Origin of the sequence: Corynebacterium sp. MSK008, from assembly GCF_030232585.1 — a bacterium.
Lineage (GTDB): Bacteria > Actinomycetota > Actinomycetes > Mycobacteriales > Mycobacteriaceae > Corynebacterium.
In genome coordinates, this window is sequence record NZ_JASPJX010000007.1 from 1 (window position 1) to 115343 (window position 115343).

The window sequence follows — 115343 nt, forward strand, 5'->3', positions numbered from 1 at the left end:
GTTACTGGCGGTGGCCGCCCCTGTATTTCCCAGGGCCCACCATCAGCAAGCGTTACACCACACTAAGGGACGCAACCCGTAGAGGTACACGGAAAATCCACCTTTGTGGATCGGATCGGTGTTTCCTACGCACGAGGAATCGACTATAAGCAAAATATTTGTGGAGTCGAGCATGAGGTCGACTATGTGGAAACAAATGGCCAGCACAAAACTGAGTCGTCTAAGACTGAATGTTCCATCGGCGCTTCTTGGGCTTGGTTCAATATAAAGCGCGATCTTAAAGATCAGTCGCAAGTATGCGGCCGCTCTAAGGTTGACGGAGAATGGTCCAATAAGGCGTGTATCACGATTAAGAAGTAGACTGATCAATCTAAATCATTGGAAGGATCAGGTGAAAGATAATGGTTGTTATCGCGAGCTTAATAGCATCCTTGATTCCCATAATCCTGGTTGCATATGTAGTTCGGGCTATCTTCCGTAGTAAACCTGTTGAAAACAAGAGCACGTTAATTGACGAGGCTAGGGAAACCAAGCGTAACTAAAGTCTTGCGCGTATTTCCTACGTAAAGCAGTGCCCCCGACTGTTGTTGGGGGGCACTGCTTTACGTAGAGGGTATTGAGCTGAGAATCTTCATTTTTCGAGCCATTGGCTGAGGCGTTGTAGGGGGCTGTGCCTGTTGTTGGTGGGTTCTTGGGCTCGGTTTCGGGGTCGGGGGGTTACTTCTTGGACGGTGAGTTGTTTTTGTGGGGTGATTTCTAGTGCGTGGATAGTTGTTTTGAGTGCTTCGATGGTGTCTTGTTTGGCTTGGATGAGTTGCTGAGCCTGGTGCAGTTGTTGTTCGGCGTAGTGTGCGCGTTGTTTTTCTAGTTCTAGTGCGTGCACTAGATTTTGGTGGTCTTGTGCGCTGGTTGCACTGGTGCGGGTTTCGGGGGTTGTGGGTGATGGTGTCGAGTCGTCCGCTGGTAATGAGGTCGCCGATGGGGATGTACCAGGTTCCTTGTTTTTGCTGGGCTCGGGGGAATTCTCCGCGTCCTTTCGCGCGGGGTGATGGTGGTTTGGCGACGCCGGTGAGCCTGGCTGCTTCAGCGATGGTGAGTAGTTGGTTGAGGCGGTCGTCCATGTGTGCAATGGTAGTGGTGTAGTGCTGTGTACTAGTCGCACCATGCTGCCGCATGTGGTGTAGTGAGGTGGTGCATTAGGTGGTGCAGTGGGGTGTTTCGGGGTGTAGTCCGTGGTGTGTGGCTGTATGCTGGGGGAATAGGGGAGCCGAACATAGTATCCATTATCGGACATTTTATTCTGGACGGTCGTATTCTGAACCGAGTGGTTTTTCTCGATCGTCCTCGGGTGTTCTATACCCGGATTGATGCGCTCGGGTTGCCTTGTGCCAGTTGTCGATCTGCTCTAGGTGTCGTGTGAGAACGTCAATGGCCTCGTCTGTGTGGTCGGTGAGGTAGTGAGTAAGGAGTAGCTCAACGATTTTTTGCTTCGTCAGTACCGCTGACTTATGTGTTGTGGGCCAGTTGCAAGATAAAAGGTTGATCAGATTGTAAAGCTCTGTGCTGATGTCGACTTTGAGTGTCGTTTTAGTGATGCTGCGGCTGTTGCGGAGCGAACTAACGTAGTTATCTATAGCGCCTGGTCGTGTCATGTTTTCGATTTTTTTATGGAACCAGGTCTGTATCCAGGCCCAGTCCTCATTGCTCTCTTTGATCTCGCGTTTGGCTTGGGCTTCGGTGAGACCTTGTTGGGTGAGTAGGCGGATTCCATCACGGTGTTTTTTAGGCATAACAATCTCCTGTGTCGTAAATCACTCTACATTGGAAGTATAGGGGGTGCCTTAAGGCATGCGCGTACCTGTGTGCCCGAGGATTGTGGTTCCTGTTCAAATCTATTTTGGCCGGATAGCGTCGAATTTGTTGCTGAAGAGCAGCCTCCCATGATGATGTTTGATCGCTGAACGCGGGAGCTACAAGACAAATTGGGTCGCCTGAATCCCTCGATTCTGAGTCGAGCTCTCGATTCGAGGGGATAAGACGACCCCTAGCGAAAGGAGGTAGCGCAATGAGCGTCTACTCATTGAGTTTTCCTGGTAAGTACGACCTGGTGTGCTTGCGCGACTCGCTGAGCCAAACCCCTGCCTATGAATACAAGGATGGCAAGCGCACTGATGAACAAAAGACAGACGCCAACGGCTGCCCGCTGTATCGAGTTGTTGGCGCGTTCCCGATCATTGCCAATCAGGTTTTCGAGGGTTGTGTCGTGCACACAACAAGCACGTTTAAAGACCAAGATGTACAGATCGGACAACGCCTGTCGGCTCATGGAACACTAACGGTTCGTTCGAACGACTACGGTCTCGGTGGCACATACGTGTGCGCCTTGGATACCTCGAACGAGGGTAGGGAGCACCGCAAAATGAGCCAGCGAGGGTGTCAGGAAGTTTGTGTGTGAGGCTCTGATCTAGAAGGAGTTTCACCGATAATGACTACGGTGTCACCGAAGAAAAACCATGACCCGGCAAAGGTCAATGAGATCAGCGAGAAGCTGATGGAAAACCCTGAGCTCGCCAGCCTGATCAGCGAGCTGTCGACCTCGGCTGATGATGCAAGCGAGCTGGTCAAAGGCCTGCTACAGGCATCAATCAACGCTGGTCTGCAGGCGGAGATGGATGCGCACTTGGGCTATAGCCATTCCGACCGCAAGACGAAAGCCCAGGTGGAAACCACACAGGGCAACAATCACCGCAACGGGTCGTACACCAAAACCGTCAACTCCGGGTACGGCGCGGTGGAAGTGACCGTGCCCAGGGATCGTGCCGGCACGTTTACTCCCCGGATGGTGCCCAAGGGCGCACGCCGGCTCACAGAGCTCGACGACATGATCGTCTCGCTATACGCCGGCGGGATGACAGTGCGCGATATTCAGCACCACCTCGCGACCACCCTGGGGGTGGATATGAGCCCGGATACGATCAGCACCATTACCGATGCGGTGCTAGAGGAGGTCATGATCTGGCAAAACCGCCAACTCGACGAGTTTTACCCGGTGATATTCCTCGACGCGCTACGCGTGAGAATCCGTGACGGGCACCGCGTGGTCAACAAGTCCTGCTACATGGCGGTTGGTGTCGACATGGACGGCATCAAGCACATCCTGGGATTGTGGATCGCGGAAAATGAAGGCGCCGCATTCTGGGCATCGGTGTGCGCGGACCTGGCCAACCGTGGCGTCCAGGACGTGTTCATTGTGTGCTGCGACGGGCTCAAAGGCCTGCCGGAAGCTGTGGAGGCAACCTGGCCGAATTCCATGGTGCAGACCTGCATTGTGCACCTGATTCGGGCTGCGAACCGGTGGGTGTCGTATCAGGACCGCAAAGGTGTCTCCCGTGCGCTACGTGAGGTCTACACGGCTACTAACGAGGACACCGCACGTGCCAGCTTGGATGCGTTCGAGGCCAGTGAACTGGGCCGGAAATACCCGCAGTCGGTCAAAGTCTGGCGCGACGCTTGGGAGCGGTTCGTGCCGTTTCTGCAGTTTCCGCCGGCGGCACGCCGGGTGCTCTACACCACCAATTCAATCGAGTCGCTCAATGCTGAACTGCGGAAAGCTACCCGCAACAGGGGCCAGTTCCCGAACGATACGGCGGCGCTGAAGACGCTGTGGTTGATGATCTGCAATATCGAAGACAAGCGCGCTGCGCAGCGAGCGAAGAAAGCGAAGCGCGACGTTGAGTGCAACGGCTATATTGAAGGAGCGAAAGCCACCGGGTGGAAACAAGCCATCAACCAACTAGCCGTGGCTTACCCCGACCGATTCGCGGACTACTTGTAAACCAAGCCCCCGCACACAAAGAATCGGACACCCTCGAGCCAGCTACTCTACATGCAAGACATCCCCGACAGCAGTGCCGACCTGCGCGAAGGATTGACTGACCCGCTGGAGTTCTGGCGGACACAGCTTGATTTCTATGACCCGGAAAGCATGCTACTCCCGGAGAACCGGGTCGCGACGATCAATGAGCTCGAGCGCATCGACTCGTCCGGCAGCCTGTCGGTCCTGGCCTCATTCGCGAAGCGGTCCATGGATGCCGCCGGCATGGACGAAGATCTGCAGGAGGGACTCGACTCCATCGTTTTTGCTGCTGATCGATCGCGGGGGCAGTGAGTGTCACGATCCCGGTGACTGAAACGCAGGCCGCTCTCGACCACATCCAGGAGATGGTGGTCGAGGCGGCTATTGCTTCAGTAGGAGCCGTTGTCGTCGGGGGCGTGGTGTGGGCAGCTGTGTCCTGAGCATGGTGGCGCTGGTGGTTCGGTGACAACAGTGCAGCACGTCGGGTACACCTTCGTAGGAAGGAACTGAGCGAGGCGTTCGGCACGACCTTTACCCGGGTGCGCCGCGATGGTCGCATGGCGATTGCTCCACGCGATACAAAGCGTTTTAATTGCCGGCGCGCTCTACCCCTCGCGGATGCCTAGCGAGGAGAGCCGCACTTCACCTGCCTCGTCGGAGGCGTCCAGATCCACAACACCGTGCAGCTGGAACGCGTTGTCCCCCTCGGGGTCCTTGATAATTTGGGTGACCCTCCACGCTCGGCCGGCAGAGTCCTCCAGCCGGAAGAACTCCGGGCCGCGCGCGTCGGGGCCCAGGTCCACATCCGTGTATTCGTCGAAGTAGTCGTCCATTGCAGCTGGCCAGTCCACCCGCGCGTCCGGCTCCAGGTAGCCCAGCATGTCCTCCAGCTGGTCCTCCTTCTCGTACGCGAAAAGTTCCACTAGGCGGAAAAAATAGTTGCGCACCATGATGGTGAAGGCGCGGCGGTTGGCGGTGAGCGCCGTGGGGTCTTCCACACCGAACGCGAGCTCGCGGTCGATGGTGTCTTGACTCACGGGCTGGTCGTCGCCGGTCATGTGCGCCCATTCGTCGATGAGCGACGAGTCGACCTGTCGGATCAACTCGCCGAGCCACACGACGATGTCCTCAAGATCATCGTTCATGTAGGTGTCCGGGATGGAATAGGAAAGGGTGCGCCACGCATCGGTGAGGTAGCGCAGCACCACGCCCTCCGAGCGGGCCAGACCATAGGTGGCGATGAGGTCCGAAAACGTCATCGCGTGCTCGATCATGTCGCGCACAACCGATTTCGGCGACAGCTCGAATTCTTTCGCCCACGGATTGCCTTCCGTGAAGGTGGCGAACGCCTCCTCTAGTTCGTCAGCAAGCGGCTTGGGGTAGGTGACGTCCTCAATGATGGCCATCCGCTCCGTATAGTCCACCCCCTCTGCTTTCAGAGCGGCGATCTCTTCGCCGCGAGCCGCTGTTTGCTGGGCTTGGAGCAGCTGTCTCGGGTCGTCCAGAATCGCCTCGAACGTTGAGATGACGTCGAGGGTGTACGCGTCCGACTCAGGGTCGAGCAACGTGAGGAACGCCAATGCGAAGGGGGACAGCGGCTGGTTCAGCGCGAAGTCGCGGTCCAGCTCCTGGGTGAGCGTGTACGGGCGGAACGCGGGCGAGTCTGGCGTGCGCTCGACTACCCCGGCGTTGATCAAGCCGCGGAACAGGTTCACGGCCTGGATGATGTCGCGGTTCTGCTTCGCGCGCGGGTCATGGTTCGTTCGCAGCAAGTGACGCATGTGCTCGTAGCCGTCACCCGGGCGGGCCACCACGTTGAGCAGCATGGAGTTGGATACCTTGAACTGGCTGGTCAGCTCCTCCGGCTCGGCCACCTTCAGGCGCTCGAAGGTCTTCTCGGACCAGGACACTTCGCCGTCGCGGGCGGACTTCTTGCGGATTTTCTTCAGCTTCTTCGGATCGTCGCCCGCCTTGCGGCGCAGCTTCACGTTCTCGATCTCGTGCTCCGGCGCTTCGACTACGACGGTGCCCTCGGTGTCGTAGCCTGCGCGGCCCGCGCGCCCGGCGATCTGGTGGAACTCGCGGGACTTCAAAATGCGCTGGCGGGTGCCGTCAAACTTAGCCAAGCCGGTAATCAGGACCGTGCGGATCGGCACGTTAATGCCCACGCCCAGGGTGTCGGTGCCACAGATGACTTTCAGAAGTCCGGTTTGGGAGAGCCGCTCCACCAGGCGGCGGTACTTCGGCAGCATGCCGGCGTGGTGCACGCCGATGCCGCGACGGACCAGCTTGGACAGGGTTTTGCCGAAGGTCGTCGTAAAGCGAAAGTCCCCGATTTCCTCCGCAATGCGCTGCTTTTCCGCGGGCGTGATGATGTTCATGCTCGTCAACGCCTGAGCTCGCTCCGTGGCCTCGCGCTGGGAAAAGTGCACGACATAGATTGGCGCCTTGTTGTCCTCCAGCAGCTCCTCGATGGTCTCGTGCACGGGGGAGAACACGTAGTGGAAATCAAGCGGCACCGGCCGCTCCGCGCCGCCGACGTACGTGGTCTTGCGGCCCGTGCGTTCAGTGAGGTCCTTTTCCAACCAGGCAGTATCGCCCAACGTGGCGGACATGAGCAGAAACTGCGCTTTTGGCAGCTCCAGCAGCGGCACCTGCCACGCCCAGCCGCGCTCCGGCTCCGAGTAGTAGTGGAACTCGTCCATCACCACCTGGTCAATCTTGGCGTCCTTGCCTTCTCGTAGCGCAATGTTGGCCACGATCTCGGCGGTAGCGGCGATGATCGGGGCGTTCGAGTTCACGGTCGCGTCGCCCGTCATCATGCCGACGTTCTCCGCGCCGAAAATCTCGCACAAAGCGAAGAATTTCTCGCTCACCAACGCCTTAATTGGTGCGGTGTAAAACGAGCGCTGACCGCGCGCCATCGCGATGAAGTGCGCGGCGTTGGCAACCATCGACTTCCCCGAGCCGGTTGGTGTGGCCAAGATGACGTTGTCGCCCGCAAGCAGCGCGAGCGATGCCTCCTCCTGCGCCGGATACAGCGAGATGCCGCGGGAGGTCGTCCACGAGTTGAACGAGTCCCACACGGCATCCTCGAACAGCGATTCGGGGGCCTGCGCAATATCTTCAAGCAAATCGGTCAGCATCACAGCATTCACCGTAGCCGACCGGCCGACACACTAACGGGGGTCGTCGCCGTCCCCGTCGGGAGTGTCGTCACCGGGGAAATCCCCTTGGTCGTCGTCACGCGAACGCTCGGGCGCAGACGGATCGATGAAGAAATGATCGCGCAAACGCTGATCAGTCTCCTCGCTGTGGGGGAGGCTGCGCTGCTCGTTGCGGTCCCGGTCCTCGATGGCGGTGAGGTAGTTCTCAAACGCTTCGCTGATTTCCTCGCCGCTGGGCATCTGCGCCTCGCCCGGCATCATCGCCTGTGGGTGGCGGTCGCGGTATTCCTGCATCTCACGGTCGTAGTGCTCCTCCAAAGCCTGCACGACGTTCGTGATCTCATCCGAGTTGTGTGTCTGCTCCGCGAGCTGCTGCGACACTCGCCGCATATCCGACTCGAGGGAGCGCAGCGGAAACTGCAGCTTCGTGGAATCTTCCACGGACTGCAGCAGCTGGAACGTCGCGTGCGGGTACGGCGAGGCGGCCACGTAGTGCGGCACGTGCGCGGTGTATCCGGCAACAGGGCGGCCGCGCTTGTGCAGCTCCCGCTCGATGAAGACCGAAGCAGAGCCCGGCACGCTGACCATCCCGTCGAAGGTGAACATGGAGCCGACCAACTCGCGGTCGTTGCCGTGGGCGGAAACCACCAGCGGGCGTGTGTGCGGGGCGCCCATCGGAGCCGCGTACAGGCAGATGGTCTTGCTCACGTCGAACTGGTCGGCGAGATCCGCCACCGCACTACTAAACGCTTCCCAGCGCAGGTCCGGCTCCGGACCGGAAAGCAGGAGGAAAGACTGGCCGTTGCCGTCGCGCACAACGCGCATGTCCAGCTGCAAATCCGCAACATCAGTAATTTCAGCGTGCGCTAACGTCACCGTTGGCCGCCGGGAGCGGTAATCAATCAGCTCATCGTTGCTAAACGTCGCCACCGTTCTCGACTCCAGCGCGGCCTTGAGGTGGTCCGCTGCAGACTCGACGGCGTGGCCCGCATCGGCGTAACCATGCATGGCGACGATAAGGGCAGGGCCGTTCTGCGACTCCCCGCTCACCTGCGGGGCTGGGTACTCAAGTTCGTACATGCGACGTTCCTGCGTCATGGTCCTCGGCCTCCTGATGTTGTTCGCCTTGACGGCTGTTGTGCTCCACCAACACAACGGTTGGTGTCGCGGAATATTCCATTGTGCCCGACCAGCAACCGAAAGGTGGCACCACGGCCGTAAGGGTTGCGTACCAAGTTGCGTTGAGAAAACTTCGTCCGCACATGGAACCGGCGCGCGGTTGCGAGCGTCTAACAGTTATGGATATTCAGCCACAACCGCACGAAACAAACCACCCGACCAGTCCGATCACCCCGTATCCGAGCGCGGATCTCCTCCGCTCACCGGCGCAACTGATCGCTTCCATCCCAGCCGCATTGGGCTACTTCCCAAATGAGGCAGTGGTGCTCATCAACGCATATAGCCCGCCAGGGGCTACTCCGACTCTGGAAATTGGCGCCTACCTCGACGCCGATGTGGGAAACACCGAGAGCATCCAACGCGCGCTGCAGCGCATCCCACTCGTCCGCCATGTGGCCACCTTTGCCGTGATTGTGACGCGGGTGCCGGAATCGCAGATGGTTGCGGTAGCTGCGGAGGGGTTGCGAATGGCGGCGGACGCCTTCGGCGAGATCGTCGAAGCCTGCTGGATCGTCTCTGAAATCGCCGACGGCACGCACTACCAGCTGCTGTTCGGGCCCGACCCGGGTACCGCGGATGCGGTATGGGATTGGGGCGCAGACTATGAGCAGGGCACCGTGACATCAGTGGCAGCCGCAGAACCGATGCGCCCGCTTATCGACCACGGAGTGCTTCCGGAACTGCACAAAAGCGACGTCTTCGGCCACTTCGAACCGGTATTCGCGCCAGATGTCGAGGTAGGCGAGACCTTAGCGCGCAGTGCGTACAGGCGCGGAGCGGAACTGTTCACTCTTGTGCGAACGGACCCGCAAGCAGCGCGCGAGCAGATCACTCAAGCGTGCGGTGTGTACGAAGCCGCGCCAGACGCTCGCCTGATCGACACCGACGGCAGCCTGATCGTCGACGATGTGTTCACCAGCCTGGATGACGTCGAGCTTGTCGCGGCCATGCTGACCGGGGGAAGGCTGCGCGATTTCCTCATCGGCGATGCGTTGAATCGACCGCGGGCGGCCGGAGCAGTATTTTTGACAATCGCGCGCAACTTCAGCGGGGAAATCAGAGCGAACGCGTTGTGTTTGTGGGGCATGGTCGCCCTGTCCCAAGGGCTCATCGGCTGGGCCAGCACAGCGCTGGCGTGCGCTGAAGATGAGCTGCCGGGGCACAACTTGTCCGCACTGCTCAGCGGTGTGATGGACATCGGACAGGGCCCAAAGGTGCTCGAACTGTGCCGCAAAGGGTGCCTGGACACCTGGAGGGAGCTGGATGGGTGAACCCGCGCCAGTGCGTGTTTAGCGCGCGGAGTGCGACCGTTCGCCGAGCTGGCGGGTGAACTCCCAGGCGTCCTCGACGATCGTGCGCAGCTGCGTCCGCGTGGGGTTCCATCCAAGCGCGTTGCGGATCTTCTCCGAGGACGCGATCAGCGTTGCCGGGTCGCCAGCACGGCGCGGAGCTACCTCCGCCGGGATTGGGTGACCGGTGACCTCGCGGCAAACCTCGACCACCTCGCGCACGGAGTAGCCGTCACCGGAGCCTAAGTTGTAAATCTGATGCTGGCCTGGGGTGTTCGCTTGGAGCGCGAGCACGTGCGCGTCCGCGAGATCCCGGATATGGATGTAATCGCGCACGCACGTGCCGTCCTTGGTCGGCCAATCGTCGCCGTACATCATGATCTTGTCGCGGTAACCCATCGCCACCTGCAGCACGATCGGGATCAGGTGCGTCTCGGTGATGTGGTTCTCGCCGATGCCGTTGTACGCGCCAGCGACGTTGAAGTAGCGCAGGCTCGTCGCGCCCAAACCGTAGGCGTTGCAGTAGGACGTGATGGCGTAATCGATGGCAAGCTTCGTCGCACCGTACGGGTTAGTTGGCCGGGTCGGCGCGTCTTCCGTAATCGGCACGACATCCGGTTCGCCGTAGGTAGCGGCGGTGGAGGAGAAGACCAGGGATGACACGTCGTGGCGCCGCATGGAATCCAGCAGCGCCAGCGAAACGTCGAGGTTGCCGTGCCAGTACTTGGCGGGGTCTTCCATGGACTCGCCGACAAGAGACTTCGCCGCAAAGTGCAGTACGCCGTCCACCGGTGCGCCGCCATCTGCGACGAGCACGTCGTCGATGACATCCTGAATCTCACCTTCGGCAAACGTTGCGCCCTCCGGAACGGCGTAGCGGTTACCGGTAGACAGATCGTCCACGACGATCACCTCGTGTCCCGCCTCAAGCAGGGTGGCAGCGCACACGCTGCCCACGTAGCCGGCACCGCCGGTGACAACAAGCTTCATCGAAGGTCCCTTCCGTCCGTTTTGCGTATTCGCGATTGAGTGTTTGCGCCTTAGTCTTCGCGCTCCACGCGCAGAGCGTGCGAGACATCCGCGGTGAGCACGAAGGTTTCACCCTCGTCGGTGGATACCTCCAGCGCTCCGTCCTCCAACGGCTGCAGATCCACGGTCTGGCCAACGAGCTGGCCGGCGGACTTCGGCAAGGCGCCGTCCTGCAGGATCTCGCTGATCTGGACCACCTTTGCGCGCACCGGTTCTTTCAGGCGCAAGTCGCTGGCGCGGGTTCCCGCCTGATCAGCGGTGCTGACGGGTGCGCCGAGCTCATCGAGCGCCGGGATCGGGTTGCCGAAGGGGGAGCGATCAGCGTTGTCCAGCACAGCGACGACTCGACGCTCCACCTCTTCGCTCATCACGTGCTCCCACCGGCACGCCTCTTCGTGAACCTGGGCGAGGTCCAACTTCAGTACGTCGGTAAGCAGACGTTCCGCAAGACGGTGCTTGCGCATCACGGCGGTGGCGCGCCGGCGCCCCTCCTCGGTCAGCGACAGGGAGCGGTCGTGCTCGACCACGATCAGGCCGTCGCGCTCCATGCGCGCAACCGTCTGCGAGACGGTCGGGCCGGACTGCTCAAGGCGTTCCGCGATTCGCGCACGCAGCGGCGTAATGCCTTCCTCTTCCAGTTCGTAGACGGTGCGCAGATACATCTCTGTGGTGTCAACGAGATCACGCACTGTGATGCTCCCTTCCAATCGCGGTGCTGGTTAGAGGTCCGAAAACCATTTGGCAATACTTTAGCCCAGCACCTGCGGCGGTACCGGTGAACCTGAAACAGGATGCTGGGCGGGAAAACTTGGCGCGCAGTGTCGCGTAAACGCTGCTTAGAGGGCGTAATCGCGCAGGCGGTCGGCGCGCTCCCCGGCGCGCAACTTCGCCATGACCTCACGCTCAATCTGGCGGACGCGCTCGCGCGACAGACCGAACTGGCGGCCGATCTGGTCCAGGGTGCGCGGCACGCCGTCGGTCAGGCCGTAGCGCATGCGGATAACGTCCTGCTCGCGCTGCTCGAGGCCATTGATGATGTCCTCGATATCGTCGTGGCGCAGGGTGGTCACCACCGCGTCCTCGGCGTCGGTGGCCTCGGCGTCCTCGATGAAGTCACCCAATGGCGCTTCCTCGTCCGCGCCGACAGGCATGTCCAAGCTGACCGGGTCGCGGGACTGGCGCAGCAGCATCTCAATTTTGGATTCCTCGATGCCGGATTCCTCCGCCAGCTCCTCGTTCGTGGGTTCGCGTCCCAGGGACTGGTACATCTCGCGGCGGATACGGGAGAGCTTGTTCACCTGCTCCACCAAATGGACTGGGAGGCGGATCGTGCGCGACTGATCCGCCATACCGCGCGTGATCGCCTGACGGATCCACCACGTGGCGTAGGTGGAGAACTTGAAGCCCTTGGAGTAGTCGAACTTCTCCATCGCGCGGATTAGGCCCAGGTTGCCTTCCTGGATGAGGTCCAGAAGCGGCATGCCGCGGCCGGTGTAGCGCTTGGCCAGGGACACCACGAGGCGCAGATTGGCCTCCAGCAGGTGGGCGCGGGCCTTGCGGCCCTCCTTCGCTAGAATTTTCAGGTCGCGCTTCTTCGCGCGGGTCAGCTTCACCTCCGGGTCGTCCAAAAGGCGCTGCGCGTACAGGCCGACCTCGATCTGCTGGGCGAGCTCGACCTCCTCCTCAGCGTTGAGCAGAGCAGTCTTGCCGATGCCGTTGAGGTAGACGCGGACAAGGTCCGCAGAAGGGTTGTCGTTGGTCTGGTTCCGTCGGCTACCGCGGTCGACGGTCTCCCCGGAGTCTTGGTTTCCCTGTGCAGCGTGATCCGGTTGGGTCATGTGGCAACGCCTCCTCGGACTAGGTGGAAAAGCTGGGGACAGCTGGGCAGTCTAGATGTGAAACGCTTAGCCGCCACTCAGTGTTCCCGCCCGCGGGAAATATATTCAAATCACGCTTCAACGATCACGGTAAAGGGCCCATCGTTGACGCTCACGACCTGCATATGCGCCCCAAACCGGCCCTCCTCTACATGGATGCCACGCGAGCGCAGCGCATCAGCAATCTTTCCAATCACCGGTTCCGCGGCGTCGCCAGGCGCCGCGTCGCTCCAGGACGGGCGCCGGCCTTTCGCCGTGCGGCCCATCAACGTGAACTGACTGACCAGCAGCACCGGCGCGCCAGCGTCTTCCACCGAACGTTCGCCCTCGAGAATGCGAAGCTCCGCGATCTTGCGGGCCACCGTTTCCCACGCGTCGTCCGCGTCCTCTCGGCCCGCGCCGACGAGCGCGAGGATGCCGCCGGTGTCGGGGCAGTCGATCGCTCCGACGGTTTCGCCGTCCACGGTCACCGACGCGCTAGTCACACGCGTGAGTACAGCCTTCATTAATGCTCCGTTCTTGTGAAAGTTGGTGTTTAAAGGTGTGTCAGCTGCGCGATCTCTGCGGGCAAAATCAGCCCGTGGCGCACCAGGTCAACCACCGCACCCGCCGCATCCGCTTCAAGCTTGTCGACGTCCTCCGGTTGCCCCAACCCGCGCGACGAAGCGTACAGGCCGACCACGTCCCGAAGCGGCAACCCGTTCGGGTGCAGCCCCGAGATCAGCGAGAGGATGCCCGCGTCGATGGTGTGGGAAAACCGCGGCCCGTCGGTGCGGGTGATGCGCAGCGTCTCATCCGCGAACCCCATGCCGAGTTCGGTGTCCGCGAGCTTGATGTCTTCCAGCGCGACGGTCGGCCGGACCACGTAGTTGGCGTCGAGGACGTCGTCGTGGTCCTTGCCGCGCAGCCAGGCGGTGCGGGTGAAGTACTCCTCCGCCTCCGGGCCGAGCGGGTCTGTGAACGGCTGGGAGAGTTCCTCGCAGGTGATCTCGCTGGGAGCGTCGCCGATGTCTTCCAGGAGGATCCAGCCGAAGCCCACTGCGTGGACGTCGTTGTCGGCGAAGTGGTCGAGCCACTGCACGGTGCGCGCGACGCCCTCGTCCGAGCGGGGATCGATGGACTCGTCGCGCAGCCAGGTGGAGACGTACATGCCTGGATCGACCACGTCGCGCTGCAGCACCCAGGCGCTCACACCGTGGGACGGCAGCCAGGACGCGACGCGGGACTGCCAAGACTGGTCGAGTACATGCACCCAGGAACCGAGGATGTACGCTCGGCCGCCCTCGGTGAGGTGGTCCGGTGCCTGGCTGAGCACCAGCTCAGTTGCGCCGTCGAGGTCCAAGCCGGAATCGCGGTAGACGTGGCCGACTTCCGGCAGCCCAACCACGAACGGCGGGTTGGCCACGATGCGGTCGAATGTCTCGCCTCGTACCGGTTCGAACCATTCGCCCTCGCGCAACTCCACGTTGTCCACCCCGTTGGCCATCATGGTGGCCTCGGCGAACTCTAGTGCGCGGGCGTGGACGTCGGTAGCCACCACGCGCGTGGCGGCGTCCGCCTGCGCAAGCGCCTGGATGCCGGAGCCGGTGCCCAAATCCAGCACAGAATCCACCGGCGTGCACGGCGTGGCGGACAGCAACGACAGCGACGCCGAGCCGACGCCGAGGACGTGGTCGCGACCCGGGACGTGGTCGGTCATGGACGCGTCGAGGTCGGAGAGCACCAGCCTCGGCTTGCCGGCGACCACGTGGGGGCGCGCTTCAACGGCGATGCGGTAGGTGGATGAGTCGGCGACGGGCAGGACCAGGTGGTCGTCGATAAGCGAAAGTGCAAGTTTCGGGGTGAGCATGTCGCCCAACGCCTCCGCTGTGGCGGGGCGGCGCAGCAGGAAGAACCTGATCAGGCGCGACAGGCGCGCGTCGTCGGAACATGCCGCCAGTACGACTCCCGGCTCACGGCGGTAGAGCGCCTCGGTCGCCTCCGGGCCAAGGTGGGCCGCGATGCCCTCGGCGGTGAAACCCGCCGCATCGAGTTCTGCGGCAAGCGTCTGAGCAACTGCGGGAAGGTGAGGGGAGAGATCATCTGGGGCAGTCACGCTAAAACTCCTGCAGTGCGAAGGGGCTATTCGTCGTGGTCGATGATAGCGGGGGAGCTAGACCGGTCCTTCTCCGCCGAATCCAGCGCCGTGCGCTGCTGCTGCGCCAACATCTGCTGCTCCTGGCGCGCCACCGCCGGCTTGTACACATTCTTCTGACGGGTATCCCGGACTTCGCCCTGCGCGTTGCCGCGCACCACGGCGATCCACGGCAACGGCACAGACACCACGAACAAAATGCCGGCGAGCACCCACCAGTTCGCCCACGCCGCAGCAATGGCCGCGACGATAAAAGGCAGGCGCAACCCCTGCAAAACGGCGTACTGCTTCTCGCGCGACTGCCGGTTTTGCTCCGGGGTGTAGGAAGCATCCGTGATCAGGGCGCGGGATTTCCTGCCCCGGCGTGAGTGGCGGGAGGCGCGCCCGGTGGTTGTGTTGTCGTTGGCGCTCATGAACTCAGAGGTTAGCCCTCCGGCTTAACCTCTCGCCCAAATTGGGGCATGATGGTTGCCGTGAATACGACGACGAAGACGCTCGAGCGCCCGGACCTCAGGGAAGACACCTCGTCGACCACGGACGACGGCACCCCCAAGTTCTTCCACTACGTGAAGAAGGACCAGATCGTCGATTCCGCCATCTCCGGCAAAATGGTGGTGGCGCTGTGCGGCGAGACCTTCCCCGTGAAAAAGCAAGCCAAGCCCGGTTCCCCGGTCTGCCCTGACTGCGAGCGGATTTACAAGGGGCTGCGCCGCAAGTGACCGCCGCGACTTCTGGGCCCCAGCTGCGCAAATGGCAGCAGGAGGCCCTTGGTTCGTTTCTCCGCGACAAGCCGCGCGACTTCATGGCGGTGGCAACCCCGGGCGCGGGCAAGACCACCTTTGCGCTGACCCTGGCCTCGCGCCTGAAAGAGGACAAGACCGTCCAGCGCATCATCGTTGTCGTGCCCACGGAGCACCTGAAGCACCAGTGGTCCGACGCGGCGAAGCGCTTCGGGCTTTCCCTGGACCCGAACTTCACTAATTCCTCTGCCGTCAACGCCTCCTACGACGGCATTGTGGTCACCTACGCGCAGGTGGGCATGCACCCGTTTAAGCACCACGCTGTGGCTTCTGCCCGCCGCACGCTGGTGATTTTGGACGAGATTCACCACGCCGGCGACTCCAAGAGCTGGGGCGACGGCGTCTACGAAGCGTACAACGATGTGGAGCACCGTCTGGCGCTGACCGGCACACCGTTTCGTTCCGACGACTCGCAGATCCCGTTCGTGCGTTACGTCGAGGACGGCGAAGGGCACTTGGTCTCGCAGGCTGACTACACCTACGGCTACTCGCATGCGCTTGCCGATGGCGTGGTGCGCCCCGTGGTCTTCCTCGCCTACTCAGGCGAGGCGCAGTGGAAGGACTCAGCGGGCGAGGAATACTCCGCGCGCCTAGGCGAGCCGCTGAATGCCGAGCAAACCACCCGCGCCTGGCGCACCGCGTTGGACCCGAAGGGCGACTGGATCGCCGCGGTGCTCACCGCCGCGCACACCAGGTTGATGAAGATCCGCGCCAACATGCCAGACGCCGGCGGCCTTGTTATCGCCACGAACAAGACCACCGCCCGCGCCTACGCGAAGATCCTGGAGAAGCTGTCCAACACCCCGGTCACCGTGGTGCTGTCCGACGAGCCGGGAGCGTCGGAGCGTATCGACGAGTTCTCCGCCTCCCGCGACGAGTGGATGGTGGCGGTGCGCATGGTCTCCGAAGGCGTGGACGTGCCGCGCCTGTCCGTTGGCGTCTACGCCACCTCAGCGTCTACTCCGCTGTTTTTCGCGCAGGCGATCGGCCGCTTCGTGCGCTCCCGCATGCCGGGCGAGTCCGCCTCCGTGTTTCTGCCCTCCGTGCCGGTGCTGCTGCGGCTGGCGGAGGAGATGGAGGTCTCGCGCGACCACGTCCTGGGCAAACCGCACCGGGAATCCGGCTGGTCTGACGAGCTGCTGGAGCAAGCAAACCGCACCCAGACCGAGCCGGATGACATGCCGTCTTACGAATCCATCGGTGCCTCCGCAGAGCTGGATTCGCTGATTTTCGACGGCTCCACCTACGGCACACCAACCCAAGCTGGCTCCGCTGAGGAGCAGGACTTCCTCGGCCTGCCCGGGCTGCTCGACGCCGACCAGGTGCGCACGCTTCTAGCCAAGCGGCAAAGCGACCAGTTGGATGCCCGCGACGCCGAGGAGCGGGCGCGCAGGGCAGAAGAACGCAAGGCGCGGGAACGGGCGGAGGTGCTCGGCGAGCCGGTGAAGAAGCCCGCGCCAGACCCGGAAGTGGCAGCCGCCTCTGACGCGACAACCGCCGCGGACGAAATCCCCGCGCTGCGCAAGGAACTCAACGCGCGTGTGGCCATCGCGGCTGGTAAAAGCGGCCGGCCCCATGGCGCGATCCATACCGAGGTGCGCAAAGCCTGCGGCGGGCCGCCTACCGCGCTGTGCAACGCCGATCAGCTGCGCGAGCGCATAGCCTTCCTGCGAGACTGGTAGCCCCGCCGGTAGGGTGGCGTGCACCGCAATGAAACGAAAAGATTTGTGATGAGCACCCCTTACAACGGCCAGAACCCCAACGGCCAGAACCCCAACGGCCAGAACCCGTACGGTGACAACCCCTACGGTGGCGACCAGTACGGCACCAACCCGGCAGCCGGCCACCCGGAGGGTGTTTCCAACTACGGCGACTACACCGGCCACGAGCAGCTGCAGCCGGACTACACCCGCGGCGAGCCGGGCCACGCCGGCTACGGCATGGCGGGCAGCAACTACAACCAGGCGCCCACCCCGTACGGCTACGAGGCAGCCCCGCCGCAGCAGAACAACGGTGTGGCTCTCGCCGCGATGATCCTGGGCATATTGTCCCTGCTGGGTCTGCTGTTCATCTTCCCGGGCCTGATCCTTGGCGTGATCGCGCTGATCCTGGGCATCGTCGGTGTGAAGAAAGCAAATTCCATCGCTGGCCCGGGCTCCCGCAAGGGCATGGCCATCTCCGGCATCGTCATGGGCGCCATCGCCACCATCCTGTCTGCCCTGATGCTGATCTTCGGTTTCTCTGTGGCGAAGCAACTCCTGGACGACGGCGTCTTCGAGGCGTGCGAGCAGTTCCAGGGTGATAATGAGCAGTACAAGGCCTGCATCGAGGACGAGGTTGACAAGAGCTTGAACAACTAAGCACTTGCTTGACAACGGCTAACGCCCTGACCGCGACCGGTCAGGGCGTTTATGCGTTGCGGGCCAAGCCCACGCTGCGGGTTTAATCCAGGTAGTCGCGCAGTACCTGGGAACGGGACGGGTGGCGCAGCTTCGACATGGTCTTGGACTCAATCTGGCGGATGCGCTCGCGCGTCACGCCGTAGACCTGGCCGATCTCGTCGAGGGTGCGCGGCATGCCGTCGGTAAGCCCGAAGCGCAGGCGCACAACGCCGGCCTCGCGCTCGGACAGGGTGTGCAGGACGTCCTGCAGCTGGTCCTGCAGGAGAGTGAAGGACACAGCGTCCACGGCGACAACGGCCTCGGAGTCTTCGATGAAGTCACCGAGCTGGCTGTCGCCCTCGTCGCCGATGGTCTGATCAAGCGAGATCGGCTCACGGGCGTACTGCTGGATCTCCATCACCTTTTCCTCGGTGATGTCCATTTCCTTCGCCAGCTCCAGCGGGGTCGGCTCGCGGCCAAGATCCTGCAGCAGCTCGCGCTGGATACGGCCGAGCTTATTAATGACCTCGACCATGTGCACCGGGATACGGATGGTGCGGGCTTGATCCGCCATCGCGCGGGTAATGGCCTGGCGGATCCACCAGGTGGCGTAAGTGGAGAACTTGTAGCCCTTGGAGTAGTCGAACTTCTCCACGGCGCGGATCAGGCCGAGGTTGCCCTCCTGGATCAGGTCCAGAAACGCCATGCCGCGGCCGGTGTAGCGCTTCGCCAGGGAGACCACCAGACGAAGGTTCGCCTCCAGCAGGTGGTTCTTCGCCTTGCGGCCGTCGCGCGCAACGGAACGCAGGTCGCGCTTGACAGCGGGCGTGAGCTTGGCGTCCTTGTCGCCCTCGGCGGCGGCGCGTGCCATCTCGTCCAGACGGTACTGCGCGTACAGCCCCGCCTCAATGCGCTTAGCCAAAGACACCTCCTGCTCGGCATCGAGCAAGGCAACCTTGCCGATCTGCTTGAGGTAGGCGCGCACTGAGTCAGCGGATGCGGTCAGCTGCGCGTCTTTGCGGGCCTGGCGCAGAGCAGCGGATTCCTCAATGTCCCAGACGGACGAGCTGCTGTCTTCCTCGTCTTCTTCGTCGTCCTCGGCGTCATCTCCGCCAAGGCCGCCCTCATCCTCTTCGTCATCGCCGAGCGCGTCGTCGATGTCCTCGTCGAAGGCCTCGTCCTCGTCGCCGATCTCCGGGTCGTAATCCGCATCCACGTCGCCGCCTTGGACCTCGGCGCTTTGGACTTCATCCTCCAGCTCGTCGGCGTCCGCGGCGTCCTTAACCGCCTTGGTTGCCTTCTTAGCTGTGGCCTTCTTCGCGGTTGTCTTCTTGGCGGTTTTCTTTACAGCCTTCTTAGCGGTCTTTTTCGCCGTCTTCTTGGCTGCCTTCTTCACCGTCTTTTTGGCGGTCTTCTTCGCGGTTTTCTTCGCAGCCTTCTTGGCTGTCTTCTTCGCGCTGGACTTGGCAACGCTGCCTGCGCCACCGTCGGACGAAACTGCAGTCACGTCGTCGGCATTGTTGCTTGAAGCTTCGCTGGCTACCACGTACGCCCTTTCGAGTCAATCGGACCTTACCACTGGCAATCCAGGGTACGTATGCGTCCAAAAATTTTCAGAACGCCAATACTAACAGCCGTCAACGCGGAGTATTCCGTCCCCCGCAGGCTGACTGTTGAACGGCCACCACCGTACATCACCGCACCATCCGGCCTACGGTGCGACATGGTCCTGGGCGGCCATCGCGGCCCCCACGATCCCGGCCCTGTTGCGCAGCGCAGCCGGAACCACCGGGGTATTCACTGTGAGCAACGGGACCCATTTGTCCGCGTGGCGGGAAATACCACCGCCGACGATAAAGGCCGCCGGGTTGAACAACCGGTTGTATTCGTGAAGGACCTTATCCACGCGCTTGGCCCACTTTTTATAGCTCAGCTCATCCCGGTCCTTGGCGGCGGAGGAGGCGAAGTGCTCGGCCTCGGTGCCGTCGATAAGCATGTGCCCGAGTTCGGTGTTGGGGAACAAGGTGCCGTCCACAAGAAAGGCAGAACCGATGCCGGTGCCGAAGGTGAGGAAGATGACCGCGCCGCTGCGGGCGGCTTCGTCGCCGAAGGCGACCTCGGCAATGCCCGCGGCGTCCGCATCATTGAGCACAGAGACAGTCTCGCGCCCCAACTCTCGGGTGAAAAGTTCGTGCACGTTTGTGCCTACCCAGGATGCGTCGATGTTGGCGGCGGTGCGTGCGATCTGTTGCGTCACCACCGAAGGGAGGGTGATGCCGACCGGGCCTTCCCACTCGCACTGCCGGACAATTTCGCCGACGACCTCAGCAACCGCCTCCGGGGTTGCGGGTTTCGGGGTGGCAATCTTTACCCGCTCGCCCACAAAATCGCCGGTTTGCAGATCCACCACGGCGCCCTTCACGCCGGACCCGCCGATATCAACACCGAAACCCAGAGCCTTTTGCGTCATGCATTGGGAGTGTACAAACGCGAAGCAACCCCCGCCTTACAACCAAAGTTTTCAGCCGCTGAGCAGGAAAGATGACAGCGCTATGTGGATGACCTAGTATTCCGCTCAAATAACGACATTCAGGCCCCTCCTGGGGCGACCACGCTGAGCTGGAGGACACACCACCATGGCCACCGATTACGATGCGCCGCGCCGCCGCATGGAAGACGAAATTGAGACCGACTCCTTGGAAGGCCTCAAAGCTGCTGAAGTAGCTGGCAGCAGCATGGATGACGATGGTGAAATCGTGGAACCGGTGGAGCCTCCGACCCAGGACCTCTCCGGCGAGGAGCTCAACGTCGAGGTCAAGCCGCGTCAGGACGACGAGTTCACCTGCGCGTCTTGCTTCCTCGTGCAGAAGAACAAGCGCCTCGCCTACACCGAGGACGACGGCTCCAAGATCTGCCTCGACTGCGAGTAAGCAGTTGCTTATCGACGGCTAAAGGGCGGCCCCACCTAGTCAGGTGGCGCCGCCCTTTGTTGTCCGCCGTGATCTGCCCGCCTATCCGGCAGTGGTGCCTGGCGCGAAAGCCGCCAGCACCTCCTCGGGGCTCTTGGATGAGATCAGCCAATACGGGGTGGGGTCTTCCGGGTCGTCCAAGACGACCAGCACGTGCTCGCTGACCCATGGCCGCGAGACCAGATACGCCGCCGGGTCCAACTGGCGACCCAGCGCATTTTGGCGGGCGGATCCTGGCACCACCATGGAGCGAGAGACCACCGTGTTGGGCAGGTTCGCGTCGTCGACCAGCAGCCAGCGGGTGCCGTCAGGGTCCTGTTCGACGGTGACTGTGGTGCGCGACAGCCAGACCAAAAACCACGCGAAAAGCGCAGTGAACAGTACCAGCGGAACCACGAACCACCAGACGTTGCGGTTGAGGCCGAACTGCCCGGCGAGCAGTAGGGCGAGCCCGGCGAGGGCAGCCCACCAATACCAAGGCACCCACTGTCGCTCTGTGTACAACACCTTTGCTTTGGATGCTGTCGCAGCCGGTGCTGCATTGCCAGGGCCGGGGTTTGAAGGGGTCGAAGCGGTCTCACTCACGCATTCCACAATAGGCGCGGGAGACGCGGCGGCATACTTGCGCGTCAAGTGCGGGGGAGACCGCTGCAGTGGCGGAGCTGACGTAGTGTGGGGCGGGTGGAGAACCAACGCAGCGAGCACAGCACGAACAGCACCTACGGCGCGTACGAGGGCGATCCGCTCCCGCCGATTCCGGTCAAGCGCCTCGATCCGGATTTGCCCATGCCGATGCGGGCACATCCGGATGATGCCGGCGCGGACCTGTACTCCGCAGAAGATCTGGTGTTGCAGCCGGGGGAGCGGGCACTGGTGGCTACCGGCGTGGCTATCGCCCTGCCCGTGGGCACGGTCGGCTTGATCCATCCGCGCTCCGGAATGGCCGCCAAGCACGGGCTGAGCATTGTCAACACTCCCGGCACCATCGACGCGGGTTACCGCGGCGAGTTGAAGGTCTGCCTGCTCAACACCGACCGTTCCGAGCCGATCGAAATCACCCGCGGCATGCGGATTGCGCAGCTGGTGATTCAGCGTGTGGAGTTGGTGGGTTTCACCGAAGTTGACGCGTTGGACGAGACACAGCGCGGCGAAGGTGGGTACGGCTCGACCGGTACGCACTAGCGTCGTCAGCACGGACTACAGTCAATAACCGCAAACACAAGAATTACACTCATCTGCGACCACCAATTTTAGGGAGTGAACACCGATGGCATTTTGGCCGTTTGGCAAGAAAAAGAAGAAGCAACAGGAAAACCCCGTCGAGTCTTCGCCGCTCGAGCCGAAGCAGGAGCAGTCCACCGATGAAGCCCCCGCAGTTGAAACTCAGGTGACGCCGCAGGCCGAGGCGGTTGGGGAGGCTGCGCCCGTCGAGAAGCAAGAAACCGCTCCCGCGGCCGCGCCTGTTGCTACTGCCGCTGCTGGTGTGGAGGCGTTGACGGACTACGACCCGGTTGGCGGCTCGACCGGCCCGTTCGACGGTGACAACGTGGATATCGAAGACTTCGACTTCTCGGACTTTTCCAACGTCACCCTGAACCTCGGTTCCATCCGCATCCCGCTGCCGAAGGAATCTCAGGTCCAGGTGGAGATGGGGGAGCAAGGCCCGAAGATGGTCCACGTGGTCACTCGCCACGGCCGCATCACCCCGGTTGCATTCGCTGCGCCACGCACCGGCGGCCTCTGGGAGGAATCTTCGGAGGAGATCATTGAGGGGATGCGCTCCGAAGGCATGCCGGTGGAGATTCAGCAGGGCCCGTGGGGCCAGGAGATCGTGGGCACCGGAACGAACGGTGTGATCCGCATCATCGGCGTAGAAGGCCCGCGCTGGCTCTACCGCGTCACTCTGGCAGCGCCGACCGGGTCTGAAGAACAACTCGCCGAGATCGGCCGCGAGACCATCGCGCGCTCCTTTGTCTACCGCGGCGAGGATCCGATCCTTGCCGGCAATTCCCTGCAGGTCGTTTTGCCGGCGCAGTTGGCGCAGCAAGTGCAGGCCGCCGCGGAGGCGAAAGCGCGCCAGGGTCAGGCTGCCGAGCAGGCACCGGCACAGGGCAACCCTAATGCGCTAAGCGATGCTTTAAAGCAGATCATCGCCCAGAACGCGGAGAACCAGAAACAGCTGCAGGAACTGCGCGAGCGTCGCGCTGCAGGCGGCAGCACGAAGGCAGGCGGCGACGCACCGTCTGCTACCGAGTAGGTGGCGGAGTTTCAGGACGGCACCGGCGCGCCCGCCCTTGCGGCCGGCGAGCAGGTGCGTTTGCATGTCCGGGCCATGGCGCACGGCGGCGAGGGTATCGCCGACGCGCCCGACGGCCGCGTGGTGTTTGTCCGTGATGCCGTCCCGGGAGACGTCGTGGAAGCGACGCTGACCAAGGTGAAGAAGCGTTGGGCCCGCGCGGAGACAACCGCTGTGCGCGAGCCGTCGCCGCACCGCGTCGATCCCACTTGCCCCGCGGCTGCCGCGGGTGCGGGGTGCTGCGACTATTCCCATATCGCTGCGGGTGCGCAACTGGAGTTCAAGCGCGATGTGCTGCTTGGGCAACTGGGGGCGCTTTCCTCCCGATCCGGGGTGCTGGACAGCTTCGAACTCAATTCTGTGGAGGCGGTCCAGCTCCAACCGGTGACCGGGTGGCGCACCCGTGTCAGGCTGGGGGTGGACCGTCAGGGTAATGCAGGTATGCGGCGGGCACGTTCCACCGACGTCGTCGCGGGGGTGCGGTGCACCCAGCCTGTGCCGGGCTTGCTCGACGGCATTGTGGGTGAGGGTGCGGAAACGTTCACTCCCGGAGCCGAGCTCGTCGTCGCGGTAGATGCAGAGGGCACCCGCCACGTGGTGGAGACCCAGGCCGCACAACGCGGCCGTCGTGTCGAGCGCGTCGAGCGGGTGCTCGAGGGGCCGGGAGAGCTGGTCGAGCGAGTGCGCGGGTTCGACTTCGTCTTCCCGCCCACTGCGTTTTGGCAGGCGCACCTGCGTGCCCCCGAGGCGTATTCCGATGTGATTGCCCAGTGGGGCGCGGGGGACTACACCAAACGCGTAGGGTGGGACCTCTACGGCGGTGTCGGTGCGTTTGTGCCAGCGATGAGCGAGGCGCTCGGCGGTGGCCGCATCGAGTCGGTGGATTACTCTAGCGCCGCAACCTCTCGTCGCCAGCAGGTCGCAGACGCGTGCGATGTGCGCGTGCACCACGGCGACGCGGCGGCGGTGGTGGGCGAGCTGGAGCGACCGGGATTGGTTGTGCTGGACCCGCCGCGTGCAGGCGCTGGGGCGGACGTAGTCCGTGCGATTGCACTAGCTGTGCCGGAGCGCATCATCCACGTCGGCTGCGACCCGGCAACCTTCGCGCGTGACTTGGCGGGCTTCGGCGAGCACGGTTATGCGGTCAAGCAGATGAAGCTTATCGACGCGTTTCCGAACACCCACCACTTCGAAGTGATCGCGGTGCTTGAGTCGGGTGCGCAGGACGAATCTTCGTCTAAAAGCCAGCGTGTAAACTAGCGTGAACGACACGGCAGCTGCGCCCACTCCGGGCGCGCCCGATACGGCGAAGGAGTACGACAGGACTGTGGCACTGCTCGAGCATATTGCGACGCCAGCGGATGTCCGCAAGCTTTCTCCTGCACAGCTCGAAGACCTGGCGGATGAGATCCGCGAGATGCTGATCCAGAAAGTCTCCGCCACCGGCGGTCACCTCGGCCCCAACTTGGGTGTGGTGGAGATGACGATCGCGCTGCACTACATCTTCGACTCGCCGAACGACCCGATTATTTGGGACACGTCCCACCAGTCGTACGTGCATAAGATCCTCACCGGCCGCGGTGGGCAGTTTGACACGCTGCGCAAGAAGGGCGGCCTTTCCGGCTACACGGCGCGCGCAGAATCGGAGCACGATTGGACCGAATCCTCGCACGCGAGCGCGTCACTTTCCTACGCGGACGGACTTGCTAAGGCCAAGGCGCTGACGGGCCGAGACGAAGACAACGTTGTCGCCGTTGTGGGCGACGGGGCGTTAACGGGCGGCATGTGCTGGGAGGCGCTCAACAACATTGCGGCGGCAAACCGCAACGTCGTGATTGTGGTCAACGACAACGGCCGGTCCTATTCGCCCACTATCGGCGGGTTCGCCAACAACTTGACCAAGCTGCGGGACCAGCTCGCGGCGCTTCGCATGCAGCCGGCGTACGACGAAGTGATGGAGTCCGGTAAGAAGACGCTGAAGTCCATGGGGTGGGTGGGCGAGCGCACCTTTGACGCGCTGCATGCGCTCAAAGAGGGCGTGAAGTACCAGGTGTTGCCCACCGAAATGTTCCCCGAGCTGGGTATGAAGTACGTCGGCCCGGTTGAGGGACACGACATTAAGAGCCTGCTCAACGCGTTCAAGTACGCCAAGCGCTACGACGGCCCGCTGATTGTGCACGTGGTCACTGAAAAGGGCCACGGGTTTGCCCCGGCTGTGAACAACGTGGCAGATCAGATGCATTCGACCGGTGTGATTGACCCGGTCACCGGAGAGTCGCTTGCTGCGTCTGAGCCGGGATGGACCTCCGTGTTCACAGAGGAGCTGTTGCGCGCCGGCCACGAGCGTGACGACATCGTGGCGATCACCGCGGCGATGGCCGGGCCGACCGGGTTGCAGCCCTTTGCGGAGCAGTTTCCGGACCGATTCTTCGATGTCGGCATTGCGGAGCAGCACGCGGTCGCTTCCGCCTCCGGCATGGCGCTGGGCGGCCTGCACCCGGTTGTCGCGGTGTACTCGACGTTTTTAAACCGGGCGTTTGACCAGCTGCTGATGGACGTATCGTTGATCGACCAGCCTGTGACGTTGGTGCTCGACCGCGCGGGCGTGACCGGTTCGGACGGCGCCAGCCACAACGGCGTGTGGGATATGGCCATTGCCTCCATCGTGCCGGGTATCCGCATCGCAGCCCCGCGTGACGCGGCGCGTCTGCGGGAGGAGTTCTCCGAGGCTATCGCGGTCGGTGACGGGCCGACAGTCGTCCGTTTCCCAAAGGGCGCGGTCGGCGCCGATATTGACGCGTTGGAGCGGCTTGCCGGCGGCACTGACGTGCTGGCGCGCCCCGAAGGTGAGGGCTCCGAGGACGACATTGACGTGCTGATCGTCGCAGTCGGTGCGTTTGCAAGGTACGGCCTCGAAGTCGCCGAAGCGGTGCGTGCCGACGGCATCCGAGCCACCGTGGTAGATCCGCGCTGGATCATCCCTATCTCATCGGACGTGCTGGAGTTGGCCGCAGAAGCTGACCTGGTGGTGGTGTACGAAGACGGTGTGGTCCGCGGTGGTGTGGGCTCTGCCGTTGCCGAAGCGCTTGCCGCTGCGGAAGTGGACACACCGGTACGTCAGCTCGCGTTCCCGGACATCTTCCCGCTGCACGCGTCGCGCGGCGAGATCCTGAAGGAGTACGGTCTCGACCCAGTCTCCGCTGCCGGGCAAGTACGCGAATGGGCGGCGAGCCTCGCCGACCCTGAAGCCTAGAAACGCGCTACAACAGTTCGAGCATCTCTGCGTGAGCAGCTGCCACGAGAGGTGCCGTGATTTCAACCTGCCAGGGTCGGGCGCCCGCCTTCTCCAGTGCCGTTGCTGCCTGGTGCGTGTCCCACGCCGGGCCGTTGTCGGGGGCGTTCCACACCGTTTCTCGCAGTATCGCCGGTGTGAGCAAGATATCGGGCCGAATGTCTAGGTCTTCTGCGCTGGCGGCGATGTCTTCGCGGCACAGCTGCAGCATCTGCCACGATTCGGGGTAGTGCCGCTCCCACCCAGACTTTGATGGTGTGCTGGTGGAGCGCGGGTCGCGGCGCCGCGGCCACGTCGCCGGGTCTGCTGCCAGTGCGCGTTCCACCACGCCAAGCCAGCGTCGTACATCCCGCGAGGGCATGCCCTTACCTCCGACGGCACGTGTCAGTCCGTGAGGGGAGTCCGGTTCAGTGAGCGCGATATCCAAAAGGGCCCTGTTCGGCAACAGGCGTCCTGGGGCGATGTCGCGCTGTTCGCTGATCTCTTCGCGAGCGTGCCAGAGCTCACGCGCAACTTGGAGCCCGGATTGGTCTCGCAGTGCCGACAACCCCTTCATATCCCGCCAGGACTTTTCCGGGCGCGGTGCCATCGAGTACACGGCGATCAGGTGCGAGAACTCCTCGAATGCCCAACGTAGCTTTCCTTGAGAGTCGAGGACCTCGGTGAGTGCCTCCGCCAGCTCGGTGAGGTATTCCACATCCAGCGCAGCGTAGTCCTGCCAGGACTCGGGTAGCGGGGTGCGCGACCAGTCCTCGTGGCCGTGCCCCTTCTCCAGCTCCACGCCGACGAAGCGCTCCACCATGGCGGCGAGGTTCGGGCGGCCGTAGCCGACCATCCGGGAAGCCAACTCGGTGTCGAAAAGAACCCCCGGGTGCAATCCAAGCAACGCCAGGCTGCGCAGGTCTTCGCTGGCTGCGTGAATGATCCACTCTTGGCCGCCCAGTACAGGGGCAAAGATCTCGCGGACCTCCTCGCGGTGCCCCTCAGGTGCGATGAGGAACGTTCCCGCGCCGCGGCGCTGCACTTGCACCAGAAACGCGCGATCACCGTACCGGAACGAGGAGGCGCGTTCAGTGTCCACAGCAAACGGGCCGCGGCCGTGCGCGAGCGCGCCCGCCGCTTCACGGAAGGCGGCGGGCGTGTCTACAAGGCGGTAGTCCAGCCGGGCATTCATGGAAACAAGAGTCTAGCGCGAGCCGAGCTGGGTCACACCCTCCGGCGGCAAACCTGCCACGTGGGCAAGGACTTTAGAGAATGCTTCGACATGGTGCTGCAGGTCGGTGCCTTCTGCGGTCCAGGACGCGCGCATCTCCAGCTGGTAGGCGCGCGGCGGACCGCCGATCTCGCCGAAACGCACCGAAGCGGTGGAGGTGACGGTGCCGCCGAGGTTGGTGTGGCTCGCGCCGGTTTCAGCCAGCGATTCGTTGAGCCATTGCCAGGCCACGTCCGGCAGCAGCGGGTCCGAGGCCACCGCGTCGTCCATGTCGGCCTGGATGTAGGCGACCAGACGCATGGTGCCTTCCCACGCCTCCTCGGCGGCAGGAGAGTGCAGCAGGATAAGGCGTCCGAAGGCGTCGCCTTCAGAGTCGACCGGGACGTTCTCCTCGTCCGCGTGCGCTACCTCGAGCCCTACGGCGTGACTGAACGGTGCGGGGCGCTGCGGCGGGCGGATGGTGCCCAGGGTGATTTCGGGGCGCAGGCGCGCCGCGTGCATGGATTCGACAGCCGCGCTGAATTCTGCGGGCCAGGAATCGCTGTTGCCGTGGTCGTCCCTGTTGTCGCCCGCGCCTCCGGCGGACATGGGGGAGGTGGTGTCCGGTTTCATCACAGGGTCAAACGTATCCAGCAACCGGCGCCGTTGGGGGAGGCGCGCCGTGAGTGTCGCAAGCGGGGGCGTAGAATGTTTTCCGACTTTTGTTTGATCTGCCGTTCGGCAGGAAAGGGGCAAAATCCATGGCCAAGCTCGACTTTGACAAACTCAACGCCACGCAGCGCTTTCTGCAGTTCGCGGTCTTCCGTGCAGTCCCCGGGGTGCTTGGCACCGAGCGCAGCCAGCTTATCGACGAAGCTCGCGCCTTTTTCTCCAACCTCGAGCAGGAAGGCGTGGTCACGGTCCGCGGCATTTACGACAACACCGGTATCCGGGCCGATGCCGACTTCATGATCTGGTGGCACGCCGAAGAGTTCGAGCACCTGCAGAAGGCCCTCGCGGACTTTCGCCGCGACACCGAGTTCGGCCAGAAAGTGGAACTGAGCTGGATCGGCAACGGGCTGCACCGTCCCGCCGAGTTCAACAAGTCGCACCTGCCCAGCTTCATCATGGGCGAGGAGCCGGGCGACTGGATTACGGTCTATCCGTTCGTGCGCTCGTATGACTGGTACGTGATGGATCCGCAGGAGCGCCGCCGCATCCTTGCGGAGCACGGCATGGCGGCCCGCGACTTCGCGGATGTGCGCGCGAACACCGTCGAGGCGTTCACGCTCGGCGACTACGAGTGGATGCTGGCCTTCGAGGCGCCCACGCTCGAGCGCATCGAGGCGTTGATGAAGACCATGCGCTACACCGAGGCCCGCCTGCACGTGCGCGAGGAGATCCCGTTCCAGACGGGCCGCCGCGTGGGCGACATCGGCGAGATCGTTTCGGTGCTGCCCTAAGCGTCGGGGCACCGAAGGTGGCGTCGTCAAGCGACTGCTTTGACGACGCCCTTTTTATGCTTCGTCGAACGTCAGCGAAATAGAGTTGATGCAGTAACGCAGGTCGGTGGGGGTGTTGAAACCCTCGCCCGCGAATACGTGGCCTAGGTGGGAGTGGCAGTTCGCGCACAACACTTCGGTGCGCACCATTCCGAGCGAGGTGTCCTCTCGCTCGATGATCGCGTCGCCCGCCAGCGGGGAGAAGAACGACGGCCAGCCGCAGTGGGCGTCGAATTTCTCAGTGGAGCGGAACAGCTCAGCGCCGCACGCGCGGCAACGGTAGACACCCTCGGTGGTGGTGTTGGTGTACTCGCCGACGCCTGGGGGCTCCGTGCCTGCTTCCCGCAGGACGTGGAACTCCTCCGGGCTGAGTTTCTCGCGCCACTGCGCGTCGGTGAAGTCCTTGAAGTTCGTCATCGCCCAATCCTTTCTGCCGGAGCGAGCAAGGTTTGCCTAAACAATACCCACGTAGCGCACGCGACAATAAACACGGCCCACCCGGCTGTGGGCAAAAACGTGTTGAGCCAGCTGCCGGTCAAAGGATGTAACGGGCTGGACCAGCTCAAGGGGGACAGGCACAGCGCGGCGCCGAGCCAAGCGGGCCAGCCGCGCAAGGGGCTATCCGGGTGGAACACCGTAAACAGGGCGGGAAACAGCATCATGGAGTAGTACGCCTGGCCCAGCGAGGACAACAGGCACACCCCGGCGAGCAACACACCGGAGCTCACGGCGAGATACAGCAGCTCCTGGCTGTGTTGCACGCGCGCAAGACCGAGCACCGCCCCCGCGACGGCGGCGGCCAGAAGCACGAACAGTGTGGCGTGGGCCCATCCGGGCATGCCGAAGTAGACGGCAAATCCGGACAAGGAGGAGTTGGCGTAGTCGCGCGTGACCTTCAGATACGGCACCACCACGTCGAGGTAGTCGCGGGCGCCGGGTGTTAGCGGCCACGCGATGAGATTCATCACCACTGGGACACCGATAGCGCCGAGTACGGGGCGCCAGCGCAGCTGCAGCAGCGGCAGCGCCAGCAGCGGGGCGAACATCGGCTTGACCAGAATGGCCAACCCCAGCACCACGCCAGCGGCAATATCGCGGCGGGAAAGCAGCAGCGCGATAAATGCCACTAGCACCAGCAGGAGTATGCCGTTGATGTTGGAAAACACCAGCGTGTTGGTCACTGCCTCGGTGCTAAAAGCCAGCGCTACGGCCACAGGAAACGTCGGCCCGGCAAGCGGGCGGCCTACAAGGCTGGTCAGCCACGCCAAAGCGCCGATGATGCACGCCGCGTTGACTGCGATGAACACCGGGCGGGCCACGTCGATGTCGGCAATGAGCCCCATCGGCGACAGCAGCAGGGTCGCGCCCGGGTTGTACAGGTAGTGCGGGTTAACGTGGCTGTACACCTCGTTGTACACGGGGACACGTTCCACAAAGCGGCGCGCCGCGGACCACACCGTGGTGAAGTCGTCCGTTACCGAGCCCGCGCGCGCGAGGACGAACAGCCGGTGCACGACCAGAAGCACCGCGACAGGCCAGGCGGCACCGGCAATCGCCGGCGCGACGGATGCGCGCTGGTGGCCCGGCTGGGCCTGTACTGCGGTCGAACCCGTGCTTCGTGGCGGTGGTGTAGCAATCACGCGCCTAACCGTACCTGCCGGGGTGCGGCTAGCCGTCGCGCACGCTCCGATAGCGCAGGAAGAGCATCGAGTCGCACGTGGCGTGCGCGGCCTCAAGCTCGAAGGCGCGGTCTGAAGGCGTGTCCGCTTCAGCGAACAGGCGTAGTTCAGACGGCTGCACCGCACGCGGGCTGACGGTGTAGTGGAACACATCCACTTCGCCTGCGCCGATGAGCTGGGCGTTCAAGCTCGGCCCGCCTTCGCACACGATGCGGGCCAACCCGCGCTCGTGGAGCGCAGCCACGACCGCCGACACGTGTTGGCCCTCCACTGGCACGATCACGCCGCCCGCCTGCTCGATGTTTCGCGCGCGTGCAAAGACGTCCTTGTCGCCCAAGACGTCCTCGGGCACCGCGAACAACGGCGGGGTGCGCGTGTCCGTGAACAGCTGCGTTGCAGTGTCGAAATTCAGGCTCCTGGTCATGACGACAATCGGCGGCACTTCAGCTTGCCCGCGTGCGTGCCGCGTCTCGCGCTGCTGTTGGGTAGTGCGCACCCCGAAGTAGTTCTCCTTGCGTGCGGTCTCGGCGCCGACGAGCACCGCATCCGACCAGATGCGCAGAGCGTTGAGCAGCGCGAAATCGGTGTCGTTGCCTAAACCGGAAGAGGTGCCGTCACTCGCGGCAGCTCCTGTCAGCGCCGCAATGCCCATGAGGCGAGTCTCCCGCTGTCCGGGAGGCTTCACCGGTCCGATGAGAAGTTCCGGATCAAGGGTGTGAGGCCGCTCGTTCATTACACTTGCTTCCAGTCTGTTGAAGGGGATGTTGTGCAACCTACCGGAAACCGTTTTGACCTCGACGCGGCAGCCGCCGCTGCCAGGAAGGGCTGGATTGCGGACTCGGAAACTACCGAGTTTTACACGCTCCTGTTCGACCGCTCGGACAAGCACGAGTGGAAGGACAACCTCGCTGAAGCCGCGCGGGCGGCGTTTGCGCCGACCGCGGAAACGGCAACTGAGATGGTCTGGTTCGAGCCCTTCCTGAACATGGTCACCGACGTCTGTTGGCAGGCCCGGGAGCGAGGGCTCGGCGCGCATGAGCCGAAGCGCGTACGCCGCCACGGCAGCGTGGAACAACCGCGCCTGCTGTATCTGGCAACCGCGCTGATTGAGCTGCAGCTGTACCGGTTCGACTTCAACTACGACGGCATTTTTGAAGTGCTCAGCCGCGCCGACGACGCCCCACTGCAAGTCGGCCCCTACGACCTCAACGGCATCTACCTCACGTTCGCGCAACTCAGCGCTGGTAAGCGGATCGTGCCGTCGGAGCTGTTTTCCTCCATCGGCCTAGACCCAGAAAGTCCGACGAACCTCTCGCGGCACCTGGACCGTGTACCCGTGAAGCTGCGCCACCTTTTGCTGCACGGCTTGTGGCTGTTTCCGTTCCGCTTCTACGGGGTAGAGATGCTGATTCTGGCGGAGTCTCTGGTCAAGTCGGACCCTAAAGACGGCAACGCGTACTACCGGATGGGGGAGGCCTACCGCAGAATCGCCGCGGCAACGCAGTGGGATTTCGAAACTGGGCCGTCCGCCACCCACGCGTACGAATTGGAGCAGACACTCAGCGCCGACCCGACGCTGCTGGAAGACCAGAACTACTGCTACCGGCGCGCCGTGGAATCTCTGGACATGGCAATCCGGGTACTGGACCCGCAACAGCTTGCCCGCCACGAGGAGTACAAGAACTACCGGATGCTGGTCTCCACCGAGTGGCAGGTGCAAACAGCCATCCGCAGTGCCGTCGAGAGGCAGGTAGCTTCCGTGGACGAGAAGGTGCAGGCGTTGTCCCGCCAGCTCGAGTCAGAGTCGAATCAGCTCGTGTGGAAATCCGTGGAGGTGCTGTCGCTGTTCGCTGCCCTGATGGGGTTGTTGATCACCAACATCAGTGTGCTGGGCATCGATGGCATCTCCACCCTCGAGCGCGTCGGACTCATCGGTTTGATGGCGCTCATCATGGTCGGCTTCTTCCTCTTGGTGCGCAACACCGTATTCCGGGTGCGCGAAGGCCGGGAGGGACCCAAGGAGGTCCGCACGAAACCCCAGAAGTTCTCGCTGCGACGCCCACGAAAGACAGCCGTGCTCCAAGAGCGGATCAGCGAGCTTGAGCGCGACATCGAGCGGATGAGAAACACCAACTATCAGCTGGCACCATTTTTGGACAGCGCCTCCGGCGAGCAACGACGCACCGGTGCGCAGCTTCACGACGGCTACCGCGAAAGGACACCGTAGCTATGCACGACATCACTGGGGCAGCGCTCGAATACGTTGCAGACGATAAGGAACTGACGAAGGGGCCCTACGACATCGCCGACGCCGGCGAAGCGGCCGCCGCGATCGACCACTACCTTCGCGCACGCGTCACCGCCGCCGTCGTCCGCAGCGCCGGGCGACCCGTGCTCCAACTCTCCGGCGGCATCGATTCCATCTTGCTGGCCACCTACGTGGCCGAGGTCGCGCCGGGCGCGTTGGCCGTGACCTACAGCCAGCATGCGGAGGACCCGGAGGTGGGCAGGGCGGCAGCCGTCGCAAAGCAATGCGGTCTCGAGCACGTGATTGTTCGCCCCACCGACGAAGACTTCGAGCGGCTTCTCGCGCGGGTCGTGCGGGCCCTCGAGTTCCCGGAACCGTGGGAGATCTCGGCGGGTTGTGTGCTGGAAGCTATCGACGGTGCGTCGCACGAGCACGGCGCCGAAGGCGTACTGCTTTCCGGAGCCGGGGCCGACGCGCTGTTCATGGGCGGGCACACGGTGGTTCCCGCGGCGGGGGAGAGCCTCGTTGAGGCGTGGGATGCGACGCTGCGGGCAAACGTAGCCAAAAACTTCAAGCGCGAGCGTTTTGTGCCGGACTTTTACGAGCGGCTTATGGACGATCCCGAGCGGCACGTGCAGATCTGGCAGACCCACGCGGCTGTTGAGCTGGCCCAGCGTATCCACCCGTCGCTGGTGCAGCCCGACGACAGTGGCCACGACAAGTACATCTTCCGCAAGCTCGCGGTGGACCGGGGAGTCCCGGCGAAGGTGGCGTTCGCGCCGAAGAACCCGATGCAGGTCTCCTCCGGGCTCGTTGGAGCCATTGTGGACGCTGCCCGCCGCCAGCTTGCGCGCGACTTCGGGCAGCGCACGTACTCGTCGCCGTTGGAAGAGCCGCTGGAATTCACCGTCGCCCGGCTGTACCTGCAACGCCTGGAGGCAGGGGAGAGAGAATAGCAAAAAGGGCCCACCGGGAAGGCGGGCCCCTTTTTGTTGCGTGGAGCGGATGACGAGACTCGAACTCGCGACCCTCACCTTGGCAAGGTGATGCGCTACCAACTGCGCTACATCCGCATTGCTATTCAGTTACCGAGGGGATAAACCCTCTGTGCGCGATACTGGGATCGAACCAGTGACCCCTACCGTGTCGAGGTAGTGCTCTACCGCTGAGCTAATCGCGCAAGGCTATTGCAGCTTGGAGGTGGATACGGGAATCGAACCCGTGTACACGGTTTTGCAGACCGTTGCCTAACCACTCGACCAATCCACCGTGGAGTTACCTCCGAAGTATTCGGCTTTAAACTCCGAAGTACTTGGAGCGGATGACGAGACTCGAACTCGCGACCCTCACCTTGGCAAGGTGATGCGCTACCAACTGCGCTACATCCGCATTGCTATTCAGTTACCGAGGGGATAAACCCTCTGTGCGCGATACTGGGATCGAACCAGTGACCCCTACCGTGTCGAGGTAGTGCTCTACCGCTGAGCTAATCGCGCCCACGTTCCTTGGAGGAACTGGAGCGGATGACGAGACTCGAACTCGCGACCCTCACCTTGGCAAGGTGATGCGCTACCAACTGCGCTACATCCGCATGCGTTCCACGCTGTCCGCGTTGAACGCGAGAACAAACCTTATCCGCATACCGCCCGCTGTTACAAATCGCCATGTCACAGCTATTTTGAGGCGGCTTTGCGCGAATCACATGGGTGCAATTTGTCCCGCGACACATTCACTTCTCGACGTCGCGCGGTCGGACGCGCCCATTATCCGCGATGACCAGCCGATTCGGTACTTTCGGTTTTGGTGTGTAATCTCATTCCTCGTTCGGTCCTATGGCTCAGTGGAAGAGCGTTCCGTTCACACCGGAAAGGTCGCTGGTTCGATCCCAGCTAGGACCACAGGGAAAGCCCCAGGTTGGAAACGGCCTGGGGCGTTTTGCGTTTGCCCGCTAAACGCTGATATCGGCATTTGTAGGTTCGGCCCTTGGAAAAGCCTAGCTCGCGTCTCGGCCCCGGGGGTAAACGCCGATATCGGCGTTTAGGCTGCGTTGCCCGGTTCATAGTTTTGGGGCGGGTGTGACGGGAACTAACGTGGGTTTGGATACGACTAGTGCTCTTAGCGCCAGTCGGCGCGTTGGTTTTATTTGAGGAGGCACCATGCTCAGCCCGGCAACATTCACACGAGGTGGAGCGGTCGCAGCCGCAGCGGCCACTGCGGCGTTGGTTGCGGCAGCTCCGGCTTACGCTCACGATTCCGTGATTGGCTCGGACCCGGAGGACAAGGGCGTGGTCAGCGATTTCCCTGAAGCGGTCACCCTGGAGTTTTCCGGGGAGATCCAGGACGGCTTCAATACCGTGGCGCTCTCTCGCGATGCCAACGGCCAGTCCGAGGTGGTCTACTCCGGCGAGCCCGAGATCGACGGCCGGTTTGTCACCCTCGACCTGCCGGCAGACCTGGATGCGCAGCCGGGCGACTACAAGGTCGGTTTCCAGATCGTGTCCTCCGACGGTCACTCAACGAAGGGGATGACCTCGTTCAGCTTCAACCCGTCCGGCGAGACGACCGCGGATGCGAGCAAAGACCCGGTCGTCGACGCGGCCGACGGCATGAGCACCACCATGAAGGTGCTGCTCGCTCTCGCCGGCGTGCTTGTTATCGCAGGTGCAGGCGTTGGTGCCCTCGCGAAGAGCCGCCGGATCTCTGAAACCGACACTGATAGGGACAAGTAGGACAACACCAATGAACAAGCGAATTGTTACCGGCCTTGCAGCTGCAGCTTTGATACTGGCCGGTTGCTCCGACGAACCGAACGACGCAGCACAGCAGCAGTCGGCCTACAACGAGGCCACCTCGGAGGTGGGTGCCACAGCCGACGACCTGGGCAACGACGCGGTGACGCTGGAGCAGGGCGCCGTCCGCGCGAAGGCGGCGAAGGATGCGGCCGACGGCAGCGATATGACTGCCATCTTCGGCACGCTGCACAACAACTCCGACAAGGACATTTCGGTGGTTGGCTTCACTACCTCGCTCGGCGAGGCGAGCTACCAGATCCACGAAGTCGTGGACGGGGTGATGCGCCAAAAGGACGGCGGCTTTACCATCCCCGCGGGTGGTACCCATGAGCTGGCCCCGGGCGGCGATCACTTCATGGTGATGGGCTACGCGCCGGCCATCGAGGCAGGCGACACCATCGACCTGACCCTGCTGCTCGAAGGCGGAAGCACCGTAACCGTGCCCGATGTTGCCGTGCGCACCATGCTTCCCGGCGACGAAAGCTACGGCGATATCGCCGAGCACGGCGGCCACGACGGCCACAAGCACTAAGGAGGAAAAATCATGCCGGGTGTGAGCCGGCGGGGGTTTTTGGCGGGGACGGCTGGTGTGGCCGGGGTGGCGTCGTCAGGCATGCTGCTGGCGGCGTGCGATAACGAGCCGAGCAACTCCGAGCCGAACACTGAACCATTGACGGAGGCGTCCGTCGCCTTCGACGGTGCCCACCAGGCTGGCATCCAGACGCCGACGCAGGCGTCGCTCAACCTGGCCGGGTTCAACCTCAGGGACGGGGTGGACGCTGCGGGCGTCGTCAGGCTGATGCGCCTGTGGACGGAAGACGCCCGCGAGCTGACCGCCGGGCGCAACCCGCTGTCCAGCCTGGAGCCGGAGATGACGCAGTGGCCCGCCAACCTCACCGTCACCTGCGGATTCGGCGAGCGCATCTTCGATATCGCGGCGCCGGATCAAAAGCCGGCGTGGCTGCACGACATCCCTGCGATGCCGCGCGAGCAGCTGCAGCCGGAGTGGGGCCAGACCGATCTGGTGCTGCAGATTTGTTCGGACGACCCGGTGATGAGCGCCTGGGCGCTGCGCCACATGACGCGCGCCGGCATGGATTACGTGGAGACCGCGTGGCTGCAGCAGGGGTTCATGAACGCGTTCGGCTCCATCCCCAAAGGGCAGACGCCGCGCAACCTCTTCGGCCAGGTGGACGGCACCGTCAACCCGCGCTCGGACGAGGACTACGCCGAGCAGGTGTTCGCAGACGACGGCTCGTCGTCGCTTGTGGTGCGCCGCATCGCGATGGACCTCGACGATTGGGAGCGGCTGGACCGCACCTCACGCGAGGTGGCGGTGGGGCGAAAGCTTTCCGACGGCGCCCCGCTGACCGGCGAGGACGAGTTCGATACGCCGGACATGGAGGCGTTGGACGAGTACGGGCTGCCCGTGATCGACAAGAACTCCCACATGGCGCGCGCCATGCCGCCCGCGGACCACCCAGAGCAGAAGTTTTTGCGCAGGCCGTACAACTACTCGCTGCCGCCGGCGCCCGGCGAGCTGTCCGACGCGGGCCTGGTCTTCTTGGCCTACCAAAAGGACCCGGATGTCCAGTTCACTCCTGTGCTGCAACGGCTTTTGGAGGTGGACCGCCTCAACGAATGGACCACGCACATCGGGTCAGCGGTGTACTGGATCCCGCCGGGCACACGTAAGCCCGGTGGTGAGGCAAGTGGCGACGCGTACTGGGGCGAAACAGTACTTTCGGGGTCCCGGGGGTAGAATCCCTGGCGTCCGGCGCGCCACCTGCGCCGTCGGGAGAGAACGTAGAAGATGGGCGGCGTCCAGGTATGACGCAGCCCAGTGACGCGCAAAGGAGCGCACGACAGATATGTCTACCGAAGCAGCAGTCGAGTTCGCACCGTTCGAGGTTCCCGCCGGCACCGCCGTCGGCGCCGCCATGCGGGAGTTGAACTTGCCGAACAAGGGGGAGGACGCCATCGTGTGCGTCCAGGACGAAGCGGGCGAGCTGAAAGACCTCTCGCACGTCCCCGAATCCACCGCGACGTTTATGCCGGTGCCGGCAAACACTGAGCTCGGCCGCTCCGTGATCCGCCACTCCTGCGCACACGTGCTCGCCCAAGCCGTGCAGGCCGAGTTTCCCGGCACCAAGCTGGGCATCGGCCCGGCAATCGATGACGGCTTCTACTACGACTTCGACGTTGCGGAGCCGTTCACGCCGGAGGATCTGAAGGCGCTGGAAAAGCGTATGAAGAAGATCATTAAGCAGGGCCAGAAATTCGTCCGCGGCGTTTACGCCTCCGTGGAGGAGGCTGCGGAAGACCTCAAAGATGAGCCGTACAAGCTCGAACTGATCAACGACAAGGGCAACGTGGACCCGGACTCCGACGAGGCCACGGAAATCGGTGCCGGCGAGCTGACGCACTACGACAACGTCAACCCGCGCACGGGAGAGGTGGAGTGGCACGACCTGTGCCGCGGCCCGCACGTGCCGACCACCAAGTACATCCCGGCGTTCGCGCTGACCCGCTCGTCTGCCGCCTACTGGCGCGGCGACCAGAACAACGCCGGGCTGCAGCGCGTCTACGGCACCGCCTGGGAGTCCAAGGAAAAGCTCGAAGAGTACATGACCATGCTCGAGGAGGCGGAAAAGCGCGACCACCGCCGCCTGGGCAACGAGCTGGATCTGTTCTCCTTCCCGGACGAGGTTGGCTCGGGCTTGCCGGTGTTCCACCCGGACGGCGGCATCGTTCGCATGACCATGGAGCAGCACTCGCGCGAGCGTCACGTCGCCGCCGGCTACTCCTTTGTCAACACCCCGCACGTGACCAAGGGCGACCTGTTTAAGAAGTCGGGCCACCTGGACTGGTACGCGGACGGCATGTTCCCGCCGATGAAGCTCGACGGCGAGGTGGACGAAGGCGGCAATGTGACCAAGCAGCCGGTGGACTACTACGCCAAGCCGATGAACTGCCCGATGCACAACCTGATCTTCGACTCGCGCGGGCGTTCCTACCGTGAGCTGCCGCTGCGCCTGTTCGAGTTCGGCACCGTCTACCGCTACGAGAAGTCCGGCGTGGTCCACGGCCTGACCCGCGCCCGCGGCTTCACGCAGGACGACGCCCACATTTACTGCACCGAGGAGCAGCTGGAAGACGAGCTGACCAGCGTGCTGGAGTTCATCATCTCCCTGCTGCAGGACTACGGACTGGATGACTTCTACCTGGAGCTGTCCACGAAGGACCCGAACAAGTACATCGGCGACGACGAAATCTGGGAGCGCTCCACCAACATTCTGGAGTCCGTGGCCAAAAAGTCCGGCCTGGAGCTCGTCCCGGACCCGGCGGGCGCCGCGTTCTACGGCCCGAAGATCTCCGTGCAAGCGCGCGACGCAATCGGCCGCACCTGGCAGATGTCCACCGTGCAGCTGGATTTCAACCTGCCCGAGCGCTTCGACCTGACCTATACCTCTTCGGACGGTTCGAAGAAGCGCCCGGTGATGATCCACCGTGCACTCTTCGGCTCCATCGAGCGCTTCTTCGGCGTGCTGCTCGAGCACTACGCCGGTGCGTTCCCGGCTTGGCTGGCCGCGCACCAGGTGGTGGGCATCCCGGTGGCCGACGCGTTCGCGGATCACCTCGAGGGCGTCGTCGGTGCCCTGCGCGAGCGCGGCATCCGTGCCGAGGTGGACCACTCGGACGACCGCATGCAGAAGAAGATCCGCACCCACACCACTTCCAAGGTGCCGTTCATGCTGCTCGCCGGCGAGCGGGACGTGGAGGCGAACGCGGTGAGCTTCCGCTTCCTCGACGGCAGTCAGATCAACGGCGTGCCGGTCGAGCGTGCGGTGGGGCTGATCACCGACTGGATCACCGCAAAGCGCAACGACCAGCCGAGCGAGGACACCGTTGCAGCCGGCAACTAACGGCGAGACCTACGTCGACACCGGCGTAGGCGACCCAGACCGTCTTGCCCGACTGTGGGCACCGTACCGCTCCAGCTATATCACTCAGATGCCGGCGGGAGAAGAGACGGGGGAGACCGGAGGATCGTCGAGAAGCAAAGGCGATCCTTTCCTGGAAATCCCGCGAATGAGCGACGAAGACGGTCTGATTGTCGCGCGCGGGGAGACGGTGTACGCGGTGTGCAACCTGTACCCGTACAACGCCGGCCACCTGATGGTGGTGCCGTACCGCAAGGTCGCTGAGCTGGAAGAACTCACCGATGCGGAGACGGACGAGCTGATGGTGTTTGCGAAGCGCGCGGTGAAAACGCTCAAACGCGTGTCCAAGCCGGAGGCGATCAACGTCGGACTCAACTTGGGCAAGGCCTCCGGCGGGTCGGTGGGTGACCACCTGCACCTGCATGTGGTGCCGCGCTGGGCGGGCGACGCGAATTTTATGACCGTCATCGGGGGCACCAAGGTGCTGCCGCAACTGCTGCAGGAAACGCGGGCGCTGCTTGCCGACGGCTGGCGCGAAGTCTACGCAGCGGAATCAGGTGAACACGATGCTTAGCGTGCACGGACGCAAACCCGCCGCAGTAGTGGTCGAGCCGGTGGCCAAAGGGCTGCTGAAGATCGGCCTGACGCCGAACGCGACAACCGTGGTGGGCACCGCGCTGACCATGCTCACCGCGGTGGTGCTCATCCCCACCGGACACCTGGTGTGGGCGGCGGTACTCAGCCTCTTCTTCGCCGCCTTCGACATGGTCGACGGCACGATGGCCAGGCTGCGCGGCGGGGGCACCGCGTTTGGCGCGACGCTGGACGCGAGCTGCGACAGGCTTACCGACGGCGCGTTGTTCGGGGCGATAGCTATATGGCTGATCTATGTCGCGGACGCGGCTCCCGTGAACGTGGCGGTGTGTCTGGCGGTCATTGTCCTGTCGCAGACGATCAGCTACATCAAGGCACGCGGCGAGGCTGGCGGACTGACGATCGTCGGCGGGCTGATCGAGCGGCCTGAGCGGTTGATCCTCGGCCTCGGTGGCATTGCACTTGAGGGCTTCGGCGTGCCAAATGCCGTGGTGGTTTCGCTGTGGATCCTGCTGGTCGGCTCAGTGATCACCGTGGTGCAGCGCCTGATGTACGCCGGGCGCGACAAGGGGGCGGACGCGAAGATTGCGCCGCCTGCGGGGGCGTAGATGGTCTCCGCGCGGGAGCGGCTCGTCGCCGCGGGCTACATCGCCGGCTGGAAGATCGTCGGCGCGCTTCCGGAGCGACTGAGCGCGCGGGCCGCCGAGTGGGCCGCCGACCGTGCTTCCGGCGACGGCGCGGGCATGGAAATGTTGCGGCGCAACCTCTCACGTGTGGTGGGGCCGGAGCGCGTCACCCGGGAGTTGGTGCGAGACTCCATGCGCTCGTACGCCCGCTACTGGCTGGAGGCCTTCCGCCTGCCGCGGATGGCAAAAGATCCGGGGTTGAACTCGACGCTTTCTGCCGGGGTGGCGGGCCGAGAACATTTGGATGCTGCCGTGGCGCGGGGCAACGGGGTGGTGCTGACACTGCCGCACACGGGCAACTGGGACATGGCCGGGACATGGCTGGCTGAAAATTACGGCGGGTTCGCCACTGTCGCCGAACGCCTCAAGCCCGAGGCGCTGTTCGACGCTTTCGTGCAGTTCCGGGAGTCCCTCGGCTTCGAGGTGGTGCCTCTGACCGGAGGCGAGCAGCCCCCGTTCGAGCGGCTGAAGGAGGTGCTTGCCGCCGGCGGCATCGTGTGCCTGCTGGGGGAGCGGGACTTCTCACGCAACGGGGTGCCGGTGACGTTCTTCGGCGAGGAAACGACGTTTCCGGTCGGCCCGGCCAAATTGGCGAAGGATACCGGTGCGACACTTCTGGTCGCGCACTCCTGGTTCACGGGCACCCGGCGCAACCCCGGCTGGGGCTTCAGCATTTCCGCCCCGGTGGAGGTGACCACCCTTGAGGACACGGCGCAACGGCTGGCTGACCTGTTCGCAGAAAACATCTCTGCCCATCCGGCGGATTGGCACATGTTGCAACCGCTGTGGCCTCAAGACGCGCCCAAGCCCAGCCGACGCCGAGAGATGGAACGGCGGCTGCGAAAGCAGCACGAACAGGGGAGGTAGCCGGAGTGAGGATCGGTCTGGTGTGCCCGTATTCCTTCAACGTGCCGGGCGGGGTTCAAGCCCACGTGCTTGACCTTGCTGCGCAATTGCGCGATATGGGTCACCACACCGAGGTGCTCGGTCCGGCCTCCAGCGCTGTGACGCTTCCGGAGTGGGTCACCCGTGGCGGCGCCGCGGTGCCGGTGCGCTACAACGGCTCGGTCGCACGCCTGTCTTTCGGCCCCCAGGTGCGCCGCACAACGCGGCAGTTCATAGAGCGCGGCAACTTCGACATCCTGCACGTGCATGAGCCGAATTCGCCGAGCTATTCCATGGCGGCATTGCGCATGGCCACCGGCCCAATCGTGGCCACCTACCACGCCTCGGCGGAATCCTCCTACGCACTGAAGCTTGCGTTGCCGGCGTTGCGCGGGAGCCTGGAGAAGATCCGCGCTGGTGTCGCAGTGAGCGATGAGGCGTGGCGTTGGCAGTCGGAGCAGGTGGGCACCGACCCCGTGATCATCCCCAACGGCGTGGACACCGGCAGGTTTGCGGCGGCGCGACGCGTTTCGGGGCACCGGGCAAGGCCAGAAGTGGTTTTCCTGGGCCGCTTGGACGAGCCCCGCAAAGGCCTGGACGTGTTCCTGCAGGCGATAGATCGGCTGCCGAAGAGGCCCCGCGTCACCGTCATCGGGGCCGGCGCGCCCCGTGAGGTCGAGGGCGTGGAGTTTACGGGGAGGATCTCTGAAGCTGAGAAGGCCAAAATTCTCGGACGCGCGGACATCTTCGTTGCACCGAACCTCGGCGGCGAGTCCTTCGGGATCATTCTCGTGGAGGCGATGGCAGCTGGTTGCGCCGTGATTGCCAGTGACATCCCGGCGTTCGCCGCGGTCTGCGGTGAGGATGCGGGGGTGCTGTTTCCCCCCGGCGATGCGTCTGCGCTCGCGCGGAAGTTGCAGTTGCTTATCGACGATGTCCCGCTGCGCACAAATCTGGCCTCCCACGGCGTGCAGCGGGCAAGAGACTTTGATTGGTCTGTGGTGGCGCGCCAGGTGCTGGCGGTGTACGAGGCCGTTTCGATCGGGGAGAAGGTCGGGGTGGAGGGGTGGCTATGACAGCGGTGTGGATCGCCGTAGCGGTGGTGGTCACGGTATTGGTCGGGTGGGCCTACAACACGGCGCAGCGGCTCAACCGCCTGCACATCCGCCTCGACCGTTCGCGCGACGCGCTGCAGGCGGCGCTGGATCGGCGCTGCGCGGTCATCGCGGCTATCTACCCCGATCTTCGTTCAGCGGCGGAGGACGCGGAGCACGTCAGGATGACACCGCAGGACATACACACGCGTCTTGCGCAGGAGGAGCAACTGTCGGTGCAGGTAGCTGATCGGATCGCGGGCGAGGAGGTGCCGGGCCCGCTCAGCGACGCGGACATCCGGGTTGAGTTGGCAACGCGGTTCTATGACGACGCTGTGGCGGATACGCGTGCGCTGCGCCTTCGGCCGTCGGTAAGCTTTTTGCGCCTTGGGGGCACGGCGGCTTTGCCACAGTTCGCGCGGGACGACCAGTAAAAGCTTCGGCGCAGCGGTGCGTATAATGCCGTCTGTTACACGTCAACCGAGGAAAAGGGGTGCGTTATGGCGGGCCACTCAAAGTGGGCAACCACGAAGCACAAGAAGGCCGCAAACGACGCGAAGCGGTCGAAGTTGTGGGCGAAGATGATCAAGGACATCGAGGTCGCGGCACGCACCGGCGGCGGCGACCCGGCCGCGAACCCCACCCTGGACGACATGATCCGCAAGGCCAAGAAGGCCTCGGTGCCGGGCGACAACATCGAGCGCGCCCGCAAGCGCGGCTCCGGCGAAGAGGCTGGCGGCGCGAACTGGGAGACCGTGATGTACGAAGGCTACGGCGTCAACGGTGTCGCCGTGCTCATCGAGTGCCTGACGGACAACCGTAACCGCGCGGCCACCGAGGTGCGCACCGCAATGACGAAAAACGGCGGCAACCTGGGCGAGTCTGGATCAGTCGGTTACATGTTCGAGCGCACCGGTGTGGTGACCATCCAGAAGGGCGAGCTCGGCGAGGACGACGTGCTTATGGCGGTGCTCGACGCCGGCGCCGAGGAAGTCAACGACCTTGGTGAGGAGTTCGAGATCACCTGCAAGCCGACCGACCTGCCGGCAGTGCGCGAGGCCCTGGCCGGCGAGAGTATCGAGATTGAGGAAGCAGGCCAGGAGTTCCGCGCGGACGTGGAGGTGGACCTCGACGTTGAGGGCGCGAAGAAGATGATGCGCATCATCGATGCCTTGGAGGATTCCGACGACGTCCAGAACGTCTACACCAACATGAACCTCTCCGACGAGGTCGTGGCTCAGCTGGAGGACTAGGCCTTTCACCGGTCTTTCGCTGTGTGCAACGCCCGCGCCGCCGATGGTGGCGCGGGCGTTTGTTGTGCTTCCTGTGGTAGAACATATGTGTTACATGTACGGAATGGAGGATGCGATGTCGCTGGAAGGTCTGCGGGTCATGGGCATTGACCCGGGCTTGACGCGCTGCGGCCTCTCCGTTGTGCAGGCGGGCCGTGGCCGGCAGATCATCCCCGTCGCCGTCGGCGTCGTGCGTACTCCGTCGACGTCGGAGTTGGCGGAGCGGCTGCTGCGCCTGTCGCGTGCGGTGGGAGAGTGGATCGACGACTACCGCCCAGACGTCATCGCCATGGAGCGGATCTTTGAACGCGGCAACGTCTCTACCGTGATGCACACCGCGCACGCGGTGGGCGTAATGGTGCTGGCTGCGGCGGAGCGAGGCATCCCGGTGCACATGTACACCCCGTCAGAAGTGAAAAAGGCCATCTCTGGCAATGGGCGGGCGGACAAGAAGCAGATGACGGTGATGATCACGCGCATCCTCGGCCTGTCCGAGGCACCGAAGCCCGCGGATGCGGCCGACGCGCTGGCTATCGCGGTGTGCCACTGCTGGCGCGCACCTTTGATCGCACGGACTAACCAGTTGACCAAGAAAGCGGCAAACCAATGATTGATTCACTCAACGGCGAAGTGCTCACGATCGGGCTCGACCATGCGGTCATCGAGTGCTCCGGCGTGGGCTACCGCTTCCTTGCCACTCCGCAGACGCTGGGCCGCTTGACTCGCGGCGAGCAGGCCCGGGTGATGACGTCGATGGTTGTCAAGGACGACGGAGTGACCCTGTACGGCTTTGGCGACGCGGACGCCCGCGAGATGTTCCACAAACTGCAGACTGTGTCCGGTTTGGGGCCGAAGTTGGCGCTCGCCTCGTTGTCCGTGTTTGACCCGGGGGAGCTGTCCTCCCACATCGCCGCCGGGGACGCGAAGACGATCCAGTCCATCCCCGGTGTGGGCAAGAAGATGGCCGAGCGCATCGCCCTCGAGCTCAAGGACAAGGTGGAGGCCTTCATTCCGGCGGGCGATGCTCCCACCGCTGCAGGGACAACCGGGGCGAACACAGGCTCCTCCCTCGTCTCCGAGCAGGTGGTCGAGGCGCTGGTGGGCCTTGGCTTCCAGGAGCGCTCGGCACGGCCGGTGGTCGACGCGTTGGTGGAGGAGCAGCCGGAGGAAAACGCGTCCGCGCTGCTGCGCCAGGCGCTGAGCCAGTTGGGCAAGAAGTAGGGGAGGTACTCCGTGTCGGATGTGGAAAAGACAGAGTTCGAGCTGCCGGAGGGGTTCGCTGCGAAGCCCCCGTCGCCAGTAGACGCCCACGCGCAGGCGGACGAGCACGATATTGAGCGCTCGCTGCGCCCGAAGTCGATCAACGAGTTCATCGGTCAACCCAAAGTGCGCGAGCAACTCAACCTGGTGCTCGCGGGCGCTCGCAGCCGAGGGGTGACCCCGGACCACATCCTGCTGTCTGGCCCGCCCGGTCTGGGAAAGACCACCATGGCCATGATTGTGGCTCAGGAGCTGGGCACCTCGCTGCGGATGACGTCGGGCCCGGCGCTGGAGCGCGCTGGCGATTTAGCGGCGATGCTGTCCAACCTGATGGAAGGCGATGTGCTTTTCATCGACGAAATCCACCGCATTGCACGCCCGGCCGAAGAAATGCTGTACATGGCGATGGAGGATTTCCGCATCGACGTGATCGTCGGCAAAGGCCCGGGCGCGACCTCGATCCCGTTGGAAATCCCGCCGTTTACCCTCGTGGGCGCGACCACGCGCGCGGGCATGCTCACCGGCCCGTTGCGCGACCGCTTCGGGTTCACCGCCCAGATGGAGTTCTACGACGTTAAGGATCTCACCCAAGTGGTTAGCCGCGCGGCGGACATCCTCGGGGTGCGCATCGACAACGATGCGGCAGTGGAAATCGCCTCGCGTTCGCGTGGCACGCCGCGCATTGCCAACCGCCTACTTCGGCGTGTGCGCGACTGGGCGGACGTGCACGGCGACGGCCACGTCAACCTTGACGCGGCGCGCTCGGCGCTGAGTGTTTTCGACGTGGATGAGTTGGGACTGGACCGCCTGGACAGGGCAGTTCTCGACGCGTTGATCCGAGGCCACGGCGGGGGCCCGGTGGGTGTGGGCACACTCGCCATCGCCGTTGGTGAGGAAGCCGGCACCATCGAGGAGGTGTGCGAGCCTTACCTCGTGCGCGCGGGGTTGATGTCGCGTACCGGGCGCGGGCGAGTGGCCACCGCCGCGGCGTGGGAGCACCTGGGGCTGCAAGCTCCACCGGAAGCACCGGGGCAAATGTCGCTCTATTAAGGCTGGCGCGGACCGGACTGCTGGTTTTGCGGGGCTATGCCGTAGCATGTTCCGTTGTGTCTCCACCGGCACGCCCTTCACTTATGCCTCTTCCCGGGTGTTGTGGGTTCCGGTGGAGGGGAAAATTGGAGCTCGGAAAGCAGAGGAGTCAGCTCAGTGTCCAACAACACTCGGCGGTCCCGCGAAGTGAAGGGAAAGAAGCGCTGGCCCGCTCGGCTGCTCGCGCTTTTCACCCTCATTGTCATCGGCGTCTACGGCCTAGTCTTTTTCACCGGAAACAAATCCGCCGAGCCGAAGCTCGGCATCGACCTGCAGGGAGGCACCCGTGTCACCCTTGTGCCGCAGGGCGATGAACCGACGAACGAGCAGCTGCAGGACGCGCGCAACATCCTCGAAAACCGCGTGAACGGCATGGGTGTCTCCGGTGCGTCCGTTGTTGTGGACGGAAACACCATCGTCATTGAGGCTGCCGGCGACGACACGGCCGAGATTCGCAACATCGGCCAGACTTCGCAGCTGTTCTTCCGCCCGGTGCTCGACCCGCCGGCAGCGGATAGCACCAAGATTGACCAGGTCACCTTGGACATGACCAACGAGTGGGTCAAGTACGGCATCTTCACCCCGCAGGAGGGCCAGGCGGTGCTCACTCAGATCGCCGCGCGTAAGCAGGCTGCGGAGAAGGAAGCTGAAAAGGCCGCCGAGAACCCGCAGGATGAAAGCGGTGAAGGCAAGGACGTCGCCCCGAAGGAAGAGGAAGCACCGGAGGCGCCCAAGGACGTCCCGCAGGTCAGCGCCGAGCCGCTGCCGGAGCCGAACGGCCCGGTCGAGGCTGCGGAGCGCCGCCAGGAGACGACGGACATGTTGCGCCGCACCCGGCAGTCCACCGATCCGACCGAGCAGTTCGCTGCACTGACCCTGATGTCGGCCCGCTGCATGGGCCAGATAACGGACCCGCTGGCCGGCTCCGACAAGGCCGACCTGCCCCTGGTCTCCTGTGACCCCACGACGGGCCAGCCGCTGCTTCTCGACGAGGTTCCCTTGCTCACCGGCGTTACCGACGCTGACGGCCCGCGCTTGACCGGCGAGCAGATCGACACCAACCGCGCGATCACCGGCGGCTTCAACCCGCAGTCCAGCCAGATGGAAATCAGCTTCGCTTTCAGCCAGGCCGGCGAGCCCAACGGTTCCGAGACGTGGGCACGCTTGACCAGCGAGATGTTGCAGAAACAGATCGCCATCACCCTCGACTCCCAGGTGATCTCCGCTCCGGTGATCCAGGGCCCGACCCCGGTTGGCTCCGCCACGTCCATCACCGGCAACTTCACGCAAGAGGAGGCCGAAAGCCTCGCCAACAACCTGCGCTACGGCGCGCTGCCGCTGTCGTTTGCCGGTGAGAACGGTGAGCCGGGCGGCACCGCGCTGTCCGTGCCGCCGTCGCTGGGCCAGGCATCTCTGAAGGCCGGCCTGTACGCCGGTCTGGTCGGCCTGATCCTGGTTGCTCTGTTCGTCTTCGCTTACTACCGCCTTTACGGCCTGATCTCCCTGGCTTCGCTCGTCGCCGCCGGTGCGCTCGTCTACGGCACCCTGGTGCTGCTGGGCCGCTGGATCGGCTACTCCCTGGACCTGTCCGGCATCGCCGGTTTGGTCATCGGTATCGGTGCCACGGCCGACTCCTTCATCGTCATTTACGAGCGCATCAAGGACGAGGTACGCAAGGGCAAGACGTTCCGCTCCGCCACCGCGTCCGGTTGGCAGCGGGCGAAGGACACGGTCATTACCGGCAACATGGTCACCCTGATCGGTGCGGTAATCATCTACTTCCTTGCCGTCGGCGACGTGAAGGGCTTCGCATTCACCATGGGCCTGACCACCGTCTTCGACCTAGTCGTCACCTTCCTGGTCACCGCGCCGCTGCTGATCATCGCCTCGCGCAGCAGCTTCTGGTCCAAGCCGTCCGTCAACGGCATGGGCAAGGCGTTTAGGACCGCCGAAGAACGTCGAGCGCAGGCGCAAGAGGTTGGCCTGCAGGATGACGTCGATAAGCAAACGCTCCAACCGGCCGCAACGATTGAGGAGAACTAGATATGTCGAGCACTAAGGCAACTTCGGCACACACCTCCGCTGAGGCAGCGGGCGCAGGCGAGACCGCCGCCCCTGTGAAGGCCAAGCGTTCGGCGGAGACGCTGTACGACGGCACCGGCGCCATCGACTTCGTCGGCCGCCGCAAGCTGTGGTACGGCATCACGTTTGTGCTCGTGGTGATCTCCTTGCTGGCCATGCTCCTTCGCGGCTTCAACATGGGCATCGACTTCGAGGGCGGCACCAAGATGACCATGCCTGCCGGCGAGCTCGTGGCCGAAGAGGTGGAGGAGACCTTCGTCGATGCGACCGGCGTCACCCCGGAGCTGACCCAGATTGTCGGCTCCGGCGACACTCGGACGCTGGAGATCAACTCCGGGCACCTCTCGCAGGAGCAGATCGACGCCGCGCGCCAGGCAATCTTCGACGAATACCAGATTGAAGACCACACCGGTGAGCCCAGCGCCGACGCAATCGGCGACTCCACGGTTTCCGAGTCCTGGGGCTCCACCATCACTAACCGCATGCTGCTGGCGATGGCGGTGTTCCTCGTCGCCGCCGCTGTGTACGTGGCGGTGCGCCTGCAGCGCGAGATGGCTGCCGCCGCGATGGCGGCGCTCATTGTGGACGCCGTGCTGATTGCCGGCATCTACGCACTGTTCGGGCTCGAGATCACCCCGGCGATGATCATCGGTCTGCTCACCGTGCTGACCTTCTCCCTCTACGACACGGTGATCGTGTTTGACAAGGTGCGCGAAAACACCTCGGGCGTGCTGGATTCGCGCCGTTCCACGTACGCCGAAGAGGCGAACCTGGCGGTGAACCAGACGGTGATGCGTTCCATTTCCACCTCCGTCATTTCCGCGCTACCTATTGTGGCGCTGATGGTCGTGGCCGTGTGGATGCTTGGCGTGGGCACCCTGAAGGATCTCGCCCTGATCCAGCTCATCGGTGTGGTCGAGGGCATCTTCTCCTCACTGTTTTTGGCGACCCCGCTGCTGGTGAGCCTGGTCAACCGCAAAAAGAAGTACAAGGACCACAACGCCGCCGTGGAGCGCTACCGTGCCCGTGGCACTGGCGAGCTTGAAGACGAGGCGGCCGAAGAGGTTGTCCAGGAAAAGCGCCAGGTTGCCGCTCCGGTGCGCCGCGCCGAGGCGTCGGGCGATGCGGCCAACGGTGTCTCCGGGGCAACCGGTTCATCGACCTGGCGTCCGGGTAGGTAGACGGCGGCAAACCATGGCAGGACGTTTCACCCGCGTAGTAGCCACAGTCGCTGCAGCGGCGCTCAGCTGTATCGCACTTTCCGCGTGTGGCGCAGGCGATTACGAGGAAGACCAGTCGAAGAAGCTGTTCGGCTACCAGGTGCTCGGCGAGCTGCGCACCACAAACGCTGGCACGCTGGACGGCGCAACGGATTTGGCCGAGCTGCTCTCCGTGCGCCTGTATCCGGGCGTGTATGTGCCGGGACCGAGCGGGCAGATGATTCCGAACACGGATTTGGTGACCACGCAGGTGCTGCCGGGGGACCAACGCAAGGTGATCTACACACTTTCCGACGCCGCGGTGTTTTCCGACGGCACACCGGTGACCTGCTCCGACTTCCTGCTCACCTTCACCGCGGGGCACTACCCGGGCATGTTCGGATCCCACATGCCCCTGTTTGACGACACGGAGGAGCTGTCCTGCACCCCCGGGTCCAAGGAATTCACGCTCACCTTCAAGGAAGGCCGGGGGGCCCGCTGGCGCGGACTGTTTGACGCCGGAACCGTCCTGCCGGCCCATGCCGTTGCTGCCAAGCTGGACAAGAGCATCGAAGAGCTCGACAGCGATCTGCAGTCCAACGATTTCTCCCGCCTCAAGCCAATCGGCGATGTGTGGCGCCACGGATTTAGCCTTGCCGAGTTCGATCCTGAACTGCAGGTGTCTTTCGGCCCGTTCCAGATCGCGGAGGTGGGGCAGCGCGGTGAAGTGACGCTGGTGGCCAACGAACACTACTACGGCGACGCGCCGCAAACCCCGGAGATGGTGGTCTGGCCCGGCTCCGCCGATTCCGGCGAGCTGTCCGGGGACGAAGCGTTGCGCATCGGCGACCTGCGAGAGACGTCTCCGGCTTGGCACGACGTCGACGCCGAGGGCAACCGCCTCAACGTAGATACGCAAATTGGTGAGCTCACGGAGGCGTTAACGTTCCCGGAGGTCGGGACGTGGGCGATTCACGAGAACCGACAAGCGTTTGCCAAGTGCGTGGACCCGCGTGCCGTCGCGAAGGCTTCCAGCGACGTCGCTGGCATCGAGGTGCCGGTTGCGCCGCTGCACGTGCTGCAACACGCGGACCCGTTGGCGGGCCGTGTCAAGGACGTTGCGGCACCGAACCTCGAGGTGGACATTGAGGGAGCTTCCGCGCTTTCCGGCACCGAGATCCGGATCGGTTACCCGTACCCGGACGCGCGGTTTGCCGCCATGGTGGAATCCATCCGCCGCACGTGCGAGCCCGCCGGCATCACCGTCACGGACGTGACAGAGGGCGGAAAAACCCTCGCGGACCTGCCTCGGGCCGAGTACGACGAATGGGGCAACGAGACCTGGACCGAGGGCGCGGCCGACGTCATCCTCCATGCCACCGACCCGATGCGGGAGTTCCCGTCCGCCAACAACCGCGCCCAGGAACTCGGAGCCCTTCGCGCGCAGGAAGGGCATCTGTGGAAGCAGCTGCCGTCCATTCCGCTGGCCGCGCAGCCCCGCACCTTCGCCGTCGACGGCGCAGTGCGTAACGTGGTGCCGTACACAGGTCTTGCCGGCATTGGCTGGAACATGGACCGGTGGCAGCTGAACGCAGAGACAACCCCGGCCGAAAAGTAAGAGGAGAATCCAAACCAATGGCCCCCACACCTATCGACGGCAACCGCTACGCCACCGCCGGTGACGCCCTGAAGGACAAGATCCGCCAAGTGCAAGACTTCCCGGAAGAGGGCGTCCTGTTCGAAGACCTCACACCGGTGCTCGCGGACCCGGCGGCGCTGAACATCGTCATCGCGGAAATGGCGACCGCCAGCCGCAAGCTCGGCGCCGACCTTGTCGGCGGTTTGGACGCGCGCGGTTTCCTGCTCGGTTCGGCAGTGGCGTATGAGCTCGGCACCGGTATCTTGGCCATCCGCAAGAAGGGCAAGCTGCCGCCGCCGGTGATCACGCAAGAGTACACCACCGAGTACAGCTCCGCTGCGCTTGAGATTCCGGCGGACGGCATGGACATCTCCGGCAAGAGCATCGTGCTTGTGGACGACGTGCTTGCCACCGGCGGCACTCTCGTCGCCGCCCGCGATCTGATCGAGCGCGCCGGCGGTACCGTCGCGGGGTATGTGGTTGTGCTTGAGGTGCCGGGCCTCGGCGGGCGCGGCAAGCTTGGCGACGCTCCGCTGGTGGTCCTCGGCGAAGAGCACCCCGATAAGGCGTAGTATTACGTCTTTAGTCGCTGGAGAAGTTCTGGAATCGGAGGCTGGGAATGACTGACAAGCCGGTGAAGAGGACAGGCCCCTCCGTGCGCAGCATGTCTGCCCGGCTAGCGCGCTCGTTGACAGGCAACAGCCGCTCCAAGACAAACCCAGTGCTGGACCCGTTGCTGTCGCTTCACCGCAAGTTCCACCCGAAGGCAGACGCGGAGCTACTCGACCGCGCCTACTCCACCGCGGAGCGCCTGCACGAGGGCGTGTTCCGCAAGTCGGGCGATCCGTACATCACCCACCCGCTGGCGGTGGCGACCATCTGTGCCGAAATTGGCATGGACACCACCACGCTGGTGGCGGCGCTGTTGCACGACACGGTGGAGGACACCGATTACTCGTTGGACGACCTCACCAGCGATTTCGGGCCCGAGGTAGCCAAGCTGGTCAATGGCGTGACCAAGCTGGACAAGGTTGCCCTCGGAGCAGCCGCGGAGGCGGAGACGATCCGCAAGATGATCGTGGCCATGGCGGAAGATCCGCGCGTGCTGGTGATCAAGGTGGCGGACCGCCTGCACAACATGCGCACGATGCGCTTTTTGCCGCCGGAGAAGCAGGCGAAGAAGGCGCAGGAGACACTTGACGTCATCGCCCCGCTGGCGCACCGCTTGGGCATGGCGAGCGTGAAGTGGGAACTGGAAGACCTCGCCTTCGCCATCCTGCAGCCGAAGAAGTACGAGGAGATCGTGCGCATGGTTGCGGACCACGCGCCGTCGCGGGACAGGGCGCTGCGGGAGATCACCGAGGTGCTGCAGCGCGAGCTCGCCTCCAACGGCATCACAGCTGAGGTGATGGGCCGCCCGAAGCACTACTGGTCCATTTACCAGAAGATGTCCGTGCGGGGCCACGACTTCAACGAAATCTTCGATCTGGTGGGCATGCGCGTGCTGGTGGACACCGTCAACGACTGCTACGCGGCCATTGGCGTGGTCCACTCCCTGTATTCCGTGATGCCGGGCCGGTTCAAGGACTACATCTCCAACCCGCGTTTCGGTGTGTACCAGTCGCTGCACACGACTGTGATGACGCAGACGGGCCGCCCGCTCGAGGTGCAGGTGCGCACCCACGAGATGCACTACAACGCTGAGTTCGGCGTTGCGGCGCACTGGCGTTACAAGGAGACGAAAGGCTCGCACAAGGGCGACCAGTCCGAGGTGGACCAGATGGCGTGGATGCGCCAGCTGCTGGATTGGCAGAAGGAGGCCGCGGACCCGAACGAGTTCCTGGATTCTCTGCGCTACGACCTGACCAGCCAGCAGATCTTCGCCTTCACCCCGAAGGGCGACGTGGTGGACCTGCCTGCGGGGTCCACCCCGGTGGACTTCGCGTACGCGGTGCACACCGAGGTCGGCCACCGCTGCATCGGCGCCAAAGTCAACGGCAAGCTGGTCACGCTGGAAACCGAGCTCAAGTCCGGCGACCGGGTGGAGATTTTCACCTCCAAGGACCAGAACGCGGGCCCGTCGCGCGATTGGCAGGACTTTGTTGTCTCCCCGCGCGCGAAGGCGAAGATCCGCCAGTGGTTTGCCAAGGAGCGCCGCGAAGAACAGCTCGAGGCCGGCCGCGACGCGCTCGCCGCAGAGGTGCAACGCGGCGGGCTGCCCATGCACCGCCTGTTCACCAACGAGTCCATGCGCCAGGTGGCAACGCGGCTGCACTACCAGGACGTGGACGCGCTGTACACCGCTATCGGTGCCGGCAACGTTTCCTCCCAGCACGTCGCGCACCTGCTCATGGACATGTTCGGCGGCGACGACGATGCCGTCGATGCGCTCACCGCGCGCACGCCGATGTCGGCGCTGGTGCGTCCGCAGGCCAGCGGCGATGGTCCCGCGATCCTGGTGGAGGGCAGCCCGGATGTGATGGCGAAGCTGGCCAAGTGTTGCCAGCCTGTGCCCGGCGACGCGATCTTCGGTTTTGTCACCCGCGGCGGGGGAGTGTCGGTGCACCGCACGGATTGCACGAACGCCAACAAGCTCAAGGACGAGCCGGAGCGCCTGGTGGACGTCGAATGGGCGAACCAACGCTCGCACAAGAGCGCGTCGCGAGCCACCATCCAGCTGGAGGCGCTGGACCGCAACGGCCTGCTCACGGAAACCACCGGGGTGCTCTCGGAGGCGAAGCTGCCCATTCTGGCCATGTCGTCCCAGGCGGGCGACGACCGCATCGCCACGATCCGTTTGACCATCGAGGTCTCCGACATCAAGCAGCTCGGTTCCATCATGAACCAGATCCGCAACATTGAGGGCATCTTCGATGTCTATCGCGTGACTGCTTAACGACGACCAAAGGTTGCCCACGCCCTCCTCTTAGCCGGCGCCCAGGTTTCCGGCAGATGAAATGTTGGTGCACGGAAGGTTATTTCCGCAGCAAAATAGTTTGTGCACCGCGGAGTTGCTCTGCGAGGATGTGGAATTCGGGATACAAGGGAGGGACACTACCCCGCATATTTGAGGAGTCCCCCGTGTTTGATTTCCGTCGCGCTGGCGCCCTGATCGCCGCAACCACCACGACCGCTGTGGTGCTCACCGCAGCACCGTTCGCCGCAGCCGCTGAGGCTGACCAGGTCACCATCAACGTCGCCAACATCACCGACTTCCACGGTCGCCTGAAGTACAACCCGTCCACGACCACGGTGAAGGACGCCGCAGGCAACCCGGTCCTCGACGAGAATGGCAAGGAAGTCAAGGAAATCACCCCGAAGGCCGGCGACGAGATGGGTGCCGCCAATGTCGCGGGCATCATGAACTACCTGCGTGAGCAGAACCCGAACACCATCGTCACCACCTCGGGTGACAACCAGGGTGGATCCGCCTTCATCTCGTTCATCTCCGACGACAAGTACACGATGGACTTCATCAACGCCATCGGCACCGATGGTTCTGCCGTGGGCAACCACGAGTTCGACAAGGGCTACAAGGACCTGATCGACCGCATCGTCCCGGGCACCAACGACAAGCAGCTCGGCGCCAACATCTTCGTCGACGGCAAGCAGGCCGTGGATCCGTACACCATCGTGGAGAAAGACGGCGTGAAGGTTGCGCTGGTCGGCACGACCTCCAACCTCACCCCGGAAAAGTCCAGCCCGGCCAACGTTGCAGGTGTCGAGTTCACCGATTCCGCCGAGCAGGTCAACGTCGAGGCGAAGAAGATTAAGGAGTCCGGCAAGGCCGACCTGGTCATCGCGCTCATCCACGACCCGGCCCACACAAGCGCGCCGAAGCTCAACCCTGAGTACGTCGACTTCATCTTCGGCGGCGACGACCACATCAAGCGCCTCGAGCTCGATCGCGACGGCAAGGTCCCCTATGCGCAGTCCCACGAGTACGGCAAGGTCGTCACCGACATCGCCATCACGTACGACACCGCGACGAAGGAGATCGTCGACGTCGACGGTCGCCAGATCGACGCCACCCACCTCGAGGAGCTCGGCATTACCCCGGACCCGGAGGTTGAGAAGATCGTCGAGGAGGCCGACAAGATTGCCAAGGACCTCGGCCAGAGGGTCGTCGCCAACATCGCCGCCGACTTCAAGCGTGGCTCCAACCCGGAGGACAAGCCGGGCTCGAACCGTGGCACCGAGTCCACCGCGAACAACATGCTGGCACAGTCCGCCGTCGCTGCGCTGTCCGCTTTCCTCGATACTGAGATCGACTTCGGCGTCATGAACGCCGGTGGCGTCCGCGCTGACCTCTCCAAGGGCGACGTGACCTACGAGCAGGCTGCCAATGTCCAGCCGTTCGGCAATAACATCGCCGTTGCAACCCTGTCCGGCGCCGCTATCAAGGAAGCCCTGGAGAACCAGTGGCAGACCCCGGAGGCCACTGAGAAGTCCGGTCGCCCGCGCCTAGACATGGGCCTGTCCGACAACGTGTCCTACACCTACAACCCGAACGCTGAGCGCGGTAACCGCATCCTGGACATCCAGATCAACGGCGAGTCGGTGGATCCGGAGAAGGACTACACCGTCGCGGCTTCGACCTTCCTGCTCGACGGCGGCGACGCACTGATCAACGCCGACGAGGTCCACAACCGCAACGATGTGGGCTACAACGATCTGCAGGCCTTCGTGGACTACCTGCAGACTGGCGACGCTACCGTCCGCGCCGGCCAAAAGGACGTCGGCGTGGTGCTCCCGGAGGGCGGCCTGAAGGCCGGCCAGAAGAACATCATCGAGCTGACATCCCTGAGCTACTCCTCCGAGGGCGAGGCGCAGGCTGAGACCGTCACCGCGAAGGTGGCCGAGGCAACGGCTACCGCCAACGTTGACAATGCTGTCACGGATGCTGACAACGGCTTCGGCGAGCAGGGCCGCGCAAAGGTCGAGCTGGAGATCCCGGCTGGCGTTTCTGGCGAGCAGACCCTGGAGATTACCACCGACGCAGGCACCAAGGTGTCCCTGCCGGTGACCGTCGCTCAGGCCGACAAGCCGGCTGAGGACAACGGCAAGGACAAGCCGGCAAAGGAGAACGGCTCCTCTGATGCTCCGATCGGTGTCATCCTCGGTGTGATCGCCGCTGTCCTGGCGCTGCTGCTCCCGCTGGCACTGGCATTCCCGATCGACTCCGTGCTCGGCCCGATCGCGCTGCTGAACAACAACAAGTAGGACGGGCACGATCCTGACCTGATAGAGGCTGCACGCGACAACGCCGCCGTTTCCTCGCAAGGGGGAGCGGCGGCGTCGTCGGTGCGGTCGTCGGGCTGGAACGAAAAAGAACCGGCTACCTAGAGCCGGTTACCAACGGAAATTTTCGCTGGTAGCCGGTAGCCGGTTGTGCTTTGCGCAGTGGCGCGAGTGTGCGCCGTGCGGGTGCGCGGCGCCTAGCGCGCGAACTTGGACGCGATGGAGAGCACCTGGGTGAGCATTCCGATGATCGCGGTCACCACGGCGATCCAGCTCTTCAGCTCCTCCGGGCTCATGTCTTCGATGGAGGAACCCTCTTCATTCGAGGAGGACAAGCTTTCCTTGATGGTCTTCTTGTCAGAGTCCTTATCGTTGTCCTTGGACTTGCTCTCTGCGGTGTCATTGACTGTCGGAGCAGCGTCGGCGACTGCGGCGCCGGAAACCAACACTGCGGTGGCGGTTGCGGCCGCTGCAAGGCTAGTGCGAAGTTTCATCGAATTTTCCTCACTCGTAAAAATGTGTGTGCTTCTCGGAATGCTATCGGGTGCGCTGGTAGAGCGCTACCTAGGACAGCAGCTCTGAGGCGTTTCCCAGAGCTACGTCGCTTCAACTTGCCACTGCGTTACAGCGCTACTTCACGGACGCCTTCTTGATGCGCACCTCGTCGGCCGGAGCGCCGTCCTGCGCGTCACCTTCAACCCCTGCCTCGGCGATCTTGTCCAAGGTGGCAAGGCCCTCGTCGTCGATCTGGCCGAAGTAGGTGTACAGCGGCGGCAGCACGGAGTCGCCGTAGTTGAGGAAGAACTGGGAGCCGTTGGTGTCCACGCCGGCGTTCGCCATAGCGATGGTGCCGCGGTCGTAGCGCTGCGGCTGACTATTTTGCTGCAGCATCATCGACTTGGCCTGCATCATCTCTTCTTCGGATGCGCCTTCCGGCATGCCCATCTCGGACAGGTCGATGCCTTCGAGTGCTTCGTCGGTGGGTAGCTCGTTGGCGAACTGGAAGCCCGGGCCGCCGGCGCCGGTGCCGGCGCGGTCGCCGCACTGCAGGACCTTCAGGCCGTCGCCGGTGGTCAGGCGGTGGCAGACGGAGTCGTTGTAGAAGCCTTCCTCCGTGAGGTACTCGATGGCGTTGACGGTGCATGGGGAGGCCGCACGGTCCAGCTCCATGCCGATCGGGCCCTGGTTGGTGTCCAGCTCGACGGTGAGGGTGCCCTCGGTGGACACGCCCTCGGTGGACGGGGTACCGACGCCGTCGCCGCCCTGCTCCTGGGCCTCGTTGTAGGTGCAGTTCACGGTCGCCGGCAGTGCCTGCTCGCGCTTGGTGGCGATCGGCTCGAACTGCGACGCGTCGAACGGTTCCTGTTCCTCGGTGGTGTCCTCGGATGCGGCGGTGGTTTCGCTGGCCGCGAGGTCCTCGCCGCTGTCGTTGTTGGCAGCGAGGTAGATACCGCCGCCGATGAGCGCGATCGCGGCTGCGGAGATTGCTGCTACCGACCAGGGGCGGGACTTCTCCTTGCGGTCGCGCGAATCCAGCTCGCTTTTCAGGTGGGACAGGGCTTCTTTGCCGCGCTGTTCGTTCGATGCCACTGGGGTATACACCTCGCCAATTCGTCGGGATGGGCGGAGTAGACGTCGATAAGCATCCGCCCTTGAACGGCTAGAAAGCCTAGCAGCACCGATATAGTGGCCAGCATGAGAATCGCCGGTTTCGCCGCAGGACCCTTTCAAACCAACTGCTATGTCGTTGCTAACGGGGATCGCGCGTTTGTGATCGACCCGGGGATGGGCGCGCACGAGGCGGTGAGCCAGCTGGTGCAGGAGCAGGGGTTGACCGTCGAGGCGGTGGTGCTCACGCACGGCCACATCGACCACATTCGCGACGCCGCCGCGTTCGGCGTGGAGACGTTCATCCACCCAGCGGATGCGTTCATGCTGCTGCGGGGCGAGGGTGTCAGCGAGCAAGCACGCCAGCTTCACGACGCCTCCGCCATGCCCCCAATCGACAACCCCACGCCGCTCGAGGACGGGCAGACCGTGCAGGTCGCGGGCGTGGAGCTGCGGGTTGTGCACGCCCCGGGCCACTCGCCGGGCTGCGTGATGCTGGTAGCCGACGAGGTGGTCTTCTCCGGCGACGTGCTGTTCCGCGGATCGATTGGCCGCACGGACCTGCCGGATTCCGACCCGGAACAAATGCGTGAGTCCCTGCGCGGGCCGGTGTGGGAGCTGGACGACGAGCTGCAGGTGCTGCCCGGACACGGCCCCGCGACGACGGTGGCGCAGGAGCGCGCGACCAACCCGTACCTGCGCCAGGCCAACGCGGACCGCTAAACGGGCACTCGCTCCGGGCGTCGGTGGGCTGCACTAGACTTGCCCGGTGTGAGCGAGAACAAGAACGACCAGTTTCAGAAGCTTTCCGCCCCGAAGGGCGTGCCGGACTACGCGCCGCCGCAATCGGCGGCGTTTATCCATGTGCGCGACGAGTTCGCCCGTCAGGCGCGCATCGCCGGCTACCAGCACATCGAGCTGCCGGTGTTCGAGGACACGACGCTGTTCGCCCGCGGTGTCGGCGAGTCCACGGACGTGGTGAGCAAGGAGATGTACACCTTCGAGGACCGTGGCGGCCGCTCCGTCACGCTGCGCCCGGAGGGCACCGCCGGCGTGATGCGCGCGTTCATCGAGCACAACATGGACCGCGGGTACCTGCCGGTGAAGCTGAACTACTACGGCCCGTTCTTCCGCTACGAGCGCCCCCAGGCCGGCCGCTACCGCCAGCTGCAGCAGGTGGGTGTGGAGGCCATCGGCATAGACGATCCGCTGCTGGACGCAGAGGTCATTGCGCTGGCGGACCGCAGCTACCGTGCAATCGGCCTGAGCGGTTTCCGCCTTGAGCTGACCAGCCTGGGCGACAAGAACTGCCGCCCGACCTACCGCGAGAAGCTGCAGCAATTCCTCTTCGACCTGCCGTTGGACGAGGAAACCCGTAAGCGCGCGGAGATCAACCCGCTGCGCGTGCTGGACGACAAGCGCGAGGAAGTCCGCGAGATGACCGCGGATGCGCCGCTGATGCTGGACCACCTCTGCGACGACTGCCGCGCCCACTTCGAGGCCGTCACCGCGGCGCTGGACAGCTTCGGCGTGCCGTACGTGATCAACCCCCGCATGGTGCGCGGGCTGGACTACTACACCAAGACCACCTTCGAGTTCGTCCACGACGGGCTGGGCGCGCAGTCCGGCATCGGCGGCGGTGGCCGCTACGACGGCCTGATGGCCCAGATTGGCGGCCCGGACCTGTCAGGCATCGGCTACGGCCTCGGCGTGGACCGCGCGGTGCTCGCGCTTGAAGCTGAGGGCGTGGAGCTGGAAGAGGCGACCCACCGTGTGGACGTCTTCGGCATCGCCATTGGCGACGAGGCCCGCGTGAAGATGAGCAAACTTATCGACGAGCTCCGCGCCGCCGGCGTCTCCGCCGACATGTCCTACGGGCAGCGCGGACTCAAGGGCTCGATGAAGGGCGCCGACCGTGCCGGCGCGAGGTACGCGCTCGTGCTCGGCGAGCGCGAGCTGGAAGCCGGCGAGGTTGCGGTGAAGAACCTCGCGGAGCACTCGCAGGAGTCTGTGGCGCTCACGGTCCAGGCGGTGACCCAGGCGGTCACGGGAGCCTAGTTACTAGCACTCGGTGATGTTCACCGGCAGGCCCAGCTGCACTGCCAGGCCGCCCATGGACGTCTCCTTGTACTGCGTCATCATGTCGCGGCCGGTGGCGGCCATGGTCTCCACCACGTCGTCGAGGGTGACGATGTTGGTGCCGTCGCCAAGCTTGGCCAGACGCGCCGCGTTGATGGCCTTCACGCCGCCGATGGCGTTGCGCTCGATGCACGGCACCTGCACCAGGCCGCCGACGGGGTCGCAGGTCAGGCCCAGGTTGTGCTCGAGGGCAATCTCCGCGGCGTTTTCCACCTGGGCAGGCGTCCCGCCGAGGGCGGCGCACATGCCCGCGGCTGCCATGGACGACGCCGAGCCGACCTCTCCCTGACAGCCCACTTCGGCGCCAGAGATCGACGCATTCGTCTTGATGATCGACCCAACAGCGCCCGCGGTGAGTAGGAAGTCGCGGGCACGCTCGTCGGTGAAGTCGTCGGTGAAGTCGCGGCAGTAGTGCATCACCGCGGGGATGATGCCGGCGGCGCCGTTCGTCGGCGCGGTGACCACCTGGCCATGCGCGGCGTTTTCCTCGTTGACGGCCAACGCGTAGAGGTTGACCCACTCCATCGCATCGAGTCCGCGGGCGGTGGACGCCTCGTACTCGGCGGTGAGCAGGCGGTGCAGGCGGTTGGCGCGCCGCTTGACGTTGAGCCCGCCGGGCAGCGTGCCCTCCGTCTTTAAGCCGTGTGCGACGCATTCCTGCATCACGTTCCACACCGCGTCTAGGTGGGCGTCGACCTTCTCGCGGCCGTGGATTGATTCCTCGTTTGCGCGCATGATGTCGGCGATGGTCATGCCGGTTTCGTCGCAACGCTGCATGAGCTCGGCTGCAGTGTTGAAGGGATAGGGCACCGACGGGATCTCGCGGGCGGCCGCAACGCCGGTTTCGTCGCGGTGCTCCTCCATCTCCCAGCGGTCCTGGATGAAGCCGCCGCCGACGGAGTAGTAGTCTTCGCGCTCGGCGAGCACGTTGCCCTCGGCATCCCACGCGTCGAAGATCAGGCAGTTCGGGTGCGCGGCAACTGGTGCGGGGTCGAACCGCAGCTCGTACTCCACGGTGCCTGTCGGCCCGGAAATGCTGCCGGTGGAGGGAATCGGCTCGCCCGGTTTCGGCTCGACATCAGCCGACGTGGTGGTGGGGGTGTAGCCGACAAGGCCCAGCAGGGCGGCGCGGTCGGTGCCGTGGCCGACGCCGGTGGCAGCGAGGGACCCGCGCAGCTCCACCAGCACTTTGGCCGGGTATGTGTCGAGTTTGTCGATGAAGGCTTGGGATGCACGCATCGGGCCGACGGTGTGGGAGGAAGATGGGCCGATGCCAATGCTGAACAGGTCAACAACGCTCACAAAGTTTGCAGACATGCCGGGGATACTACAGCACCAAAAGGTGGGCAGTGCCACAGAGAAACCGAACTATTAACTTTCCTGGGCAAGGGCCGGAATATCGGTCGCACCCAGCACAGAGATGGGCTTCTGCGTCGCCTTCCCGTGTTCCGTGATGATGACCAGGCGGGGGACCGCACCGGATGCAAGCGGTGTGCTGAGCGCCTCGACGGCAGCCGCCGCGGTCACGGTTCGCGGCAGGAAAATCGGCTCGTCCAACTTGCCGCTGTGCTCGAGCACTTCGGCCACGGTACCCGCCGCGATGGTGTCGTCCTCACGCAGCTCCGCCGCCAACCAACGGGCGATCGCGTTGGTGGTGAGTAGACCAACGCACTCGCCGCCTTCGTAAACGGGGAACTGGGCGAGCCCCTCGGAGGCGATGATCTCCAACGGCTCGTGGATGTCGGTGTCAGGGGAGAAGGTGACCACGCGCTGGTGCTCGATCACTTCCAAAGCCAGCGTCGGGGCGAGCAGAGAATCCCGGATTCGTTCGATCTCAGCGACCGTTTCCGGCAGCGGCTCGGCGATCGGGCGCAGGTTGTCGTACTCGCCGTGGCTGATCGCGTTGCGCAGATCAGCGAACTCCTGCAGCGTCTCGGATTGCTCGAGCGTGATGACGCCCTTCTTCGCCGCCAGCCGGGCCATCCAGGAAAACGAATCGGACCGTTTCGCGTCCAGCTCGCTGCGCAAGAATTTCTCGATGGAATTGAACGCAGCAAGAAACGGCACGGCGCGGTTGGGCTCAGCATTGCTCATGCCGGCCACTGTAGCGCCGTGCCGCGGCCCCCATCCGCGGATCCAGCTATCAAGACCCAGCTAATCGGCCCCCAGGGGGCGATAAACGAGGTGCCACTAGCTGGATCCATCCCCGACGGGGTGAAGGGGAGAGGGATGCGCTAGATCTCGTGCGCGGAGAGTCGGCGGTTTAGCTCTTGTACACGCCGCGGTTGAGCGTGTCGCAAGCAGACATCTGGCCGGTTTCGTAGCCGGAATTAAACGCCTGCATGCGCTGCTCGGACGAGCCGTGCGTCCACGCGTCCGGGTCGACCTCGCCGCCGGAGCGCTTCTGGATGTTGTCGTCGCCGATGGACTGCGCCGCCTGGAGCGCCTGCTGCAGTTGCTCGTCCGTGATCGGTTCCAGTGCCGCGTTCTCGCCCTTGGAGGCGTGGTGTGCCCACAGGCCCGCGTAGCAGTCGGCCTGCAGCTCGATTGCCACCGCGGCGGAATCCTCGCCCGGGTTCTTGTAGTCGCTCAAACCCAGGGTGCCCTCAAGGTTTTGGATGTGGTGGCCGTACTCGTGGGCGGTGGCGTACTCCTGCGCCAGCGGGCCGTTGGAGCCGCCGAGCTGGGACAGCTGGTCGAAGAAGCTCACGTCCAGGTACGCGGTGGTGTCCTGCGGGCAGTAGAACGGGCCGGTGTCCGAGCTTGCGTAGCCGCAGCCGGAGTTCACGCTGCCTTTGAAGATGGTCATTTCCGGTTTGGTGAACTGGGTTTCGGACTGGGCGGGCAGCACATCGGCCCAGACTGCGTTCAGCGACCCCATCGTCGCTGCTGCACGGCAGTCGTCGTACTCGTTGGAAGAACCGGCCTCCTGGCAGTGCTCCAGGGAGTACTCGCCCTGGGACTGCGACTGGGAGTCGCCGCCGCCACCGAGAATGCCGTTGAAAGCGCCGCTGAAGTACAGCAGAGCAAGCAGGACCAAAATGATGGTTCCGCCGCCGCCTCCGCGCAACAGGAGCGGCAGCAGCATCATCGCGCCGTTGCCCATGCCGCCTCCGCGGCCGCCACCGGAGCTGGTATTGACGTTGCCGCCTTGGCCCTGTGCGTAATCGCCTCTGAAAGTCATGGTCAGAATTGTGCCAAATAACTAGGGCATGTGTGGGATCTGGGTCATTTGGCACTTGTGTCGGGCCTTCGGCAAGAGGGGGCCGGACGCGCCGTGACAAAGTGCCGGGTAAACTTTGCCAGGTTAGATTCGCCATCACGTGGAAGGACGTGGAAACCGTGCTGCGCACTCACCTTGCGGGGAACCTGAATAAAGAACTCGAAGGCCAAACTGTCACTCTCACCGGCTGGGTGGCCCGTCGTCGTGACCATGGCGGCGTGATCTTTATCGACCTGCGCGACCGCTCCGGGTTGGCCCAGGTGGTCTTCCGTGAGTCTGAGGTTGCTGAGGCTGCACACGACCTGCGCAGCGAGTACGTCATTCAGGTCACCGGCACCGTCGAGCCGCGCCCGGAAGGTTCCGCGAACCCGAACCTGGCTTCCGGCGAGATCGAGGTCAACGTCACCGAACTGAAGGTGCTGAACAAGGCCGCGGCGCTGCCGTTCCAGATCGAGGATGCGTCCTCCAGCGAGGTCGGCGAGGAAGCCCGCCTGCGCTACCGCTACCTGGACCTGCGCCGCGAGCGCCAGGCGAAGGCGATGCGTCTGCGCGCCAAGGCGAACCAGGCGGCGCGCCGCGTACTGGACAACCACGAATTCACCGAGATTGAAACGCCGACGCTGACCCGTTCCACCCCGGAGGGCGCGCGTGATTTCCTGGTACCGGCGCGTCTGAAGCCAGGCTCCTGGTACGCGCTTCCGCAGTCGCCGCAGCTGTTCAAGCAGCTGCTCATGGTGGCCGGCATGGAGCGCTACTACCAGCTGGCGCGCTGCTACCGCGACGAGGATTTCCGCGCTGACCGCCAGCCGGAGTTCACCCAGCTCGACGTCGAGGCCAGCTTCGTCGATCAGGACGACATCATCGAGCTCGCCGAGGAAATCCTGGTCGAGCTGTGGAAGCTGATCGGCTACGACATCCAGACCCCAATCCCGCGCATGACCTACAAGGAAGCAATGGAGAAGTACGGCTCCGACAAGCCGGACCTGCGCTTCGACATTCCGCTGGTGGAGTGCACCGAGTTCTTCAAGGACACCACCTTCCGCGTATTCAAGGCCGAGTACGTCGGCGCTGTGGTCATGGAAGGCGGCGCTTCCCAGCCGCGCCGCCAGCTCGACGCATGGCAGGAGTGGGCGAAGCAGCGCGGCGCGAAGGGGTTGGCCTACATCCTGGTCCAGGAGGACGGCGAGCTGACCGGCCCGGTGGCCAAGAACATCACCGACGAGGAAAAGGCAGGAATCGCCGAGCACGTCGGCGCGAAGCCGGGCGACTGCATCTTCTTCGCCGCTGGTGAGACGAAGGCGTCCCGCGCACTGTTGGGTGCCGCCCGCGGTGAGATCGCCCGCAAGCTGGACCTGATAAAGGACGGCGACTGGGCGTTTACCTGGGTCGTTGATGCGCCGCTGTTCGAGCCGGCGGCGGACGCAACCGCGTCCGGCGACGTGGCGCTCGGCCACTCCAAGTGGACCGCCGTGCACCACGCGTTTACCTCCCCGAAGCCGGAGTTCCTGGACAACTTCGAGGAGAACCCGGGCGAGGCGCTCGCCTACGCCTACGACATCGTCTGCAACGGCAACGAGATCGGCGGCGGCTCCATCCGTATCCACGAGCACGACGTGCAAAAGCGCGTGTTCGAGGTCATGGGCATCACCGACGAGGAGGCGGACGAGAAGTTCGGCTTCCTGCTGGACGCGTTCCAGTACGGCGCCCCGCCACACGGCGGCATCGCATTCGGCTGGGACCGCATCGTATCTCTGCTCGGCGGCTTCGAATCCATCCGCGACGTCATTGCGTTCCCGAAGTCGGGCGGCGGCGTGGATCCGCTGACTGACGCGCCGGCGCCGATCCCGGCGGAGCAGCGCAAGGAGACCGGCGTGGACTTCAAGCCGAAGAAGGGCACCGAGGCCGAGGCGGCAGGCGCCGAGAAGTAGGCCAGCGATGGGCGATACGCAGGAGATCATCCGCGCAGCCGCCGACATACTGACCAAGCGCTACGGCGGCGAGCAGCAGCTTGTCGACGTCGAAAGGCTCGACGGCTCAGGGCTTGCGGACGTGTTCCGGGCACGTGTTGTGAACAACCCGTTTTTCCAGCACCGCTCGGTAGTGGTGAAGCACTCGCCGGCTACCGGCGACGAGCTGGCGGACGCGGCGTTTTTGCGGGAGACGGTGGCGTACCAGTTCGCCACGTCGTTAAGCGAGGAAGTGCGCCCGGGCCCGGTGCTGCTGGGCTACGACACCGCGCAGCGCATCCTGATCATTTCGGATCTGGGTGATGGCCGCACGCTCGCGGAACTGCTGCAGGACGCCGACCCGGACACCCATGTGGATCTCCTGCGTCGCCTTGGCCGCGCGCTGGGCAAGATGCACGCCGGTACCGCGGACGACGAGGACGCATTTAACGTGCTGTTCCAGCGCATGACGCGTTCGCGGAAGAACTCGGCGAACCTGCAGCTTTTGCGTGACCGCCTGCTGTCGCACCGCATCCGCATTGGCGTGGAGTTTTTGGAAAACGCCGGCATCGACATCCCGGGGGAGGTCCGGTTCGCCGCCACGAACGTGCGCACCCGGCTGCTGCGCGGCGGCATGCGCGCGTTCACGCCGTTCGACCTGACCCCGGACAACATCATCCAGACCGGCAACTCCTTCCACTTCCTGGATTACGAGTGGGCGGGTTATAGAGACGTCACCTTCGACGTGGCGTTTGTGGTCGCCCGCTTCCCGGTCTTCCTTGCGGCGCAGCCGTTCAACGCTGCCGCCACGGAGGCGTTCGTCGACGCGTGGGTGAGCGAGGTGCGCGGCATCTGGCCCAGCGTGGAGCACCCGGATACGCTCCAGGCGCGGATCACCGCGGGCCTGATCGGTTGGGCAATGAGCAGCGTGGCCATGCTGGATCCGGTCAGCCCGGCCGAGTTGGTGGAGCATGACGCCAAGCTCAAGGAGGACTTCGAAGCCGCCGGCCTCGACGTGTCCGGCCTTGGGCCCTTGGAGGAAGGATTCGAGACAGAAGATGGTGGCAGTGAGCACGCCGGAGACGTGCTGCGGCCGCCGTCGAAGGGGCCGTTTACCGCAGACGAAGCGCTGGTGCGCCGGGACTTGCGCGAGACGTTCGAGTCCCTCGCCGCATTCGCTGGCACCGGCAAGGACCCCGCGTACCGCACCATTAGCGAGTTCGCGCAAACGCTGGCTGAGCGCTTGCGCTAGGAGGCGATCGCGTGGAGCAAGAGGGACTATTCGCGGCCGCCGGCGGCACGAATAGCCGCGGCGATTCCGACAACCGCGGCACCGCCTTTTTCGAGGCGGGGGCCTCGGCACCACTAGCCGCGCGCATGCGCCCGCGAACCCTCGACGAGATTGCGGGCCAGCGGCACCTGCTCAGCGAGGGTAAGCCGTTGCGAAGGCTTATCGACGGCTCCGGGGTCGCCTCCGTGATCCTCTACGGACCGCCGGGGACCGGCAAGACCACGATCGCCTCGCTGATCGCGTCTGCGATGGGGCAGAACTTCGTCGCGCTCTCAGCGCTGTCCTCCGGTGTGAAGGAAGTGCGTGCCGTGATCGACGAGGCACGCCGGGACCTGATCCGCGGCGAGAAAACCGTGCTGTTCATCGACGAGGTGCACCGATTCTCTAAGACCCAGCAGGACGCACTGCTCGCCGCCGTGGAAAATCGCACCGTGCTGCTGGTCGCGGCGACCACGGAAAACCCGAGCTTCAGCGTTGTTGCACCGTTGCTGTCGCGTTCGCTGCTGCTGAAGCTGGAATCCCTCGACGCGGACGACCTGCGCGGGGTGCTGGACCGTGCGATGGCGGACGAGCGCGGATTTGGCGGCGAATTCGAGCTCGACGACGCCGCGCGGGACCAGCTGGTCCTCCTCGCCGGCGGCGACGCCCGACGCGCGCTGACGTACCTGGAGGCCGCGGCAGAGGCAGTGCAGCCGGGGGAGACCATCATCGTCGACACAGTCAAAGAAAACGTCAACCGCGCGGTGGTGCGCTACGACCGCGATGGCGACCAGCACTACGACATCGTCAGCGCGTTCATCAAATCCATCCGCGGCTCCGACGTCGACGCCGCGCTGCACTACCTGGCGCGGATGATCGAGGCGGGAGAGGACCCGCGGTTCATCGCGCGGCGCCTGGTCATCCACGCCTCCGAGGACATCGGCATGGCGGACCCGACCGCGCTGCAGACCGCCAACGCCGCCGCGAACGCGGTGCAGTTCATCGGCATGCCGGAAGGAAGGCTTGCGCTCGCGCAGGCGACGATCCACTTGGCCACGGCGCCGAAGTCGCCGTCGGTGATCCAGTCCATCGACCGCGCGTTGGCGGACGTGCGCGCGGGCCACGCCCCGCCGGTGCCGGCGCACCTGCGCGACGGGCACTACGAAGGCGCGAAGGCCATGGGCAATGCGGTGGGCTATGTCTATCCCCATGATGATCCTTTGAGCGTCGTCAAGCAGCAGTACATGCCCGACGGTCTCGAAGATGCTGTCTACTACGAACCCACCGACCACGGCGCGGAGCGGCGGATCAAAGACTTCATCGGGCGGCTGCGTGCCCTCGTCCGCGGGCGGTGACACCGGGCGGCGTCCGGGCGCGGGGTAGAGTAAGCGCGGATAAAAACCGGCGCTGCTGAAAGGACAATCACGCGTGCAGACCCATGAGATCCGAGAGCGGTTCACCAACCACTTCGTCGAGGCCGGCCACACCCCGGTGCCGAGCGCCCCGCTGATTCTGGACGACCCGACGCTGCTGTTCGTCAACGCCGGCATGGTGCCGTTCAAGCCGTACTTCCTGGGCGACCAGACTCCGGATTTCGAAAACGGCACCGCCACCTCGATTCAGAAGTGCGTGCGCACCCTGGACATCGAGGAAGTGGGCATCACCACCCGCCACAACACGTTCTTCCAGATGGCCGGCAACTTCTCCTTCGGCCAGTACTTCAAGGAAGGCGCAATCACGCACGCCTGGACCCTGCTCACCGGCGCTGTCGAGGACGGCGGGCTGGGCCTGGACCCGGATCGTTTGTGGGTGACGGTGTACCTGGACGACGACGAGGCTGCCTCGATCTGGCGCGACAAGATCGGCATCCCGGAAGAGCGCATCCAGCGCATGGGCATGGAGGACAACTTCTGGTCCATGGGCATCCCCGGCCCCTGCGGACCGTGCTCTGAGATCTACTACGACCGCGGCCCGGAGTACGGCGTCGAGGGCGGCCCGATCGCCGACGACAACCGCTACATGGAGATCTGGAACCTCGTGTTCATGGAGTCCATCCGCGGCGAGGGCGACAAGAAGGGCAACTTTGAAATCATCGGCGAGCTGCCGCAGAAAAACATCGATACCGGCATGGGCATCGAGCGCGTCGCCTGCCTGCTCCAGGGCGTGGACAACGTCTACGAGACCGACCTTCTGCGCCCCGTCATCGACGCCGCCGTCGAGCTGACGGGCGCGAAGTACGACGCCGGCAACAAGGACGACGACGTGCGTTTCCGCGTCGTCGCCGACCACGCGCGCACCGGCATGATGATCATCCTCGACGGCGTGACCCCGTCCAATGAGGGCCGCGGCTACATCCTGCGCCGCCTGCTGCGCCGCATCATCCGCTCCGCGCGCCTGCTGGGTTCCACCGGCCCGGTGATGGAGACCCTGATGAACACCATCATGGACACCATGACCCCGTCGTTCCCGGAGATCGCGGACAACCGCGAACGCATCCTGCGCGTCGCCGTTGCCGAGGAGAAGGCGTTTTCTAAGACGCTGGAGGCAGGCACCTCGCGTTTCGACGAGGCCGCCTCGGCCGTGTCTGCGTCCGGCGCCAAGGTCCTGCCGGGCGCGCAGGCCTTCGAGCTGCACGACACCTACGGGTTCCCCATCGACCTGACCGTGGAGATGGCGCGCGAGGCCGGCCTGGACGTGGACATGGACGCCTTCAACGCCGCGATGCAGGAGCAGCGCGAGCGCGCAAAGGCCGACAACAAGGCGAAGAAGCACCGCAACGTGGACGAGTCGCTCTACCGCGAGTGGGTGGACGCCAACCCGACCGAGTTCGTGGGCTACGACCAGCTCACCCACGACGCGAAGGTGATCGGCCTGGTGCGCGACGGCGAGAAGGTCGGCGAGGTTGCCCAGGGCGACGAGGTCGAGGTGATCCTGGATGTCACCCCGATGTACGCGGAGTCCGGCGGCCAGATGGCCGACCGCGGGCGCCTACTCATGGGCGATACCATCCTCAACGTCAACGATGTGCAGCGTGTAGGCAAGAAGCTGTGGTTGCACAAGGCCACGGTGCAAAACGGCGGGCTCGACCTGGGCTCCACCGTCACAGCCGAGGTGGACGGCGCCTGGCGTCACGGCGCGCGTCAGGCGCACTCCGCCACCCACCTGATCCACGCCGCGATCCGCCAGGTGCTCGGCCCCACCGCAGTCCAGGCTGGTTCCTTGAACAAGCCGGGTTACCTGCGATTCGACTTCAACTACACCGACCAGCTCACGGACGCGCAGCTTGAGGAGATCGCCACGATCACCAACCAGGCGGTGGACGCGGACTTCGCGGTCAACACCATCGAAACCTCGCTCGAGCACGCGAAGGAGATGGGGGCGATGGCGCTGTTCGGCGAGAGCTACGGCGACACCGTGCGCGTGGTGGAGATCGGCGGGCCGTTCTCCGTCGAGCTGTGCGGCGGCACCCACGTCGAGCACGCCTCTCAGATCGGCCCGGTGGCTGTCCTCGGCGAGTCCTCCGTCGGCTCTGGCGCGCGCCGCATCGAGGCCTACTCTGGCATGGATTCCTTCAAGTTCCTGTCCAAGGAGGCCGCACTCGCTTCCGGGCTGGCTGCGGAGCTGAAGGCACCGACCGAGGAGCTGCCGGACCGCATCGCCCAGCTCACCGAGCGTCTGCGCGCGGCCGAGAAGGAGATTGAGAACCTGCACCGTCAGCAGCTTCTGGCGTCCACCGCAAACCTGGCGGATGAGGCGCAGTCGGTTGGCGTGCACCGTGTCGTCGCAAAGCAGCTGCCCGAAGGCATCAACACCGGCGACCTGCGCACGATTGCCAACGACCTGCGCGGCAAGCTGCAGGCGGAAGACGCCGTGATCGTGCTGTTGTCCCAGGTGGACGGCAAGGTGTCCCTGGCCGCTGCTGCGACGCCGCAGGCCGTGGAGTCTGGCGTGAAGGCCGGCGACCTGGTCAAGCTGATCGGCCAGTACGTCGACGGCAAAGGCGGCGGCAAGCCGGACCTGGCGCAGGGCACCGGTGCTAACCCCGCCGGAATTGCGGACGCGCTGCGCGCGGTGCGTGAGTCCCTCGCGGGATAGCCAGTGATGTAATGCGTGACACGCCGAGTCAGCGCCCCGCAGGTTCCACAGGAAACGGTTAGGTTTAACCAAGGCCAGTTGACCGCCCCGCCGTCGACCGGCCTGTTGCTCACGTAGCCGTCGAAGGTGGAAAGGACACACGGATGAAGGTGCAGCCAGACACCCCGGGGCTCGACGACCCGGGGCAGGGCCGCCGCATCGGCATCGATGTGGGCACCGTGCGCATCGGCGTGGCCTCCTCCGACAAGGACGCGACGCTGGCCACCCCAGTGGAAACGGTCCGCCGGGTCACCGGCTTCAAGGACCGCGACGGCGAGGACATCGAGCGTCTGCTGGAGCTTATCGACGAGCTGGATGCCGTGGAAGTTGTCGTCGGCCTGCCGTCGAACCTCAACGGCGACGGCTCCAAGAGCGTCAAGCACGCCAAAGAGATCGCCTTCCGCATCAAGCGGCGCAGTAACGTGCCGGTGAAAATGGCGGACGAGCGGCTGACTACGGTCGCCGCCACACAGGCGCTGCGCGCTTCGGGTGTGCGTGAAAAGGACGCACGCGCCGTGATCGACCAGGCAGCGGCGGTGGAGATTCTGCAATCATGGCTGGACGGCCGTAAGAACTACCTCAAGGAGAACTAACCGTGACCCCACGACAAGCCGCCATGCGGCGCACACGGAGCACCGCAGTACTGGTTGCTTCGCTCCTGCTGATCATCGGCTTGATCGCCTGGATCGCCATCGCCCGCGGCAACAACGTGTCCGATTTCGAGGGCACTGGCAACGGCGAAGAGCAGGTAGTGCAGATCAAGGAGGGCGCAAGCCTTTCTGCGCTCGGGCCGGAGCTGGAAGAGCGCGGCATCGTCGCCTCCGACAACGCGTTCCAGACCGCCGCGGCGAACAACCCGAACGCCGACAACATCCAGCCCGGCTTCTACCGCCTGCAGGGCGAGATGAGCGCCGATTCCGCCGTGGAGGCGCTGCTTGACCCGCAGCAGCGCATCACACCGCTGCAGGTCTACGGCGGTGCGACGTTGATGGACATCAACATCCTCGGCGGGCAAAAGCGCCTGGGCATTCTCACCATGATCCAGCAGTCCGCTTGCGGTGAGCAGCCGGCGCCTGACTGCGTGAACTTGGAAGACCTGAACAAGGTTGCGGCAGAAGCGGATCCGGAATCGCTCGGTGTGCCGGAGTGGGCACGCGAGACGGTCGCCGGCCGCGCTGGCGATGCGAAGCGCCTTGAGGGCCTGATCGCCCCGGGCGAGTACATCATCGACCCGCACGCGGGCGCCGAGGAGATCCTCACGGACCTAATCACCCGTTCCGCCAAGCAGTACGAGTCCACCGACATCGTCGGCCGCGCCAAGGCTGTCGGCTTGACCCCGTACGAGTTGCTCACCGCGGCGTCGCTGGTTGAGCGCGAGGCCCCGGCAGGCGAGTTCGATAAGGTTGCGCGAGTCATCCTCAACCGTCTGGACGAGCCAATGCGCCTGGAGTTCGATTCCACGGTCAACTACGGGCTGCCGTCCGTCGAGGTCGCTACCACTGACGAAGACCGCGGCCGCGTGACCCCGTGGAACACTTACGCCATGGACGGACTGCCGCAGACCCCGATCGCCTCGCCGTCGATCGAGGCCATCGAGGCGATGGAGAACCCGGCCGAAGGCAACTGGCTGTTCTTCGTCACCGTGGACAAGGACGGCACGACGATCTTCAACGACACGTTCGAGCAGCACCTCAACGACACGCAGCGTGCGGTGGACTCCGGCGTGCTGGATTCGCAGCGCTAAACGATGGAGATCACACACCGCGCGGCCGTCCTCGGCTCGCCGATCGAGCATTCGCTCTCGCCGGTTCTCCACAGCGCCGGGTACGAGGCGGCGGGCCTCGACGGCTGGGACTACACCCGGATCCTCTGCGAGGCCAGCGATCTGCCTCGGATCGTGGGGGAGGCGGATGCATCGTTCCATGGCTTCTCCGTGACCATGCCGTGCAAGTTTGCGGCGCTGGAGTTCGCGGATAACGTGACTGAGCGTGCGCAGCAGATCGGTTCCGCGAACACACTCACGCGTATCGACGGCGGATGGCGCGCCGACAACACCGATTGCGAAGGCGCCTTGGTGGCCCTGCAGGAGCTGTTGGGGACGGCTCGAGCCAAACGCGCGATCCTGGTCGGCGCCGGCGGTACAGCCCGTGCCGTGATGTGGGCGTTGCGCGAGATCGGCTGCGAGCAGGTGACCGTGGTCAACCGCTCGGACCGCGCGGCGGAATACGCGGAGCTGGCGCAGGGCATGGACGTGTCCTTCTGCAGCTTCGATGCGGACCTTGAGGCGATCGCCTTGGAAACGGACGTCGTCGCCTCCACCGTCCCCGCGGATGTGTTGGCGCAGCACTCCAAGGCGCTCGGGCATGCGCCGGTGTTCGACGTGATCTACAACCCGTGGCCGACGCCGCTGGCCGTGAGTGCCGCTTCGAACGGCTACCCGGTGGTGGGCGGGCTGTCCATGCTGGCGGGGCAGTCCTACGCCCAGTTCGAGCAGTTCACTCGCGTTGATGCTCCGCGCGGGGCGATGCGCGAGGCGCTGTTGCACCACTGGGAGACGTCCCACTAATCTCGCTGGTATGGGGATCGGGGGATTCGCCGCCTACGCGGCAGGGACAGTGTTGCTTGCATGGACGGTGCTGTTGTGCGCCTCAGATATCCGCGTGCGGAGGCTGCCTGATGCGCTGACCGTGCCACCCGCAGTGGCGGCTACCGTCTGGTGTCTGTTGCACCCGCCCTTGGCGTGGGGGCTGCTGTGGCCGGCGTGGTATCTGATGGTGGGGCGGGGCATTGGTGGGGGAGACATCAAGCTTGCGGCACCGCTTGGCGTGGCCTGCGCGGCGGTCGGCGGAGCCCTCGGGGTGGTTGCTGGAGCCGGGCTATCCGGCCTGCTCACTGTAGGTATTGCTGTAGTCACTGGGAGGCGCTCGGTGCCGCATGGACCGTCCATGTTGTGCGCTGTGTGGGTGCTGTTTCCTTTTTTGTGTATGTATTCGGGGGTTTAAGGGCAGTTTCTGACTGTGCTTGTGCAAGAATGTCGCCATGCTTCGTTGGACAACGGCCGGTGAATCGCACGGCCAAGCCCTCATTGCGTTGGTGGAAAATGCGCCGGCAGGTTTGCCCGTGCGGAAAGAAGACATCGCCCATCAGCTGGCACGTCGCCGTCTCGGCTACGGGCGCGGTGCCCGCATGAAGTTTGAGACGGATGAGCTTACCCTGCTCACTGGGGTAGTGCATGGCACCTCCATCGGCAGCCCCATTGCCATCCAAATCGGCAATACCGAGTGGCCGAAGTGGACCACGATCATGTCTGCGGAGCCGGTGGACATGCAGGATCCGGAGGTGGCGAAGGCGATGTCTTCCGGGCGGGGCGCGTCGCTGACCCGCCCACGCCCCGGGCATGCCGATTTCGCGGGCATGATCAAGTACGGCTTCGATTCCGCGCGTCCGGTGCTCGAGCGCTCGTCTGCGCGAGAGACGGCCGCGCGTGTGGCGGCGGCGACTGTGGCGCGCAGCTTCCTGCGCGAAACGTTGGGCGTCGAGGTGTTCTCGCACGTGATCTCTATCGGCGAGTCCGCCCCGTACGCAGGCCCGCATCCGAGTTTTGCGGACATTGAGGCTATCGACGCCTCCCCGGTGCGCGCCTATGACAAGAACGCGGAAGCGGACATGGTCGCCCGCATCGAGGCGGCGAAGAAAGACGGCGACACCCTCGGCGGCATCGTCGAGGTCATTGTGGACGGGTTGCCTGTCGGCCTGGGCTCGCACGTCTCCGGCGAACGGCGTCTGGACGCACGCCTGGCTGGTGCGCTGATGGGCATCCAGTCCGTGAAGGGCATCGAAGTCGGAGACGGCTTCGAAGAGGCCCGCCGCCGCGGTTCCCAAGCGCACGACGAGATGGTGCGGGGGCAGAGCGGCGTCGAGCGCTCCACTAACCGGGCCGGCGGCCTCGAAGGCGGCATGACTAACGGCGAGCAGTTGCGCGTGCGCGCGGCGATGAAGCCGATCTCGACGGTGCCGCGCGCGTTGAAGACCGTGGACATGTCTACCGGCGAGGCCGCGACCGGCATCCACCAGCGCTCGGATGTGTGCGCGGTACCGGCCGGCGGTGTGGTCGCGGAGGCGATGGTCGCGCTGGTTCTGGCTCAGGCTGTGTCCGAGAAGTTCGGCGGCGATACTGTGGACGAAGTGCGACGCAACGTGGAGGCTTACCGCGCGTATGCGGCGGACCGACTCGCGTTTGCTCAAGAGGAGGACATGGCATGACCACCCCGGCCGAGGGGACCCAAGCAAATATTGTGAACGACTTGGTGGACGATCTTGCCCCGGACAGCGCGGCTGGTGAAAGCGTGGGAGTCGCGACACCGTTCGACGAGAACGACACGCCAAGTGCGACCGAGCTTGTCTCCGCCTCTCCGGCGATGGTGTATTCCTCGCCGCGTGTCGTGTTGGTTGGCATGCCGGGAGCCGGAAAATCCACCATTGGCCGCCGCATCGCCAGCGCACTGAATCTGCCGATCGTGGACTCCGACGTGCTGATCGAGCAAGGGGAGGGCAAGACCTGCGGCGAGGTGTACGCGGAGCTTGGCGAGGAGGCGTTCCGCGAGCTCGAGGTGGGCTATGTTGCCCGCGCGCTCGCCACCGGCGGGGTGGTCAGCCTCGGCGGGGGCGCGGTTGTCACCGAAGAGGTACGTACGCTGCTGCAACGCCACTCTGTTGTGTGGATCGACGTCACCGCAGAAGAAGGCATCCGGCGCACGGCCGAGGACGCATCGCGCCCTGTGCTCGACGGCGATGACCGTGAGCAGCGCTACCGCGACCTGATGGAGCAGCGGAAGCCGCTCTACAGCGAGGTCTCTAGCTTCCGCGTGCGCACGGATGAACGCCCGCCGCAGCGTGTGGTGGCGGAAATTCTCGGATTCATCGACGTGGATTAATCCACTTTCAGAAAGGCGAGACGCATGGCCGTAGTTGAGGTCACGGGCCAAAACCCGTACTCCATCCATATCGAGCGCGACAATCTCGACCAGGTAGCCCAACGCGTCGCGCACATCGGTGCCCGCCGGGCCCTTGTCGTGCACCAGGCACCGCTGGGCGATGCCACGAATCAACTCGCCAGCGCTATAGAGGCTGCCGGCGTGGAGCCGGTGACGGTGTGCGTGCCGGATGCGGAAGCCGGAAAAGAACTGGCGGTCCTGTCCAGCCTCTGGGATACCCTCGGTGCGCATGGTTTTTCCCGGCAGGACGTGGTTGTCGGTCTCGGCGGCGGCGCGGTGACGGATCTTGCCGGCTTCGCCGCGGCGACGTGGATGCGCGGCATTAAGGTCGTGCAGGTGCCCACCACGCTGCTGGCCATGGTGGACGCGGCCGTCGGCGGCAAGACCGGCATCAACACCTCGGCCGGCAAGAATCTCGTCGGCGCGTTCCACGAGCCGGACAGCGTGTTCATCGACCTCGCCCGCATCGACACGCTCCCAGATCCTGAGATTGTCTCCGGCTCCGCGGAGTTGATCAAAACCGGATTCATCGCGGACCCCCGCATTCTCGAGCTCTACCAGGACGGCGCCAAACATCACTGGCCGGAGCTTGTGCAGCGCTCCGTCGCTGTGAAGGCGAGCGTGGTCGGGCAGGATCTGAAGGAATCCGGCTTGCGCGAGATTCTCAACTACGGCCACACTCTCGGCCACGCCATCGAGCGCCGTGAGAACTACTCCTGGCGCCACGGCAATGCGGTCGCGGTCGGCATGATGTTCGTCGCGCATCTGGCGTTGGGCAGGAAGCTTATCGACGCACCGTTGGTCGCCCTCCACGAAGAAATCCTCACCACAGCTGGGCTTCCCACCCGCTACGAGGCAGGCGCGTTTGACGAGCTGAACGACGCGATGCTGCTGGACAAGAAGAACCGTGATGGCCGCATTCGCTTCGTGGTCCTCGACGGGTGGGGTTCTGCCAGCCGGCTCGAGGACGCGACGGTGGAGGAGATGCGTGCAGCTTACGAGGCGATTTCGGAGTAGCGATGAAGATTCTGGTGCTCAACGGGCCGAACTTGAACAGGCTGGGCAAGCGACAGCCGGAGATTTATGGGTCGGTGACGCTGTCGGACGTCGAAAAGCAAATGCGCGAGCGTGGCAGCGAGCTCGGCCTGGAGGTGGAGTGCCGCCAGTCCAACCATGAAGGCGAGTTGATCGACTGGGTGCACGAGGCGGCGGACAACGGGTGGGCCGTGATCATCAATCCCGGCGGATTTACCCACACCTCGGTCGCGTTGCGTGACGCGCTGGTAGAACTGAGTGATCACCACGGTTTTATCGAGGTGCACATTTCCAACGTGCACGCACGCGAGCCGTTTCGGGCGCACTCCTACCTGTCGCCGATCGCCGAAGGCGTCATTGCGGGGCTGGGGGTGGACGGCTACCGGCTCGCGCTCGACTACTACGCAAGGAGGCTCTGATGGCACTGGCAGACACCCGATTTGAGGACCGCCGGCGCAAACTGTCCACGAAGCTGGCGGAGCGCCGCATCGACGACATGCTGGTCACGCACCTGACGCACGTGCGCTACCTGTCCGGCTTCTCCGGATCGAACGGCGCGATGCTGGTGTCGAAGGACCGCACCGCCGCCATTGCCACGGACGGGCGCTACACCACGCAAATCGGCGAGGAAGTGCCGGATATCGCAGCCACGATCGAGCGCAACGTCGGCGTGGCGATGCTGTCCAAGGCGGCTGAAGGCCACCGCGTGGGGTTCGAGGCGGACTACGTTTCCGTCGCCCAGCTGGAGAAGCTGCGCGAGGCGTGCCCTGAGGGCGTCACCCTCGTGCCGGTCAGCGGGGTGATCGAGGAGATTCGCCTGACCAAGGACAACCTGGAACTCACGCGATTGACGGAGGCCGCGGAGCTGACGGTGCAAGCGCTCGACGGGCTGCTGGAAGCCGGCGAGCTGCGCGCCGGCCGCAGCGAGCGCGAGGTCGCGGCGGACCTGGAGTACCGCATGCGCGTCCTAGGCGCGGAGCGCGTCAGCTTTGACACCATCGTCGCCTCCGGGCCGAACTCCGCCAAGCCGCACCACGGCGCCGGCGACCGCGTGATCGCGGAGGGAGATCTAGTCACCATCGATTTCGGCATGCACCGTCTCGGCTTCAATTCGGACATGACGCGCACGTTCGCGATCGGAGAGATCGGTGAACTTGAGCGCGAGATCTACGAGGTCACCCTCGCCGCCCAACTCGCGGGCGTGAAGGCCGCGGTGCCGGGGGCGAAGCTTGTGGACGTGGACAAGGCCTGCCGGGACGTGATCTCCGATGCCGGCTACGGCGAGTACTTCGTGCACTCCACCGGCCACGGCGTGGGGCTGGACGTGCACGAGGCACCCAGCGCCGCCAAAACTGGCACCGGGGTACTGGAAGAGGGCATGACGCTGACTATCGAACCGGGCATCTACATCCCGGGTAAGGCCGGCGTGCGCATCGAGGACACGCTCATCATCACCTCGGCGGCACCGAGGGTGATCACGGAATACACCAAGGATCTGACAGTGCTGTAACATTGCTGTGTTTGTACACGCCCCGATACTCCCAGGAGGAAGGTACTCAAAATGGCAACTACCGCCGATTTCAAGAACGGCTTGGTGCTGAAGAACGACGGCAAGCTGCAGCAGATTGTCGAATTCCAGCACGTGAAGCCGGGTAAGGGTCCGGCGTTCGTGCGCACCAAGCTCAAGGATGTCGTTTCGGGCAAGACCGTGGAGAAGACCTGGAACGCGGGCGTGAAGGTGGAGACCGCGACCGTGGACCGCCGCGACATGACCTACCTGTACAACGACGGCACCAACTACGTTGTCATGGACGACAAGACCTTCGAGCAGTTCGAACTGCCAGCAGAGAAGTTCGGCGAGGCCGCCCGCTTCCTGCTGGAGAACATGCGCGTGCAGGTTTCCTTCCACGAGGGCGACGCACTGTTCGCGGAGCTGCCGATCTCTGTGGACCTGAAGATTGAGCAGACCGAGCCGGGCCTGCAGGGCGACCGCTCCACCGGCGGCACCAAGCCGGCAACCCTGGAGACCGGTGCTGAGATCCAGGTGCCGCTGTTCCTGGAGACCGGCAACGTGGTCAAGGTGGACACCCGCACCGGCGAGTACCTGTCTCGCGTGAACAACTAATGCCCGATTACAAACGACACGGCGCGCGTTACCGTGCGCGCCGCCGGGCAGTAGACATTCTTTTCGAGGCGGAGACTCGCGACATCGATCCGGTCGCCATCGTTGAGGACCGGGCGCAGCTGTCCCAGAACCCGCTCAACGCCGTCGCACCGGTGGCGGACTACACCCGCACCATCGTCGCGGGCGCAGCGGAAAAGTTGGACGACCTTGACGACGCGATTGAGCGCCACCTCTCCGAAGACTGGGAGCTGTTCCGCCTGCCTGCCGTTGACCGGCAGATCCTCCGCGTCGCCACGTGGGAGATCTTGTTCAACGACGAGGTCGACGCGCCCGTCTCCATCGCCGAGGGCGTGGAAATGGCTGCCGAGTATTCCGGCGCGCAGGCCGCGCCGTACATCAACGTCGTGCTCGACGGTGTCGCGCAGCGCGCAGCGTCCAACTCGCCGTTTGCCGGCGAGGGGGCGGAAGACGCGTACCCGGTAGAGGACGAAAGTGCCCCCGCCGATGAGCACTCGGAGGACCCCGTGCTGGAGCAGGCGGAGGACACCGACGCAGCTACGGCCCGCGAGATCGCCGAGTCCACCGAGGACTTGGAGGCTGGGGAGCCCGCGGCGGAGGAACCCCGCGGCTAGGATCCGGGAAAAGGTCGAGCGAAGGAGGTCGAGTACGTGCCCGTTGGGCGGTATTCTCGACCTCCTTCGCTCGACTTTCAGGGCGAACACCACCGAAAGGAAACGACATGTCGAAACTTACCGTCGAAGAGGCCAAGCAGTTTTTCGTTGGCCCCGATTTCCAGCTCGCGGACGTGGATCCGGCCGCTACACCGGGGGTGTCGGACGTGGACGACGCCTTCAACGACTACGACGACGACCTGGATGAGCTGCAGGAGATGCTCTTCGCCAACGGCCGTGCCGGCAACGACAACGCCGGTTCGATTCTGCTGGTGCTGCAAGGCATGGACACCGCCGGCAAAGGCGGCATTGTCCGCCACGTCATCGGCGCAACCATGGACTTGCAGGGCGTGCACGTCCAGGGCTTCGGGCGCCCGACGGAGGAGGAAGCCGCGCACGATTTCTTGTGGCGCTTCACCCCGCACCTGCCCAAGCCGGGGCAGATCGCGGTGTTCGACCGCTCGCACTACGAGGACGTGCTGGTGCAGCGCGTGAAGCAGATGGCCCCGCCGGAGGAGATCGAGCGCCGCTACGGTGCGATCGTGGACTTTGAAAACGAGCTCGCGGCAAACGGCACGAAGATCATCAAGGTGATGCCGCACATTTCGCGCGAGTTCCAGGCGGAGAACCTGAAAAAGCGCATCGAGCGCGCCGACAAGCACTGGAAGTACAACCCGAGCGACATCGACGACCGCAAGCTGTGGAGCCAGTTCATGGCCGCCTACCAGATCGCCATGACGCGCACGTCCACCGAGGTCGCGCCGTGGTACTGCATCCCCTCCGACAACAAAAAGTACTGCCGGACGGTGGTCAAGGCATTGCTTTTCGACGCACTCAAGTCGCTCAACCTCGAGTGGCCTGCCGCCGATTTCGACCCCGAGGTTGAGCTGGAGCGTTTGGCGAACTCTTAGTCGGTGGACTCAGTTTCATCGTCGGCCGGGGCGACGCCCGCGGCTTGGGCCTGCTTCTGGATCTCGCTGACCAGCGCGCGCATCGCGTCCTGGGTGGCCAGCACGCCGTCGACGGCGGCCTTCAGTGAATTGGAGAGCTGGTCGTCTGCAAGACCCGCGCCAACCTGGACCTCAGCCTCGGTGCGCACGACGAGGTTCTCGGTGCGGTTGACCACGAGTGCTCGCGCATCCAGGTAGGAACTATTGACCTGGTTCGCCGCCAGGTACAAGGTGGCGTCCGGAGTGTCGGCCGGGGAGTCGGTGACGGAGTCCGCGCGGACAATGAGTACGGAATCCAGCAGCACGAACAGAAGGTTGTAACCGTCGACGTTGGCGTGGCCCGCGCGGCCCGAGGGGTCGTCGGAGACCTCCACGTCGTGGCCGGCCATAGCCTTGATCACGCGGTCGATGGTCACGAGCGTTGCGTTGCTCATTACTGCGGTTCCTCCCAGGTGACAACGGTGGGGAAAGTGTTCTTCAAAAAGTCGAACGCCTGCAAAGTGGCGTCGATGGAGCTGACGATGAACGCGCCGAGCTGGTTGAACGACGCACCCTCGGCAATGCGCATCGCGCGGATGGCGCTGATGGCCAGCTGGTCCTCGCCCCGCTCAAAGAAGCGCAGGGTGGGCGCGAAGTGCGATTGGTTGTGCTCGTTGCACGCGTAGAGCACCTTCGGCGCCATTTCGCGGGGGAACTCGCCGCGCCACAGCGCTTCGAACACGAGGTGGTCGCCGTCGATGGCGACCACGATGGCGGCGTTGATGAAGCCGGAGCGCACTGCCTGGTCTTCGATGCGGTACTCGAGGTTTTCCTCCTCGAAGATCGCAGCGACGGACTCGGGCGTGACCGGCTCGGTTACGTTGCGTTCGGGGTGCTCGCTCGGCTGGACGGGCTCTTCGGTTTGATCTGTAGTCACGCCTGCGAGACTAGCAGCTGCTCGCGGCCCAACTCGTGGCGCAGGGCCGCGTCGAGTGTGGGGTAGCGCAGCCGCCAGCCGTGCTCGGCGGCCGCGGTGGGCAGAACGCGTTGGTCCGCCAGCGCGAGCTCGTGCGCGCCTTCTTCGCCCAGCAGCAGCTTCGGCCCGAAGGTCGGGATGGAAAACAGGTCCGGCCGGCACAGCAGGCGAGCGAGGGTGGCAGACATTTCGGCGTTGGTCACCGGCTCTGGCGCGGTGGCGTTGACGGGCCCGGAGACCGTGTCGTCCAGTAGGGCGCGGACGTAGAAATCGGTGAGGTCGTCCAGCGCCACCCAGCTCATCCAGAAATCCCCGCGCCCGAACTGTGCCGACAGCCCCGCGTTGACGCTGGCCTTGAGCACCGGCAACAGCCCGCCTTCGCTGGACAGCGCCAGCCCGGTGCGGATGTGCACGCTGCGCAACCCCTCGACGAGAGCCGCATCTTCCCATTCCTCGCAGACCTCGGCCAAGAAGCCTTCGCCGGGCCCGTCGGCTTCGGTGCGCGGCACGCTGCCTGCATCTGTGCCGTAATAGCCCACCGCCGAGGCGCCGACGAAGACCTCCACTCCGGAATCGGCGGCTAGGCGGGCGAGTTTGCGGGTGGGCTCCACGCGCGAATCGCGGATTTTGCGCTTCTTTTCCTCGGTGAACCGGCCCATGATGGTCTCGCCCGCGAGGTGGATCACCCCGTCCACGCCGCGCAGCAGGTCCGGTGCGGGATTGTTCATGTCCCAGTGCCGCTCGCCGGGGCCTGCTGTGCCTCGCACCAGCGGGATCACGGTGTGGCCGGCGGTGGTCAGCTGCGCGCGCAGGTGGGTGCCAACAAGGCCGCTCGAGCCGGTCATGGCCACCGTCTTCGGAGCGGCATCGGGGAGGGAGGCGATGAACCGCAGGTCCTCCACCAGCTGGCGCTGGCGGTAAGCCCAGGCGGGGCGGAGCACGGCTTCTGGGATGCGGGCGCTGACGTCGTCGATAAGCAATGTGCCCTCGCCCGCGTCCTCGAAGCGGTGCACGTGGCGCCAACCGGTGGCCGCGCGCACCGGCTGGTTCGCGGCGACGTCGGTGAACTGGTGGCCCGCGACGTAGCCGTCGGCGAGGTGGCGCGCGACCCACTGCTGGCCCGCGGGGAGGCGGAACACTGTGGTGCCGCTGCGTATGGACGCCGCTTCGCTTGCCACCTGCATCGGCAGGAATCCGGGGGTAAGGCGGGTTACTGCGCCTGGGCGGGTGTGCCAGCGCCACACGGTGCCGCGGTCGAAGGGGAGGGTGTATTCAGCGTGGATGCCCATGGAATCCTTCCCGGTTTATACATGCAGGTGCTAAGGTGAAACGCGGTCCCAAGACTACACACGGCCCCGGCACGCGGGGCCGGTTCGAAATCCTTTAAATTCCGCACTGTGAGGCGGGGAAGGAGGTTCGATGAGTGAGAACGAACGGTCGACCGTTGAGTTGCTGAACGCTCAAGATGTCGGCCGCACTGTTGCACGCATCGCGCACCAGATCATTGAAAAAACGGCGTTGGACGACGCATCTAGCCCGCAGGTTGTGCTGCTGGGAATTCCGTCCGGGGGAGTGCCGCTGGCGCAGCGCATCGCTGAGGCCGTTGAAGAATTTTCCGGGGTGGCGATCCCCGTGGGCAGCCTGGACGTGACGCTGTACCGCGACGACTTGCGCAACCGCCCCCACCGCGCCCTGCGGCCCACCAACATTCCGGTGGACATTGACGGGGCAGTGGTCATCCTGGTCGATGACGTTTTGTACTCCGGCCGCACCATCCGCGCGGCGCTGGATTCCTTGCGCGACATCGGCCGCCCCGCAGCCATCCAACTGGCGGTGCTGGTGGACCGCGGCCACCGAGAACTGCCCATCCGCGCGGACTACGTGGGCAAGAACATCCCCACCTCGAAGGACGAGGACGTCACCGTGTCGCTGACGCCGCTCGATGCCGAGGACCGGGTCACGCTGGCTAGGGAGGCGTAAATGAAGCACCTGATCGACATCGCGGACCTTACCCGCGAAGAGATTGTTGGCCTGATGGACGAGGCGGACCGTTTCCGAGAGGCGCTGGACGGCCGCGAGATAAAGAAGCTGCCCACCCTGCGCGGGCGCACGGTGATGACGCTGTTCTACGAAAACTCCACCCGCACCCGGTCATCATTTGAGACCGCGGGCAAATGGATGAGCGCGGACGTGATCAACCTGTCCGCGTCCTCGTCGTCGGTGAAGAAGGGCGAGTCGCTCAAAGACACCGCCGCGACTCTCGAGGCGATCGGCGCAGACGCGATCATCATGCGCCACCCTGCCTCGGGCGCATCGCAGCTGTTGCGCAAGTGGCTGCCGGAGACCAGCATCATCAACGCCGGCGACGGCCAGCACCAGCACCCCACCCAGGCGCTTTTGGACGCGGTGACCATGCGCCAGCACATCGGCGACGTGGCAGGCAAGACCGTGCTCATCGTCGGCGACATCCTGCACTCCCGCGTGGCCCGGTCCAACGTGGACCTGCTGCACACCCTCGGCGCCGAGGTCGTGCTTGTGGCCCCGCCGACGCTTCTGCCCACCGGCGTGCAGTACTGGCCGGCGCGCGTGTCGCACGACTTTGACGCGGAGGTCGAGCAGGCGGACGTGGTGATGATGCTGCGCGTGCAGGCTGAGCGCATGCACGGCGGCTTTTTCCCGTCGCACCGCGAGTACGCCACCCTGTACGGGCTGAGCAAGGACCGCGCGAACCGCATGAAGGACTCAGCGCTGATCATGCACCCGGGCCCGATGCTGCGCGGCATGGAAATCAACTTCGATGTCGCGGACCGCGACAACGCCGTGGTGCTGGGCCAGGTCTCCAACGGTGTCTACACCCGCATGGCCGTGCTGTTTACCCTGCTGGCCAGCTCTAACGAGCGGGGCAGCGCCGAGGAAGGAGCCATTAAGTGACCACGCTCGCTTTGAACAACGTCCGCCCGTACGGCGAGGACGTGACCAACATTCTCATCGACGTCTCCGACGGCGTGATCGACGCGGTCGGGGAGAACCCCTTCGACGATGCCGACGAGGTCGTGGACTGCGGCGGCAACGTCTTGCTGCCCGGCCTGGTGGACATGCACGTGCACTTGCGCGAGCCGGGCCGCGAAGACACGGAGACCATCGCCACCGGCTCCGACGCCGCGGCCAAGGGCGGGTTTACCGCCGTGTTCACCATGGCCAACACCTCCCCGGTCATCGACCAGCCGTTCCTCGCTGAGGCGGTGTGGACGAAGGGCCAGGAGTACGGCAAGTGCGACGTCTACCCGGTCGGCTCCATCTCCCAGGGGCTGAAGGGCGAGCAGCTCACCGAGATCGGGCTGATGTCCCGCAGCGGCGTGCGCATGTTCTCCGACGACGGCAAGTGCGTCAACGACCCGCAGCTGATGCGCCGGGCCATCGAGTACGCCAAGGCGCACGACGTAGTGCTCGCGCAGCACGCCGAGGACCACCGCATGACCGAAGGCTCCGTCGCGCACGAGGGCGAACAGGCAGCGCGACTGGGCCTGCGCGGCTGGCCGCGTGTGGCGGAGGAGTCCATTGTGGCGCGCGACGCGATCATGACCCGCGACTACGGCGGCCGCTACCACCTGTGCCACGCATCCACCGAGGGCACCGTCGAGCTTCTGCGCTTTGCCAAGAACCAGGGCATCGACGTCACCGCCGAGGTCACCCCGCACCATCTCATGCTCACCGACGAGAAGCTCGCCACCTACGACGGCCTATTCCGCGTGAACCCGCCGCTGCGCGAGGCCCGCGACGCCGAGGCACTAAAGCAGGCGCTTCTCGACGGCACCGTCGACGTGGTCGCCACCGACCACGCCCCGCACGGCTCCGAAGACAAGTGCGTGGAGTTCGAGCACGCCAAGCCCGGCATGCTTGGCCTTGAGACCTCCCTTGCCGTGGTCCACCGCATCTTCGTGGAGCCGGGCGATGCGGATTGGCGCTTCGTGGCCAAGGTCATGAGCGAGCGCCCGGCCGAGATCCTGCGCCTAGAAGACCAGGGCCGCCCGATCGCTGTTGGCGAGCCGGCCAACCTGGTGCTGGTGGACCCGCAATCGCCGTGGACCGTCTACGGCGATCAGATGGCGTCCAAGGCGTCCAACACCCCGTACGAAGGCATCGAATTTTCCGCCCGCGTGGTTGGCACCTGGCTGCGCGGCACCCAAACCTACGACGCGAAGAAGGCGTAAACCATGTCTGAAAACTCCACTACACAACCCCAGCGCACACGCGCAACGCTCGTGCTTGACGACGGCTCCGCCTTCCCCGGCTTCATCTTCGGCGCCACACCGGCAACCGATGGCGCGAGTGAGATCGCAGGCGAGGTCGCCTTCACCACCGACATGTTCGGCTACGAATGCGAGCTGTGCGAGGCCGAACGCGCCGGCCAGATCCTCGTCTTTGCCACCCCTCAGGTCGGCAATGTCGGCTGGACCGGCGAGGGGGCATCCGGCAGCACCAAGATCAACGCCGAGGCCGTGATCGTGCGTGACCTCGCGCGTATCGCCTCCAACCACAACGCCCAGCGCACCCTCGCCGAAGAGCTCGAGGCGCAGGGTGTCACCGGGCTGTGGGGTGTGGACACCCGCAAGCTCGTCCGCCACCTGGCACACGCTGCCCGCGAGGGGAAGACGGTGCGGGGCCAGGTCACCGTCGAAAGCCAAGAAGCCTAAGAGAAAGACCAGGAGATACAGACATGAAGCGCAACGACTTACACCACGTCCTGGTCATCGGATCCGGCCCGATCGTGATCGGCCAGGCCTGCGAGTTCGATTACTCCGGCACCCAGGCGTGCCGCGTGCTCAAAAACGAGGGCCTGCGGGTGACGCTGGTGAACTCGAACCCGGCGACGATCATGACCGACCCGGAGTTCGCGGACCACACCTACGTGGAACCGATTGAGCCCGAATACATCGACCGCATCCTCGCCCGCGAGGCCGAGCAGGGCCACCCGGTGGACGCGATTTTGCCCACCCTCGGCGGCCAGACCGCCCTGAACGCGGCGATCAAGCTGGGCCGCCTCGGCATTTTGGACAAGCACGGCGTGGAGCTTATCGGCGCCGACATCGAGGCCATCGAGCGCGGCGAGGACCGCCAGAAGTTCAAGGACATCGTGGACAAGATCGGCGGCGAATCCGCCCGCTCGCGCGTGTGCTACACCATGGAAGAGGTGGAGGAGACCGTCGCGGAGATGGGCTTCCCGTGCGTGGTGCGCCCCTCGTTCACCATGGGCGGCTTGGGCTCCGGCCTTGCCTACGACATGGATGACCTGCACCGCATCGCCGGCGACGGCCTGGTGGCCTCACCCGAGGCGAACGTGCTGATCGAGGAATCCATCCTGGGCTGGAAGGAAATCGAGCTGGAGCTTATCCGCGACTCCGCGGATAACTGCATCGCCGTCGCCACTATTGAGAACGTGGACGCGATGGGCGTGCACACCGGCGATTCCGTCACGGTGGCACCGGTGCTGACCATGACCGAGCCCGAGGTCACTACCATGATCGAGCAGGGCAAGGCCATCATTCGCGAGGTCGGCGTGAAAACCGGCGGCTGCAACATCCAGTTCGCCATCAACCCCAAAGACGGCCGTCTGATCACCATCGAGATGAACCCGCGCGTGTCGCGTTCCTCGGCGCTGGCATCCAAGGCCACCGGCTACCCGATTGCGAAGGTGGCCACGCTGCTGGCCATCGGCTACACGCTCGACGAGATCCCCAACGACATGACCGGCGGCGAGACCACCGCACTGGCGGAGCCGTCTTTGGACTACGTCATTGTGAAGATGCCGCGCTTTGCCTTTGAGAAGTTCCCCGGCTCCGACGAGACCCTGGGCACGTCCATGAAGGCTGTGGGCGAGGCAATGGGCATCGGCCGCAACTACATCCAGGGCCTGAACAAGGTCATGCGCTCGATGGAGGATAAGCCGAACGGCTTTTGGACCAAGCCGGACGAGTACTTCGCCGGCGAGCGCGCCACGGACGTCGCCGCTGTGCTCGAAGACCTGAAGGTGCCCACCGACAAGCGCCTCTACGACGTGGAGCTCGCCCTGCGCCTCGGCGCCAGCGTCGACGAGGTCTACGAGGCCTCGGGCATCGACCCGTGGTTCCTGGAGGAGCTCGTCGCACTCATCGACTTCAGGCAGCAGCTTGTCGACGCCCCGGTGCTCGACGCCGATCTGCTGCGCGAGGCGAAGGCGTTCGGCCTGTCCGACGCCCAGATCGCCGCGCTGCGCCCGGAGCTGGCGGGGGAGTCCGGTGTGCGCCAGCTGCGCTGGTCGCTGGGGATCACCCCGACGTTCAAGACGGTGGACACCTGCTCCGGCCAGTTCGACGCGAAGGTGCCGTACCTGTACTCCGCCTACGAGCTGGACCCGAACGCGGAGTCTGAGGTGGTTGCATCTTCGGGCGGCAGCGAGAAGGAAAAGGTCATCATCCTCGGCTCCGGCCCGAACCGCATCGGCCAGGGCATCGAGTTCGACTACTCCTGTGTCCACGCAGCACTCGAGCTGTCGCGCGTGGGCTACGAGACGGTGATGGTCAACTGCAACCCGGAGACCGTCTCCACTGACTACGACACCGCGGACCGCCTGTACTTCGAGCCGCTGACGTTCGAGGACGTCATGGAGATCTACCGCGCCGAAGCCGCCACCGGCACCGTCGCAGGCGTGATCGTGCAGCTGGGCGGCCAGACTCCGCTGGGGCTTGCGCAGCAGCTTGAAGACGCCGGCGTGCCCGTGGTGGGCACCTCGCCCAAGGCCATCGACTTGGCGGAGGACCGCGGCGAATTTGGCAAGGTGCTCGACGCCGCGAACCTGCCGGCGCCGGCATTCGGCACCGCCACCACCTTCGAGGGCGCGCGCGAGGTGGCGGACCGCATCGGCTACCCGGTGCTGGTGCGCCCCTCCTACGTGCTGGGCGGGCGCGGCATGGAGATCGTCTACGACGAGGACAACCTGCGCGACTACATCGATCGCGCCACCGAGCTGTCCCCGGACCACCCGGTGCTGGTGGACCGCTTCCTGGACAACGCCATCGAGATCGACGTCGACGTGCTCTGCGACGGCACGGACGTCTACCTCGGCGGCGTGATGGAGCACATCGAGGAAGCAGGCATCCACTCCGGCGACTCCGCCTGCGCGCTGCCGCCGATGACGCTGGGCCCGGACGACATCGCCAACGTCCGCCGTTCCGCTGCGGCGCTGGCGCACGGCATCGGCGTGCAAGGCCTGATGAACGTGCAGTTCGCGCTCAAGGACGACATCCTCTACGTCATCGAGGCCAACCCGCGCGCATCGCGCACCGTGCCGTTCGTGTCCAAGGCCACCGGCGTGCACCTGGCCAAGGCGGCCGCGCGCATCATGATGGGTTCCTCCATTGCCCAGCTTCGTTCCGAAGGCCTGATCCCGTCCGACTACGACGGCGGCTCGCTGCCGCTGGAGCACCCGATCGCGGTGAAGGAGGCGGTGCTGCCGTTTACCCGCTTCCGCCGCCCGGACGGCGCGCTGCTGGACACCATCCTCGGCCCGGAGATGAAGTCCACCGGCGAGGTCATGGGCCTGGCGCCGTCGTTCGGCGTGGCCTACGCGAAGGCGGAGGCCGCGGCGTTCGGCGAACTGCCCACCGAGGGCACCGTGTTTGTATCGCTGGCCAACCGCGACAAGCGCACCCTGATCTTCCCAATCCAGCGCTTGTCCACCATGGGCTTCAAGGTGCTGGCGACGGAAGGCACCGCCCAGATGCTGCGCCGCAACGGCATCGAGTGCGAGGTCGTGCTCAAGGGCTCCCAGGTCCGTGAGGGCGCCGAGGGCAAGTCCATCGTCGACCGTATCCTCGACGGTGAGATCGACCTGGTGCTCAACACCCCGGCGGGCTCCGCGGGCGCGCGCCACGACGGCTACGACATCCGCGCGGCGGCCGTCATCGCCGACGTGGCGATCATGACCACCGTGCAGGGCGTCACCGCGGCCGTGCAGGGTATCGAGGCGACCCGCGCCAAGGAGTTCTCCGTGACCAGCCTGCAGGAGCTCGAGCACGGCAAGACGGAGGCGAAGTAATGGCCGCGCAAACCTTCAGCCAGCGCCTCGTTGAGGCCGGGCGGGAGTACGGCCGTCTGTGCGTGGGCATCGACCCGCACGCCGCGCTGCTTGAGCAGTGGGGATTGGAAGACACCGTCGAGGGCTTGCGCGCGTTTGCCGAAACCTGCGTGGAGGCCTTCGCGGGCCACGCCGCGGTAGTCAAGCCGCAGGTGGCGTTTTTCGAGCGCTTCGGCTCTGCCGGTTTCGCGGTGCTCGAGGACACGCTCGCGCAGCTGCGTGCAAGCGGCACCCTGGTCATCGCGGATGCGAAGCGCGGCGACATCGGGTCCACGATGGCGGGCTACGCTGCGGCCTGGCTGGCGCCGGGTGCTCCGCTGGAGGCGGACGCGCTGACTGTGACCCCGTACCTCGGCGTCGGCTCGCTTGACCCGGCGATTGAGCTAGCAGCCCAGCACGGCAAAGGCGTGTTTGTCATGGCCGCCAACTCCAACCCGGAGGCGGTGGCGCTGCAGACCGGCACGATCGACGGCAAGATGCTCTCGCAGCGGATGGTGGACGAGTGCGCGGAATACAACCGTGCCGACGATCCTGAATACATCGGGCACGTGGGCGTGGTCGTCGGCGCGACTGTGCAGACTCCGCCAGTGCTGGACCGGCTCAACGCGCCAGTGTTGATGCCCGGGGTCGGCGCTCAGGGCGCGACGATGGCCGATGCCGAGGCTATTGCGGGTGAAGTTGGGCACCTCGTTTTCCCAAGTGTTTCCCGCTCGGTGTTGTCCGCTGGCCCGGATGTCGCTGAGCTGCGAAAACGAGTATCTGACCTGGGGAAACAGGCAAAAGGCTAGGGTCTATTTACCGCCTAGCAAAAACCCTGGTAGTTTAATTCCGTCGCACGGTGACGTGGAGAAATGCGGTGAAAAACGCACTCCGCGGCACCGTTGCAGAAAAAAGCAGTGTTAGACTGTGCCGAACGTGGCGAATTGCACCGATGACATTCGGCGGAGTGAGCCCCGGATCCGGCACATGTCGGACTGGATAAATGTTCGTAACTATCACATGGAGGAACCCGTGGCACTTCCACAGTTGACCGATGAGCAGCGCAAGGCAGCACTTGAGAAGGCAGCAGAGGCCCGCAAGGCTCGCGCTGAGCTGAAGGCATCCCTCAAGCGCGGCGAGACCACGCTGAAGGACGTCCTGGACAAGGCCGACACCGACGAGATCATCGGCAAGACCAAGGTCTCCGCACTCCTCGAGGCTATGCCGAAGGTGGGCAAGGTCAAGGCACGCGAGATCATGGAGGAGCTGGAGATCGCTCAGACCCGTCGTCTGCGCGGCCTCGGCGAGCGTCAGCGTCGCGCGCTGCTCGAGCGCTTCGGCTACGAAGAGAACTAAACGTGTCCGAGGTGGCTCCCCGCGGGCAGCTGGTCGTTCTGGCCGGCCCGTCTGCGGTGGGAAAGTCGACGGTGGTGAGCGGCCTTCGCGGCGCCGTACCGGATTTGTACTTCTCCGTCTCCATGACCACCCGCGCACCGCGCCCGGGTGAGGTAGACGGCAAGGACTACTTCTTCGTCACCCCCGAGCACTTCCAGGGCCGAATCGACCGCGGAGAGATGCTGGAGTGGGCCGACATCCACGGAGGCCTGCAGCGGTCCGGCACCCCCGCCGGTCCGGTGCAGGAGGCAATGGGAGCCGGCCGCCCCGTCCTCATCGAGGTTGACCTGGCGGGCGCGCGCAACATCAAGCGCCTGCTGCCGGAAGCACAGACCGTGTTTTTGGCACCGCCGTCGTGGGACGTGCTCGTGCAGCGCCTCACCGGGCGCGGCACCGAGACTCCCGAGGTGATTGAGCGCAGGCTCACCACCGCCCGTGAGGAGCTCGACGCTCAGGGCGAGTTCGACACCGTGGTGGTCAACGACGACGTGGATGCGGCGGTGGCGACCATCGCCGGCATTCTTCAAGGCACATCTTCCAACAACAGTTAGCGAGTGGGTTACACGTGAGCAACACAACTAAGGATCTGTCCGAGACCTCTGCTGCTGAGGAAACCACCCAGCAGGAGACCGTCTACGACACTCCGGAGGGCATTACGGCGCCCCCGATCGACGAGCTTTTGACGAAGGTGTCGTCGAAGTACGCGCTCGTCATCTTCGCAGCGAAGCGTGCCCGCCAGATCAACAGCTTCTACCAGAACTCCGAGGACGGCGTCTTCGAGTTTGTTGGTCCGCTGGTCTCCCCGGAGCCGGGCGAGAAGCCGTTGTCCATCGCTCTGCGCGAGATCGAGGCAGGCCTGCTCGAGCACGAGGAAGGCCAGTAAGGCCCCTTTCGCCTAAGCAACCACCGCCGCCCAGCAACGCTGCTGGGCGGCGGCGGTTTTTTATGCTGGTTTTGTATGCTTGGGCCTCATGAGTGAAGCCCAAGACCCGTCCCAGCCGCTGCGTGTTGTCGTTGGAGTCTCCGGCGGGATCGCCGCGTACAAGGCGTGCCACCTGGTCCGCAACTTCAAGGAGTCGGGCGACGAGGTGCGCGTCATCCCGACCGAGAACGCGCTGAACTTTGTCGGTGCCGCCACCTTTGAGGCGCTCAGTGGCAACCCGGTGGACACCGGCGTGTTCACCCGCGTGGACGAGGTGCAGCACGTGCGGGTGGGGCAGGAGGCGGACTTAATCGTCGTGGCGCCTGCCACCGCGGACCTGATGGCACGGGTGGCCGCGGGACGGGCCGACGACCTGCTCACATCCACTATTCTCGTCGCCACGTGCCCGGTGGTGCTGGCACCCGCAATGCACACGGAGATGTGGCTCAACCCGGCCACGCAGGCGAACGTCGCTACACTGCGCGAGCGGGGGATTACGGTGCTCGAGCCCGCGCATGGACGGCTCACCGGCAAGGACACCGGTCCCGGGCGTTTGCCGGAGCCGGACGTGATCGCCCAGCTCGCCCGCACCGTGCTGCGCACGAACGCATTCGCCCCGACGCTCGCGGGCAAGCGCGTGCTGATTAGCGCCGGAGGCACCCAGGAAAACATTGACCCGGTGCGCTACATCGGCAACAGGTCTTCCGGCAAACAGGGCTACGCGCTCGGCGACATCGCCGCGCAGCGTGGAGCGAAGGTGACCATCGTGGCGGGGGCGACCGACGAGCTTCAGCCGCCGTCGGGCGCGGAGGTGATCAAGGTCGGCTCCACCCGCGAGATGCAGCAGGCGATGGCGGATCGCGCGCCGGACGCTGACGTGGTGATTATGGCGGCCGCGGTGGCAGATTTCCGTCCAGAAGCAGAAGCGGACACGAAGCTGAAGAAGGGCCAGGCGGACGACGCGTTGTCCACGATCCGCCTCACGGAGAACCCGGACATCCTCAAGGGCCTGGTGCAGATGCGCGAGGCGGGTCAGACCGCGGCGACCATCATCGGCTTCGCCGCGGAGACGGACAACGAGCTGGAAAACGGCCGCGCGAAGCTCAAGCGCAAGGGCGCGGACATGCTCATGCTCAACTCCGTGGCGGGCGGCGGCGTCTTTGGACAGGCGCGCAACCGGGGCTGGCTGCTCAGCGCCGACGGTCGCGAGGAGGAGATCCCGGACGGCACCAAACACGAGGTTGCGGCGCGGATCTGGGACGCCATTGAGCGCCTCTCGCAGTGACATTGCACATTTAGACAGCTTGGTCTATCGTGGGTATGGCTTAACGACGCGCCGTTCCCGTTTCAGCCCGTAGACAGCTGAGCCGCCCAGCAGGTGCGCCGGAACGCAACCCGTCCGCCCAAATGTAAAGGAAAGACTGCTTTGTCCACTGATACGTACTTCCGCTTGTTCACAAGCGAATCGGTCACCGAGGGCCACCCCGACAAGATCTGCGACGCGATCTCGGACACGATCCTGGACGACATGCTCGCCCAGGACCCGGACGCGAAGGTGGCCGTGGAGACCCTCGCCACGACCGGTCAGGTGCACGTGGCGGGAGAGGTGCGGACCTCCGCCTATTCCAACATCGCGAGGATCGTGCGCGAGAAGCTGGTGGAGATTGGCTTCGACTCGTCCGAGGTCGGCTTCGACGGGCGCAGCTGCGGCGTGAACATCGCCATCGGCGACCAGTCCGCGGAAATCCACGATTCCGTGGTGACCTCCCAGGAGGTCCGTGAGAACACCTCCACTGGCGCAGACGACCAGACGGGTGCGGGCGACCAGGGCCTGATGTTCGGCTACGCCACCAACGAGACACCGGAGTACATGCCGCTGCCGATCTCCACCGCCCACCACCTGGCGCGCCGCCTGTCCCAGGTGCGCCACGAAGGCATCGTGGACGGGCTGCGCCCGGACGGCAAGACCCAGGTGACCTTCGCCTACGACGGGCAGACCCCGGCGTTTATCGACACGATCGTCATCTCCACCCAGCACGACCCGGACTTCACCGGCGAGGCGCTGGAGGCGGCGCTGCGCGAGCACGTGATCAACTGGGTGCTCAAGTACGCGGATCTGGAGCGCTACTACCGTGAGGACACCAAGGTGCTGGTCAACCCGTCGGGGTCCTTCATCCAGGGCGGCCCCATGAGCGACGCCGGCCTGACTGGCCGCAAGATCATCGTGGACACCTACGGCGGCATGGCCCGCCACGGCGGCGGCGCGTTTTCCGGCAAGGACCCCTCAAAGGTGGACCGCTCCGGTGCGTACGCGATGCGCTGGGTGGCCAAGAACATCGTCGCCGCGGGCCTGGCGGAGCGCGTCGAGGTGCAGGTGGCCTACGCCATCGGACGTGCGAACCCGGTGGGGCTGTACGTGGAGACGTTCGGCACCGCGACTGAGGGCCAGACGGACGAGAGCATCCAGCAGGCGGTGGAGAAGGTCTTCGACCTGCGCCCGGAGGCAATCATCCGCGAGCTGGACCTCAAGCGCCCGATCTACGCGCAGACCGCCGCGTACGGCCACTTCGGCCGCACGGACATCGACGTGCCGTGGGAACGCACCGACAAGGTCGACGACCTCAAGGCCGCCGCAGGCGCCTAGTCCGTCTCCTGCCAGGCGGCTTTCTCCCGCTCGGAACGACGGTGGTTACGCAGCGCGACCACGCCGATGACGATGCCGATGATGACCGGCACCCAAATCTTCGAGTACTCGAGCAGCCACAGCACCCACTCGGGAACCTCGGGGAGCTCCGGCAAGTCGATGTCGGGCACCGGCAGGTTGAAATCAGGCAGCGACGGCACCGGCAGGTCCATGTGCGGCAGCTGGATGTCCGGAAGGTCAGGCAGATCCCAGTCGGGGAGGAACCCCAGCAGCCAACTGATGAACCGGGAGATGATCGGGCCGAGCACAAGCACCGCGAGCGCCCAGCCGCCCTTGCCGAGTCCTTCCGCCATGGGGATGAGGGTGCGCTTGAGCTCGCTGGACTCCATGGTTTCGCGCCGTCGCGCGCCGCGGGAGCCGGCGGGAGGGTCGAACTCCACCACCGTGTCGCCTTCGCGAAACTCCACGTTGAGCAGCTCATCCAAGCTGCTGACCTGTATCTTCAGGTGCGGCTTCTTGCGGTCGGTACCTAGCCCCGTCGGCGTTTCCAGCCCGCCTGCCGGGCCGTCGCCGAACAGCGGCAGCCGGGCGCTTGCGACGTCGTTGTAGCGGTGCTGCACCTCGCCGCCGACGAGCACCTCCATGCGCTCGGCGGGGTTATTCGACCACAGCTTGATCCGCTCTTTGAACGAACTCTCCGCTGTCGCCAGGGTGCCCGGTTTGTCCGTCTCGTCGCCGGGCCAGCTGGGATCCTCGGCCGCGAAGTCGCGGTCAAAACCGACGCGGACCTCGATCAATCCGTATTCGGGGTGGTTCAGGCTCCAGGTTTCCATCGGCTAGGCCTCCGCACTGCTTCTCGACGAGCTGCCGCTCGCCAACGACCCCACCCACATCGCCGCCGCGCAGGCAAGCGTCACACCGATGGCATATATGAACGTGCCGTCGTTGAAGTACAAGGCCTTGGCAATCCAGAAACCTACCCCTGTCAGCAGTGGCAGGGACCAATTGCGGCGGAAAGCGATGCCGTCGATAAGCCCGGCGATGATGGCCACCCCGAAGATGAACCCGACCATCACCCACGGGTTGCGCACCAACGGGATGAGCATCAACGGCCCGAAGGCGTAGGCAGCGAACATGGCATAGGGGATGGCTTTGACCCATCCTTTGCGGGCGTCGTTGTCCTGCTGTTCAGTCACGGGCAGGAGTATAGGAACTAATCCGCGCGCGTGTAGACGTGACCCGCCTCAGGGCGCTTAATCATCTCGTCCAGGCCGACCGGGTTCAGGCCCTTGGCTCGCAGGCCGTCGATCACGCACTCCGCCGCGTCGACGGTGGGCTCGTGGATGTCGTGCATGAGGATGATCGAGCCCTCGCGCGCGCCGTCCACCGCGCGCTTGCAGGTGGTGGCGGGGGTGCGGTGCTGCCAGTCGGCGGTATCCACATCCCACACGGCCAGCGCCATGCCGCGTGAACCGGCGGCGGACGCCACGCGCGAGTCGTGGGACCCGTAGGGCGGGCGCATCCAGTGCGGGTCGATGCCGACCTGCTTCTGCAGCGCGGCGTCCGTGTCGTCCAGCTGGGCGGCGATGGTGCCGTCGGACTGTCGGGCCAGGTCCGGGTGGGAAAAGGAGTGGTTGCCGATGGTGTGGCCCTCGTCGCGGATCCGCCGCAGGATCTGCGGGTAGGCATTCGCGTTGCCGCCTACCACGAAGAAGGTGGCGTGCACGCCCTTGCGCTTGAGAATGTCCAACAGGCGCTCGGTGCTGCCGGGGACCGGGCCGTCGTCGTAGGTGATAGCCACGCAGTTGTAGCACTTGGGCGGCACCGGCGAGGGCGACGGCTCTTGTGCGGGTGCGACGATGACGTCGGCAGGTTTCGCCGGTTCTAGCGGGCGCAGGTGCGGCGGCACGGCCTGCTTCACCTGGGCGGGAAGGCCGTCGAAGGCGCGGCGCCAGCCGTCCTCCACGGCGCTGCGTGCGCTGTCGGAGGAGCCGGTGATGAAGGCGGAGCTTCCGTCGATAGGCAAACCCGCTAGCTGCACGAGGATGGGGCCGAAGTCTTGCCCGGCGATGATCTGCCTGCCTTGCGGCAAGGCGAGCTGCGTCACTTTGGACACATCTGCGGAGGCGGGGGTCGGCGTGAGCGCTGCGGCGGCGAAGAGGGCAGCGGAGGTGACTGCTGCGAGCAGGCGTTTCATGGGGCGGCGGGATCTTTCAAACGCGCGTGAGAGTAAAACTTTGCAGTCTTATTAGTACTCCATACCGCTCCGCAACGGGCGATTGCGCTCACCGGCCGTGTCGGGTGGTGGTTTAGAATCCGGGGTCATGTCTGACACGCCCGCCGCCGATGCCCCAGTTGCGCGCGTGTTACCCATGCTCGGGCTGGCGCATCTGGACAGGCCGTTCGACTACCTCGTGCCTTCGCAGGATGGGGACGCGGTGCAGCCGGGAGTGCGGGTGCGCGTGCGCTTTGCGGGCAGGCTCGTGGACGCCGTGGTGCTCGAACGCGCCTCTACATCGCGCCACGAGGGGTCGCTGCGCTTCATCGAGCGTGTCATCTCGCCGGAGGTGGTGGCACCGGCGAGGACGCGGGAGCTTATCGACGCACTCGCGGACCGTTACGCAGGTGTGCGATCCGACATTTACCGTTCCGCGATCCCGGCGCGGCATGCGAAGGCGGAAGAGACGGACACCTCCACGCCCTGGGAAGAGCTGGGGGAGGCGGGGGAGCCGGACTTGTCGGCGTGGACCGCCTACACTTTCGGCGAATCCTTCGTGGACGCGGTGGTGGCCGGCAAGATCGCGCGGGCGGCGTGGCAGGTCGCACCGGGAGATAACTGGGCGGCCGCACTGGCGTCGTTGGCGGCGAAGGTGGCCGTGGACGGGGCGGGCGCGCTGATCGTGGTGCCGGACCAGAAGGACGTGGATGCGTGCGAGGCGGCGTTGCGCGAGATCGTCAGTGCGCGCCAGGTGACCACCCTGACCGCGTCGCAGGGCCCGCAGGCGCGGTACTCGCGCTACCTGTCGGTGCTGCACGGGCAGGGCCGGATCGTGGTGGGCACGCGCTCGGCGGCGTTCGCCCCGGTGAAGAACCTGCGGTTTGCGGCGCTGATGTTCGACGGCGACGACAACCTGGTGGATCCGCGCGCCCCGTACGTGCACGCACGCGAGGTGCTGACCACGCGCTCGGCGCACGAGGGGTGCTCACTGGTTATCGGCGGGTACGCACGCACGGCGGAGGCGCAGCTGCTGGTGGAATCCGGGTGGATGCACGAGCTGGTCGCGCCGCGGCAGAGCCTGCGTACCCGCTCGCCGTACATCCACGCGGCGGGGGATTCGGATTTTGAGATGGAACGCGACCCGCGAGCGAAGCAGGCCCGCCTGCCGTCGTCGGCGTTCCAGGCGGCGGCGAAGGCGCTCGAGCGCGGCACCCCGGTGCTGTTCCAGGTGCCGCGCACCGGCTACATCCAGTCGTTGGCGTGCGGGCAGTGCCGCACGCCGGCGCGTTGCAGGTGGTGTAACGGGCCACTCGGCCTGCCCTCCGGCGGGGAGGCCGCGGCGCCGACGTGCCGGTGGTGCGGGCGGATGGACCCGGCGCACGTGTGTCCGGCGTGCGGTTCGCGCAGGCTGCGCGCGGTGGTGCTGGGCACGGAGCGCACCGCCGAGGAGCTCGGCCGCGCTTTTGCCAAGTACAAGGTGATCACCTCAGGCGGCGACAACGTGCGCGCGCAGGTGGAGGCAGGGCCGGCGCTGGTGGTGGCCACGCCGGGTGCGGAGCCGTACGTTGACGGCGGCTACGGCGCTGCGGTGCTTCTAGATGCCTGGGCGCTGATGCAGCGGCCGGACCTGCGCGCGATGGAGGACACCTTTGCCAAGTGGATGGGTGCCGCCACGTTGGTGCAGCCGCACAGCGCCGGCGGGGAAGTGGTCGTGGTGGCCGAGCCGTCGCTGCCCGTGGTCCAGCACTTGATCCGGTGGGATGCGCCCGGGTTCGCCGCGCTCGAGCTGTCGTTGCGGCGCGAGGCCCGCTTCCCGCCGGCGGTGCACGTGGCGGTGGTGGACGCGCCGCGCGACGGTCTGGAGGAGTTCTTCGCCCGCACCGAGCTGCCGGAGCACGCCGAGCTGCTCGGCCCGGTGGATTTGCCGCCGGGGGTGCGGCTGCCGGGCGAGTGGAACCGGGAGGCGCTCGGGCCTGCGCAGCGCATGTTGGTGCGCACCCCACTTGCGGGCCGCGCCGCGCTGGGCAAGGCGCTGCGCGCAGGCGCGGTGGCGTGGACGACGGCGAAGCAGGACTTGCCGCTGCGTATCCAGGTCAACCCGGTGGACATCGGCTAGCTAGGTCGCGCGTTTGGGCGTGGCACTACACTTGCACCCCATGGCTATCCATGACATCCGCCTGTTCGGCGACCCAGTGCTTAATACCGCTGCACAAGAGGTCACCGTGTTCGACGCCTCGCTGGAGCGGCTGGTCGCCGACATGCTGGAGACCATGGATCACGCCGGCGGGGTGGGCTTGGCTGCCAACCAGATCGGGCTTGCGCGCCGGATCTTCGTCTTCGACTGCCAGGGTATGCGCGGCCACATCGTCAACCCCGTGTGGGAGCCGCTGGGCGAGGAGATGCAGACCGGTGTCGAGGGCTGCCTCTCTGTGCCGGACGTGCGTGGCGAGGTGACCCGCCACAAGACGGTGGTAGCCCTCGGGCAAGACTGCTACGGTCGCCCGCTCACGCTGCGCGGCACCGGGCTGTTGGCGCGCTGCATCCAGCACGAGGCGGACCACTTGGACGGCGTGATGTTCATGCGCAGGATGGCACCGGAGCAGCGTAAGGAAGCGATGGCGGCGATCCGGGCCGCCGACTGGAGCTAAGGAGAACGTTTGTATGCGACTCGTATTCGCCGGCACCCCCGAACCCGCCGCCGCGGCACTCGAGCGGCTCATCGCCTCGGACCACGAGGTCGTCGCGGTGCTCACTCGCCCGGACGCGCGCCGCGGCCGCGGCCGCACGCTGCACCCGTCGCCGGTCAAGGCGCTCGCCGTCGAGCACGGCATTGAGGTGCTCACCCCGGAGAGCCTCACGCGCGACGACGCCATCCGGGACCAACTGAAGGAGCTGGCTCCCGATGCGATCCCGGTGGTGGCCTACGGCAACCTCATCCCGGCGGACATGCTGGACATCCCCACGCACGGCTGGGTGAACCTGCACTTCTCGCTGCTGCCCGAGTGGCGCGGCGCCGCGCCGGTGCAGGCGGCGATCGCAGCTGGCGACACGGTCACCGGCGCCACCACCTTCCGCATCAACGAAGGCCTTGACACTGGCGACATCCTGGACACGCTGGAAACCGAGATCGGCGAGGCAGAAACCAGCGGCAAGTTGTTGGAGCGCCTCGCCTACGTCGGCGCTGACCTGCTGGTGCAGACGATGGACGCGCTGGAAGCCGGCACCGCGGCAGCGACGCCGCAGCCGGACGAGGGCACCTACGCCCACAAGATTGCCCCGGCGGACGCCCGGGTGGACTGGACGCAGCCGGCCGCGGTAGTCGACCGCGGCATCCGCGCCCACACCCCGGCGCCGGGTGCGTGGACGATGCGCGGGGAGGACCGCTTCAAGCTCGGCCCGGTCACTCCGACGGGTTCGGGCACGCTCGCCCCGGGCGAGGCCGCGTTTGGCAAAAACGAGGTGCTCGTGGGCACCGCCGACGAGGACGTGTGCTTGGGCACGATCCAGCCGCCGGGCAAGAAGATGATGAATGCGGCGGACTGGGCCCGCGGGCTCAACCCCGAGGCGAAAGAAGGAGTGGTGTTCGAGTGAGCGGAGGATTCAGGTCGCGCTCCGCGGGGCGTCGCGAGGACACACCCGCGCGCAACCGTCAGCGGGGCGGCAACGCAAAGCAGCAGCCGCGCAAGCAGGGTGGCGGGCGCCAGCGCTACACGGTGAAGGGCCGCCCGGCCAGCATCGGCGACCCGGCGCGCGAGGCGGCCTTCGAGGTGGTGCTGCGCGTCGCCCGCGACGGTGCGTTTGCCAACCTCACCCTGCCCGGCATCCTGCGGGAGCGGAAGATCACCGGCCGTGACGCCGCGTTCGCCACCGAGCTGGCCTACGGCACGCTGCGCACCCTCGGGGTGCTCGACGCGGTGATCGCGAAAAACTCATCGCGCGAGCTCGAACGCATCGCACCTGAGGTGCTCGCCGCGCTCCGCTTGGGTGCGTACCAGCTGCTCTACACCCGGGTGGGCGACCACGCCGCGGTGGACACCTCGGTGCGGCTGGTCGAGGCGGCCGGCCACGAGAAGGCGAAGGGATTCGCAAACGGCGTGCTGCGTTCCATCGGCCGCACGCCGGCCGACAAGTGGCTGCGCACCCTCGCCCCGGACAGCGAACTGGGCGCGCTTGCGTTCACCCACGCCCACCCGGAGTGGATTGCGCGGTCTTTCGCCGAGGCGCTCGGCGACAAGCGCGACGAGCTCGAGGCCGCGCTTGAGGCGGACTCGGCCCGCCCGGTCGTGCACCTGGTGGCGCGACCGGGAGAGATCTCCGCGGAAGAGCTCGCGCTTTCCACCGGAGGCGAGCAGGGCACGTACTCGCCGTACGCGGTGTACCTGCCGGAGGGGGACCCGGGCCAGCTTGAGCCGGTGCGCGAGGGCCTCGCGGCGGTGCAGGACGAGGGCTCGCAGGTGATCGCCCGCGCCGTCACTGAGGTCCCTGTCGATCAAGATCAAGGCCGTTGGCTTGACCTTTGCGCGGGGCCCGGCGGTAAGGCCGCGCTCATCGGGGCGATCGCGGCTATCGACGCCGCCACGGTCGACGCCGTCGAAGTCAGCCCACACCGCGCCGAGCTGATTGCCAAGACGGTGCGCGGCCTGCCGGTGACGGTCCACACCGCGGACGGGCGCGACCCCAAACTCGAGCCCGGCTACGACCGCATCCTGGTCGACGCGCCCTGTTCCGGCCTGGGCGCGCTGCGGCGGCGCCCGGAGGCGCGTTGGACGAAGTCCGAAGGCGATATCGCGGAGCTTAACCAGCTGCAGGAAGAGCTGCTTCAATCCGCCGTGAACCTGACCAAGCCGGGCGGGGTGGTGGTCTACTCCACGTGCTCGCCGGATGTGCGGGAGACCCGGAGGATCGTCGAAAAGCAGCTGGCGAAAGGCGGCGTTGAGGAGCTCGACGCCCGCGAGTGGGCGGCCGGCATGGAGGACGTGGGCGAGGGGCCGAGCGTGCAGATGTGGCCGCACCGCCACGGCACCGACGCAATGTTCTTCGCCGTGTTGCGCAAAAAGCTAGGGTAGGACCCATGATTCAGATCGCCCCATCAATTCTGGCCGCGAACTACGCCGCGCTCGGCGATGACGTGCGCAAGGTGCCCAACGCGGACCTGATTCACGTGGACATCATGGACGGCCACTTCGTGCCCAACCTTTCCTTCGGCCCGGACGTGACCAAGGCGGTCAACGGGGTGACCGAGCAGTTCCTGGACATGCACCTGATGATCGAGGAGCCGGAGCGCTGGTTCGAAACCTACGTGCAAGCCGGCGGCGACCGGCTGGTGTTCCACGTCGAGGCCACCGGTGACCATGTCGCGGCCGCGAAACAGTGCCGCGAGCTGGGCGTGCAGTCCGGCTTCGCCATCAAGCCCGGCACCGAGATCGAGCCGTACCTTGACGATTTGGAGCACTTCGACCAGGTCATGGTCATGAGTGTGGAGCCTGGTTTCGGCGGGCAGAAGTTCATGCCGGAGGTCTTGAGCAAGGTGATGGTATTGCGCGACCGCATCGCGGAGGCAGGCCTGGACACCATCATCGGCATCGACGGCGGCATCGCTAATTCCACTATCGCGCTGGCGGCGGAGGCTGGCGTGGACGCGTTCGTGGCCGGCTCCGCGGTCTTCGGCGCCGACAACCCGGCAGAGGCGGTGGAGCGCCTGCGCGAGCTAGCCCGCGAGGCGAAGCAAGGGTGACGGAGGAACTCGGCGCCATCTCCGCCGCGATCGAGGCGGGCGAATCCGTCCGCGGCACGACCTCGCCCAACCCGCCGGTAGGCTGCGCGCTTGTCAACGCCTCCGGTGAACTCATCGCCACCGGCGCGACCTCGCCAGCAGGCGGGCCGCACGCGGAGATCAACGCCCTTGAACAGGCGGGCGAGCGCGCCCGGGGCGCGACCGCCGTGGTGACCCTGGAGCCGTGCAACCACACCGGCCGCACCGGTCCCTGCTCGCAGGCACTGGTGGAGGCGGGGATCACGCGCGTGGTGTACTTCACCGCCGACCCGAACGAGGCAGCCGCCGGCGGGGCCGAGTACTTGCGCGCCCACGGCGTGGAGGTGGACTTCCAGCCGGTGCGGATCGCGGCGCTGCAGCCGTGGCTGCGCTCTGTGCGTCACAACCGCCCGAGCGTGACGCTGAAATTCGCCTCCACACTCGACGGTTTCACCGCGGCGGCGGACGGCACAAGCAAGTGGATCACCGGCGATAAAGCGCGCGAGCTGGTGCACGAAGACCGCGCGAAGCTCGACGCGATCATCGTCGGCACCGGCACTGCGATCGCCGACGACCCGTCGCTAACCGCGCGTTTCCCCGACGGCACGCTGCACGAGCACCAGCCGCGCCGCGTAATTATCGGCACCCGGGAGGTCCCCGAGGGCAACCTCACCCGCTTAGGCTTTGAGCAGTACGCATCGCCCGAGGAGGCACTCACCGCACTGTGGGAGACCGGCGCGCGCGACGTGCTGGTCGAAGGTGGCGCAGCGCTCGCCGCGAGCTTTCTCGAGCTGGATCTGGTTGATGCGGTGCAGGCCTACATCGCGCCCGCACTCCTCGGCGCCGGCCGCGGGGTGCTGGACCGCGCGATCGCCGGCACCATCGCCGATGCCCGCCGCTTCCGCACCACGTTCGTGCGCCCGGTGGGCGGCGACGTGTTTATAGAAATGGAGAGAGATGTTTACGGGACTCGTTGAGGAAATCGGGGTCGTGGAGGAGCTTCAGCAGCTTGACGACGCCGTCCGGATCGCCGTCCGCGCGCCCAAAGTCACCGAAGATGCCGCCCCCGGCGACTCCCTCGCCGTGGATGGGGTGTGCCTGACGGTGGTGGATAACGGCAACGGCACCTTCACCGCGGACGTGATGCGCGAAACCTTGGACCGCTCCCGGCTGGGTAGCTACGAGCCCGGCTCCGAGGTGAACCTCGAGCGGGCGCTCGCTGCTGGCCAGCGCATGGGCGGCCACATCGTCCAGGGGCACGTCGACGGTGTGGCCGAGGTGGTCTCGCGCACCCCGTCGGAGCACTGGGAGGTCGTGCGCTTCACGCTGCCAAAGCAGCTGGGCCGCTACGTGGTGGAGAAGGGCTCCATCGCTGTCAACGGGACGTCGCTGACGGTCTCGGCGGTGGGCGAGGGTTACTTCGAGGTCTCGCTCATCCCGACCACACTGCGCGAGACCACGGCCGGCGCGCTCACACCCGGCGACCCGGTGAACCTGGAGGTAGACATCGTGGCTAAATACGTTGAGAAGATGGTGCAGGGATAGGCTTGGACGGTATGACTTTGAATACGGTCCAGGAGGCTATCGACGCCATCCGCGCTGGCAAGGCCGTTGTTGTCGTGGACAGCGAGGACCGCGAGAACGAGGGCGATCTCATCTTCGCCGCCGAGGACGCCACCCCGGAGCTCGTCGCGTTCATGGTGCGCCACACCTCCGGCTACATCTGCGTGTCCATGTCGGATGAGCGCGCCACCGCGCTCGAGCTGCCGCCGATGGTGGCCAACAACCAGGACCTGCACGGCACCGCCTATGCCGTCACCGTGGACGCGGCCACCGGCACCACCGGCATCTCCGCCCGCTCGCGCGCGACCACGATCGCCTTGCTTGCCAGCGACTCCGCTACCGCCTCATCGTTTACCCGCCCCGGCCATGTGGTGCCCCTGCGCGCCAAGGCCGGCGGAGTGCTGGAACGGCCCGGCCACACGGAGGCGGCCGTGGACCTGGCGCGGCTGGCGGGCAAGGCCCCGGTGGGCGCGCTGTGCGAGATCGTCTCCGAGGATGACCCGACCGACATGGCGCGCTTTGACGAGCTGCGGCGCTTCGCCAACACGCACGGGCTGCCCATGATCTCCATCGAGCAGCTGGCCGAGTACCGCCGCCACCACGAGCGCACCGTCGAGCGCGTCACGCAAGCGAAGCTTCCCACCGAGTACGGCGAATTCACCGCGGTGGGTTACCGCGACACTGTTTCCGGGGTGGAACATGTGGCGTTGGTTGCCGGAGGCGTCGACAAGCTTGAGCACGCCTCCGACGTGCTGGTGCGGGTGCATTCCGAGTGCCTCACCGGCGACGTGTTCGGCTCCACGCGCTGCGACTGTGGCCCGCAGCTGCGCGAATCCATGCGGCGTATCCAGGCAGCCGGACGTGGCGTGGTGGTCTACCTGCGCGGGCACGAGGGCCGCGGCATCGGGCTCATGGCCAAACTGCAGGCTTACCGGCTGCAGGACGCAGGCCTGGACACCGTGGACGCGAACCTGGAGCAGGGCCTGCCCGCGGACGCGCGGGAGTACTCCGCGGCCGGGCAGATCCTGGCGGATCTGGGGGTGGGCACCTTCGAGCTGCTCACCAACAACCCGGATAAGTCCGACGCGCTGGCGGGCTACGGCCCTGCGGTGGCGCGCCGCAGTAGGATCGAGATCGTTCCCACACACGACAACATCGAGTACCTGCGCACCAAGCGCGACCGGATGGGCCACGACCTACCCGGCGTGGCCCAGTGGCTTCACGCCCATCCGGGGTACGGAACCTAGACGGACCCAAAAGGAGCTACAAGTGGCATCGAGCGGAGCACCCGAGGACTATTCCATACAGGCGGAGGGCATGACCATCGCCGTGGTTTACACCCGCTGGAACGACAAGATCGTCGACCTTTTGCGCGCCGGCGCGCGGGACGAGGCCCGGGAGCTCGGCGTCAAGGTGGAGGAGTACGCCGTCGCCGGCGCCCTTGAGTTGCCGGTGGTGGTCCAGGCGTGCGCCAAGCGTTACGACGCAGTGGTCGCCCTCGGCTGCGTCATTCGCGGCGAAACCGCCCACTTCCAGTACGTGTGCGACTCCGTCACCGCCGGGCTGACCCGCGTGGCCCTGGACGAGCAGACCCCGGTGGGCAACGGCGTGCTCACCGTCGACGACGAGGACCAGGCCTACGAGCGCGCCGGCGGCGAGGACGCCAAGGAAGACAAAGGCGCCGAAGCCATGCGCGCCGCCGCCGGCACTGCAGCGGAGCTGCGCAAAGTTCGCGCTCTGCCGTTGAAGGGTTAAGGTAGCCCGAGAGGGCGTGGGGCGGCCTTTGGGACGTCGACACGCAACGATGCTTAAGCGCTTGTAAGGAGTAAGGCAGTGGCTGAACAGGCTGAACAGCACAACCCCACGGGACTTTCGGACCGGGACGAGGTTGCCTACCTCAACGCGCTCGACCCGCACGCCACCACCACCACGAAGCCGTGGGAGCTCGAGCTGACCTCGAAGTTCCTGCGCAAGGTGGCCGTGGGCTGGATCGTCGTGGTCATGGCTGTGCACGTGTTCATGTCCTGGGTCGTGGACGCCGAGTTCACCGGCGTGGCAATTACCAGCCTGGACAAATTCGCCTTCATCGGCGTCGGCCTGATCATCTCCGTGCTGTCATGGATCGCGCTGACGCGCCCGCGGGTGCGCGCGAACGAGGACGGTGTCCAGGTGCGCAACATCATCGGCACCCGTTTCTACCCGTGGGCCGTGATTTACGGACTCAGCTTTCCCAAGGGCTCGCGCATGGCGCGCCTTGAGTTGCCGGAGTTCGAATACGTGCCCCTGTGGGCCATTCAAGCTGGCGACAAGGAACACGCACTGAAGGCCGTGGAAGAGTTCCGCGCACTCGAAGCCAAGTACATGCCGCAGGACTAAGCGTTGGCGGACCCGCATAGCTACCGCCCGGCGCCGGGCACCATCCCGACCGACCCCGGGGTATACAAATTCCGCGACCGCGACGGCCGCGTCATTTACGTGGGCAAGGCGAAAAACCTGCGCGCGCGCCTGAACAACTACTTCCAGCCGCCGAACACGCTGCACCCGCGCACACGCCAGATGGTCTACACAGGTGCGTCCGTGGAGTGGACCGTGGTTGCCTCCGAGGTGGAGGCGCTGCAGCTGGAGTACACGTGGATCAAGCGCTTCGACCCGTGGTTCAACGTCATGTACCGCGACGACAAGACGTACCCCATGCTCGCGGTGAGCGTGAAGGAGCGCTACCCGCGCGCGTTCTTCTACCGCGGGCCGAAGCGCAAGGGTGTGCGCTACTTCGGGCCCTACTCGCACGCGTGGGCGGTGCGCGAAACCCTGGACCTGCTCACGCGCGTGTTTCCGATCCGCACGTGCTCCAACGGCGTGTTTAACCGGCACGAATCGTTGGGGCGGCCGTGTCTGCTTGGCTACATCGACAAGTGCGCTGCCCCGTGCGTGGGGCGCGTGGACGAGGCCGGCTACGACGAGATCGTGCAGGGCTTTTTGGGCTTCATGTCGGGCCGCACCGACCAGCTCGTGCGCGGGATCACCGCGCAGATGCAGGCGGCCTCCGAGAACTTAGAGTTTGAGAAGGCCGCCAGGCTTCGCGACGACCTCGGCGCCGTGAACAAGGTCATGGAGCGCCAGACGGTGGTCTTGGGGCAAGACACCGACGCCGACGTCATCGCCTTCGACACCGACGAGTTGGAAGCGGCGGTGCAGATTTTCAACGTCCGAGATGGGCGCATCCGTGCCCAGCGCGGCTGGGTGGTGGAAAAGACCGGCGACGAGCCCGGCGCCGCCGAGCGCCTGGAGGAGGGCCAAGTCGACCCGACCCTGCCCACACTTATGCAGAACTTTTTGGTGCAGTACTACTCCGACGCGGTGGAGCGCGTGCGCCAGGAACAGGAGGAAGACCGCACGATCGAGGCGCAGAAGGTGCGGCGCCGCGGTGTGGACCAGGAGTCCCGCGCCAAGGCGGAGACGCCGATGCCCGTGCCGCGCGAGATCCTCGTGGAGACGTTGCCGGCGGAGCTGCCGGAGGTCACCGAGCTGCTCGCGGAGATGCGCGGCGGCCCGGTGGAGATCCGCGTGCCGCAGCGCGGCGACAAGCGCGCGTTGATGGAGACGGTGCACAAGAACGCCTCCGAGGCGCTGCACCAGCACAAGCTCAAGCGCGTCGGCGACCTCACCGCACGTTCCCAGGCGCTGCAGGACATCCAGGACGCCCTCGGCATGGACGAGGCGCCGCTGCGCATCGAGTGCACCGACATTTCGCACATTCAGGGCACGGACGTGGTGGCGTCGCTGGTCGTGTTCGAGGACGGCCTGCCCAAGAAGAACGACTACCGCCGCTACCGCATCAAGGAGGCCGCCGGCGACGGCCGCTCCGACGACGTCGGCTCCATCGCCGAGGTGACGCGGCGCCGCTTCAAGCGCTACAACGAGGACAAGCTGGCCAACCCCGACGAGGCCGCGGAAGAGCAGACTTTCGCGGACGAGGCGGACGAATCCACCGGGGCGAAGCGGTTCGCCTACCCGCCGCAGCTGTTCATCGTCGACGGCGGCAAGCCCCAGGTCAACGCCGCGCAGGCGGTGTTCGATGAGCTGGGCATCGTGGACGTGCAGCTCATCGGCCTGGCCAAGCGCCTCGAGGAGGTGTGGGTGCCGGATGACGACGAGCCGATCATCCTGCCCCGCAACTCCGAGGGCATGTACCTGTTGCAGCAGATCCGCGACGAGGCGCACCGCTTCGCCATCACCTACCACCGCCAGCAGCGCTCCAAGCGGATGCGCGCCTCCGCGCTGGACGCGGTGCCGGGGCTCGGGCCTGCCCGCCGCACGGATCTGGTCAAGCACTTCGGCTCCGTGAAGAAGATCAAGGAGGCCTCGGTGGAGGAGATCCAACAGGTCAAGGGCGTCGGGCCGAAGCTTGCGGAGACCATTTACCAGCACCTCCACCAGTAAAAGCACACTGCTAATCGACGACGCTTCGCCCCATCCTTGTCTAGGATGATCCCCATGCCCACAACATCCTCAGCACACGCATTGCCCCAGGAAGAGTCCGCGACCCCGATGCGGCCCGTGATCATCACGGGCCTGTCCGGCGGCGGCCTGTCCACGGCAGCGAAGGTCTTCGAGGACAAGGGCTTTTTCGTCTCCCAGAACTTGCCTCCGCAGCTGATTCTGGAGCTGGTGGACCTAGCCGCCGCTGACGACTCGCCGGTGGAGCGCCTCGCAGTAGTCACAGACATCCGCGCGGCGAGGTTCAACGGCTCGCTCATGGACACCATCGCGGCAATTAAGGACCGCGGCCACCAGCCGTTCGTGCTGTTCTTGGAGGCTCGCGATGACGTGCTGATCCGCCGCTTCGACTCGGTGCGCCGCACCCACCCGCTGCAGGGCGACGGCACCCTGCAGTCCGGCATCGAGCACGAGCGCGAGGAGATGGAGGGCCTGCGTGCCTCCGCGGACATCATTATCGACACGTCCAACCTGTCGGTGCACGACCTGCGCCGCGCGGTGGAGGCCTCCGTCGGAGAGCTGCCGGTGGGCCGACAGCACGTCACCATCGAATCCTTCGGGTTCAAGCACGGCTCGCCGCGCGACGCTGATATTGTCCTTGACGTTCGTTTCCTGCCAAACCCGTACTGGGTGGAGGAGCTGCGGGAGTTCCGTGGCGTGGACAAGGCGGTCTCCGACTACGTGCTGAACCAAGACGGCGCCCGCGAATACGTGGACAATTTCGTCGACCTGCTGTCTAGCACCCTGGCCGGATACCGCCACGAGGGCAAGGATTTCATCACCGTCGGCATCGGCTGCACGGGCGGGCACCACCGCTCGGTGGCGGTGGCGGAGGCCGTCGGTAAGCGTCTGCGGCAGCAGGGGCAGGTGGATGTCAACGTGATCCACCGCGACCTTGAGCGCCACTAGGCGAGCCGGTTAGGCCATCAGAAAGAAGGGACAATTGAGCCATACGTCGTTCACCTGCCTTGGGGGAGGGCACGGCCTGTACCAGACGCTCACCGCTGCGCGTCAAGCCGGTGCGTCCACGATCAATGCCGTGGTCACAGTGGCGGACGACGGCGGCTCCTCCGGCCGCCTGCGCCGCGAGATGGAGATCGTTCCGCCGGGCGACCTGCGCATGGCGCTCGCGGCGCTGACCGCCGACGGCGAAGACGGCGCCCAGTGGCGCGACACCCTGCAGCACCGCTTCGGCGGCCACGGTGCGATGGCGGGCCACGCGCTGGGCAACCTACTCATCACCGGTCTGGCGGAGCGCCTGGGCGACACCCAGGCCGCCCTGGACCAGGTGGCCGCGTGGACCGGATCCGCCGGCCGCGTGATCCCGGTGTGCCCGCAGCCGCTGGACATCGAGGCGGACGTCGCAGGCCTTGACGACGACCCGCGCGTGCTGCGCTCCGTGCGCGGCCAAGTAGCCGTAGCCACCACCCCCGGAGCAGTGCGGCGGGTGCGCCTGACCCCGGCGCAGCCGGCCGCCAGCGAGGCAGCGGTGCAGGCGATCATGGACGCGGACGTGGTGACCATCGGCCCCGGCTCCTGGTTCTCCTCGGTGATCCCGCACATCCTCGTGCCCGACATTGCGCAGGCGCTCAACGAGACCTCGGCAACCGTGGTGGTGATCCTCAACCTCTCGCCGGAGGCAGGGGAGACCCACGGGTTCACCACCGAGCGCCACATCCATGTGTTCTCTCAACACGCCCCGCAGCTGCACGTGGACTACTTCCTGGCCGACGAGCGGACCGCAACCTCCGAGGGGGAACGCGACAACATCGCACGGGCTGCCTCCCGGTTGGATGCCGAGGTTGTCTTTGCTCCATTGCGGGAAATGGACGCCGATGGCACCCCGTTGAACCGCCATGACCCGAAGCAATTGGCAGCTGCCCTCAAGGCCCTGCGCCCGGCACGCTAGAATGCTGGGCGGTTCAACGCTCCAACACACGTCAAACGAGGGGAGGCGCCGGTGGCGCTCACGGCCAAGGTCAAGGACGAACTCCTGCGCGCCACCGGCGGCGGGCTGGAGGTGCGCGCCGCGGAGGCGACCGCGCTGATCCGGTTCGGTGGAGAGTTCCAGCCGTCCGAGCACGGGGTAGCCATCGTCGCCGACTTCGAGGAGGAAGCTGTTGCCCGCCGGTTGGCTGGCACGCTGACCGACCTGTGCGCGGTGGAGGCGAGTGTGGAGCTGATCCCACCATCGTCGGGCAGCCGCGAATCGCGCTACGAGGTGCGTGTTGACCACGGCGCCGCCGACGTGATCCGCCGCCTGAAGCTGGTCACCGCGTCCGGGCACCCGGTTGTGGGGATGCCGCGCCAGATCATCTCCGGCGACATGTCCGGGGTGGAAGCCGCGTGGCGCGGCGCGTTCCTCGCCCGCGGGCGGCTGGCGGAGCCGGGGCGGACCGCCACCCTCGAGGTGGCTTGTCCGGGACAGGAAGCTGCGCTTGCGCTCGTGGGGCTGGCCCGCCGCATGGGGTTGACGGCCAAAACCCGTGAGACCCGCGGCATCGAACGGGTGACCCTGCGTGACGGTGAAGCCATCGGCATCCTGCTCAGCCGCATGGGGGCGCCGGCAACCCGCATCGAGTGGGACACCAAGCGTGAATCCCGTGCCGTCAAAGCAAAGGCCAACAGCAGGCTCGCCACGTTTGACGACGCTAATACCCGCCGCTCGGCCCAGGCTGCAGCCGCGGCGGCCGCACGCGTGGAGCGCGCCATGGAAATCCTCGGAGACGACGTGCCGGAGCACCTCGCCGAAGCTGGCTTCCTGCGCGTGGAGCACCGCCACGCTTCTTTGGAGGAGCTGGGGCGCCTCGCGGACCCGCAGATGACCAAGGATGCTGTGGCTGGCCGTATCCGGCGTCTGCTCTCGCTCGCGGACAAGCGCGCCGCCGAGCTGGGCGTGGAGGACACCCACGGAAGCCCGACCACCTAGAACCGGTGAGGGTGATGCACTTCACAGTGGGTGCCCCCATGCGCGACGTCGGGGGTAGAAGCGGGGAAAAAGGCTCCCCCTTGGGTGGGAAACCGGGCATAAACCAACATTTGGGGCGGGTGCTGATTGCGGTTGCTACCCCTGGTTTCGTCGATAGGCAAAAAGCTCTCTGCAGGTGAGAGACCTGCTCATTACACTCGGGGGTGGACCGACAGACCACGAGCACGAGGAGTGTTGACTGTGACTACCCGCATTGGCATCAACGGTTTTGGACGCATCGGCCGCGCAGCGCTGCGCATCATCGAGGACGAGTACAAGGGCGAACTCGAGGTTGTGAAGATCAACGATCTCACCGACAACGAGACCCTGGCGCACCTGATGAAGTACGACACCGCGTACGGCCAGTTCAACCACGAGATTGAGCACGACGACGACTCCATCACCATCGACGGCCGCCGCATCGAGGTCTCCGCGGAGAAGGACCCGGCAAACCTCGCCTGGGGTGACGTCGACGTGGACATCGTGCTCGAGTGCACCGGCGTGTTCCGCAAGGGCCCGGAGGCGAAGGCACACATCGACGCCGGCGCGAAGAAGGTCATCATCTCCGCACCGGGCAAGGAAGTCGACGGCACCTACGTCTGGGGCGTCAACCACACCGACTACACCGGCTCCGAAGAGATCATCTCCGCCGCGTCCTGCACCACCAACTCGCTGGCACCGGTGGCGAAGGTCCTCGACGAGGCCTTCGGCATCGAGCGCGGCCTGATGACCACCATTCACGCCTACACCGGCGACCAGCGCCTCCAGGACGCGCCGCACAAGGACCTGCGCCGCGCCCGCGCCGCAGCCCAGAACATCGTGCCCACCACCACCGGCGCCGCCAAGGCCGTCGGCCTGGTGCTGCCGAACCTGGACGGCAAGCTCGACGGCTTCGCCATGCGCGTGCCCACCATCACCGGCTCCGCCACCGACCTAACCGTCACCCTGTCCAAGGAGACCACGGTTGAGGAGCTCAACGCGGCGGTGAAGAAGGCCGCCGAGGATCCAGAGTTCGGCCAGGCACTGAAGTACACCGAGGATCCGATCGTCTCCTCCGACATCATCGGCAACCCGCACGGCGCGATCTTCGACGCCGGCATGACCCGCGTGAAGGACGGCAACCTGGTGAAGGTCATCTCCTGGTACGACAACGAATGGTCCTACACCGCGCAGTACATCCGCCTGACCAAGTTCGTGGCGGACAAGCTCTAAGCTTGGCGGTTTTGCGGGTCTGCGGTGCTTCCGGCGCGGCGGGCCCGTTTTTCATACGATGGTGAGTGTCTACAGAGCAAAGGAGATACCTATGACCAAGAACTTGCAGCAGCTTCTCGACGAAGGTGTGGACGGCCGCCATGTCCTGGTGCGGTCCGACTTCAACGTGCCCCTGGATGACGACGGCAACATCACCGACGCCGGCCGCATCGACGCCTCTCTGCCCACCCTGAAGGCGCTGCTTGACGGCGGCGCGAAGGTGATCGTCATGGCGCACCTGGGCCGCCCGAAAGGGGAGGTCAACCCGAAGTTCTCCCTCGCCCCGGTGGCGGAGGCGCTGTCCGAGCGACTCGGCCAGTTCGTCCCGCTCGCCGGTGACGTCTCTGGCGAGGACGCCCACGAGCGCGCCAACGGCCTGACCGAGGGTGAGATTCTCCTGCTCGAAAACGTCCGCTTCGACGCGCGCGAGACCTCCAAGGACGAGGCGGAGCGCGCCGCGTTCGCCGAGGAACTCGCCGCCTTGGCCGCCGACGACGGCGCGTTCGTATCCGACGGCTTCGGCGTGGTGCACCGCGCGCAGGCCTCCGTATACGACGTGGCCAAGAAGCTCCCGGCCTACGCCGGCTACCTCGTGGACAAGGAGGTAGAGACCCTTTCTTCCGTGAAGGACAACCCGGAAAATCCGTACGTGGTGGTGCTGGGCGGCTCCAAGGTCTCCGATAAGCTCGGCGTGATTGAGGCGCTGGCGGAAAAGGCCGACAAGATCATCATCGGCGGCGGCATGTGCTACACCTTCCTCGCCGCCCAGGGCCACAACGTGCAGAAGTCGCTGCTGCAAGAGGACATGGTGGATACCTGCAAGGAGCTCATCGAGCGCTTCGGCGACAAGCTGCTGCTGCCGGTGGACGTCGCCGCCGGTGCGGAGTTTGACAAGGACACCGAGAAGAAGATCGTCGGCCTGGACGAGATCCCGGAGGGCTGGATGGGCCTGGACATCGGACCGGAGACCGCCGAGAACTACGCCGAGGCTATCAAGGACTCCAAGACGGTGTTCTGGAACGGACCGATGGGCGTGTTCGAGTTCCCGAACTTCGCCGACGGCACCAAGGCCGTCGCCGAGGCAATGATCGCGGCGACGAAGGAGAACGGCTCCTTCACCGTGGTCGGCGGCGGCGACTCCGCGGCGTCGGTGCGCACCCTCGGTCTTGACGAGGACGGCTTTTCCCACATCTCCACCGGCGGCGGCGCCTCCCTCGAGCTCATCGAGGGCAAGGAACTGCCGGGCGTTTCCGTACTGAACTAGGAGGTTTGCTACCCATGGCACGCACGCCACTTATCGCGGGCAACTGGAAGATGAACCACGACCACCTCGAGGCCATCCAGAGCGCCCAGAAGCTCGCCTTCGCGTTTCCGAAGGACGGCTACGAGTACGTCGACATCGCGCTAACGGTCCCGTTCACGGACCTGCGCTCCATCCAGACCCTGGTGGAGGGCGACAAGCTCAAGATCACCTACGGCGCCCAGGACGTCTCCGAGCACGACAACGGCGCCTACACCGGCGACATCTCCGCGTCCATGCTGGAGAAGCTGGGGTGCTCCTGGGTGGTCGTCGGCCACTCGGAGCGCCGCGAGTACCACGGCGAGACCAACGAGCAGGTCGCGGCGAAGGCCGCCAAGGCCATCGAGCACGGCATCGCACCGATCGTCTGCGTGGGCGAGCCGCTCGAGGTGCGCGAGGCGGGCGAGCACGTCTCTTATGTGGTCCAGCAGGCGCGCGAGTCGCTCGCCGGCGTCGACCTGTCCAAGGCGGTCATCGCCTACGAGCCGGTCTGGGCGATCGGCACCGGCAAGGTCGCCTCGGCAGAGGATGCCCAGGAGGTCTGCCACGGCATCCGCGAGCTGGTGCGCGAGCTTAGCGACGACTCCGTCGCCGACGCGATCCGCATCCTCTACGGCGGCTCCGTCAAGGCCGACACGGTGGCCGAGATCATCTCGCAGCCGGACGTGGACGGCGGCCTGGTCGGCGGCGCCTCCCTGGACGGGCAGGACTTTGCCAAGCTCGCCGCGGCGGCCGCCAACGCGGTGATGTAAGTCGCTGCTGGGTTCGTCTTAGCGGTGGTGTAAGCTCATCGGGAGTTTGCACCATCGCCCATTTTGAAAGGTGTCGCACACATGGCTTTAGCCCTTGAGATTGTGCTGGTGATCGCCGCGATCCTCATGACCGTCTTCGTCCTGCTCCACAAGGGCAAGGGCGGCGGCCTGTCCAGCCTCTTTGGCGGCGGCGTCCAGGCCAACCTGTCCGGTTCGACGACGGTGGAGAAGAACCTCGACCGCGTCACCGTG

Annotated in this window: 107 protein-coding genes, 7 tRNA genes and 1 pseudogene (1 of these 115 running past the window's edge); 81 read left to right on the forward strand and 34 right to left on the reverse strand. The window is 65.2% G+C overall.

Annotated elements, in window-relative coordinates:
• Nucleotides 1-1295 precede the first annotated feature (1295 nt).
• Nucleotides 1296-1790 carry a hypothetical protein gene (locus QP996_RS06890; RefSeq protein WP_063936823.1) on the reverse strand — a complete coding sequence of 165 codons (495 nt, stop codon included), beginning with the start codon at nucleotides 1788-1790 and terminating at the stop codon, nucleotides 1296-1298.
• A gap of 275 nt (nucleotides 1791-2065) precedes the next feature.
• Between QP996_RS06890 and QP996_RS06895 the strand changes: the two genes are divergently transcribed.
• Genes QP996_RS06895 through QP996_RS06905 form a run of 3 tightly spaced genes read left to right on the forward strand, consistent with a single transcriptional unit; the run spans nucleotide 2066 to nucleotide 4168 of the window.
• The gene (locus tag QP996_RS06895) at nucleotides 2066-2455 is read left to right on the forward strand and encodes a hypothetical protein (RefSeq protein WP_284871894.1); all 390 of its coding nucleotides are present in this window, start codon (nucleotides 2066-2068) and stop codon (nucleotides 2453-2455) included.
• Between the two features lie 30 nt (nucleotides 2456-2485).
• Nucleotides 2486-3835 (forward strand): IS256 family transposase, encoded by a 1350-nt coding sequence (locus tag QP996_RS06900; protein ID WP_284871896.1) that lies wholly within the window; start codon nucleotides 2486-2488, stop codon nucleotides 3833-3835.
• A 51-nt stretch (nucleotides 3836-3886) separates the two neighbouring features.
• Nucleotides 3887-4168: a hypothetical protein gene (locus QP996_RS06905; RefSeq protein WP_284871897.1), complete on the forward strand. Its 282-nt coding sequence runs from the start codon at nucleotides 3887-3889 to the stop codon at nucleotides 4166-4168.
• A gap of 293 nt (nucleotides 4169-4461) precedes the next feature.
• Here QP996_RS06905 and QP996_RS06910 read toward each other — a convergent pair whose 3' ends face one another.
• Both QP996_RS06910 and QP996_RS06915 read right to left on the reverse strand, forming a co-directional pair.
• Nucleotides 4462-7002 (reverse strand): DEAD/DEAH box helicase, encoded by a 2541-nt coding sequence (locus tag QP996_RS06910; RefSeq protein ID WP_194559830.1) that lies wholly within the window; start codon nucleotides 7000-7002, stop codon nucleotides 4462-4464.
• A gap of 33 nt (nucleotides 7003-7035) precedes the next feature.
• Nucleotides 7036-8121: a PAC2 family protein gene (locus QP996_RS06915; protein ID WP_194559396.1), complete on the reverse strand. Its 1086-nt coding sequence runs from the start codon at nucleotides 8119-8121 to the stop codon at nucleotides 7036-7038.
• Nucleotides 8122-8285: 164 nt separating this feature from the next.
• Here QP996_RS06915 and QP996_RS06920 point away from each other — a divergent pair, with 164 nt between their 5' ends.
• The gene (locus tag QP996_RS06920) at nucleotides 8286-9473 is read left to right on the forward strand and encodes a DUF4192 domain-containing protein (RefSeq protein WP_284871898.1); all 1188 of its coding nucleotides are present in this window, start codon (nucleotides 8286-8288) and stop codon (nucleotides 9471-9473) included.
• 18 nt (nucleotides 9474-9491) lie between these two features.
• Here QP996_RS06920 and galE read toward each other — a convergent pair whose 3' ends face one another.
• The 6 genes from galE to QP996_RS06950 form a co-directional block, all read right to left on the reverse strand.
• On the reverse strand, nucleotides 9492-10481 hold the full coding sequence (gene galE, locus QP996_RS06925; RefSeq protein WP_284871899.1) for a UDP-glucose 4-epimerase GalE: 990 nt from the start codon (nucleotides 10479-10481) through the stop codon (nucleotides 9492-9494).
• A 50-nt stretch (nucleotides 10482-10531) separates the two neighbouring features.
• Entirely contained in the window at nucleotides 10532-11209 is a 678-nt protein-coding gene (locus tag QP996_RS06930) for a metal-dependent transcriptional regulator (RefSeq protein ID WP_284871900.1), read from the reverse strand.
• A gap of 147 nt (nucleotides 11210-11356) precedes the next feature.
• Nucleotides 11357-12358 carry a sigma-70 family RNA polymerase sigma factor gene (locus QP996_RS06935; protein ID WP_284871901.1) on the reverse strand — a complete coding sequence of 334 codons (1002 nt, stop codon included), beginning with the start codon at nucleotides 12356-12358 and terminating at the stop codon, nucleotides 11357-11359.
• 110 nt (nucleotides 12359-12468) lie between these two features.
• Nucleotides 12469-12903, reverse strand: a complete 435-nt coding sequence (gene dtd / locus QP996_RS06940) for a D-aminoacyl-tRNA deacylase (protein ID WP_284871902.1) — start codon at nucleotides 12901-12903, stop codon at nucleotides 12469-12471.
• A gap of 29 nt (nucleotides 12904-12932) precedes the next feature.
• Nucleotides 12933-14492 carry a DUF7782 domain-containing protein gene (locus tag QP996_RS06945; RefSeq protein WP_284871903.1) on the reverse strand — a complete coding sequence of 520 codons (1560 nt, stop codon included), beginning with the start codon at nucleotides 14490-14492 and terminating at the stop codon, nucleotides 12933-12935.
• A gap of 26 nt (nucleotides 14493-14518) precedes the next feature.
• Entirely contained in the window at nucleotides 14519-14944 is a 426-nt protein-coding gene (locus QP996_RS06950) for a DUF3099 domain-containing protein (RefSeq protein WP_284871904.1), read from the reverse strand.
• A gap of 51 nt (nucleotides 14945-14995) precedes the next feature.
• Between QP996_RS06950 and QP996_RS06955 the strand changes: the two genes are divergently transcribed.
• The 3 genes from QP996_RS06955 to QP996_RS06965 are packed head-to-tail and all read left to right on the forward strand — an operon-like array spanning nucleotide 14996 to nucleotide 17691.
• Nucleotides 14996-15250 carry a DUF3039 domain-containing protein gene (locus QP996_RS06955; protein ID WP_063936916.1) on the forward strand — a complete coding sequence of 85 codons (255 nt, stop codon included), beginning with the start codon at nucleotides 14996-14998 and terminating at the stop codon, nucleotides 15248-15250.
• Nucleotides 15247-17013, forward strand: a complete 1767-nt coding sequence (locus QP996_RS06960) for a DEAD/DEAH box helicase (RefSeq protein ID WP_284871905.1) — start codon at nucleotides 15247-15249, stop codon at nucleotides 17011-17013. Before QP996_RS06955 ends, QP996_RS06960 begins: the two co-directional genes overlap by 4 nt.
• A 48-nt stretch (nucleotides 17014-17061) precedes the next feature.
• Complete coding sequence (locus tag QP996_RS06965) at nucleotides 17062-17691, forward strand: DUF4190 domain-containing protein (protein ID WP_284871906.1); 630 nt, start codon at nucleotides 17062-17064, stop codon at nucleotides 17689-17691.
• Nucleotides 17692-17773: 82 nt separating this feature from the next.
• On the opposite strand, the gene QP996_RS06970 is transcribed toward QP996_RS06965, so the two are convergent.
• Together QP996_RS06970 and ppgK are read right to left on the reverse strand one after the other, a co-directional pair.
• A complete protein-coding gene (locus QP996_RS06970) occupies nucleotides 17774-19219 on the reverse strand; it encodes an RNA polymerase sigma factor (RefSeq protein ID WP_284871908.1) in 1446 nt (481 codons plus the stop codon).
• A 204-nt stretch (nucleotides 19220-19423) separates the two neighbouring features.
• Entirely contained in the window at nucleotides 19424-20182 is a 759-nt protein-coding gene (gene ppgK / locus QP996_RS06975; protein WP_284871909.1) for a polyphosphate--glucose phosphotransferase, read from the reverse strand.
• 166 nt (nucleotides 20183-20348) lie between these two features.
• On the opposite strand from ppgK, the gene QP996_RS06980 reads away from it, so the two are divergent.
• Nucleotides 20349-20642, forward strand: a complete 294-nt coding sequence (locus QP996_RS06980; protein WP_284871910.1) for a DUF4193 domain-containing protein — start codon at nucleotides 20349-20351, stop codon at nucleotides 20640-20642.
• Between the two features lie 81 nt (nucleotides 20643-20723).
• Here QP996_RS06980 and QP996_RS06985 read toward each other — a convergent pair whose 3' ends face one another.
• Nucleotides 20724-21266 (reverse strand): DUF3093 domain-containing protein, encoded by a 543-nt coding sequence (locus QP996_RS06985; protein ID WP_502870148.1) that lies wholly within the window; start codon nucleotides 21264-21266, stop codon nucleotides 20724-20726.
• Nucleotides 21267-21434: 168 nt separating this feature from the next.
• Between QP996_RS06985 and dut the strand changes: the two genes are divergently transcribed.
• From dut to dxs, 4 genes are all read left to right on the forward strand, one after another.
• Nucleotides 21435-21863 (forward strand): dUTP diphosphatase, encoded by a 429-nt coding sequence (dut, locus tag QP996_RS06990; RefSeq protein WP_284872035.1) that lies wholly within the window; start codon nucleotides 21435-21437, stop codon nucleotides 21861-21863.
• 85 nt (nucleotides 21864-21948) lie between these two features.
• Nucleotides 21949-22938: a DUF3710 domain-containing protein gene (locus QP996_RS06995; protein WP_284871912.1), complete on the forward strand. Its 990-nt coding sequence runs from the start codon at nucleotides 21949-21951 to the stop codon at nucleotides 22936-22938.
• A complete protein-coding gene (locus tag QP996_RS07000; protein WP_284871913.1) occupies nucleotides 22939-24237 on the forward strand; it encodes a class I SAM-dependent RNA methyltransferase in 1299 nt (432 codons plus the stop codon).
• A 67-nt stretch (nucleotides 24238-24304) separates the two neighbouring features.
• Nucleotides 24305-26230, forward strand: a complete 1926-nt coding sequence (gene dxs / locus QP996_RS07005; RefSeq protein ID WP_284872036.1) for a 1-deoxy-D-xylulose-5-phosphate synthase — start codon at nucleotides 24305-24307, stop codon at nucleotides 26228-26230.
• A 7-nt stretch (nucleotides 26231-26237) separates the two neighbouring features.
• On the opposite strand, the gene QP996_RS07010 is transcribed toward dxs, so the two are convergent.
• Together QP996_RS07010 and QP996_RS07015 are read right to left on the reverse strand one after the other, a co-directional pair.
• Entirely contained in the window at nucleotides 26238-27443 is a 1206-nt protein-coding gene (locus QP996_RS07010; RefSeq protein WP_284871915.1) for an HRDC domain-containing protein, read from the reverse strand.
• Between the two features lie 12 nt (nucleotides 27444-27455).
• The gene (locus tag QP996_RS07015; RefSeq protein ID WP_284872037.1) at nucleotides 27456-28070 is read right to left on the reverse strand and encodes a DUF3000 domain-containing protein; all 615 of its coding nucleotides are present in this window, start codon (nucleotides 28068-28070) and stop codon (nucleotides 27456-27458) included.
• A 152-nt stretch (nucleotides 28071-28222) separates the two neighbouring features.
• Between QP996_RS07015 and hemQ the strand changes: the two genes are divergently transcribed.
• Nucleotides 28223-28924, forward strand: a complete 702-nt coding sequence (gene hemQ, locus QP996_RS07020; RefSeq protein WP_284871917.1) for a hydrogen peroxide-dependent heme synthase — start codon at nucleotides 28223-28225, stop codon at nucleotides 28922-28924.
• A 54-nt stretch (nucleotides 28925-28978) separates the two neighbouring features.
• Here the strand turns inward: hemQ and msrB are convergent, their stop codons facing one another.
• The 3 genes from msrB to QP996_RS07035 are packed head-to-tail and all read right to left on the reverse strand — an operon-like array spanning nucleotide 28979 to nucleotide 31375.
• The gene (gene msrB / locus QP996_RS07025; protein WP_284871919.1) at nucleotides 28979-29380 is read right to left on the reverse strand and encodes a peptide-methionine (R)-S-oxide reductase MsrB; all 402 of its coding nucleotides are present in this window, start codon (nucleotides 29378-29380) and stop codon (nucleotides 28979-28981) included.
• On the reverse strand, nucleotides 29377-30603 hold the full coding sequence (locus QP996_RS07030) for a glycosyltransferase family 87 protein (protein ID WP_284871920.1): 1227 nt from the start codon (nucleotides 30601-30603) through the stop codon (nucleotides 29377-29379). The genes msrB and QP996_RS07030 overlap by 4 nt, the downstream gene beginning before the upstream one ends.
• Nucleotides 30604-30631: 28 nt before the next feature.
• Nucleotides 30632-31375, reverse strand: a complete 744-nt coding sequence (locus QP996_RS07035; protein WP_284871921.1) for a pyrimidine reductase family protein — start codon at nucleotides 31373-31375, stop codon at nucleotides 30632-30634.
• 33 nt (nucleotides 31376-31408) lie between these two features.
• Between QP996_RS07035 and QP996_RS07040 the strand changes: the two genes are divergently transcribed.
• Together QP996_RS07040 and QP996_RS07045 are read left to right on the forward strand one after the other, a co-directional pair.
• Nucleotides 31409-32869 (forward strand): hypothetical protein, encoded by a 1461-nt coding sequence (locus QP996_RS07040; RefSeq protein WP_284871922.1) that lies wholly within the window; start codon nucleotides 31409-31411, stop codon nucleotides 32867-32869.
• A gap of 2 nt (nucleotides 32870-32871) precedes the next feature.
• Nucleotides 32872-33846, forward strand: coding sequence for an asparagine synthase C-terminal domain-containing protein (locus QP996_RS07045; protein ID WP_284871923.1), 975 nt, complete (start codon nucleotides 32872-32874; stop codon nucleotides 33844-33846).
• 41 nt (nucleotides 33847-33887) lie between these two features.
• Here QP996_RS07045 and QP996_RS07050 read toward each other — a convergent pair.
• The 6 genes from QP996_RS07050 to QP996_RS07075 all read right to left on the reverse strand — a co-directional run bounded on the left by QP996_RS07050 (nucleotide 33888) and on the right by QP996_RS07075 (nucleotide 34481).
• Nucleotides 33888-33963, reverse strand: a tRNA-Gly gene (locus tag QP996_RS07050).
• Nucleotides 33964-33998: 35 nt separating this feature from the next.
• Nucleotides 33999-34070, reverse strand: a tRNA-Val gene (locus QP996_RS07055).
• Between the two features lie 15 nt (nucleotides 34071-34085).
• Nucleotides 34086-34159: transfer RNA gene (locus tag QP996_RS07060), tRNA-Cys, on the reverse strand.
• Nucleotides 34160-34203: 44 nt separating this feature from the next.
• Nucleotides 34204-34279: transfer RNA gene (locus QP996_RS07065), tRNA-Gly, on the reverse strand.
• Nucleotides 34280-34314: 35 nt separating this feature from the next.
• Nucleotides 34315-34386: transfer RNA gene (locus tag QP996_RS07070), tRNA-Val, on the reverse strand.
• Nucleotides 34387-34405: 19 nt separating this feature from the next.
• Nucleotides 34406-34481 (reverse strand) — tRNA-Gly (locus QP996_RS07075).
• 235 nt (nucleotides 34482-34716) lie between these two features.
• Between QP996_RS07075 and QP996_RS07080 the strand changes: the two genes are divergently transcribed.
• The 20 genes from QP996_RS07080 to QP996_RS07175 all read left to right on the forward strand — a co-directional run bounded on the left by QP996_RS07080 (nucleotide 34717) and on the right by QP996_RS07175 (nucleotide 56669).
• Nucleotides 34717-34788 (forward strand) — tRNA-Val (locus QP996_RS07080).
• A 357-nt stretch (nucleotides 34789-35145) separates the two neighbouring features.
• Nucleotides 35146-35619 (forward strand): copper resistance CopC family protein, encoded by a 474-nt coding sequence (locus tag QP996_RS07085; RefSeq protein WP_284871924.1) that lies wholly within the window; start codon nucleotides 35146-35148, stop codon nucleotides 35617-35619.
• 10 nt (nucleotides 35620-35629) lie between these two features.
• Entirely contained in the window at nucleotides 35630-36214 is a 585-nt protein-coding gene (locus QP996_RS07090) for a copper chaperone PCu(A)C (RefSeq protein WP_284871925.1), read from the forward strand.
• Nucleotides 36215-36226: 12 nt separating this feature from the next.
• On the forward strand, nucleotides 36227-37444 hold the full coding sequence (locus tag QP996_RS07095) for a Dyp-type peroxidase (protein ID WP_284871926.1): 1218 nt from the start codon (nucleotides 36227-36229) through the stop codon (nucleotides 37442-37444).
• A 109-nt stretch (nucleotides 37445-37553) separates the two neighbouring features.
• Nucleotides 37554-39608 (forward strand): threonine--tRNA ligase, encoded by a 2055-nt coding sequence (thrS, locus tag QP996_RS07100; protein WP_284871927.1) that lies wholly within the window; start codon nucleotides 37554-37556, stop codon nucleotides 39606-39608.
• A complete protein-coding gene (locus tag QP996_RS07105) occupies nucleotides 39592-40200 on the forward strand; it encodes an ATP adenylyltransferase (protein WP_284871928.1) in 609 nt (202 codons plus the stop codon). Before thrS ends, QP996_RS07105 begins: the two co-directional genes overlap by 17 nt.
• A complete protein-coding gene (gene pgsA, locus QP996_RS07110) occupies nucleotides 40193-40828 on the forward strand; it encodes a phosphatidylinositol phosphate synthase (RefSeq protein WP_284871929.1) in 636 nt (211 codons plus the stop codon). The genes QP996_RS07105 and pgsA overlap by 8 nt, the downstream gene beginning before the upstream one ends.
• Nucleotides 40829-41773 (forward strand): phosphatidylinositol mannoside acyltransferase, encoded by a 945-nt coding sequence (locus QP996_RS07115; RefSeq protein WP_284871930.1) that lies wholly within the window; start codon nucleotides 40829-40831, stop codon nucleotides 41771-41773.
• A gap of 5 nt (nucleotides 41774-41778) precedes the next feature.
• Nucleotides 41779-42867 carry a glycosyltransferase family 4 protein gene (locus QP996_RS07120; protein WP_284871931.1) on the forward strand — a complete coding sequence of 363 codons (1089 nt, stop codon included), beginning with the start codon at nucleotides 41779-41781 and terminating at the stop codon, nucleotides 42865-42867.
• Nucleotides 42864-43319: a hypothetical protein gene (locus tag QP996_RS07125; RefSeq protein WP_284871932.1), complete on the forward strand. Its 456-nt coding sequence runs from the start codon at nucleotides 42864-42866 to the stop codon at nucleotides 43317-43319. The genes QP996_RS07120 and QP996_RS07125 overlap by 4 nt, the downstream gene beginning before the upstream one ends.
• Nucleotides 43320-43385: 66 nt before the next feature.
• Nucleotides 43386-44138 carry a YebC/PmpR family DNA-binding transcriptional regulator gene (locus QP996_RS07130; RefSeq protein WP_284871933.1) on the forward strand — a complete coding sequence of 251 codons (753 nt, stop codon included), beginning with the start codon at nucleotides 43386-43388 and terminating at the stop codon, nucleotides 44136-44138.
• Nucleotides 44139-44253: 115 nt separating this feature from the next.
• Nucleotides 44254-44787, forward strand: a complete 534-nt coding sequence (gene ruvC / locus QP996_RS07135; protein ID WP_284872038.1) for a crossover junction endodeoxyribonuclease RuvC — start codon at nucleotides 44254-44256, stop codon at nucleotides 44785-44787.
• Nucleotides 44784-45398: a Holliday junction branch migration protein RuvA gene (gene ruvA / locus QP996_RS07140; protein WP_284871934.1), complete on the forward strand. Its 615-nt coding sequence runs from the start codon at nucleotides 44784-44786 to the stop codon at nucleotides 45396-45398. The genes ruvC and ruvA overlap by 4 nt, the downstream gene beginning before the upstream one ends.
• Before the next feature lie 12 nt (nucleotides 45399-45410).
• Nucleotides 45411-46487: a Holliday junction branch migration DNA helicase RuvB gene (gene ruvB, locus QP996_RS07145; protein WP_284871935.1), complete on the forward strand. Its 1077-nt coding sequence runs from the start codon at nucleotides 45411-45413 to the stop codon at nucleotides 46485-46487.
• Between the two features lie 156 nt (nucleotides 46488-46643).
• A complete protein-coding gene (secD, locus tag QP996_RS07150) occupies nucleotides 46644-48569 on the forward strand; it encodes a protein translocase subunit SecD (protein WP_284871936.1) in 1926 nt (641 codons plus the stop codon).
• A gap of 2 nt (nucleotides 48570-48571) precedes the next feature.
• Entirely contained in the window at nucleotides 48572-49789 is a 1218-nt protein-coding gene (gene secF / locus QP996_RS07155) for a protein translocase subunit SecF (RefSeq protein WP_284871937.1), read from the forward strand.
• 13 nt (nucleotides 49790-49802) lie between these two features.
• Nucleotides 49803-51425, forward strand: a complete 1623-nt coding sequence (locus tag QP996_RS07160) for an ABC transporter substrate-binding protein (protein ID WP_284871938.1) — start codon at nucleotides 49803-49805, stop codon at nucleotides 51423-51425.
• 17 nt (nucleotides 51426-51442) lie between these two features.
• Entirely contained in the window at nucleotides 51443-52018 is a 576-nt protein-coding gene (locus tag QP996_RS07165; protein ID WP_284871939.1) for an adenine phosphoribosyltransferase, read from the forward strand.
• A gap of 47 nt (nucleotides 52019-52065) precedes the next feature.
• On the forward strand, nucleotides 52066-54342 hold the full coding sequence (locus QP996_RS07170) for a RelA/SpoT family protein (protein ID WP_284871940.1): 2277 nt from the start codon (nucleotides 52066-52068) through the stop codon (nucleotides 54340-54342).
• Between the two features lie 185 nt (nucleotides 54343-54527).
• The gene (locus tag QP996_RS07175; protein ID WP_284871941.1) at nucleotides 54528-56669 is read left to right on the forward strand and encodes a bifunctional metallophosphatase/5'-nucleotidase; all 2142 of its coding nucleotides are present in this window, start codon (nucleotides 54528-54530) and stop codon (nucleotides 56667-56669) included.
• 215 nt (nucleotides 56670-56884) lie between these two features.
• Here the strand turns inward: QP996_RS07175 and QP996_RS07180 are convergent, their stop codons facing one another.
• Both QP996_RS07180 and QP996_RS07185 read right to left on the reverse strand, forming a co-directional pair.
• Nucleotides 56885-57181, reverse strand: a complete 297-nt coding sequence (locus QP996_RS07180) for a hypothetical protein (protein WP_284871942.1) — start codon at nucleotides 57179-57181, stop codon at nucleotides 56885-56887.
• A 136-nt stretch (nucleotides 57182-57317) separates the two neighbouring features.
• Nucleotides 57318-58277, reverse strand: a complete 960-nt coding sequence (locus tag QP996_RS07185; protein ID WP_284871943.1) for a peptidylprolyl isomerase — start codon at nucleotides 58275-58277, stop codon at nucleotides 57318-57320.
• Nucleotides 58278-58382: 105 nt separating this feature from the next.
• Between QP996_RS07185 and QP996_RS07190 the strand changes: the two genes are divergently transcribed.
• A complete protein-coding gene (locus tag QP996_RS07190; protein WP_284871944.1) occupies nucleotides 58383-59018 on the forward strand; it encodes an MBL fold metallo-hydrolase in 636 nt (211 codons plus the stop codon).
• 48 nt (nucleotides 59019-59066) lie between these two features.
• Complete coding sequence (hisS, locus tag QP996_RS07195; protein ID WP_284871945.1) at nucleotides 59067-60353, forward strand: histidine--tRNA ligase; 1287 nt, start codon at nucleotides 59067-59069, stop codon at nucleotides 60351-60353.
• Between the two features lie 3 nt (nucleotides 60354-60356).
• On the opposite strand, the gene QP996_RS07200 is transcribed toward hisS, so the two are convergent.
• From QP996_RS07200 to ypfJ, 3 genes are all read right to left on the reverse strand, one after another.
• Nucleotides 60357-61751, reverse strand: a complete 1395-nt coding sequence (locus QP996_RS07200; RefSeq protein WP_284871946.1) for an L-serine ammonia-lyase — start codon at nucleotides 61749-61751, stop codon at nucleotides 60357-60359.
• A 54-nt stretch (nucleotides 61752-61805) separates the two neighbouring features.
• Nucleotides 61806-62528, reverse strand: coding sequence for a CBS domain-containing protein (locus QP996_RS07205; protein WP_284871947.1), 723 nt, complete (start codon nucleotides 62526-62528; stop codon nucleotides 61806-61808).
• A 169-nt stretch (nucleotides 62529-62697) separates the two neighbouring features.
• A complete protein-coding gene (gene ypfJ / locus QP996_RS07210; protein WP_284871948.1) occupies nucleotides 62698-63618 on the reverse strand; it encodes a KPN_02809 family neutral zinc metallopeptidase in 921 nt (306 codons plus the stop codon).
• A 158-nt stretch (nucleotides 63619-63776) separates the two neighbouring features.
• Here ypfJ and aspS point away from each other — a divergent pair, with 158 nt between their 5' ends.
• The 15 genes and pseudogenes from aspS to QP996_RS07285 all read left to right on the forward strand — a co-directional run bounded on the left by aspS (nucleotide 63777) and on the right by QP996_RS07285 (nucleotide 80743).
• Complete coding sequence (gene aspS, locus QP996_RS07215; protein WP_284871949.1) at nucleotides 63777-65585, forward strand: aspartate--tRNA ligase; 1809 nt, start codon at nucleotides 63777-63779, stop codon at nucleotides 65583-65585.
• Between the two features lie 7 nt (nucleotides 65586-65592).
• Complete coding sequence (locus tag QP996_RS07220) at nucleotides 65593-66855, forward strand: protein kinase family protein (RefSeq protein ID WP_284871950.1); 1263 nt, start codon at nucleotides 65593-65595, stop codon at nucleotides 66853-66855.
• An 11-nt stretch (nucleotides 66856-66866) separates the two neighbouring features.
• The gene (locus tag QP996_RS07225) at nucleotides 66867-68228 is read left to right on the forward strand and encodes a replication-associated recombination protein A (RefSeq protein ID WP_284871951.1); all 1362 of its coding nucleotides are present in this window, start codon (nucleotides 66867-66869) and stop codon (nucleotides 68226-68228) included.
• Between the two features lie 73 nt (nucleotides 68229-68301).
• Nucleotides 68302-70968 carry an alanine--tRNA ligase gene (alaS, locus tag QP996_RS07230; protein WP_284871952.1) on the forward strand — a complete coding sequence of 889 codons (2667 nt, stop codon included), beginning with the start codon at nucleotides 68302-68304 and terminating at the stop codon, nucleotides 70966-70968.
• Between the two features lie 143 nt (nucleotides 70969-71111).
• Entirely contained in the window at nucleotides 71112-71600 is a 489-nt protein-coding gene (ruvX, locus tag QP996_RS07235; protein ID WP_284871953.1) for a Holliday junction resolvase RuvX, read from the forward strand.
• Nucleotides 71601-71623: 23 nt separating this feature from the next.
• A complete protein-coding gene (locus tag QP996_RS07240; protein WP_284872039.1) occupies nucleotides 71624-72751 on the forward strand; it encodes an endolytic transglycosylase MltG in 1128 nt (375 codons plus the stop codon).
• 3 nt (nucleotides 72752-72754) lie between these two features.
• Entirely contained in the window at nucleotides 72755-73573 is an 819-nt protein-coding gene (locus QP996_RS07245) for a shikimate dehydrogenase (RefSeq protein WP_284871954.1), read from the forward strand.
• Nucleotides 73574-74046: 473 nt separating this feature from the next.
• The gene (gene aroC, locus QP996_RS07250; protein ID WP_284871955.1) at nucleotides 74047-75270 is read left to right on the forward strand and encodes a chorismate synthase; all 1224 of its coding nucleotides are present in this window, start codon (nucleotides 74047-74049) and stop codon (nucleotides 75268-75270) included.
• Nucleotides 75271-75425: 155 nt separating this feature from the next.
• Nucleotides 75426-75941 carry a shikimate kinase gene (locus tag QP996_RS07255; protein WP_284872040.1) on the forward strand — a complete coding sequence of 172 codons (516 nt, stop codon included), beginning with the start codon at nucleotides 75426-75428 and terminating at the stop codon, nucleotides 75939-75941.
• Nucleotides 75942-75965: 24 nt separating this feature from the next.
• Complete coding sequence (aroB, locus tag QP996_RS07260) at nucleotides 75966-77018, forward strand: 3-dehydroquinate synthase (protein WP_284871956.1); 1053 nt, start codon at nucleotides 75966-75968, stop codon at nucleotides 77016-77018.
• 2 nt (nucleotides 77019-77020) lie between these two features.
• Nucleotides 77021-77455: a type II 3-dehydroquinate dehydratase gene (gene aroQ, locus QP996_RS07265; RefSeq protein WP_284871957.1), complete on the forward strand. Its 435-nt coding sequence runs from the start codon at nucleotides 77021-77023 to the stop codon at nucleotides 77453-77455.
• Nucleotides 77455-78546, forward strand: a complete 1092-nt coding sequence (locus QP996_RS07270; protein ID WP_284871958.1) for an aminopeptidase P family protein — start codon at nucleotides 77455-77457, stop codon at nucleotides 78544-78546. Before aroQ ends, QP996_RS07270 begins: the two co-directional genes overlap by 1 nt.
• Before the next feature lie 51 nt (nucleotides 78547-78597).
• Nucleotides 78598-79161 (forward strand): elongation factor P, encoded by a 564-nt coding sequence (gene efp / locus QP996_RS07275; protein WP_284871959.1) that lies wholly within the window; start codon nucleotides 78598-78600, stop codon nucleotides 79159-79161.
• Nucleotides 79161-79667: pseudogene (gene nusB / locus QP996_RS07280) on the forward strand (transcription antitermination factor NusB); the annotation flags it as partial. The gene efp and the pseudogene nusB, both read left to right, overlap by 1 nt.
• A gap of 233 nt (nucleotides 79668-79900) precedes the next feature.
• Nucleotides 79901-80743, forward strand: a complete 843-nt coding sequence (locus QP996_RS07285; RefSeq protein ID WP_284871961.1) for a PPK2 family polyphosphate kinase — start codon at nucleotides 79901-79903, stop codon at nucleotides 80741-80743.
• Here the strand turns inward: QP996_RS07285 and QP996_RS07290 are convergent.
• From QP996_RS07290 to QP996_RS07300, 3 genes are read right to left on the reverse strand one after another with little or no spacing between them, the layout of a single operon-like run.
• The gene (locus QP996_RS07290) at nucleotides 80740-81216 is read right to left on the reverse strand and encodes a YbjN domain-containing protein (RefSeq protein ID WP_284871962.1); all 477 of its coding nucleotides are present in this window, start codon (nucleotides 81214-81216) and stop codon (nucleotides 80740-80742) included. The genes QP996_RS07285 and QP996_RS07290 overlap by 4 nt on opposite strands.
• Nucleotides 81216-81698 carry a YbjN domain-containing protein gene (locus QP996_RS07295; RefSeq protein ID WP_284871963.1) on the reverse strand — a complete coding sequence of 161 codons (483 nt, stop codon included), beginning with the start codon at nucleotides 81696-81698 and terminating at the stop codon, nucleotides 81216-81218. Before QP996_RS07295 ends, QP996_RS07290 begins: the two co-directional genes overlap by 1 nt.
• The gene (locus QP996_RS07300; protein ID WP_284871964.1) at nucleotides 81695-83026 is read right to left on the reverse strand and encodes a TIGR01777 family oxidoreductase; all 1332 of its coding nucleotides are present in this window, start codon (nucleotides 83024-83026) and stop codon (nucleotides 81695-81697) included. Before QP996_RS07300 ends, QP996_RS07295 begins: the two co-directional genes overlap by 4 nt.
• A 130-nt stretch (nucleotides 83027-83156) precedes the next feature.
• Between QP996_RS07300 and pyrR the strand changes: the two genes are divergently transcribed.
• From pyrR to metK, 11 genes are all read left to right on the forward strand, one after another.
• Nucleotides 83157-83717, forward strand: a complete 561-nt coding sequence (pyrR, locus tag QP996_RS07305) for a bifunctional pyr operon transcriptional regulator/uracil phosphoribosyltransferase PyrR (protein ID WP_284871965.1) — start codon at nucleotides 83157-83159, stop codon at nucleotides 83715-83717.
• Nucleotides 83718-84668 carry an aspartate carbamoyltransferase catalytic subunit gene (locus QP996_RS07310; RefSeq protein ID WP_284871966.1) on the forward strand — a complete coding sequence of 317 codons (951 nt, stop codon included), beginning with the start codon at nucleotides 83718-83720 and terminating at the stop codon, nucleotides 84666-84668.
• On the forward strand, nucleotides 84665-85948 hold the full coding sequence (locus QP996_RS07315; protein ID WP_284871967.1) for a dihydroorotase: 1284 nt from the start codon (nucleotides 84665-84667) through the stop codon (nucleotides 85946-85948). Before QP996_RS07310 ends, QP996_RS07315 begins: the two co-directional genes overlap by 4 nt.
• Nucleotides 85949-85951: 3 nt before the next feature.
• The gene (locus QP996_RS07320; protein WP_284871968.1) at nucleotides 85952-86431 is read left to right on the forward strand and encodes a carbamoyl-phosphate synthase domain-containing protein; all 480 of its coding nucleotides are present in this window, start codon (nucleotides 85952-85954) and stop codon (nucleotides 86429-86431) included.
• Nucleotides 86432-86454: 23 nt separating this feature from the next.
• A complete protein-coding gene (gene carB / locus QP996_RS07325) occupies nucleotides 86455-89811 on the forward strand; it encodes a carbamoyl-phosphate synthase large subunit (protein WP_284871969.1) in 3357 nt (1118 codons plus the stop codon).
• Nucleotides 89811-90638, forward strand: coding sequence for an orotidine-5'-phosphate decarboxylase (gene pyrF / locus QP996_RS07330; RefSeq protein ID WP_284871970.1), 828 nt, complete (start codon nucleotides 89811-89813; stop codon nucleotides 90636-90638). Before carB ends, pyrF begins: the two co-directional genes overlap by 1 nt.
• A gap of 223 nt (nucleotides 90639-90861) precedes the next feature.
• Nucleotides 90862-91185 carry an integration host factor, actinobacterial type gene (mihF, locus tag QP996_RS07335; RefSeq protein ID WP_284871971.1) on the forward strand — a complete coding sequence of 108 codons (324 nt, stop codon included), beginning with the start codon at nucleotides 90862-90864 and terminating at the stop codon, nucleotides 91183-91185.
• 2 nt (nucleotides 91186-91187) lie between these two features.
• The gene (gene gmk / locus QP996_RS07340; RefSeq protein ID WP_284871972.1) at nucleotides 91188-91775 is read left to right on the forward strand and encodes a guanylate kinase; all 588 of its coding nucleotides are present in this window, start codon (nucleotides 91188-91190) and stop codon (nucleotides 91773-91775) included.
• 14 nt (nucleotides 91776-91789) lie between these two features.
• Entirely contained in the window at nucleotides 91790-92107 is a 318-nt protein-coding gene (gene rpoZ / locus QP996_RS07345) for a DNA-directed RNA polymerase subunit omega (protein WP_502870156.1), read from the forward strand.
• A gap of 88 nt (nucleotides 92108-92195) precedes the next feature.
• A complete protein-coding gene (coaBC, locus tag QP996_RS07350) occupies nucleotides 92196-93431 on the forward strand; it encodes a bifunctional phosphopantothenoylcysteine decarboxylase/phosphopantothenate--cysteine ligase CoaBC (RefSeq protein ID WP_284871973.1) in 1236 nt (411 codons plus the stop codon).
• Between the two features lie 141 nt (nucleotides 93432-93572).
• Complete coding sequence (gene metK, locus QP996_RS07355; RefSeq protein ID WP_284871974.1) at nucleotides 93573-94790, forward strand: methionine adenosyltransferase; 1218 nt, start codon at nucleotides 93573-93575, stop codon at nucleotides 94788-94790.
• On the opposite strand, the gene QP996_RS07360 is transcribed toward metK, so the two are convergent.
• From QP996_RS07360 to QP996_RS07370, 3 genes are read right to left on the reverse strand one after another with little or no spacing between them, the layout of a single operon-like run.
• Nucleotides 94787-95623, reverse strand: a complete 837-nt coding sequence (locus QP996_RS07360; RefSeq protein WP_284871975.1) for a hypothetical protein — start codon at nucleotides 95621-95623, stop codon at nucleotides 94787-94789. The two genes, metK and QP996_RS07360, sit on opposite strands and share 4 nt — an antisense overlap.
• A gap of 3 nt (nucleotides 95624-95626) precedes the next feature.
• Nucleotides 95627-95986, reverse strand: coding sequence for a hypothetical protein (locus tag QP996_RS07365; RefSeq protein ID WP_284871976.1), 360 nt, complete (start codon nucleotides 95984-95986; stop codon nucleotides 95627-95629).
• A gap of 17 nt (nucleotides 95987-96003) precedes the next feature.
• On the reverse strand, nucleotides 96004-96987 hold the full coding sequence (locus QP996_RS07370; protein ID WP_284871977.1) for a polysaccharide deacetylase family protein: 984 nt from the start codon (nucleotides 96985-96987) through the stop codon (nucleotides 96004-96006).
• A gap of 127 nt (nucleotides 96988-97114) precedes the next feature.
• Here QP996_RS07370 and QP996_RS07375 point away from each other — a divergent pair, with 127 nt between their 5' ends.
• The 18 genes from QP996_RS07375 to secG form a co-directional block, all read left to right on the forward strand.
• The gene (locus tag QP996_RS07375; protein ID WP_284871978.1) at nucleotides 97115-99124 is read left to right on the forward strand and encodes a primosomal protein N'; all 2010 of its coding nucleotides are present in this window, start codon (nucleotides 97115-97117) and stop codon (nucleotides 99122-99124) included.
• A 40-nt stretch (nucleotides 99125-99164) separates the two neighbouring features.
• Nucleotides 99165-99656 (forward strand): peptide deformylase, encoded by a 492-nt coding sequence (def, locus tag QP996_RS07380; RefSeq protein WP_284871979.1) that lies wholly within the window; start codon nucleotides 99165-99167, stop codon nucleotides 99654-99656.
• 13 nt (nucleotides 99657-99669) lie between these two features.
• Nucleotides 99670-100599, forward strand: a complete 930-nt coding sequence (gene fmt / locus QP996_RS07385; protein WP_284871980.1) for a methionyl-tRNA formyltransferase — start codon at nucleotides 99670-99672, stop codon at nucleotides 100597-100599.
• On the forward strand, nucleotides 100596-102074 hold the full coding sequence (locus QP996_RS07390; protein ID WP_284871981.1) for an RsmB/NOP family class I SAM-dependent RNA methyltransferase: 1479 nt from the start codon (nucleotides 100596-100598) through the stop codon (nucleotides 102072-102074). Before fmt ends, QP996_RS07390 begins: the two co-directional genes overlap by 4 nt.
• A 5-nt stretch (nucleotides 102075-102079) precedes the next feature.
• Complete coding sequence (rpe, locus tag QP996_RS07395) at nucleotides 102080-102742, forward strand: ribulose-phosphate 3-epimerase (RefSeq protein ID WP_284871982.1); 663 nt, start codon at nucleotides 102080-102082, stop codon at nucleotides 102740-102742.
• Entirely contained in the window at nucleotides 102739-103737 is a 999-nt protein-coding gene (gene ribD, locus QP996_RS07400; protein ID WP_284871983.1) for a bifunctional diaminohydroxyphosphoribosylaminopyrimidine deaminase/5-amino-6-(5-phosphoribosylamino)uracil reductase RibD, read from the forward strand. Before rpe ends, ribD begins: the two co-directional genes overlap by 4 nt.
• Nucleotides 103718-104305: a riboflavin synthase gene (locus tag QP996_RS07405; RefSeq protein WP_284871984.1), complete on the forward strand. Its 588-nt coding sequence runs from the start codon at nucleotides 103718-103720 to the stop codon at nucleotides 104303-104305. The genes ribD and QP996_RS07405 overlap by 20 nt, the downstream gene beginning before the upstream one ends.
• An 11-nt stretch (nucleotides 104306-104316) precedes the next feature.
• Nucleotides 104317-105570: a bifunctional 3,4-dihydroxy-2-butanone-4-phosphate synthase/GTP cyclohydrolase II gene (locus QP996_RS07410; protein WP_284871985.1), complete on the forward strand. Its 1254-nt coding sequence runs from the start codon at nucleotides 104317-104319 to the stop codon at nucleotides 105568-105570.
• 22 nt (nucleotides 105571-105592) lie between these two features.
• Nucleotides 105593-106078 carry a 6,7-dimethyl-8-ribityllumazine synthase gene (ribH, locus tag QP996_RS07415; protein WP_181888482.1) on the forward strand — a complete coding sequence of 162 codons (486 nt, stop codon included), beginning with the start codon at nucleotides 105593-105595 and terminating at the stop codon, nucleotides 106076-106078.
• A gap of 78 nt (nucleotides 106079-106156) precedes the next feature.
• On the forward strand, nucleotides 106157-106699 hold the full coding sequence (locus tag QP996_RS07420) for a PH domain-containing protein (RefSeq protein WP_284871986.1): 543 nt from the start codon (nucleotides 106157-106159) through the stop codon (nucleotides 106697-106699).
• 3 nt (nucleotides 106700-106702) lie between these two features.
• Entirely contained in the window at nucleotides 106703-108763 is a 2061-nt protein-coding gene (gene uvrC / locus QP996_RS07425) for an excinuclease ABC subunit UvrC (RefSeq protein WP_284871987.1), read from the forward strand.
• 54 nt (nucleotides 108764-108817) lie between these two features.
• Complete coding sequence (gene rapZ, locus QP996_RS07430) at nucleotides 108818-109729, forward strand: RNase adapter RapZ (protein WP_284871988.1); 912 nt, start codon at nucleotides 108818-108820, stop codon at nucleotides 109727-109729.
• Between the two features lie 34 nt (nucleotides 109730-109763).
• Nucleotides 109764-110729, forward strand: coding sequence for a gluconeogenesis factor YvcK family protein (locus QP996_RS07435; protein ID WP_284871989.1), 966 nt, complete (start codon nucleotides 109764-109766; stop codon nucleotides 110727-110729).
• Nucleotides 110730-110780: 51 nt separating this feature from the next.
• Nucleotides 110781-111749, forward strand: coding sequence for a DNA-binding protein WhiA (gene whiA / locus QP996_RS07440; protein ID WP_284871990.1), 969 nt, complete (start codon nucleotides 110781-110783; stop codon nucleotides 111747-111749).
• Nucleotides 111750-111989: 240 nt separating this feature from the next.
• A complete protein-coding gene (gene gap / locus QP996_RS07445; RefSeq protein WP_284871991.1) occupies nucleotides 111990-113000 on the forward strand; it encodes a type I glyceraldehyde-3-phosphate dehydrogenase in 1011 nt (336 codons plus the stop codon).
• A gap of 91 nt (nucleotides 113001-113091) precedes the next feature.
• Entirely contained in the window at nucleotides 113092-114303 is a 1212-nt protein-coding gene (locus QP996_RS07450) for a phosphoglycerate kinase (RefSeq protein WP_284871992.1), read from the forward strand.
• Between the two features lie 14 nt (nucleotides 114304-114317).
• Complete coding sequence (gene tpiA, locus QP996_RS07455) at nucleotides 114318-115091, forward strand: triose-phosphate isomerase (RefSeq protein WP_194559309.1); 774 nt, start codon at nucleotides 114318-114320, stop codon at nucleotides 115089-115091.
• A gap of 81 nt (nucleotides 115092-115172) precedes the next feature.
• Nucleotides 115173-115343, forward strand: partial view of a preprotein translocase subunit SecG gene (secG, locus tag QP996_RS07460; RefSeq protein WP_070473991.1) — the 5' portion only. 66 nt of this gene lie beyond the right edge of the window; the window shows 171 of its 237 coding nt (coding positions 1-171); the start codon lies at nucleotides 115173-115175; the stop codon falls past the right edge of the window.

Bases quoted from the DNA above. Each gene is read 5' to 3' on its own strand.
- QP996_RS06890 (WP_063936823.1), bottom strand. From the start codon at position 1,790: ATGCCTAAAAAACACCGTGATGGAATCCGCCTACTCACCCAACAAGGT.
- QP996_RS06895 (WP_284871894.1), top strand. From the start codon at position 2,066: ATGAGCGTCTACTCATTGAGTTTTCCTGGTAAGTACGACCTGGTGTGC.
- QP996_RS06900 (WP_284871896.1), top strand. From the start codon at position 2,486: ATGACTACGGTGTCACCGAAGAAAAACCATGACCCGGCAAAGGTCAAT.
- QP996_RS06905 (WP_284871897.1), top strand. From the start codon at position 3,887: ATGCAAGACATCCCCGACAGCAGTGCCGACCTGCGCGAAGGATTGACT.
- QP996_RS06910 (WP_194559830.1), bottom strand. From the start codon at position 7,002: ATGCTGACCGATTTGCTTGAAGATATTGCGCAGGCCCCCGAATCGCTG.
- QP996_RS06915 (WP_194559396.1), bottom strand. From the start codon at position 8,121: ATGACGCAGGAACGTCGCATGTACGAACTTGAGTACCCAGCCCCGCAG.
- QP996_RS06920 (WP_284871898.1), top strand. From the start codon at position 8,286: ATGGAACCGGCGCGCGGTTGCGAGCGTCTAACAGTTATGGATATTCAG.
- galE (WP_284871899.1), bottom strand. From the start codon at position 10,481: ATGAAGCTTGTTGTCACCGGCGGTGCCGGCTACGTGGGCAGCGTGTGC.
- QP996_RS06935 (WP_284871901.1), bottom strand. From the start codon at position 12,358: ATGACCCAACCGGATCACGCTGCACAGGGAAACCAAGACTCCGGGGAG.
- dtd (WP_284871902.1), bottom strand. From the start codon at position 12,903: ATGAAGGCTGTACTCACGCGTGTGACTAGCGCGTCGGTGACCGTGGAC.
- QP996_RS06950 (WP_284871904.1), bottom strand. From the start codon at position 14,944: ATGAGCGCCAACGACAACACAACCACCGGGCGCGCCTCCCGCCACTCA.
- QP996_RS06955 (WP_063936916.1), top strand. From the start codon at position 14,996: ATGGTTGCCGTGAATACGACGACGAAGACGCTCGAGCGCCCGGACCTC.
- QP996_RS06965 (WP_284871906.1), top strand. From the start codon at position 17,062: ATGAGCACCCCTTACAACGGCCAGAACCCCAACGGCCAGAACCCCAAC.
- ppgK (WP_284871909.1), bottom strand. From the start codon at position 20,182: ATGACGCAAAAGGCTCTGGGTTTCGGTGTTGATATCGGCGGGTCCGGC.
- QP996_RS06980 (WP_284871910.1), top strand. From the start codon at position 20,349: ATGGCCACCGATTACGATGCGCCGCGCCGCCGCATGGAAGACGAAATT.
- QP996_RS06995 (WP_284871912.1), top strand. From the start codon at position 21,949: ATGGCATTTTGGCCGTTTGGCAAGAAAAAGAAGAAGCAACAGGAAAAC.
- QP996_RS07010 (WP_284871915.1), bottom strand. From the start codon at position 27,443: ATGAATGCCCGGCTGGACTACCGCCTTGTAGACACGCCCGCCGCCTTC.
- QP996_RS07015 (WP_284872037.1), bottom strand. From the start codon at position 28,070: ATGTCCGCCGGAGGCGCGGGCGACAACAGGGACGACCACGGCAACAGC.
- hemQ (WP_284871917.1), top strand. From the start codon at position 28,223: ATGGCCAAGCTCGACTTTGACAAACTCAACGCCACGCAGCGCTTTCTG.
- msrB (WP_284871919.1), bottom strand. From the start codon at position 29,380: ATGACGAACTTCAAGGACTTCACCGACGCGCAGTGGCGCGAGAAACTC.
- QP996_RS07035 (WP_284871921.1), bottom strand. From the start codon at position 31,375: ATGAACGAGCGGCCTCACACCCTTGATCCGGAACTTCTCATCGGACCG.
- QP996_RS07045 (WP_284871923.1), top strand. From the start codon at position 32,872: ATGCACGACATCACTGGGGCAGCGCTCGAATACGTTGCAGACGATAAG.
- QP996_RS07090 (WP_284871925.1), top strand. From the start codon at position 35,630: ATGAACAAGCGAATTGTTACCGGCCTTGCAGCTGCAGCTTTGATACTG.
- QP996_RS07095 (WP_284871926.1), top strand. From the start codon at position 36,227: ATGCCGGGTGTGAGCCGGCGGGGGTTTTTGGCGGGGACGGCTGGTGTG.
- thrS (WP_284871927.1), top strand. From the start codon at position 37,554: ATGTCTACCGAAGCAGCAGTCGAGTTCGCACCGTTCGAGGTTCCCGCC.
- pgsA (WP_284871929.1), top strand. From the start codon at position 40,193: ATGCTTAGCGTGCACGGACGCAAACCCGCCGCAGTAGTGGTCGAGCCG.
- QP996_RS07115 (WP_284871930.1), top strand. From the start codon at position 40,829: ATGGTCTCCGCGCGGGAGCGGCTCGTCGCCGCGGGCTACATCGCCGGC.
- QP996_RS07125 (WP_284871932.1), top strand. From the start codon at position 42,864: ATGACAGCGGTGTGGATCGCCGTAGCGGTGGTGGTCACGGTATTGGTC.
- QP996_RS07130 (WP_284871933.1), top strand. From the start codon at position 43,386: ATGGCGGGCCACTCAAAGTGGGCAACCACGAAGCACAAGAAGGCCGCA.
- ruvC (WP_284872038.1), top strand. From the start codon at position 44,254: ATGTCGCTGGAAGGTCTGCGGGTCATGGGCATTGACCCGGGCTTGACG.
- ruvA (WP_284871934.1), top strand. From the start codon at position 44,784: ATGATTGATTCACTCAACGGCGAAGTGCTCACGATCGGGCTCGACCAT.
- secF (WP_284871937.1), top strand. From the start codon at position 48,572: ATGTCGAGCACTAAGGCAACTTCGGCACACACCTCCGCTGAGGCAGCG.
- QP996_RS07160 (WP_284871938.1), top strand. From the start codon at position 49,803: ATGGCAGGACGTTTCACCCGCGTAGTAGCCACAGTCGCTGCAGCGGCG.
- QP996_RS07165 (WP_284871939.1), top strand. From the start codon at position 51,443: ATGGCCCCCACACCTATCGACGGCAACCGCTACGCCACCGCCGGTGAC.
- QP996_RS07170 (WP_284871940.1), top strand. From the start codon at position 52,066: ATGACTGACAAGCCGGTGAAGAGGACAGGCCCCTCCGTGCGCAGCATG.
- QP996_RS07180 (WP_284871942.1), bottom strand. From the start codon at position 57,181: ATGAAACTTCGCACTAGCCTTGCAGCGGCCGCAACCGCCACCGCAGTG.
- QP996_RS07190 (WP_284871944.1), top strand. From the start codon at position 58,383: ATGAGAATCGCCGGTTTCGCCGCAGGACCCTTTCAAACCAACTGCTAT.
- QP996_RS07200 (WP_284871946.1), bottom strand. From the start codon at position 61,751: ATGTCTGCAAACTTTGTGAGCGTTGTTGACCTGTTCAGCATTGGCATC.
- QP996_RS07205 (WP_284871947.1), bottom strand. From the start codon at position 62,528: ATGAGCAATGCTGAGCCCAACCGCGCCGTGCCGTTTCTTGCTGCGTTC.
- ypfJ (WP_284871948.1), bottom strand. From the start codon at position 63,618: ATGACTTTCAGAGGCGATTACGCACAGGGCCAAGGCGGCAACGTCAAT.
- QP996_RS07220 (WP_284871950.1), top strand. From the start codon at position 65,593: ATGGGCGATACGCAGGAGATCATCCGCGCAGCCGCCGACATACTGACC.
- ruvX (WP_284871953.1), top strand. From the start codon at position 71,112: ATGAAGGTGCAGCCAGACACCCCGGGGCTCGACGACCCGGGGCAGGGC.
- QP996_RS07240 (WP_284872039.1), top strand. From the start codon at position 71,624: ATGCGGCGCACACGGAGCACCGCAGTACTGGTTGCTTCGCTCCTGCTG.
- QP996_RS07245 (WP_284871954.1), top strand. From the start codon at position 72,755: ATGGAGATCACACACCGCGCGGCCGTCCTCGGCTCGCCGATCGAGCAT.
- aroC (WP_284871955.1), top strand. From the start codon at position 74,047: ATGCTTCGTTGGACAACGGCCGGTGAATCGCACGGCCAAGCCCTCATT.
- QP996_RS07255 (WP_284872040.1), top strand. From the start codon at position 75,426: ATGGTGTATTCCTCGCCGCGTGTCGTGTTGGTTGGCATGCCGGGAGCC.
- aroB (WP_284871956.1), top strand. From the start codon at position 75,966: ATGGCCGTAGTTGAGGTCACGGGCCAAAACCCGTACTCCATCCATATC.
- aroQ (WP_284871957.1), top strand. From the start codon at position 77,021: ATGAAGATTCTGGTGCTCAACGGGCCGAACTTGAACAGGCTGGGCAAG.
- QP996_RS07270 (WP_284871958.1), top strand. From the start codon at position 77,455: ATGGCACTGGCAGACACCCGATTTGAGGACCGCCGGCGCAAACTGTCC.
- efp (WP_284871959.1), top strand. From the start codon at position 78,598: ATGGCAACTACCGCCGATTTCAAGAACGGCTTGGTGCTGAAGAACGAC.
- QP996_RS07285 (WP_284871961.1), top strand. From the start codon at position 79,901: ATGTCGAAACTTACCGTCGAAGAGGCCAAGCAGTTTTTCGTTGGCCCC.
- QP996_RS07290 (WP_284871962.1), bottom strand. From the start codon at position 81,216: ATGAGCAACGCAACGCTCGTGACCATCGACCGCGTGATCAAGGCTATG.
- QP996_RS07300 (WP_284871964.1), bottom strand. From the start codon at position 83,026: ATGGGCATCCACGCTGAATACACCCTCCCCTTCGACCGCGGCACCGTG.
- pyrR (WP_284871965.1), top strand. From the start codon at position 83,157: ATGAGTGAGAACGAACGGTCGACCGTTGAGTTGCTGAACGCTCAAGAT.
- QP996_RS07310 (WP_284871966.1), top strand. From the start codon at position 83,718: ATGAAGCACCTGATCGACATCGCGGACCTTACCCGCGAAGAGATTGTT.
- QP996_RS07320 (WP_284871968.1), top strand. From the start codon at position 85,952: ATGTCTGAAAACTCCACTACACAACCCCAGCGCACACGCGCAACGCTC.
- carB (WP_284871969.1), top strand. From the start codon at position 86,455: ATGAAGCGCAACGACTTACACCACGTCCTGGTCATCGGATCCGGCCCG.
- pyrF (WP_284871970.1), top strand. From the start codon at position 89,811: ATGGCCGCGCAAACCTTCAGCCAGCGCCTCGTTGAGGCCGGGCGGGAG.
- coaBC (WP_284871973.1), top strand. From the start codon at position 92,196: ATGAGTGAAGCCCAAGACCCGTCCCAGCCGCTGCGTGTTGTCGTTGGA.
- QP996_RS07360 (WP_284871975.1), bottom strand. From the start codon at position 95,623: ATGGAAACCTGGAGCCTGAACCACCCCGAATACGGATTGATCGAGGTC.
- QP996_RS07370 (WP_284871977.1), bottom strand. From the start codon at position 96,987: ATGAAACGCCTGCTCGCAGCAGTCACCTCCGCTGCCCTCTTCGCCGCC.
- QP996_RS07375 (WP_284871978.1), top strand. From the start codon at position 97,115: ATGTCTGACACGCCCGCCGCCGATGCCCCAGTTGCGCGCGTGTTACCC.
- def (WP_284871979.1), top strand. From the start codon at position 99,165: ATGGCTATCCATGACATCCGCCTGTTCGGCGACCCAGTGCTTAATACC.
- fmt (WP_284871980.1), top strand. From the start codon at position 99,670: ATGCGACTCGTATTCGCCGGCACCCCCGAACCCGCCGCCGCGGCACTC.
- rpe (WP_284871982.1), top strand. From the start codon at position 102,080: ATGATTCAGATCGCCCCATCAATTCTGGCCGCGAACTACGCCGCGCTC.
- QP996_RS07405 (WP_284871984.1), top strand. From the start codon at position 103,718: ATGTTTACGGGACTCGTTGAGGAAATCGGGGTCGTGGAGGAGCTTCAG.
- QP996_RS07410 (WP_284871985.1), top strand. From the start codon at position 104,317: ATGACTTTGAATACGGTCCAGGAGGCTATCGACGCCATCCGCGCTGGC.
- rapZ (WP_284871988.1), top strand. From the start codon at position 108,818: ATGCCCACAACATCCTCAGCACACGCATTGCCCCAGGAAGAGTCCGCG.
- QP996_RS07450 (WP_284871992.1), top strand. From the start codon at position 113,092: ATGACCAAGAACTTGCAGCAGCTTCTCGACGAAGGTGTGGACGGCCGC.
- tpiA (WP_194559309.1), top strand. From the start codon at position 114,318: ATGGCACGCACGCCACTTATCGCGGGCAACTGGAAGATGAACCACGAC.